This is a genomic window from Lactonifactor sp. BIOML-A5 (assembly GCF_009677585.1).
Taxonomy (GTDB): Bacteria; Bacillota; Clostridia; order Lachnospirales; family Lachnospiraceae; genus Lactonifactor.
The window spans coordinates 115,343-230,685 of record NZ_WKYV01000003.1 but is presented as its reverse complement, the minus strand read 5'-3'; the positions used below and the strand labels follow the sequence as shown (position 1 = coordinate 230,685).

The 115,343-nt window shown below is 46.3% G+C and carries 100 protein-coding genes and 1 other annotated feature (2 of these 101 running past the window's edge); of the genes, 88 read left to right on the top strand and 12 right to left on the bottom strand.

Going from position 1 to position 115,343, the window contains the following annotated elements; genetic code table 11:
• Window positions 1-1,532: the end of a family 43 glycosylhydrolase gene (locus GKG41_RS03660; protein WP_154257155.1), read on the top strand. 5,446 nt of this gene lie to the left of the window's left edge; 1,532 of the gene's 6,978 nt are visible here — the last part of the coding sequence; its start codon lies beyond the left edge, outside the window; the stop codon is at window positions 1,530-1,532.
• Between the two features lie 66 nt (window positions 1,533-1,598).
• On the opposite strand, the gene GKG41_RS03655 is transcribed toward GKG41_RS03660, so the two are convergent.
• Window positions 1,599-2,462 (bottom strand): AraC family transcriptional regulator, encoded by an 864-nt coding sequence (locus GKG41_RS03655; RefSeq protein ID WP_154257153.1) that lies wholly within the window; start codon window positions 2,460-2,462, stop codon window positions 1,599-1,601.
• 127 nt (window positions 2,463-2,589) lie between these two features.
• Between GKG41_RS03655 and GKG41_RS03650 the strand changes: the two genes are divergently transcribed.
• The 6 genes from GKG41_RS03650 to GKG41_RS03625 all read left to right on the top strand — a co-directional run bounded on the left by GKG41_RS03650 (window position 2,590) and on the right by GKG41_RS03625 (window position 10,094).
• Window positions 2,590-4,269: an alpha-glucosidase gene (locus tag GKG41_RS03650; RefSeq protein WP_154257151.1), complete on the top strand. Its 1,680-nt coding sequence runs from the start codon at window positions 2,590-2,592 to the stop codon at window positions 4,267-4,269.
• A 196-nt stretch (window positions 4,270-4,465) separates the two neighbouring features.
• Window positions 4,466-5,797, top strand: a complete 1,332-nt coding sequence (locus GKG41_RS03645) for an ABC transporter substrate-binding protein (RefSeq protein ID WP_154257149.1) — start codon at window positions 4,466-4,468, stop codon at window positions 5,795-5,797.
• A 56-nt stretch (window positions 5,798-5,853) separates the two neighbouring features.
• Window positions 5,854-6,696: a sugar ABC transporter permease gene (locus GKG41_RS03640; protein WP_154257147.1), complete on the top strand. Its 843-nt coding sequence runs from the start codon at window positions 5,854-5,856 to the stop codon at window positions 6,694-6,696.
• On the top strand, window positions 6,696-7,535 hold the full coding sequence (locus GKG41_RS03635; protein ID WP_154257145.1) for a carbohydrate ABC transporter permease: 840 nt from the start codon (window positions 6,696-6,698) through the stop codon (window positions 7,533-7,535). The genes GKG41_RS03640 and GKG41_RS03635 overlap by 1 nt, the downstream gene beginning before the upstream one ends.
• A gap of 11 nt (window positions 7,536-7,546) precedes the next feature.
• Complete coding sequence (malQ, locus tag GKG41_RS03630) at window positions 7,547-9,034, top strand: 4-alpha-glucanotransferase (RefSeq protein WP_154257142.1); 1,488 nt, start codon at window positions 7,547-7,549, stop codon at window positions 9,032-9,034.
• A 28-nt stretch (window positions 9,035-9,062) separates the two neighbouring features.
• Window positions 9,063-10,094 (top strand): LacI family DNA-binding transcriptional regulator, encoded by a 1,032-nt coding sequence (locus GKG41_RS03625; RefSeq protein ID WP_154257141.1) that lies wholly within the window; start codon window positions 9,063-9,065, stop codon window positions 10,092-10,094.
• Window positions 10,095-10,142: 48 nt separating this feature from the next.
• Here the strand turns inward: GKG41_RS03625 and GKG41_RS03620 are convergent, their stop codons facing one another.
• On the bottom strand, window positions 10,143-11,018 hold the full coding sequence (locus GKG41_RS03620) for an AraC family transcriptional regulator (protein ID WP_154257139.1): 876 nt from the start codon (window positions 11,016-11,018) through the stop codon (window positions 10,143-10,145).
• Window positions 11,019-11,175: 157 nt separating this feature from the next.
• On the opposite strand from GKG41_RS03620, the gene GKG41_RS03615 reads away from it, so the two are divergent.
• From GKG41_RS03615 to rplL, 13 genes are all read left to right on the top strand, one after another.
• Window positions 11,176-13,434: a glycogen/starch/alpha-glucan phosphorylase gene (locus GKG41_RS03615; protein WP_154257137.1), complete on the top strand. Its 2,259-nt coding sequence runs from the start codon at window positions 11,176-11,178 to the stop codon at window positions 13,432-13,434.
• Between the two features lie 147 nt (window positions 13,435-13,581).
• Entirely contained in the window at window positions 13,582-14,277 is a 696-nt protein-coding gene (locus tag GKG41_RS03610; protein ID WP_226902377.1) for a response regulator transcription factor, read from the top strand.
• Window positions 14,265-15,488: a HAMP domain-containing sensor histidine kinase gene (locus tag GKG41_RS03605; protein ID WP_173015551.1), complete on the top strand. Its 1,224-nt coding sequence runs from the start codon at window positions 14,265-14,267 to the stop codon at window positions 15,486-15,488. The genes GKG41_RS03610 and GKG41_RS03605 overlap by 13 nt, the downstream gene beginning before the upstream one ends.
• 85 nt (window positions 15,489-15,573) lie before the next feature.
• Window positions 15,574-16,452: an ABC transporter ATP-binding protein gene (locus GKG41_RS03600; protein ID WP_154257131.1), complete on the top strand. Its 879-nt coding sequence runs from the start codon at window positions 15,574-15,576 to the stop codon at window positions 16,450-16,452.
• Window positions 16,449-17,822, top strand: coding sequence for a hypothetical protein (locus tag GKG41_RS03595; RefSeq protein ID WP_154257129.1), 1,374 nt, complete (start codon window positions 16,449-16,451; stop codon window positions 17,820-17,822). The genes GKG41_RS03600 and GKG41_RS03595 overlap by 4 nt, the downstream gene beginning before the upstream one ends.
• Window positions 17,782-18,387, top strand: coding sequence for a hypothetical protein (locus GKG41_RS03590; RefSeq protein WP_154257127.1), 606 nt, complete (start codon window positions 17,782-17,784; stop codon window positions 18,385-18,387). The genes GKG41_RS03595 and GKG41_RS03590 overlap by 41 nt, the downstream gene beginning before the upstream one ends.
• Window positions 18,388-18,608: 221 nt before the next feature.
• Entirely contained in the window at window positions 18,609-18,773 is a 165-nt protein-coding gene (gene rpmG / locus GKG41_RS03585) for a 50S ribosomal protein L33 (RefSeq protein WP_072850217.1), read from the top strand.
• A gap of 23 nt (window positions 18,774-18,796) precedes the next feature.
• A complete protein-coding gene (secE, locus tag GKG41_RS03580; RefSeq protein WP_072850218.1) occupies window positions 18,797-19,003 on the top strand; it encodes a preprotein translocase subunit SecE in 207 nt (68 codons plus the stop codon).
• A gap of 16 nt (window positions 19,004-19,019) precedes the next feature.
• Window positions 19,020-19,535, top strand: coding sequence for a transcription termination/antitermination protein NusG (nusG, locus tag GKG41_RS03575; protein ID WP_072850219.1), 516 nt, complete (start codon window positions 19,020-19,022; stop codon window positions 19,533-19,535).
• A gap of 75 nt (window positions 19,536-19,610) precedes the next feature.
• Window positions 19,611-20,036: a 50S ribosomal protein L11 gene (gene rplK, locus GKG41_RS03570; RefSeq protein WP_072850220.1), complete on the top strand. Its 426-nt coding sequence runs from the start codon at window positions 19,611-19,613 to the stop codon at window positions 20,034-20,036.
• 125 nt (window positions 20,037-20,161) lie between these two features.
• A complete protein-coding gene (gene rplA, locus GKG41_RS03565) occupies window positions 20,162-20,854 on the top strand; it encodes a 50S ribosomal protein L1 (protein WP_154257125.1) in 693 nt (230 codons plus the stop codon).
• A 66-nt stretch (window positions 20,855-20,920) separates the two neighbouring features.
• Window positions 20,921-21,063 (top strand) — a sequence feature (ribosomal protein L10 leader region).
• Between the two features lie 52 nt (window positions 21,064-21,115).
• On the top strand, window positions 21,116-21,610 hold the full coding sequence (rplJ, locus tag GKG41_RS03560; protein WP_072850224.1) for a 50S ribosomal protein L10: 495 nt from the start codon (window positions 21,116-21,118) through the stop codon (window positions 21,608-21,610).
• Window positions 21,611-21,642: 32 nt separating this feature from the next.
• Window positions 21,643-22,020: a 50S ribosomal protein L7/L12 gene (rplL, locus tag GKG41_RS03555; RefSeq protein ID WP_072850226.1), complete on the top strand. Its 378-nt coding sequence runs from the start codon at window positions 21,643-21,645 to the stop codon at window positions 22,018-22,020.
• 67 nt (window positions 22,021-22,087) lie between these two features.
• On the opposite strand, the gene GKG41_RS03550 is transcribed toward rplL, so the two are convergent.
• Entirely contained in the window at window positions 22,088-23,617 is a 1,530-nt protein-coding gene (locus GKG41_RS03550) for a PucR family transcriptional regulator (protein WP_173015552.1), read from the bottom strand.
• Window positions 23,618-23,837: 220 nt separating this feature from the next.
• Here GKG41_RS03550 and GKG41_RS03545 point away from each other — a divergent pair, with 220 nt between their 5' ends.
• The 23 genes from GKG41_RS03545 (at window position 23,838) to GKG41_RS03435 (ending at window position 56,827) form a co-directional block, all read left to right on the top strand.
• Window positions 23,838-24,821, top strand: a complete 984-nt coding sequence (locus GKG41_RS03545; protein WP_154257122.1) for a uroporphyrinogen decarboxylase family protein — start codon at window positions 23,838-23,840, stop codon at window positions 24,819-24,821.
• 172 nt (window positions 24,822-24,993) lie between these two features.
• Window positions 24,994-25,626 carry a hypothetical protein gene (locus GKG41_RS03540; RefSeq protein WP_154257120.1) on the top strand — a complete coding sequence of 211 codons (633 nt, stop codon included), beginning with the start codon at window positions 24,994-24,996 and terminating at the stop codon, window positions 25,624-25,626.
• Window positions 25,627-25,637: 11 nt separating this feature from the next.
• Window positions 25,638-26,354, top strand: coding sequence for a hypothetical protein (locus GKG41_RS03535; RefSeq protein ID WP_154257118.1), 717 nt, complete (start codon window positions 25,638-25,640; stop codon window positions 26,352-26,354).
• Window positions 26,351-27,325 carry a MucBP domain-containing protein gene (locus GKG41_RS03530; protein WP_154257116.1) on the top strand — a complete coding sequence of 325 codons (975 nt, stop codon included), beginning with the start codon at window positions 26,351-26,353 and terminating at the stop codon, window positions 27,323-27,325. Before GKG41_RS03535 ends, GKG41_RS03530 begins: the two co-directional genes overlap by 4 nt.
• A gap of 229 nt (window positions 27,326-27,554) precedes the next feature.
• Entirely contained in the window at window positions 27,555-28,775 is a 1,221-nt protein-coding gene (locus GKG41_RS03525; protein ID WP_173015553.1) for a BTAD domain-containing putative transcriptional regulator, read from the top strand.
• 17 nt (window positions 28,776-28,792) lie between these two features.
• Window positions 28,793-29,227, top strand: a complete 435-nt coding sequence (locus GKG41_RS03520) for a hypothetical protein (RefSeq protein WP_154257112.1) — start codon at window positions 28,793-28,795, stop codon at window positions 29,225-29,227.
• Between the two features lie 64 nt (window positions 29,228-29,291).
• Window positions 29,292-30,521 (top strand): BTAD domain-containing putative transcriptional regulator, encoded by a 1,230-nt coding sequence (locus GKG41_RS03515; RefSeq protein ID WP_154257110.1) that lies wholly within the window; start codon window positions 29,292-29,294, stop codon window positions 30,519-30,521.
• Between the two features lie 236 nt (window positions 30,522-30,757).
• Window positions 30,758-36,823, top strand: coding sequence for a VWA domain-containing protein (locus GKG41_RS03510; RefSeq protein ID WP_173015554.1), 6,066 nt, complete (start codon window positions 30,758-30,760; stop codon window positions 36,821-36,823).
• Between the two features lie 63 nt (window positions 36,824-36,886).
• Window positions 36,887-37,390, top strand: coding sequence for a signal peptidase I (locus GKG41_RS03505; protein ID WP_173015555.1), 504 nt, complete (start codon window positions 36,887-36,889; stop codon window positions 37,388-37,390).
• Window positions 37,387-38,058: a hypothetical protein gene (locus GKG41_RS03500; protein WP_154257105.1), complete on the top strand. Its 672-nt coding sequence runs from the start codon at window positions 37,387-37,389 to the stop codon at window positions 38,056-38,058. The genes GKG41_RS03505 and GKG41_RS03500 overlap by 4 nt, the downstream gene beginning before the upstream one ends.
• A gap of 306 nt (window positions 38,059-38,364) precedes the next feature.
• Entirely contained in the window at window positions 38,365-39,072 is a 708-nt protein-coding gene (locus GKG41_RS03495) for a hypothetical protein (protein WP_154257103.1), read from the top strand.
• Window positions 39,073-39,146: 74 nt separating this feature from the next.
• Window positions 39,147-39,953, top strand: a complete 807-nt coding sequence (locus tag GKG41_RS03490; protein WP_173015556.1) for a SipW-dependent-type signal peptide-containing protein — start codon at window positions 39,147-39,149, stop codon at window positions 39,951-39,953.
• 33 nt (window positions 39,954-39,986) lie between these two features.
• Entirely contained in the window at window positions 39,987-40,685 is a 699-nt protein-coding gene (locus tag GKG41_RS03485) for a SipW-dependent-type signal peptide-containing protein (protein WP_154257100.1), read from the top strand.
• A 51-nt stretch (window positions 40,686-40,736) separates the two neighbouring features.
• Window positions 40,737-41,375, top strand: a complete 639-nt coding sequence (locus GKG41_RS03480) for a SipW-dependent-type signal peptide-containing protein (protein ID WP_154257098.1) — start codon at window positions 40,737-40,739, stop codon at window positions 41,373-41,375.
• Window positions 41,376-41,460: 85 nt separating this feature from the next.
• Window positions 41,461-41,673, top strand: coding sequence for a hypothetical protein (locus GKG41_RS03475; protein ID WP_072850287.1), 213 nt, complete (start codon window positions 41,461-41,463; stop codon window positions 41,671-41,673).
• Window positions 41,670-42,170, top strand: coding sequence for a signal peptidase I (locus GKG41_RS03470; RefSeq protein WP_173015557.1), 501 nt, complete (start codon window positions 41,670-41,672; stop codon window positions 42,168-42,170). The genes GKG41_RS03475 and GKG41_RS03470 overlap by 4 nt, the downstream gene beginning before the upstream one ends.
• A gap of 270 nt (window positions 42,171-42,440) precedes the next feature.
• Window positions 42,441-46,283 (top strand): DNA-directed RNA polymerase subunit beta, encoded by a 3,843-nt coding sequence (locus GKG41_RS03465; protein WP_154257094.1) that lies wholly within the window; start codon window positions 42,441-42,443, stop codon window positions 46,281-46,283.
• Between the two features lie 14 nt (window positions 46,284-46,297).
• Entirely contained in the window at window positions 46,298-50,002 is a 3,705-nt protein-coding gene (gene rpoC, locus GKG41_RS03460; RefSeq protein ID WP_154257092.1) for a DNA-directed RNA polymerase subunit beta', read from the top strand.
• A 97-nt stretch (window positions 50,003-50,099) separates the two neighbouring features.
• Window positions 50,100-51,788, top strand: a complete 1,689-nt coding sequence (locus tag GKG41_RS03455; protein WP_154257090.1) for an ATP-binding protein — start codon at window positions 50,100-50,102, stop codon at window positions 51,786-51,788.
• A 13-nt stretch (window positions 51,789-51,801) separates the two neighbouring features.
• The gene (locus GKG41_RS23855) at window positions 51,802-52,503 is read left to right on the top strand and encodes a LytTR family DNA-binding domain-containing protein (protein WP_154257088.1); all 702 of its coding nucleotides are present in this window, start codon (window positions 51,802-51,804) and stop codon (window positions 52,501-52,503) included.
• A 94-nt stretch (window positions 52,504-52,597) separates the two neighbouring features.
• Window positions 52,598-54,553 carry a lysozyme inhibitor LprI family protein gene (locus GKG41_RS03445; RefSeq protein ID WP_154257086.1) on the top strand — a complete coding sequence of 652 codons (1,956 nt, stop codon included), beginning with the start codon at window positions 52,598-52,600 and terminating at the stop codon, window positions 54,551-54,553.
• Window positions 54,554-54,567: 14 nt separating this feature from the next.
• Window positions 54,568-56,661 (top strand): serine/threonine-protein kinase, encoded by a 2,094-nt coding sequence (locus tag GKG41_RS03440; protein ID WP_154257084.1) that lies wholly within the window; start codon window positions 54,568-54,570, stop codon window positions 56,659-56,661.
• Window positions 56,662-56,686: 25 nt separating this feature from the next.
• Window positions 56,687-56,827 (top strand): hypothetical protein, encoded by a 141-nt coding sequence (locus GKG41_RS03435; protein ID WP_154257077.1) that lies wholly within the window; start codon window positions 56,687-56,689, stop codon window positions 56,825-56,827.
• Window positions 56,828-56,894: 67 nt separating this feature from the next.
• On the opposite strand, the gene GKG41_RS03430 is transcribed toward GKG41_RS03435, so the two are convergent.
• Window positions 56,895-57,893, bottom strand: a complete 999-nt coding sequence (locus tag GKG41_RS03430; protein WP_154257076.1) for an N-acetylmuramoyl-L-alanine amidase — start codon at window positions 57,891-57,893, stop codon at window positions 56,895-56,897.
• 273 nt (window positions 57,894-58,166) lie between these two features.
• Here GKG41_RS03430 and rpsL point away from each other — a divergent pair, with 273 nt between their 5' ends.
• The 4 genes from rpsL (at window position 58,167) to tuf (ending at window position 62,772) form a co-directional block, all read left to right on the top strand.
• Entirely contained in the window at window positions 58,167-58,583 is a 417-nt protein-coding gene (rpsL, locus tag GKG41_RS03425) for a 30S ribosomal protein S12 (protein WP_072850306.1), read from the top strand.
• Between the two features lie 246 nt (window positions 58,584-58,829).
• On the top strand, window positions 58,830-59,300 hold the full coding sequence (rpsG, locus tag GKG41_RS03420; RefSeq protein WP_207650920.1) for a 30S ribosomal protein S7: 471 nt from the start codon (window positions 58,830-58,832) through the stop codon (window positions 59,298-59,300).
• Between the two features lie 14 nt (window positions 59,301-59,314).
• The gene (gene fusA / locus GKG41_RS03415) at window positions 59,315-61,432 is read left to right on the top strand and encodes an elongation factor G (RefSeq protein ID WP_154257075.1); all 2,118 of its coding nucleotides are present in this window, start codon (window positions 59,315-59,317) and stop codon (window positions 61,430-61,432) included.
• Between the two features lie 146 nt (window positions 61,433-61,578).
• Window positions 61,579-62,772 carry an elongation factor Tu gene (gene tuf / locus GKG41_RS03410; protein WP_072850312.1) on the top strand — a complete coding sequence of 398 codons (1,194 nt, stop codon included), beginning with the start codon at window positions 61,579-61,581 and terminating at the stop codon, window positions 62,770-62,772.
• Between the two features lie 3 nt (window positions 62,773-62,775).
• Here tuf and GKG41_RS03405 read toward each other — a convergent pair whose 3' ends face one another.
• Window positions 62,776-62,913: a hypothetical protein gene (locus GKG41_RS03405; protein WP_154257074.1), complete on the bottom strand. Its 138-nt coding sequence runs from the start codon at window positions 62,911-62,913 to the stop codon at window positions 62,776-62,778.
• Between the two features lie 301 nt (window positions 62,914-63,214).
• Between GKG41_RS03405 and GKG41_RS03400 the strand changes: the two genes are divergently transcribed.
• Window positions 63,215-64,867, top strand: a complete 1,653-nt coding sequence (locus tag GKG41_RS03400) for a ribonuclease J (RefSeq protein ID WP_154257169.1) — start codon at window positions 63,215-63,217, stop codon at window positions 64,865-64,867.
• Between the two features lie 14 nt (window positions 64,868-64,881).
• Entirely contained in the window at window positions 64,882-66,099 is a 1,218-nt protein-coding gene (locus GKG41_RS03395) for a diaminopimelate decarboxylase (RefSeq protein WP_154257073.1), read from the top strand.
• 136 nt (window positions 66,100-66,235) lie between these two features.
• Here GKG41_RS03395 and GKG41_RS03390 read toward each other — a convergent pair whose 3' ends face one another.
• A complete protein-coding gene (locus GKG41_RS03390; protein WP_154257072.1) occupies window positions 66,236-67,504 on the bottom strand; it encodes a uroporphyrinogen decarboxylase family protein in 1,269 nt (422 codons plus the stop codon).
• Window positions 67,505-67,728: 224 nt separating this feature from the next.
• On the opposite strand from GKG41_RS03390, the gene GKG41_RS03385 reads away from it, so the two are divergent.
• The 8 genes from GKG41_RS03385 to GKG41_RS03350 all read left to right on the top strand — a co-directional run bounded on the left by GKG41_RS03385 (window position 67,729) and on the right by GKG41_RS03350 (window position 77,144).
• Window positions 67,729-68,589, top strand: coding sequence for an AraC family transcriptional regulator (locus GKG41_RS03385; RefSeq protein WP_154257167.1), 861 nt, complete (start codon window positions 67,729-67,731; stop codon window positions 68,587-68,589).
• Window positions 68,590-68,604: 15 nt separating this feature from the next.
• Entirely contained in the window at window positions 68,605-70,422 is a 1,818-nt protein-coding gene (locus GKG41_RS03380; protein ID WP_154257071.1) for a histidine kinase, read from the top strand.
• 31 nt (window positions 70,423-70,453) lie between these two features.
• Entirely contained in the window at window positions 70,454-72,079 is a 1,626-nt protein-coding gene (locus tag GKG41_RS03375; RefSeq protein WP_173015558.1) for a response regulator, read from the top strand.
• A gap of 124 nt (window positions 72,080-72,203) precedes the next feature.
• Window positions 72,204-73,562, top strand: a complete 1,359-nt coding sequence (locus tag GKG41_RS03370) for an extracellular solute-binding protein (protein WP_154257069.1) — start codon at window positions 72,204-72,206, stop codon at window positions 73,560-73,562.
• Between the two features lie 60 nt (window positions 73,563-73,622).
• The gene (locus tag GKG41_RS03365) at window positions 73,623-74,513 is read left to right on the top strand and encodes a sugar ABC transporter permease (RefSeq protein ID WP_154257068.1); all 891 of its coding nucleotides are present in this window, start codon (window positions 73,623-73,625) and stop codon (window positions 74,511-74,513) included.
• 8 nt (window positions 74,514-74,521) lie between these two features.
• Window positions 74,522-75,349 (top strand): carbohydrate ABC transporter permease, encoded by an 828-nt coding sequence (locus GKG41_RS03360; RefSeq protein ID WP_154257067.1) that lies wholly within the window; start codon window positions 74,522-74,524, stop codon window positions 75,347-75,349.
• Between the two features lie 17 nt (window positions 75,350-75,366).
• Window positions 75,367-75,774, top strand: coding sequence for a VOC family protein (locus GKG41_RS03355; protein WP_154257066.1), 408 nt, complete (start codon window positions 75,367-75,369; stop codon window positions 75,772-75,774).
• 35 nt (window positions 75,775-75,809) lie between these two features.
• Window positions 75,810-77,144 (top strand): hypothetical protein, encoded by a 1,335-nt coding sequence (locus GKG41_RS03350; RefSeq protein ID WP_154257065.1) that lies wholly within the window; start codon window positions 75,810-75,812, stop codon window positions 77,142-77,144.
• A gap of 406 nt (window positions 77,145-77,550) precedes the next feature.
• Here GKG41_RS03350 and GKG41_RS03345 read toward each other — a convergent pair whose 3' ends face one another.
• Window positions 77,551-78,357, bottom strand: a complete 807-nt coding sequence (locus GKG41_RS03345) for an SDR family NAD(P)-dependent oxidoreductase (protein ID WP_173015559.1) — start codon at window positions 78,355-78,357, stop codon at window positions 77,551-77,553.
• 269 nt (window positions 78,358-78,626) lie between these two features.
• Here GKG41_RS03345 and GKG41_RS03340 point away from each other — a divergent pair, with 269 nt between their 5' ends.
• The 14 genes from GKG41_RS03340 to GKG41_RS03280 all read left to right on the top strand — a co-directional run bounded on the left by GKG41_RS03340 (window position 78,627) and on the right by GKG41_RS03280 (window position 92,835).
• Window positions 78,627-79,634 (top strand): LacI family DNA-binding transcriptional regulator, encoded by a 1,008-nt coding sequence (locus GKG41_RS03340; protein ID WP_173015560.1) that lies wholly within the window; start codon window positions 78,627-78,629, stop codon window positions 79,632-79,634.
• A 97-nt stretch (window positions 79,635-79,731) separates the two neighbouring features.
• A complete protein-coding gene (dhaK, locus tag GKG41_RS03335; RefSeq protein ID WP_154257062.1) occupies window positions 79,732-80,724 on the top strand; it encodes a dihydroxyacetone kinase subunit DhaK in 993 nt (330 codons plus the stop codon).
• A 15-nt stretch (window positions 80,725-80,739) separates the two neighbouring features.
• Window positions 80,740-81,402: a dihydroxyacetone kinase subunit DhaL gene (gene dhaL, locus GKG41_RS03330; RefSeq protein WP_154257061.1), complete on the top strand. Its 663-nt coding sequence runs from the start codon at window positions 80,740-80,742 to the stop codon at window positions 81,400-81,402.
• A 111-nt stretch (window positions 81,403-81,513) separates the two neighbouring features.
• The gene (locus tag GKG41_RS23695; RefSeq protein ID WP_279233607.1) at window positions 81,514-81,639 is read left to right on the top strand and encodes a hypothetical protein; all 126 of its coding nucleotides are present in this window, start codon (window positions 81,514-81,516) and stop codon (window positions 81,637-81,639) included.
• Window positions 81,640-81,693: 54 nt separating this feature from the next.
• Window positions 81,694-82,626, top strand: a complete 933-nt coding sequence (locus GKG41_RS03325; RefSeq protein ID WP_154257060.1) for a sugar ABC transporter substrate-binding protein — start codon at window positions 81,694-81,696, stop codon at window positions 82,624-82,626.
• 59 nt (window positions 82,627-82,685) lie between these two features.
• Entirely contained in the window at window positions 82,686-83,666 is a 981-nt protein-coding gene (locus tag GKG41_RS03320) for an ABC transporter permease (RefSeq protein ID WP_154257059.1), read from the top strand.
• 2 nt (window positions 83,667-83,668) lie between these two features.
• Window positions 83,669-85,180, top strand: coding sequence for a sugar ABC transporter ATP-binding protein (locus tag GKG41_RS03315; RefSeq protein ID WP_154257058.1), 1,512 nt, complete (start codon window positions 83,669-83,671; stop codon window positions 85,178-85,180).
• The gene (locus GKG41_RS03310; RefSeq protein ID WP_154257057.1) at window positions 85,173-86,126 is read left to right on the top strand and encodes an ABC transporter permease; all 954 of its coding nucleotides are present in this window, start codon (window positions 85,173-85,175) and stop codon (window positions 86,124-86,126) included. Before GKG41_RS03315 ends, GKG41_RS03310 begins: the two co-directional genes overlap by 8 nt.
• Window positions 86,127-86,137: 11 nt before the next feature.
• Window positions 86,138-87,196 carry a lactonase family protein gene (locus tag GKG41_RS03305; protein ID WP_154257056.1) on the top strand — a complete coding sequence of 353 codons (1,059 nt, stop codon included), beginning with the start codon at window positions 86,138-86,140 and terminating at the stop codon, window positions 87,194-87,196.
• A 14-nt stretch (window positions 87,197-87,210) separates the two neighbouring features.
• Window positions 87,211-88,056: an SDR family oxidoreductase gene (locus tag GKG41_RS03300; protein ID WP_154257055.1), complete on the top strand. Its 846-nt coding sequence runs from the start codon at window positions 87,211-87,213 to the stop codon at window positions 88,054-88,056.
• Window positions 88,057-88,066: 10 nt separating this feature from the next.
• Window positions 88,067-89,071 carry a hypothetical protein gene (locus GKG41_RS03295; RefSeq protein WP_154257054.1) on the top strand — a complete coding sequence of 335 codons (1,005 nt, stop codon included), beginning with the start codon at window positions 88,067-88,069 and terminating at the stop codon, window positions 89,069-89,071.
• Between the two features lie 18 nt (window positions 89,072-89,089).
• Window positions 89,090-90,526, top strand: coding sequence for an aldehyde dehydrogenase family protein (locus GKG41_RS03290; RefSeq protein WP_154257053.1), 1,437 nt, complete (start codon window positions 89,090-89,092; stop codon window positions 90,524-90,526).
• A 12-nt stretch (window positions 90,527-90,538) separates the two neighbouring features.
• Window positions 90,539-91,417 carry a dihydrodipicolinate synthase family protein gene (locus GKG41_RS03285; protein ID WP_154257052.1) on the top strand — a complete coding sequence of 293 codons (879 nt, stop codon included), beginning with the start codon at window positions 90,539-90,541 and terminating at the stop codon, window positions 91,415-91,417.
• A complete protein-coding gene (locus tag GKG41_RS03280) occupies window positions 91,414-92,835 on the top strand; it encodes a nitroreductase family protein (protein ID WP_154257051.1) in 1,422 nt (473 codons plus the stop codon). Before GKG41_RS03285 ends, GKG41_RS03280 begins: the two co-directional genes overlap by 4 nt.
• Before the next feature lie 81 nt (window positions 92,836-92,916).
• Here GKG41_RS03280 and GKG41_RS03275 read toward each other — a convergent pair whose 3' ends face one another.
• Window positions 92,917-93,621, bottom strand: coding sequence for a DUF5714 domain-containing protein (locus GKG41_RS03275; RefSeq protein WP_154257050.1), 705 nt, complete (start codon window positions 93,619-93,621; stop codon window positions 92,917-92,919).
• Between the two features lie 48 nt (window positions 93,622-93,669).
• The gene (locus GKG41_RS03270; RefSeq protein ID WP_154257049.1) at window positions 93,670-93,891 is read right to left on the bottom strand and encodes a nucleic acid-binding protein; all 222 of its coding nucleotides are present in this window, start codon (window positions 93,889-93,891) and stop codon (window positions 93,670-93,672) included.
• A gap of 289 nt (window positions 93,892-94,180) precedes the next feature.
• Here GKG41_RS03270 and GKG41_RS03265 point away from each other — a divergent pair, with 289 nt between their 5' ends.
• The 4 genes from GKG41_RS03265 (at window position 94,181) to GKG41_RS03250 (ending at window position 99,091) form a co-directional block, all read left to right on the top strand.
• The gene (locus GKG41_RS03265; RefSeq protein ID WP_154257048.1) at window positions 94,181-96,304 is read left to right on the top strand and encodes an EAL domain-containing protein; all 2,124 of its coding nucleotides are present in this window, start codon (window positions 94,181-94,183) and stop codon (window positions 96,302-96,304) included.
• Window positions 96,297-97,484: a GGDEF domain-containing protein gene (locus GKG41_RS03260; protein ID WP_154257047.1), complete on the top strand. Its 1,188-nt coding sequence runs from the start codon at window positions 96,297-96,299 to the stop codon at window positions 97,482-97,484. The genes GKG41_RS03265 and GKG41_RS03260 overlap by 8 nt, the downstream gene beginning before the upstream one ends.
• Window positions 97,456-97,806: a helix-turn-helix domain-containing protein gene (locus GKG41_RS03255; RefSeq protein WP_154257046.1), complete on the top strand. Its 351-nt coding sequence runs from the start codon at window positions 97,456-97,458 to the stop codon at window positions 97,804-97,806. Before GKG41_RS03260 ends, GKG41_RS03255 begins: the two co-directional genes overlap by 29 nt.
• Before the next feature lie 109 nt (window positions 97,807-97,915).
• Window positions 97,916-99,091, top strand: a complete 1,176-nt coding sequence (locus GKG41_RS03250) for an iron-containing alcohol dehydrogenase (protein ID WP_154257045.1) — start codon at window positions 97,916-97,918, stop codon at window positions 99,089-99,091.
• Here the strand turns inward: GKG41_RS03250 and GKG41_RS03245 are convergent.
• Both GKG41_RS03245 and GKG41_RS03240 read right to left on the bottom strand, forming a co-directional pair.
• Window positions 99,073-100,374, bottom strand: a complete 1,302-nt coding sequence (locus GKG41_RS03245) for a HAMP domain-containing sensor histidine kinase (protein WP_173015561.1) — start codon at window positions 100,372-100,374, stop codon at window positions 99,073-99,075. The genes GKG41_RS03250 and GKG41_RS03245 overlap by 19 nt on opposite strands.
• The gene (locus tag GKG41_RS03240) at window positions 100,367-101,047 is read right to left on the bottom strand and encodes a response regulator transcription factor (RefSeq protein WP_154257043.1); all 681 of its coding nucleotides are present in this window, start codon (window positions 101,045-101,047) and stop codon (window positions 100,367-100,369) included. Before GKG41_RS03240 ends, GKG41_RS03245 begins: the two co-directional genes overlap by 8 nt.
• 206 nt (window positions 101,048-101,253) lie before the next feature.
• Here GKG41_RS03240 and GKG41_RS03235 point away from each other — a divergent pair, with 206 nt between their 5' ends.
• From GKG41_RS03235 to GKG41_RS03200, 8 genes are all read left to right on the top strand, one after another.
• Window positions 101,254-103,527: an extracellular solute-binding protein gene (locus tag GKG41_RS03235; RefSeq protein ID WP_173015562.1), complete on the top strand. Its 2,274-nt coding sequence runs from the start codon at window positions 101,254-101,256 to the stop codon at window positions 103,525-103,527.
• A 13-nt stretch (window positions 103,528-103,540) separates the two neighbouring features.
• The gene (locus GKG41_RS03230) at window positions 103,541-104,413 is read left to right on the top strand and encodes a sugar ABC transporter permease (protein WP_243140995.1); all 873 of its coding nucleotides are present in this window, start codon (window positions 103,541-103,543) and stop codon (window positions 104,411-104,413) included.
• 12 nt (window positions 104,414-104,425) lie between these two features.
• Complete coding sequence (locus tag GKG41_RS03225) at window positions 104,426-105,289, top strand: carbohydrate ABC transporter permease (RefSeq protein WP_154257041.1); 864 nt, start codon at window positions 104,426-104,428, stop codon at window positions 105,287-105,289.
• 11 nt (window positions 105,290-105,300) lie between these two features.
• Complete coding sequence (locus tag GKG41_RS03220) at window positions 105,301-106,644, top strand: biotin/lipoyl-binding protein (RefSeq protein ID WP_154257040.1); 1,344 nt, start codon at window positions 105,301-105,303, stop codon at window positions 106,642-106,644.
• Entirely contained in the window at window positions 106,641-107,639 is a 999-nt protein-coding gene (locus GKG41_RS03215) for an ABC transporter permease (RefSeq protein WP_154257039.1), read from the top strand. Before GKG41_RS03220 ends, GKG41_RS03215 begins: the two co-directional genes overlap by 4 nt.
• Before the next feature lie 54 nt (window positions 107,640-107,693).
• Window positions 107,694-108,578 carry a DUF445 family protein gene (locus tag GKG41_RS03210; protein ID WP_154257038.1) on the top strand — a complete coding sequence of 295 codons (885 nt, stop codon included), beginning with the start codon at window positions 107,694-107,696 and terminating at the stop codon, window positions 108,576-108,578.
• 151 nt (window positions 108,579-108,729) lie between these two features.
• Entirely contained in the window at window positions 108,730-109,227 is a 498-nt protein-coding gene (locus GKG41_RS03205) for a sigma-70 family RNA polymerase sigma factor (protein ID WP_154257037.1), read from the top strand.
• 11 nt (window positions 109,228-109,238) lie between these two features.
• Window positions 109,239-110,294 carry a hypothetical protein gene (locus GKG41_RS03200; protein WP_154257036.1) on the top strand — a complete coding sequence of 352 codons (1,056 nt, stop codon included), beginning with the start codon at window positions 109,239-109,241 and terminating at the stop codon, window positions 110,292-110,294.
• Window positions 110,295-110,382: 88 nt separating this feature from the next.
• On the opposite strand, the gene GKG41_RS03195 is transcribed toward GKG41_RS03200, so the two are convergent.
• A complete protein-coding gene (locus GKG41_RS03195; protein WP_154257035.1) occupies window positions 110,383-111,147 on the bottom strand; it encodes a DUF3784 domain-containing protein in 765 nt (254 codons plus the stop codon).
• 186 nt (window positions 111,148-111,333) lie between these two features.
• Here GKG41_RS03195 and GKG41_RS03190 point away from each other — a divergent pair, with 186 nt between their 5' ends.
• The 5 genes from GKG41_RS03190 to GKG41_RS03170 form a co-directional block, all read left to right on the top strand.
• The gene (locus GKG41_RS03190) at window positions 111,334-111,849 is read left to right on the top strand and encodes an RNA polymerase sigma factor (RefSeq protein ID WP_154257034.1); all 516 of its coding nucleotides are present in this window, start codon (window positions 111,334-111,336) and stop codon (window positions 111,847-111,849) included.
• A complete protein-coding gene (locus tag GKG41_RS03185) occupies window positions 111,849-112,616 on the top strand; it encodes a hypothetical protein (protein WP_154257033.1) in 768 nt (255 codons plus the stop codon). Before GKG41_RS03190 ends, GKG41_RS03185 begins: the two co-directional genes overlap by 1 nt.
• Entirely contained in the window at window positions 112,601-113,494 is an 894-nt protein-coding gene (locus GKG41_RS03180) for an ABC transporter ATP-binding protein (protein WP_154257032.1), read from the top strand. Before GKG41_RS03185 ends, GKG41_RS03180 begins: the two co-directional genes overlap by 16 nt.
• Window positions 113,481-114,710, top strand: a complete 1,230-nt coding sequence (locus GKG41_RS03175; RefSeq protein WP_154257031.1) for an ABC transporter permease — start codon at window positions 113,481-113,483, stop codon at window positions 114,708-114,710. The genes GKG41_RS03180 and GKG41_RS03175 overlap by 14 nt, the downstream gene beginning before the upstream one ends.
• Before the next feature lie 88 nt (window positions 114,711-114,798).
• A protein-coding gene (locus GKG41_RS03170) for a response regulator transcription factor (protein WP_154257030.1) crosses the window boundary here: on the top strand, window positions 114,799-115,343 show its 5' portion. The gene runs 136 nt beyond the window's last position; the window shows 545 of its 681 coding nt (coding positions 1-545); its start codon is at window positions 114,799-114,801; its stop codon lies beyond the right edge, outside the window.

The following is a 115,343-nucleotide window of genomic DNA, read 5'->3' as shown; positions in this document are numbered from 1 at the left end:
ATTCCACAGGCCATGCCTGCTTTACAACTTCACCAGACGGCACAGAATCCTATATTGTGTACCATGCAACAAGAGGAGCCGGACAGGGATGGAACGGTAGAGGCGTGCGGACCCAGAAATTTACATGGAATGAAGATGGAACTCCTAATTTTGGCAAGGCAATTGCATATGATGCAAAAGTAAACAAACCTTCAGGAACACCGGATACAGAGCGGACCCGCATAGAAGCGGAAAGCGGAGAGCTTGCCAACGGTGCGGCTGTGGAAGAAACCTATAACTCCTCTGCAGGAAAGAAGGTAACAGGTCTGGACAATGAAGGCGCGAGTGTAACCTTCAAAGCAGATGTAAAAGATAAAGGTACCTATAAACTGTATCTCGGCGCAGCTACCAGCGCGGACAATGCGGGGCTGGCGGTATCTGTAAACGGTGGAGAAGCGGTTGCTAAAGAAGTGGTTTCCTTCAACGCTTCCCCAGGAAACGGATTATGCGTAGACAACTGGATGGGCTATGAACTGGAGGTTGAGCTGAACAGAGGTGAAAATACTATCTCTGTGGGCAAGAGTGCGGAACTGACAGCAGCGGATCTGGACTATATTGAATTAGAGCTTCTGGAGAAAGCGCCTTCAGCAGCGTGGGTTCAGGATGGAGATCGCTGGATGTATCAAAATGAGGATGGGTCTTTTGTTAAGGAAGACTGGAAACTCATTGAAGGCAAATGGTATCATTTTGACCAGGCAGGCTACCGGCAGTCCGGCTGGATTCAGGATGGAAAAACCTGGTACTATCTGGCGGATGACGGAGTGATGGTAACGGGCTGGCTGTCATATGGAAATGCCTGGTATTATCTGAAGAGCAGCGGAGCGATGGCTACTGGCTGGATTCAGGACGGACAACATTGGTATTACCTGAAGGGCGATGGAAAGATGGCCACCGGCTGGCTGCAGGATGGTAAAACCTGGTATTATCTGAAAGGCAATGGAATGATGGCTACCGGCTGGCTGCAGGATGGCAAGACTTGGTATTACCTGAAGAGCAATGGGGCTATGGCTACCGGCTGGCTGTTGGATGGTAAAAACTGGTATTACCTGAGAAGCAACGGAGCGATGGTAACGGGCTGGCTGCTGGACGGAAAGACCTGGTATTATCTGAAGAGCAATGGAATGATGGCCACAGGCTGGCTGAAGGACGGAAAGACCTGGTATTACCTGAAGAGTAGCGGAGCCATGGCTACCGGCTGGCTGTTAGACGGAAAAACCTGGTATTATCTGAGAAGCAGCGGAGCCATGGCCACGGGCTGGCTGAAGGATGGAAAGACCTGGTATTACCTGAAGAACAGCGGAGCCATGGCCACAGGCTGGCTGAAACTTGGCAGCACTTGGTATTATCTGAAGGATAATGGAGCAATGGCCACAGGCTGGATTAAGGTGCAGGGCAAATGGTACTATTGCCAGTCAAGCGGCAAAATGGTTGCGGATGCATGGGTTGGTAAGTATTATGTAAATGAGTCAGGCGTATGGACAAGAACAAGGTAGTATGAAATAAGGAAAAGAAAAGGAGAAGGACTGTTCCCCAAAAAGGGAGCAGTCCTTCTCCTTTTGTCAGCTTCTGTGCATAGCCCGGAATGCTTTAGGGGTAATCCCCGTTAATTTTTTAAAACATTTGTTAAAATAACTGATGTTAGAAAAGCCTGACATAAGGGCGATTTCCAATACTGGCTTCTGTGTGGAAAGCAGCATGCCGCATGCCTTTTCAATCCGCAGATAATTCATATATTCCATGAGTGTTTTCCCAAAATGCTTTTTAAAGTATCTGCAGAAGTATTTGGGGGACATATGAAAGAAACCGGCAATCTCATTCAGATATAGTTTCTCAGAATAATGATCCTCCAGATAGGAAAGAATAGACTTATCAAAGCCGGAGGACTGCACGGTCTTCTGCTGGGGAACCAGCATATGTTCTTCGTACAGACAGCTGATAATCTGATAAAGCATGGCTTTTGTATAGAGCTGGTATCCGGGGCACTGCTGTTTGTTTTTTTCAATCAGCGTGAGGATGCAGCTGCTGATACTGTTTCGGCATGCAGACTGGCGGGGAATACTTGTGGGAAACAAAAGGGTTCCCTGTATAAGGGGCTTCAGATAAAAAGCCTGGCTATAATCTTCCCGGGCGAATCCCAGGGAGTCCAGAGGGAATACATAAGCGTAATAAAGGGATTGGGAATCCTCGGATTTAAACTGGTGAATCAGTCCGCTGTTAATAAAGCAGATATCCCCCGGCAATAGATTGTAATCCGTACCTTCCACTGTGAGCATAGTGGTTCCCTGAATCTGGCAGATTACCTCTATCTCCCTGTGCCAATGGGCGCTGACAAACAAATGCCCTGTCTCGTTATTCATTTCATAGTGCTGAAAAGGGAAGAGAAAAGTCCCCCTCTGCTGTATTTCCTGAAAGACTGAATCCATAGGCTCCCTCCCTTTTATGTGGTGAAAATAATGTTATTCCAAAGGCGAAAAAACAGAAGAATCCTGCAGTTATGTGAGATATAATTCCAGTATAATAAAAATCTGATAAAAATCAAGGAGAAAACAGATGGAGAAAAAATGGTGGCACGATAAAGTAGCATATCAGATCTATCCAAAGAGCTTTTGTGATACTAATGGAGATGGAATTGGGGATCTGCGGGGAATCATAGAAAAACTGGATTACTTGAAGGAGCTGGGGGCAGATATTATCTGGATATCTCCGGTATATTGTTCTCCTATGAAGGATCAGGGATATGATATTTCTGATTATTATAACATAGACCCTGTCTTTGGAACCATTGAGGACATGGAGGAGCTCCTGAGTGAAGCCAGGAAAAGGGAACTCTATATTCTGATGGACTTGGTTATCAATCATTGTTCCTCCGAGCATGAATGGTTTCAAAAGGCACTGCAGGATCCGGAAGGAGAGTACGGGCGGTATTTTTATATTCGAAGAGGAAAGGACGGGATGCCTCCCAACAACTGGAGAGGGAACTTCGGGGGCAGCGCGTGGTCCCGGATTGAGGGGACGGATCTGTATTATCTGCACACATTTCATGAGACCCAGCCGGATTTGAACTGGGAAAACCCGGCTGTGAGGAGAAAGCTGTATGAGATGATTAACTGGTGGCTGGAGAAAGGCCTGGCAGGATTCCGTATTGACGCAATTATTAATATAAAAAAAGAACTGCACTTTAGAAATTATCCTGCGGATCGGGAGGATGGTACCTGCAGTATCCGATGCATGCTGCAGGAGGCCCAGGGAATCGGGGAATTCCTCACAGAATTGAGAGAGAACACATTTGACCGTTACAATGCATTTACAGTGGCTGAAGTCTTTGACAATAAACCGGAGGAACTGGAAAAGTTTATCGGAGAAGACGGGTACTTTTCTACCATGTTTGATTTCAGCATTGAGTCTGCACGTACAGGAGACAACTGGTACGAGATGAATCAGCTGCGTCCGGAGGAGATAAAAAAAATTATCTTTGACAGCCAGGAGAGGACCCGGGAGATAGGCCTTCTGGCAAATATCATCGAAAATCATGACGAACCCAGAGGTGCCAGCGCCTTCTTTGCGGAGGAACCGGACCGTGAGGAAAGCAAAACCATGCTTGCCGTTTTACAGCTTCTCCAGCGAGGCATTCCTTTTCTGTATCAGGGCCAGGAGATAGGAATGACAAATGTTGTTTTCCAGGATATTGCTCAGGTAGACGATGTGGCTTCCAGGGATCAGTATCAGGCAGCGCTGGAGGCGGGATACAGCGAAGAAGAGGCCCTTAGAATTGTAAATCTGCGCAGCAGGGATAACTGCCGGACTCCCTTTCAGTGGAGCAGTGAAAAAAATGCGGGATTCACTGACGGCACTCCCTGGCTTATGGTAAACAGTAATTACAGAAAAATTAATCTTAAGAGCCAGCAACGGGATGAGAGATCCGTTTATTCTTTTTATAAAAAGCTAATCCGGCTGCGAAAAGAGGAGGAGTATAAAGATACCTTCGTATACGGAACATTCCGTCCGGCATACGAGGAACACAACAATATTTTTGCTTATTACCGGGAGAGTGAGAGGCAGAGAATTGCTGTGATAGCAAACTATCAGAAAGAATCACAGGAGCTTATGCTGACAGACCAGTGCGAAAAGATTCTCCTCAATAATTACAGAGACCTCAGTCTGAAGGGTGGGAGACTGTATCTGGAAGGATATCAGGCGGTTGTTCTACTGCTGAAAAAAATTAGCTGTTAAGTATTGTATAAAACAGACAAAAAGTACCATGCTAAATTGTAGAAATAATGGAATTTATTTTTAAAACTTGCGGCACACTGTAAAGTGTGCTACTATAAAATCGTCAATTGGAAACGTTACCGGTAAAGATACCGACAACGTTTCCGAACGAGCGAAAGGATAACCGATAATTTAAAAGAATAAAGGAGGATTTATCATGAAGAAGAAGCTGGTAGCAGCAGCACTCTGTATGGCAATGACTGCTGTCACATTGGCAGGGTGCGGAGAGGACAAGGGAGCGTCATCTGCTGAGGGGAGCGTATATTACCTGAACTTTAAACCGGAGGTAACGGATATCTGGGAAGAGATTGCTCAGAAATACACGGAAGAAACGGGTGTAAAGGTAAAAGTTGTCACTGCAGCGGGAGGAAATTACGAGTCAACCCTGAAATCTGAGATCGCCAAGTCAGATGCACCTACCCTCTTTCAGATTAACGGACCTATCGGATACCAGTCCTGGAAGGATTACTGTGCGGATCTGAGCGATACAGAATTCTATAAGGCTCTGACCGATCCGTCTCTGGCTATTACAGGAGATGACGGCGGGGTATACGGAGTGCCCTATACAATTGAAGGCTACGGCATTATTTACAACGATGAGATTATGCAGAAATATTTTGCTATGGAAGGAGCAGCAGCTTCTTCTGTGGATGAAATTACAAGCTTTGATAAGCTGAAAGCGGTTGTTGAGGACATGCAGAGTAAAAAAGATGCCCTGGGAATAAAAGGCGTGTTCGCCTCCACCTCCCTGCTGCCCGGAGAAGAGTGGAGATGGCAGACACATCTTGCCAATATTCCCGTGTACGCGGAATATAAGGATAAGGATGTGGATGACTTAAAGGAAATTGATTTTACCTACGCGGATAATTTTAAAAATACCTTTGACCTGTATCTGAACAATTCCAGCACAGAGCCTACCATGCTGGGCAGCAAGGGTGTGAATGATTCTATGGCAGAATTTGCCCTTGGCCAGGTGGCTATGGTACAGAACGGAAACTGGGCATGGAGCCAGATTGGAGAGGTTCAGGGGAATGTAGTCAAAGAAGAAAACATTAAGTTTATGCCTATCTATACCGGCCTGGATGGAGAAGAAAATCAGGGCCTCTGCATCGGTACAGAGAACTACTTCAGCATTAACAGCCAGACCTCAGAGGCAAACCAGAAGGCATCTGTTGATTTTGTGAATTGGCTGATTAATTCTGACACAGGGAAAGACTATATGACCAATAAGCTGGGCAACGTGGCGCCGTTTACTACCTTTAACGATGAAGAAAAACCACAGGATCCTCTTGCAAAATCTATGCTGGATTCCATGGAAAGCGGCAAAGAATCCATTCCGTGGGTATTTACTACCTTCCCCAGCCAGACCTTTAAAGATAACTTTGGAGCGGCCCTTTTAGAGTATGCACAGGGCAGCATGGAGTGGAGCGATGTTGTAAACACAGTAAAAGAACAGTGGAAGGCTGAGAAAGCAGCCGTTCAGGAGTAGATATCAGGGCGGGCAGCTTTGGCTGTCCGCCGGTACTACCGGATAAGGAGAAGGAAATGGATAAAAATCTGAAAAAATATTTTCCTATATTTGTACTTCCTACTCTGCTTGCATTTTTTATTGCTTTTGTGATTCCCTTTATTATGGGTGTATACCTGTCATTTTGCGACTTCACTACAGTAACGAATGCAAAATGGGTTGGAATCGATAATTACATCAAGGCGTTTACCAACAAAGAATTCCTCAATGCCCTTTGGTTTACCGTCCGGTTTGCAGTGGTAGCGGTTATCTCCATAAATGTGTTTGGATTTCTTCTGGCCTTGCTCCTGACCAGAGGAATCAGGGGAACGAATTTATTCCGCACCGTATTCTTTATGCCAAACCTTATCGGCGGTATTGTGCTGGGCTATATCTGGCAGTCTATGATAAACGGTGTGCTGGCCAAATATCAAGTTACTATGCTGATGGATGCCAAGTATGGTTTCTGGGGGCTGGTAATTCTTATGAACTGGCAGCTCATTGGCTATATTATGATTATTTACATTGCGGGACTGCAGAACATATCGCCTGATTTGATGGAAGCCGCGAAAATAGACGGCGCCACCAGCTGGCAGGCGTTAATTAAAATTAAGATCCCCATGGTAATGCCGTCCATTACCATCTGCCTGTTCCTTACAATTGCCAATTCCTTTAAGATGTTTGACCAGAACCTGGCGCTCACTGCCGGAGGGCCGTCTAATAAGACAACTATGATGGCGCTGGATATCTATAATACGTTCTACGGGAAGGTGGGATTTGAGGGAGTTGGCCAGGCAAAAGCGGTAGTATTCTTTGTTATCGTGGCTATCATTGGAATCTCACAGGTAGTATTATCCAGAAAGAAGGAGGTGGAAAGCTGATGAAAAAACAAAAAGCGGCGGATACAGGCATTCTTTGCCTTTTGATTGTGCTGGTAGTTGCCTTTATCACACCTATCTTCTTTGTGCTCATGAACTCTTTTAAAGGAAAGCTTTACATCAGTGAGAATCCATTTAGCTTTCCAAGAGGAGAATTGTTCGCGGGCATCACCAATTACACAGAGGGAATCCGTAAGACCGGTTTTTTCCAGGCCTTTGGGTATTCGGCGTTTATCACAGTGTTCTCTGTGTTTGCAATTGTTTTATTTACCTCTATGACGGCATGGTACATCACCAGGGTAAAAAATAAGCTCTCCTCAGTTTTATACTATACTTTTGTATTTTCCATGATCGTACCCTTCCAGATGATTATGTTTACGATGTCAAAGCTTGCAGATACCTTAAAGCTTAATAATCCTCTGGGGATGGTGGTACTTTATCTGGGATTCGGAGCAGGGCTGTCGGTATTTATGTTTTGCGGTTTTGTGAAGAGCATACCACTGGATATTGAGGAGGCGGCTATGATCGACGGCTGTACGCCGCTGCAGACCTACTTTCAGATTGTATTTCCCATCTTGAAGCCAACAGCCATTACGGTGGCAATATTAAATGCAATGTGGGTGTGGAATGACTACCTGCTACCATATCTGGTGATAGGAGTATCCACAAAATATAAAACCATTCCCGTAGTGGTACAGTATCTGATGGGGTCTTACGGAGCGAAAGACTATGGATCCTTGATGGCACTGCTTGTGCTGTCTATTATACCGATTATTATATTTTATTTATTCTGCCAGAAGTATATCATTGAAGGTGTAGTTGCTGGCGCAGTAAAAGGTTAGGAGAATTGTAAATGCGATCAAGTGGAATATTACTGCCTGTTTCCAGCCTGCCATCGGAATATGGCATTGGATGTTTTTCAAAAAGTGCATATGAGTTTGTTGACAATTTAAGAGAGGCGGGGCAGAGATACTGGCAGATTCTGCCTTTGGGACCTACCAGCTACGGAGATTCACCGTATCAGTCTTTTTCCACTTTTGCAGGAAATCCTTATTTTATTGATTTAGAGGCACTGATACAGCAGGGACTATTGACAGAAGAAGAATGCAGAACCGCGGACTTTGGAGAAGATGCCCAATACGTGGATTACGAGAAACTTTACAGAAGCAGAGATGCATTGCTGGGGACGGCATGCCGAAGAAGCGGGCTGAGAGAAAGCCAAGAGTTTCGGGACTTTTTGGCCGAGCAGAGAGAGTGGCTGGAAGACTATGCTCTGTATATGGCAATTAAGAAGAAAATGAATCATGTCAGCTGGTTGGAATGGCCCTGCGAACTGCGGGACAGAGATCCGGATACGATGGAGACCTGTCGGAGGGAACTGGGGGAGGAGATTTATTTCTATCAGTTTGTACAATATGAATTTTACAGACAGTGGAATCAGCTCAGACGCTATGCCAACCGTCAGGGAGTTCGGATCATTGGGGATATTCCCATCTATGTGGCGCTGGACAGCTCAGATGTTTGGGCAGACCGGGAGTTGTTCCAATTCGGGGCGGACGGACTGCCATCAGCCATAGCGGGCTGTCCCCCGGACGGTTTTTCGGCCACCGGACAGCTGTGGGGGAATCCCCTTTATGACTGGGACCGCCACCGGGCGACCGGATATGAGTGGTGGATCCGGAGGATGAGATGCTGCAGTGAGTGGTATGATGTGGTGCGGATCGATCACTTCCGGGGATTTGACCAATATTATGCCATTCCTTTTGGGGATAAGACTGCAGAGCATGGCCAGTGGCAGGATGGCCCCGGCCTGGAACTCTTTCAGGCCATACAAAGGGAATTGGGAGAGATACAGGTCATTGCAGAAGATCTGGGATTTATTACGGAGGGAGTGGAGAATCTGGTCCGGGATACGGGATATCCAGGGATGAAGGTACTGGAATTTGCCTTTGACTCCAGAGAGGCCAGCAATTATCTTCCCCATACGTATACCTCTAATTGTGTAGTGTATACAGGCACCCATGACAATGAGACCATTACCGGCTGGTATCAGAATCTCTGTCCGGAGGATCTGGAGTACTGCCGGGAATACATGGGGAACTGCCGGACACCCCTGGAAGAGATTCACTGGGATTTTATCCGGCTGGCTATGATGAGTGTGGCTAAAATATGCATCATTCCCATGCAGGACTATCTGGGGTTAGACAACAGAGCCCGTATGAACCAGCCTTCCACAGTGGGAGGAAACTGGAGATGGAGACTGCAGAAAGGCCAAACCGATCCAAAATTGCTTGAAAAAATACGGAAATTAACTATAATTAGTGGTAGGTGTAACTACTGATGATAGAGCAGGAGGAAAGGAAGCAGGCATGGAGGAAGTCACAATCAAGGATATTGCAAGGCTCTGCGGAGTTGGCGTAAGTACGGTATCCCGTGCTATTAACAACCACCCGGATATTAATCCTGAGACAAGGGACCATATATTAAATATCATAAAGGAGTACAATTACATTCCGAATAACAGTGCCCGAAACCTGAAGCGAACGGAATCCAAAACCATAGCAATCTTAGTGAAAGCTATAGACAATCCTTTTTTCTCAAGTATGATACGAGTCTTTGAAAAAGAGATAAAATATGAACGATTTGATTTTTTCCTCCAGCATATTGACAACAACCAGGATGAGATAGAGGTTGCCATAGGGCTGGCTAAGGAAAAAAAACTTATGGGGATTGTATTCCTGGGAGGGTTCTCAGAACACAGCGACGAGGCACTCAGGCAGCTTAAGGTACCCTTTGTGGTAAGTACCGTGGAGCTGGATAATTCTGTGGAAGACGGTCTGTATTCATTTGTATCTGTGGATGACAAGAAAGAGAGCAGAAGGCTTGCGGATTACCTGATCGGCCTTGGGCACAGGCGAATCGCCCTTTTGTCCGCCCAAAAGGATGATGAAAGCATCGGCAAGCTGCGTATGGAGGGCTATAAAAGCGCCCTCGCCCAACACGGAATCCCCTTAGATGAAGACCTGATTGTCTATACCCCCAAGGACTGCGAAGTGTATTCCAGGAAAAGCGGTTATGTGATGATGCAGCAGCTTATGGAGCGTGAGAAAGACTTTACTGCGGTTATCGCTATTTCTGATATGGTAGCAGTGGGAGCCTGTAAGGCAGCATTTCAAAAGGGGAAAAAAATACCTGAGGATTATTCTGTTGCAGGGTTTGACGGTCTGCCGGAGACTTTCTATTATGAACCGTCTATCACGACTATAAGGCAGCCACTGGAAGAGATCGCGGAAAGTTCTATTAAAAATCTTTTCTATATGATCCGGCATGAGGAAAAAGCCCCCAACAAGAAGTTCGAGGGAGAACTTCTGAAACGGGAGTCTACAAGGAAAATTGGATAAGTGAGACAAGAGACAGAGACGTGAGGGATGTCCCCCGCGTCTCTGCTGCTATCTGGCACTGCGGTATTCTCTGGGAGTCATGTTAAATTTTCTCTTGAAGAGGCGGTTAAAATAAGATAAATTGGAGAATCCGCATTGCTCCGCAACCCACAGGATAGATTCCTCTGTCTCCGAAAGATATTTGGCAGAGATGGACAGACGGTAGTCATTCAGGTATTCGGTAAAGGTCATATCCATATTTTGTTTGAAAAATCGCATAAAATGAGACGGACTGAAATTCAGAAACCCGGCAGCATCTGAGAGGGACACAGAATGCATATAATTTTCCTCCACAAAGGTAAGGACCTTCTTCATCCGCTGAATATTCTGCTCTCCTGCGTAGCTGACTTCCTGCCGGGGCTGGGCGGAAAAAAGAAGAAAAAAGAAGCGGTACAGGATACTCTTTATAAACAGCTCATAATAGGGTTCCTGCCTGGAACATATATCGTCCAGCTCTTTGATACATCCATAAAGGCCAGGGTAATAAGGATATCCGCTGTGAATGTGGGAGGGGACGAAGTACCTTCTTTCAAAAAAAGGCCGCAGATATTCTGTGGTGCAGATATCAGGGTGCTGAGAGTAGAGGAGCCGGGTGTCGAAAAGAATGTTTTCATATTCCATATGTTGATCACAAAGCTGAGATATAGAGTGAAGCTGTCCGGGAAGCACCAGTATGATATCACCTGCCTGTACTTCATGGGAAATCAGATCCACGTCTGTCCTGCCCTGTCCCTTTTTTATAATTATGAGCTCTAGTTCATCGTGCCAGTGAGTAGAAATATTAGTAAAGTCCAGAGGAATGGTACACAGATAGGTATTATAAGGAAAGCGGGGATTCACATGAGGTTTGGTTTCGTGATAATATTCGTAATCGAAGGCTTTCATGTTCGGCTCCTTTTTCTATGACATGATAGTATTGTATCACTTTTTTCTGGAATAATGCAAGAAATCAGGGGATAATAAACGTATAATATATAAAAGTGCTATTGAGAACTGGGTGAACGGCAACATAAAAGTGCTACTATGAAAATGAGGTGAAGAGATGGAGTTTTTAGAGAGATTTCAGGGATTACTGAAAAAGGATATCAGAGAGGCAGCGAAGGAGGAGGTGTATTGTGCCCTTCTTGAGTCGGTAAAGGCTTGTGCTGCAGAAAAGGTGCAGCAGGGAAAAAAAGGAGAGAAAAAGGTATATTATATATCTGCAGAATTTCTGATTGGGAAGCTTCTCAGCAATAACCTGATTAATCTGGGGGTATATGATGAGGTTAAGAGGTATCTTGAGGATGCCGGAATGAGCCTCGGAGAAATTGAGGAGTTTGAACCGGAACCTTCTCTGGGAAATGGAGGACTTGGGAGACTGGCTGCCTGCTTTTTAGATTCTATTGCCACACTGGGGCTGGGTGGGGACGGCATCGGTCTGAATTACCATCTGGGCCTGTTTCGTCAGGTGTTCCGGGAGAACCAGCAGAAGGAGATGCCCAATCCCTGGATAGAAAAAAAGAGCTGGCTGACAGACACCGGAATTGGGTTCCAGGTACCGTTTAAAGATTTTACCTTAAAGTCCAGGCTTTATGACATTGATGTCATTGGGTATGAAAACGGTGTAAACAAACTGCATCTTTTTGATGTAGATACCGTGGATGACAGTATTGTAGGGGAAGGAATCTCTTTTAATAAGAAAGACATCCCCAGGAATCTGACCTTGTTCCTGTACCCGGATGACAGTGACGAAGACGGGGAACTGCTCCGCATCTATCAGCAGTATTTTATGGTAAGCAACGGCGCTCAGTATATTTTGAAGGACTGTGAGGAGAAGGGCTATGATCTTCATAGACTGTACGAGCACGCGGTGATTCAGATTAACGATACCCATCCCTCTATGGTGATTCCGGAATTGATTCGGCTTCTCATGGACAGAGGAATCCCTGGGGAGGAAGCCATTGAGATTGTATCCCGCACCTGCGCCTATACCAATCATACCATTCTTGCGGAAGCGCTGGAGAAGTGGCCGGTTTCCTATCTGGAGGAGGTTGTCCCCCATCTGATGCCTATTATCCGTATGCTGGCCGAGAAGGTGGAGCATACCTACAAGGCTCCCCAGGTACAGATCATTGACGGGGAAAACAGGGTGCACATGGCCAGAATGGATATGCATTATGGATTCAGCGTAAATGGAGTGGCTGCCCTCCACACGGAGATACTTAAAAACGTAGAGCTGAAGGCATTCTATAAGATATATCCGGAGAAATTTAACAATAAGACAAACGGAATTACGTTCCGGAGATGGCTGCTTCACTGTAATCCAAGACTGACGGAGTTTCTGGATACCCTAATAGGGACAGGATATAAAAAAGACGCCGCCGTGCTGGAGAAGCTGTTGTCCCTGAAAGACGACCGTGAGGTGCAAAAACGGCTTCTGGAGATTAAAGCTGAGAATAAAAAGGAGCTGAAATCCTATCTGGCAAAGACGTTAGGCGTACAGCTGGATGAAAACAGTATCTATGATATACAGATCAAGCGCCTTCACGAGTATAAGCGCCAGCAGATGAATGTGCTGTATGTAATCTACAAATATCTGGAGATTAAAAAAGGAAACCTTCCTCAAACGCCTATTTCCGTGATCTTCGGGGCAAAGGCAGCGCCTGCCTATACCATTGCCAAGGATATTATCCATGTGATTTTATGCCTTCAGGAGATCATTGACCGGGATCCCCAGGTAAGTCCATATCTGAAGGTGGTAATGGTAGAAAACTATAATGTATCTATGGCAGAAAAACTGATCCCGGCCTGTGACATCTCGGAACAGATTTCCCTTGCCTCTAAGGAAGCCTCAGGTACCGGCAACATGAAGTTTATGCTTAACGGGGCAGTGACCGTTGGGACGGAGGACGGCGCAAATGTAGAGATCCACGAACTGGTGGGGGATGAAAATATCTACATTTTCGGGGAATCCAGCCGGCAGGTTATCGGACACTACGAGAAATCCGACTATAGGGCAGCGGAGTACTACATCAATGACCCGCTGATCCGTGAGCTTTTGAACTTTATTATCAGCCCCGAGATGATGCGGACTGGGGATCCATACCATCTTCTCCGCATTCACGCAGAGCTGATTCAAAAGGACTGGTTTATGACGCTTTTGGATCTGAGAGACTATATTGAAACAAAAGAGCGGATATACAGGGATTATGAGGACAGAGAAGCATGGGCAGAGAAGATGCTTGTGAATATTGCAAAGGCCGGATACTTTTCCTCTGACAGAACTATCAGTGAGTACAACAGGGATATCTGGAAGCTTTAATCGGGCTTCGCCCCTCAAACCGGGGGGCGGAGCTTTTTGGGCCGTAAGTCTGGCGCAGCCTCAGGCTGAATGAAACTGCGGGGATTGCGGATTGACGGAAAATTGACATTTCTGTGGTATAGTAGGGAGAGGAAGGAGGGAGCAGGCGTGTATCAGAGACAATACTGTATCCTAATCGTAGACGACGAGGAGATGATAAGGGAACTTCTGTCTGATTTTTTTTCTGAGGAGGGCTACCGGGTACTGACGGCCCAAAATGCGGAGGAGGCAATGCATGCTCTTGGCAGGAAGCCTGACTTGGTATTGCTGGATATCAACATGCCGGGAACCGATGGGTTGACGTTCTGCAGACAGATCCGCAGATTTTACCAGAGCCCGATTCTTTTTCTCACTGCCAGGGGGACGGATCAGGATCAGATACAAGGGCTTCGCATGGGCGGGGATGACTATATTATGAAGCCGTTTCATTTGGACGTGCTTGCCCAGAAGGTAAAGACACATCTCATCCGGGAAGAGCGCAGCCGGGATACCTGTGCATTGGGGGCCGGCTGCCGCATTCAGGAGAACCTTGTGATTGACTATGATAAGCACCTCATTTATGGGGCTGATTATGAGATAGAGTTCTCAAAAACAGAGTTTGAGATCATAGAACTGCTTTCCCTTCACCCGGGCCAGATTTTTGATAAAGAGCGTATTTATGAGAGCGTGCGGGGATTTGACGGAAAGGGCGACAGTCAGGTAATCAAAGAGCATATCCGAAAGATACGCCAGAAGCTGTCGGCAGGGAAAATAGAGGACCCGATTAAAACTGTATGGGGAGTGGGATATACATGGGAAAAGTGAAAGAAGCATTTAAGAACATGCCGATTCGGAAAAGCCTTATGCTCCTTATGGGAACTATGATACTTCTGGTTGTCCTGCTGACGGTCCTGACCCTGTCAGGTCTGCGGGCGCTGCAGGGCCGTCTGGAGAAGGGGAGAGGACTCTTGATTCAGGGGTACACCCTGGAAATAGGGGAGACGCACGGGGAGGTGAAAGTAAATCCCAGTGAGTATGAATTCGAAGACTTACAGGGAGGAAAGAAGCTTTTATATGAGGCGGCAGGCGCAGGAAATATTATATTCCCGGTTATTTACAGCATCGGTGGGGTCGCCGCAGCCGCCTGTCTGTTTTACCGCAGGAAATTGAAAGAACCAATGACTCTTCTGTCCGGCGGCACACAGAAAATCGCAGAGAATAACCTGGATTTTACGGTTTCTTATTCTTCCGGGGATGAGCTGGGACAACTCTGTCAGGCTTTTGAAGGGATGAGAAGCGCTCTGGAGGAAAACGAAAAGAAGATGTGGAGGATCCTGGAAGAGAGGAAAGAAGTAAATGCCTCTATTGCCCATGATCTGCGCACTCCCATTACGATCATTCAGGGAGCGGCGGAGTATCTGGAAAAAAGCGCAGGGAAAGGGGAGCTGTCTTTCCCTAAGGCAGAGAAATATGCGGTTATGATCCGGACGGCATCCGAGCGTATGGAATCCTATGTGAATTCTATGCGGGATCTGATGTGTCTGGAGGAGGTGCGCCTAAGTCCCGGGAAACTACAGGTTCAGGACTGGGTTAAGGGGATGGAAAAGGATTTGGAGCTTCTGGCTGAACGGGCGGGAAAAAGCCTGAAGCTTATACCTCCGGAAAGGGACTTTTGCCTGTTTGGGGATCCCACTCTGATGAGGCGTGTGATTGAAAATCTTACGGCAAACGGTCTGCGGTTTGCCTCCCGGGAAGTGACGGTTACCGTTACCGGGGCGGAGGAAGGGCAGGCGTGCGCCGTAAAGGTGGAGGACGACGGTCCCGGCTTCAGGGAACAGGAGGCTGCCGACGCCTGCCTTCCTTTCTATTCCAGGGAGAAAGAGGGAGAACAGGGACATGTGGGGATGGGACTGTATGTCAGTAAGGTTCTGTGCCAGGCTCATCAAGGCTCTTTGACACTGGAGAACAGATCCGAGGGCGGAGCGGCTGTGACAGCTGTATTTTGTGCAGTTTCCCATAAACTGCCTGCTATGTAATATTTAGAAAATTGACAGACTTTTGACCAGGGTTCGTTATACTCTCCTTAAGCTGCTGCAGACGGCGGAAAGGAGAGTATTTTTTATGCGTATTGAGATGCAGGAGATAGAAAAATGGTACGGGAAAAAGCAGGTGCTAAAGGGGCTGGAGTGGAGGCTGGAGCCCGGAATGTACGGGCTCCTGGGGAAGAACGGGGCAGGAAAGACGACGCTGATGCGGATCCTAGCCTCTATATTGAAACCAGATGCCGGGGAGATTCGGGTGGACGGAAGCCCCATAAGGGATGTTAAGGAATTCCGCAGACGAATCGGTTATCTTCCCCAGGAATTCTCTGTATACCCAGAGATGCGTGTGACAGAGGTTCTGGAATATCTGGCAGTTCTTTCGGAACTCCCCCGGTCTGCTTACAGACCACGGATAAAATCTTTGCTGGAACAGGTAAATCTGGAGGAACAGGCGGCTAAGAAAGTAAGACAGCTTTCCGGAGGGATGAAGAGACGTCTGGGCATCGCCCAGGCTTTGCTGACAGATCCGGGATTTTTGATCGTAGATGAGCCAACGGCAGGTCTGGACCCCGAAGAGCGCATCCGCTTCCGCAGCCTTTTGGCAGAGTCTGCCAGAGACAGAATTGTACTACTGTCCACGCATATTCCCGGGGATGTAGAGGCCGCCTGCGGACAGGCGGCTGTGCTTGACCAGGGCAGGTTCTTATTCCAGGGCAGCTGCCGGGAACTATCCGAAAAGGCAGACGGGAAGGTATGGCAGCTGGAGGTGCCTGTGGAGAAAGAAGAGACGTGGAGACAAAACTGTGAAGTGCTGGAGACACAGATGCTGGGGAAAAGTCTCCGCCTGAAGATACTTGCCGGGAAAGCACCTGACCCGAAAGCAGAATGCTGCCGGGGGAGTGTGGAGAACGGCTACATGGTTTTGATACGCAGCCAGGGAAAGGAGGGCCTGGAATGAGGCTATTGCTCAAGGAATGCAGAAAACTCAGCAAAAGCATCCTTTTTTGGGGATTTGTTCTTATATTAATAATAAACTGGAAGACGCAGTTTCAGGGAGTTACCAGGCAAGAGATAGGCAGCAGCTCCAGGGAGGGAAGCTTTCTGCATCAGCCCCGGGAAGGCGAGTCCTATTATGGGGAGAAACCGGCGGATTTGGAGACGGATAAGAAAGCCCAGGAGAAGGTAATGGCCGGGGCCGTACAAACCATGGTACGGGAGTATGAGAGCAACCTCTATGCCTGCTATCCCCTGGGGTATTATAAAGAAAAATCCTTAGGCAGCGGGGAACAGGAGAAGGTTGCGGGATACATCAGAGAAATTACAGGCTGCACGCCGGAGGAAGTAGAGAACATGCCCCCGGGCTATTTTCCTGCAAACCCAGTCTATGCGGAAATACCTGCTTCCGGAGGGGATGGGGACAGTTCCTATACTATCAGGGAAGATGGCGGAAGATTTATAATAGAAACAGAGCAAAACCAAGGGAATGGTGCCGCTGAGACCTTTGTGTCCCGGGTTAGCTTTGCCCGCTTTCTGGAGATCGCCGGAGATATGGAACATATGATAGGAAAGGATTCCAACTATAGCCTGAATCTTTTAAAAGCATATTACGGGCGTGCGGAGGTTTATTATGAAGAGGCTGCAAAGCGGTATGGGAACCTGACAGAGAAGGATGGGATTACCGGTGCATTCGGCCGCCTTTACTGTGACTATATGGGGATTATGCTGGGGATACTTCCTGCGTTTGTGGTGTCAGGACTGTTCCTCAAGGATAAAAAAAATCAGATGGCAGAGCTGATAGCTGTGAGAAGCGCGGGCAGCTGGAAACTTATAGGAGCCCGTTACGGAGCGTGTATCATTATGATGCTGATCCCGGTACTTGTTCTGACTCTGGAGAGTCTTCTTCCCCTGGCGGATTATGGGAGAAAAATGCAGATTGCTGTGGACTATCTGGGCTTCTGCAAGTATATTGGCGCATGGCTCCTTCCCACCCTGCTGGCAGTCTCAGCGGTGAGTATGTTTCTGACCGTGCTTACCGGTACGCCTGCAGCAGTCTTTGTGCAGAGCGCTGTATTTTTTCTGGCCCTGCAGAATACAGCCAGCTTAAGCGGTGAGTATTCCCTCTTCACTTTGAATATACGTCATAATATGCTGGGGGGATATGAACTGATTGAGGAAAATCTCAAAATCATTTGTTACAACCGTCTTTTTCTGGTGGGAATAGCTGCATTATTCGTTGGATTGACTGCAGCAGTTTATTGCAGAAAAAGAAGAAATGGAGAGAGAAACTATGTATTGGAGAATAAATTTCAGACTTTGCATCGCAAATAAATTACTTCTGACAGCCGGTCTGTTTGTATTAATCCCGTTTCTGCACGGGGTCACGTATCTGGATGCTCAATACAGTGCTGACTGTCTGGAGAAATATGTGGCCCTGACGGGTCTGCTTCTGTTTCCTGCACTGGCGGCACCGGAGCAGGAAAGGGAGATTTTTGAAATGGTAGCGGCCCGGCCCAAAGCACACTGGAAGACTTTGGGGCAGCGGATTTGCATGGCAGGCGCAGCCGTTTACCTCTGTATTCTGGCCTTTGGGGCATTACTCAGGGCCGGTCACTGTGAGTTTCCATACTGGGCCTATACTGCCGGGACTTTTTGCACCGCGGCGGCCCTGGGAAGCTTCGGTCTGCTGGGCGCTGTCATATCCCGAAATTACATAGCTGGATATCTGGCCTCCCTGGGATATTACCTGGCCAATCTGTTCGGGGGCCCTGATAAGATGGGCCCTTTTTTTCTCAATAGTATGACCGCCCAGGTTGTGGGTCAAAAGCCTGTGCTGCTCTGTATCTCAGGGGTGTGCCTGATTTTAAGCATAATTAGAATCAGATATCAAAAGTAAATCAATTTTTGCTGTTGTCTGCGCACTGTTCTGCAAGATACTTTCGCGGTAAAAGTTGCCGCCGCTGCTTGACGCAGGAGAAAATATGTGATATAGTAGACAAGCGACATGGAAGTAGGTCTTTTTTTTATGCCTAAAATTGCGGGTATGGTAACCGCAGCAGGCGGAAAAAAAGTCCGTTGTAACTTGGTAGAACGTGAACTACCAGCGATATTGAACACATGGAGGTGGAAGTCGTGCGCGTAAAGATCACATTGGCATGTACGGAATGTAAACAACGTAATTACAACATGACAAAAGAAAAGAAAAATCATCCGGAGAGAATGGAGACCAAAAAGTACTGCAAATTCTGTAAGACCCACACAATGCACAAAGAGACCAAATAATCCGGTCCGCGAGAGGTGAAACCATGGCAGAAGAAGTAAAGAAAGAGAAAGCTCAGAAAAAGAGCTGGTTTGCGGGACTCCAAACCGAATTCAAGAAAATTATCTGGCCTGACAAAAAGACATTGGGAAAGCAGACGGTTGCCGTTGTGGTGATTACTGTGCTCCTGGGCGCTATCATTGCAGTTCTTGACAGCGCGGTCTTAGAGGGAATCAATTTCTTAATCAGGTAAGGACAAGGGTGATTATATGTCAGAAGCAAATTGGTACGTTGTCCATACCTATTCAGGGTATGAGAACAAAGTAAAAGCCAACATTGAAAAGACAATTGAAAACAGACATCTGGAAGATCAGATCCTGGAAGTCCGTGTTCCCATGCAGGACGTTGTAGAACTTAAAAACGGCGTAAAAAAACAGGTCCAGAAAAAGATGTTTCCCGGATATGTGCTGCTGAACATGGTTATGAACGATGACACCTGGTACGTTGTAAGAAACACCAGAGGTGTGACCGGATTTGTAGGACCGGGTTCCAAGCCAGTGCCGCTTACAGAAGAAGAGATGAAGCCTCTTGGTATTCATGAAGCAGATCTCCAGGTAGACTTTGCAGAAGGGGACAGCGTGGTTGTCACCGGAGGCGTATGGAAGGATACTACCGGAGTGATTCAGAGTATCAATGAAGGAAAGCAGATTGTTACCATCAATGTTGAGCTCTTCGGCCGCGAGACGCCGGTAGAAATTAGTTTCGCAGAAGTTAAAAAAATGTAACAAAAGGAAGGGCTGTCCTGACGGATAGCTCGTGGGAGGGAAATCCCCGACATTACCACATTAGGAGGTGCCAAAATGGCAAAGAAAGTTCAAGGCTATATTAAATTACAGATTCCTGCTGGAAAGGCAACACCAGCACCACCGGTTGGTCCTGCACTGGGTCAGCATGGTGTAAACATTGTACAGTTTACAAAAGAATTCAATGCTAGGACTGCTGACAAGGGCGATGTAGTAATCCCTGTAGTCATCACTGTTTATGCAGACAGAAGCTTCAGCTTTATCACAAAGACTCCGCCGGCTGCAGTTTTATTGAAGAAAGCCTGCAATATTAAATCTGGTTCCGGTGTTCCTAACAAGACAAAGGTTGCTACAATTTCTAAAGCTAAGCTTCAGGAAATTGCAGAGACAAAGATGCCGGACTTAAATGCAGGATCTCTGGAAGCAGCGATGAGCATGGTTGCAGGTACTGCCCGCAGCATGGGAATCACTGTAGAAGATTAAGATACCCATCTCCGGCCTCATTGATTCATGCTTCGTGCATGAGAGGAATAACTGAGAGATGATACCGTATAATTACGACACGTGGGAGGGAAATTCCCGCAATTACCACTAGGAGGTTATTTAAGATGAAACATGGTAAGAAATATGTAGAAGCTGCCAAAGCAGTGGAACGCTTCAAATTATATGATCCAGCTGAAGCTGTTGCAGTAGTAAAGAAAACAGCGGTAGCTAAGTTTGACGAGACAATCGAAGCTCATATCAGAACAGGCTGTGACGGACGTCACGCAGATCAGCAGATCCGTGGTGCTGTAGTTCTTCCTCACGGAACCGGCAAAAAGGTTCGCGTATTAGTATTTGCTAAAGATGCAAAGGCAGAGGAAGCAAAGGCGGCAGGGGCTGAATTCGTTGGAGGGGATGAGTTGATTCCCAAGATTCAGAACGAAGGATGGCTGGACTTTGACGTTGTAGTAGCTACTCCTGACATGATGGGTGTTGTAGGACGTCTGGGACGTGTCCTGGGTCCGAAAGGCCTGATGCCAAACCCCAAAGCAGGAACAGTTACAATGGACGTTACCAAAGCTGTTAATGATATCAAAGCTGGTAAGATTGAGTATCGTCTTGATAAAACAAACATCATTCACGTGCCAATCGGAAAAGCTTCTTTCACAGAGGAGCAGTTAGCGGACAACTTCCAGACGCTTATGGATGCTATTAACAAGGCGAAACCTAGCGCATTAAAAGGAACCTTCTTAAAGAGTGTTACCATCGCTCCGACTATGGGACCTGGCGTTAAGATCAACCCTGTTAAGTTAGTATAATAGATTTGCAACAAAAATGTATTGACAGCCTGTCCGGCTTTTGATACAATACCAAAGGATTATATGAAATCTCATATATCACTGCCGAAGACAGCAGGTGCCGTATGGCATAAGGATGAAACCGCCTGCCGAGGAATGATTTTTTCTTTTAGATAAGAATCAATGTGCCCTCTTTGTCCTCGGATAAAGAGGGCTTTTTCATTGCTATAATGGAAAATCCGACGGCGGTACACTAAAATTTATAAGGAGGTGCACCAATTCATGGCAAAAGTAGAACTGAAAAAACCAGTCGTAGAAGAGATTGCTGCCACTATTGCCGATGCCCAGGGTATCGTATTAGTAAACTACAGCGGACTGACAGTTGAACAGGACACAAAACTGCGTAGGGAATTAAGAGAAGCTGGTGTTGTATACAAAGTATACAAAAACACAATGATGAACTTTGCATTCCAGGGAACATCTTGTGAAGCATTATGCAAACATCTGGAAGGAACTAACGCTCTTGCAGTGAGCAAGGACGATGCAACAGCTCCCGCCAGAATCCTCGCAAAGTTCGCTAAGACAGCTCCCAAGCTGGAATTAGTAGCAGGTGTCGTAGAAGACGCATATTACGACAAAGCCGGTGTGGAAGCACTTGCAGCTATCCCGTCAAGAGAAGAACTTCTCGGAAAACTGCTTGGAAGCATCCAGTCACCTATCGCAAACTTTGCTCGTGTTATCAGCCAGATTGCAGAATCTAAAGAAGCAGCAAACTAAACTATAAAATTAAATTATTGGAGGTAAATAAAATGGCAAAATTAACAACAGCTGAATTTATTGAAGCTATCAAAGAGTTATCCGTATTAGAATTAAATGATTTAGTAAAAGCATGTGAAGAAGAATTTGGTGTATCTGCAGCAGCAGGTGTTGTTGTAGCAGCAGCAGGTGCAGGCGCAGCTGAAGCAGCAGAAGAAAAAGATGAGTTCGACGTAGAATTAACAGAAGTTGGACCAAACAAAGTTAAGGTTATCAAAGTTGTTCGTGAAGCTACTGGCTTAGGCTTAAAAGAAGCAAAAGAATTAGTAGACGGAGCTCCTAAGGTAATCAAAGAAGCTGCATCTAAGGCAGAAGCAGAAGATCTGAAAGCTAAGCTGGAAGGCGAAGGCGCTAAGATTACTCTGAAATAATTTTTAAATATAGTTACTCCCCCAGATGTCCATTTGCGGATGTGTGGGGGAGTTTTTTTGTGCCTGCTTACAGGTCTTCCAGACGATAAGAAATCATAAGGTGAAGACAGGTATCGTAATCATCCAGGTTAAAATTAATAATCTTTTTAATTCGCCCCATACGTTCGATAAACGTGGTTCTGTGGATATATAGAGAGGCGGCCGCATGGGTAGTGTTGAAATGGTGGTACAGATACGCCTTTAAGGTTTCGTTGTATGATGTATGATTATCTCTGTCATATTCCCGTAGTTTCAATAGACCGTCGGCGTATAAGGTGCCGGGGGATGCTAGATTTTTGCATTCGATTAAAAGATACAGGAAAGCATATTCTTCAAACGTATGATGCCAGATAGTGGGTTGAAACCGATGCCCAAGACGCAGTGCTGCAACTGCCTGGCGGTAATATTCGGATATGCTGAAAAGACCGGAAAATCTGCGGCTTTTTCCGGTCTTTAATATGCTCTCCCGAAAAATATAGATCAGGCGGCTTTCAACAAATTCTATATCCTGACCTGCCCTCGTCTGGTTTATGAGTAATACAATATTATCCTTGTATTCAAAAGCGGTGCAAAATGAAAACTCTGTCATCAAGTTTTTACATATAAAGGCAGAGGTTTTGCTTCTTCTGTCATCTTCACTTAATTGAACATAATAGAGAACAAAAGTATCCTCCATTTCCCATCTGTGATTTTTTAAGGTCTGTTCCAAAATATAAGAGGATACTTGGTGTCCGTCCAGTATTTGCATTAAGGTATGTCTTAGAGATAAGGGCTGAGATACATTGCTGAAGATAAATTGCTCATAATATAAATGTACATAAGGGCGAAGCGCATTCATGAGATAATAGTGTCCTTCTAAAAAAGGAGTGTTGACTTCAAAAATCAACACTCTCGCCACCTGACTTTCCCGGTGCCAGATGTTGAGGCAAAGATTGTGCGAGGTTGTAATATCATTTACATATAAAAAAGCTTCTTTGTATTCTGATACAGCATTAAATATAGGGTCGAACTTCACGGAATTGACAACATCCAATGGCATATTTCCGTCTTTATCTGCCATTAATTCGGCTGTCTCGGGGGTGTTTCCCAATTCAGGACTTTTGGCCAGGTAATGAAAGTTCATATCTACTATTGCCACAGGATTCCTAAATATATTTTCGAACACGGTAATTACTGTCTGGAAGCCTAATTGCTCCAGAAGCCCCTGATTTAAACTGCTTTCATAGTTGTCATAAATATTATACACTTCCTGCAGTTCATTAAAAACAGAAGAGATATGTTGGACAGTTTCTATCCATATAATGTTTAGAGACAACTTCGTATATTCGGCGGGAGGTTTACCAATTGCCACAATACAGATGTTTGATGGACTCTGGTTTTCTGACAGAGGAGGAAGATCACTGCTTCTGGCAACATATATCTCATTTTCCACAAGACTAGCTCCGGGCGTATACAGGCGCGGTCTGCTGTATGCAAAGTTTGTGTCGACACAGGTGACAAAACAGAGCGTATAGTTGCGGGAAAGTGCCTCATAAATAACCATTATGTTTAGCTTCATATACATCTCCTATCAAAAGTTATAAACTACACACTACTAATTGTAGGGAAAAAGAGCAAAACTGTCAATAGTGTGCGGGGTGTACAAATAGCAATTGTGGTGATAATATTGAATTCATAAGAAAGAGAAGTGCTATAAGCCATATTGGCAACACTACATGTTGTACCGCCTGCAGGGGTATTCTGTGTCTATAAGCGTAGAAAAGGGAGGAACTATGTCAATGAATATTAAGAAAAATTACATGGCGCTGTTGAACGGAGAAAAACCAGAACGCTTGGTAAATCAATATGAACCATTTGCATTCGTATTGAATGAACCTCTCCTTGCACAGACGATGGAAGGGCGTATTGAAGGGCAGGATGCCAAAGATGCATGGGGGGTAACTATGCGGTGGAAAAAGGGGGACCACGCCGGTATGCCCTATGTGACTGACAATAATAAAGTATGCCCAGATGTATGTGACTGGAGAAATACAGTGAAAGCTCCTTCTCTGGATTTTCCGGAGGAGACGTGGCAGGATGCTATTAGAGTTGCTGCTGCCGTTGACCGGAACGAATATCTGGTGACAGGGCTAATGGCTACGGGACTGTTTGAACGCTGCCATTTTTTAATGGGATTCGAAGACACATTAATGAATTTTCTCATGGAACCAGAGGCAATGCATGAACTTTTGGATTACCTGCTGGATTGGAGGATGGAGTATGCAAAACAGCTGATAGATCATCTTCAGCCCGATGCGATCCTATCCCACGATGACTGGGGTGCCAAGGACCGTCTTTTTATGAGCGCAGAGACCTGGAGAGAGTTTTTTAAACCTAGGTATGAAAAATTATATTCCTATATCAGAAACCGAGGCGTTCAGGTGATTCATCATGCCGACAGCTACTGTGCAAATATTATAGAGGATATGGTGGATATTCATATTCAGGTATGGCAGGGAGTGCTGCCGGATAATGATATTCCCAAACTGCAGAGGCAGCTCAATGGCCGTATGGTACTGATGGGGGGGATTAACGGAGGAGTATTTGACTTCCCGGAGTGGAAGGAAGAGGAGGTTCGCAGAGAAGTGCGTCGAGCCTGCAATGCAAGCAAGGAGCTGGGGGGATTTATCCCGTGCATTACTTATGGTTTGCCGGAGACCATATATCCGGGCGTGTTTGAAATTATTGAAGATGAGATCAATATAATTAATACGGAAGTATAAAATAGATGGGACCGGGGTGATGATTAGGCATCATTCCGGTCTTACTTTTGCTCTTTTTGGTCACAGAAATGCTTTACGTGTGACTTGCGTGTGACAATTTCCGGCTATAATACAATCAGATAGTGAATCATTCTAAACATGTTTTTAGATTTTAATATAAAGGAGCTGGAATATGAAGAAGAAAATAGCGCTCATAATTACGGCAGCAATCATGATGGTTGCGACTATTATAGGGGGGACGATGGCGGCATCAAAGCCTGAAGCATCTGTGGAACATAAAGTTGGGACGTCTAATGTAGATATCACAGTTTCTCCTAAAGATGGAATAAATATTTCTGGTGCTGTTCCTGGAAAACCTGAAGATGCTGTGTCTACGGTAAAAAATACAGGCGGCCAATCGGCATATCTGCGTGTGGCAATTAATAAATACTGGTGCAATGCTGATGGGGAGAGAAACTTTGATGCAGATGCAAAACAGATAGAGGTTCATGTAAATCAAGAGAAATGGATCGTGCAGGACGCAGATAAGGAATATGGTGAGTTGGTTTATTGTTACTATCGTGAGCCCTTAGAGGTGGGCAGCGAGGCAGAGGTTATGAACCAAGTTACGGTATTAAAGAACGTTGTTGAAAATAGTAACAAGTATGCAGGATTGAAATGCCATATAGACTTTGAAACGGATGCGGTACAGGTAACACCAGGTGCGGTAGATACTACAAAACCTAATGATGCATTGATGGCTGAATGGGGGATAGAGGTATGGCTGAATGCGGATCAATCTATTAACCAGGTAGAAGAGCAGTAAGGAGGGCAAAGATGATTAAAAAGAAAATAGCAGCAGCTGTTTTAATTGCCACATTAGTTATTGGAACAGCCGTAACCGCTTTTGCATCAGAAAAAGTCCTTACTTATCCGGATGACTTCAGTACAACAGCCGGTACAGAGACGCTGTCCGAGGCATTTTCTAATATGCTTCCCGGAGAAACCAGGGCGCAGACCGTAGAACTGAAAAATGTGGATTCGGATCAGATGAAATTTTATATGTATACGGAAATAACTGAGAACCTAGCTGATAAGGGGGATCAGAATGCAATTTACACTCTGGAACTTCAAAAGGCGGGAGAAACAGAACCCTTCTTCTCTGGCATAATAGGGAAGGATAAGGTTGATTTGGGTAAGGACAGATTAACTGAAGACAATCAAGTATTGCTGGATAGCCTTAAAAAAGGACAAAAATCGGAAATAATCATTACAATTAATCTGGATGGGGATTCTGCGGAAAATACATATGAAAACGAAAGTGGTACTATAAAAATGGTTTTCAGTGCCTCAGAGGACAATGGGATTCCAACTATTCAGAAGATACGAAAGACAGAAAAGAAGGTTTATGGTGCCGCAAAGACGATCACGAAGGTAGTGAAAACAGGAGATGAATTCCCAGTAGAAGCCTTATTGGCTTTGGCGGGGATAAGTTTAGCGGCCATTACAATGGTGATTTTAAAACGGAAAAAGAAAGTAGAGGATGAAATATGAAAAAAGCAAAGAGCGGACTGAAAAATAGAATAATAACATTTCTCTCAGTTTGTACTCTTGCAGCAGCACTTTTTCCGGCCGTTCCGGTACACGCTGAGGGAGCAAGAAGCTATCAGGTAGTTTTTCGCGCAGGGGCACATGGGACCATTTCTCAAGTAGGCAACGTGCCAAATATTGAGGAAGAGGATCCGGAGAAGTTAGTCCTTAGGGTTGATTATGGCTCAAAGATGCCGGTTACGTCTGGCAACATTGTAGTTACTGAAAGCAGCGGATATGAGTTTACCGGCTGGAGCCCTGATTTTGACTCAAACTCTACGGTCACGAAAAAAACAGTTTATGTAGCTCAATATAAGAAGTTAATTGATGAAGTGAACTATACAGTAAATTATATAGATCAGGATGGTAATTCACTGTTAACTCAGAAGGTAGTAGTTTGCAACAAGAATGAGAAAAAGACAGAGGAAGCACCGGTTATAGCAAATTACACCTCTCCGGGAACTAGTTCTGTGGATGTAGATACTTCTAAAGATGGAACAGTCATTACTTTTCAGTATACTGTGCAGCCACAAGAGGAAATTGTAAATCAGACAGAAGAGGTGTTTGTTCCAGGGACTACCACAACAAATGTGGTAACCCAAACCGGCACACCTGGCACCACAACGACTCCAGGAACCGCAACAACACCTGGCACGACCACAACCCCGGAGGCCACAACCCCAGAAACAACACCAACCGAGGAACCGGGTACAACGACGATTCCGGAGGAGGAAGTTCCTCTGGCAGAGAATCCTGCAGGCGGAGAGGATAATGAAGAACAGGATACCACAACCATCGAAGACGAAGAAGTGCCTTTGGCGGATAAAGAATTAAAGAAAGATAATTCCAAATGGATCTATTCTGCAATCGCGGGCGGAGGTGTCCTCGTATTAGGTGCAGCTGCATTGATTCTTGCGCGGCGCAGAAAGATGTAAAAGTAAAGTTAACTTTATGAAAAAAGCTCGTCGACAAGGCCTGGTATCTGATACCGGACCTTGTTTTTTCGCAAATTTATACACTTAGTATATCCAAAACTGCATAAAATGTACCGAAAACTGCCTGAGCAGACTGGAAAACCTCTAAGGTTTTTGTTATACTGTAGTACAGAACAATGACGAAAAGAATTAGAGCACAGAGATGCAGGGTCAGGTGGGGAATAAAAAGATGGATGATAATTACATTTTAAAAGTTCAAATGTTTGGTGAATTTCTTGTCAGCGGAAGGGATGGAAGTCTGGATGACGATAAAATTCGATCCGAGATGATGACTAAGCTGCTGGCTTATATTTTCTGCCACCGGCGTAAGAAGGTGACTGTCATGGAATTGGCAGAAGCTCTTTGGCACGATGACAAAAGTGACAATCCTGCGGGTGCATTAAAGAACTTGATGTACCGTGTACGAAATATAATGAAAAAGGAATGGGGAGAGCTGGATTTTATATTGACAGGAAGAGGGACTTACAGCTGGAACCCAGAGGTGCCTGTATGGATAGACGCAGAGGAATTTGAATGCCTCTGCAGACAGGCGAAAGCCGGGGGCAGCTGCGAGGAAAAGATTGAAGGTCTGCTTCAGGCGGTTAAGCTTTACCGAGGGCCGTTTCTTCCTAAACTCAGCGGAGAGTACTGGGCAGCATCTCTTTCTACCTATTATCATTCTTTGTATCTTACATCTGTAAAAGACCTGGCTGCTCTTTTGGAAGAAAACAGCCGTTTTGAAGAGATGGGGGCGGTCTGCCAGAAGGCGATACAGCTTGATGCTTTGGATGAAGAGCTGCACTGCTGTTTTATAAAAGCCTTAATCGGCCAGAACAAGCAGAATCTTGCCCTGGAACATTATCAGAAGACGGTAGACTTGCTGTATGATAATCTTGGGGTCAGGCCTTCCAGAGAACTCCGGGAGGTCTATGAGGAACTATTAAAGCAGAAACATTCACAGGAACTTGATTTGGGCAATATCCAGGATGAATTAAAGTCTGAGGATGACGGCAGCGGAGCGTTTCTGTGTGAGTATGGTGTATTTAAGAAGTCATACCATCTGGAACAGCGCAGAGCCAGCAGGCTGGGGCTTCCTGTGTACATTTCTCTGATTACCGTATATCCGTCTATTGATGTACAGGAAGACAGTGAGGCATATCTGAAACTGATTAATACGGGGATGAGTGTGATGGAAACGGTACTTATATCTTCTCTCAGGAATGGGGATGTTATATCGAGATACAGCGGTAATCAGTTTATTGTAATGCTTCCCAACTGCCAGTATGATTCATCCCAAATGATCATGAAGCGAATACAGGACAATTTTTATACCAGAGATAAAAAACTTAAAGTTAAGATTCAGTACAGTGTGGATGAAATTGATTTAAACAGAGATCGGGTTGAACGATAAAGCAGGGAGGCGGATGTGTGGAAAAGTATCTAGGCGGATTTCCGGTGAATAGTATCCGCGTATGTGTGGATGAACAGGAAAAAGATGAGATTCAGGGAACGATATGTGGTGTTGGACTGGAACAAGAACTTCCGTTTTATAATATGACAAATCTTATACTGGTAATTGAGGAGGCCCTGAACAGGATAGGGACTCCTCAGGCGTACCAAAAAGTGAGAACTTTTCACGAGGAGAAGGCGGGCAAAAGCAGTTCGGGCTTCTGTGGAAATCCCAGGCGCTACAAAGAAGCCTCTGAAATACATGCCAGGGAAGGCAGTATTAAAACGTTAGATATAGTAGTGGCTTCCAGACAGCATACCAGTATGCAGGGGATTGTAAAGAATATAGAGGGAAAAGTTGTCGGTGAATTTAACAGCGATTTGGATTTGATAAAGCTTATAGCTGATGCATAGATTGTTTCAGGCGGCACTTCCTGAGGCAGATGATTGCAGAAACTTAAATTAGGACAGAAAAGAGATGATGATGATGGAAACAGAAAAGCAGAACAATGAAATATGGAAAGTTCGTCTTTTCGGACGATTTGAAGTTTCCAGTCAGAATGGCATTCTGGATGATGAGAAGATTCGATCTGAGATGGTAACTAAACTGCTGTCTTATATTTTCTGTCATAGAAAAAGGAATATTACGATTCAGGAACTTGGGGATGCTCTGTGGCATGATGACGGAAGCGATAACCCTGCGGGAGCGTTAAAAAATCTAATGTACCGCCTGCGCACTATTATGAAAAAGGAGTGGGGCAGGTCCGATTTTATAGTTACCGGGAGAGGTACCTATACCTGGAATCCGGAGTTACATATAGAAATTGATGCGGAGAAATTTGAAAAACTATGCAAAAATGCTCCCAGGGAAGAGAACGCAGACGATGAGATTGCAGATCTGGAAGAGGCAGTCCGTCTGTACAGAGGGACCTTTCTTCCTAAGCTGACCGGTGAATATTGGGTGGCATCTCTGGCTACCTATTATCACTCTATGTTTTTGACTGCGGTGAAGCGTCTGGCGGGGCTGCTGGAGGAACACAGCAGATATGATGAGATGTCCCAGATCTGCAGCAGATCCATTGAACTAGATGCCCTGGATGAAGAACTGCACTGCTGGCTGATTAAGGCATTGATCGGACAGAATAAGCAGAACCTCGCCATCGAACACTATCAGAAAACGGTGGATCTTCTCTACGATAACCTGGGAGTAAGACCTTCGGAGGATCTCAGAGGCGTATATGAAACCCTTTTAAAACAGAAGCATGAACAGGAGCTGGATTTGAGCAAGATACAAAAAGAATTGAAATCAGATGATGACGGCAGAGGGGCTTTTTTGTGTGAGTATGGAGTTTTTAAAAAGTCATATCATCTGGAGATAAGGCGGGCGGGGCGCTTGGGGATGTCTATCTACCTGTCCCTGATTACCCTTTATCCCTCCATAGATGTAAAGAAGGACAGTGCTGCCTATACTAATATTATTAATAAGGGAATGGATATCATGCAGCAGGTGCTCCTGGGCTCACTGCGGACGGGGGATGTAATTTCCAGATACAGCAGTACACAGTTTATTATTATGCTGCCCACCTGCCAGTATGAGACGGCTATGATGGTAATGGAGCGGATTCAGAACCGGTTTTATTCCTCTGATGAAAAGACAAAGATTAAGCTGCAGTACAGTGTGGACGAAATAGACTTGAGCAAGCTGTAAACGGTATAGAAACAGGGGCTATGGGAAGAGAATGTTATCAGTCACATAACGTTCTCTTTTTTGCTTAAAAAAAATCTGAAAACCTGGCGTTTGTGACCAATGTGTGACTTGAAATTGGTATAGTACAGTTGTAAAACTTAAAAAATAGCTTTATACCTGCAACATGAAGGTAACGAAATAGAATGCTTAAGGTACATATTTCGATTTTAAATAAAGGAATAGGAAAGGGGAACGTTATGAGAGCAGATAAGAAGATAATGAGATATATCGCGGGGCTTTTGTGTATGGTGCTGCTGGTTACCACGGTATTTCCTCAAATGACAGTGAATGCGTCTGCAGAACGGACGGATACGGAAAATATTGCGGAAGGAGAAACAACGGATCCTAAGCCTGAAGATGACGGGTTAGAGGAACAAAGTTCGTTAACAGATATCCCTGAGCCTTTGTCTGATGTTACTATGGAAGATACGGCGGAGGACGAGGAGATATCTTCACAGACAGAATATAGCTATGAAGATGGAGAGATTAAGGCAGTAGTCAATTTGCATAGCCCTGAAGCAGTTCCGGCCGGTTCTGAACTGAAGGTTCGTCTTATTAGTAAAGGTGATGAGGAACAGAAGGACAGATATGCAAGTATCTCGGCATATATGGCAGAAAAATCTGTACAGGATCAGTTTGCAATAGATGATTTTCTTGCTTATGATATCTATTTTGTGTATAACGGACAGGAAATTATACCATCTGAAGGCGGTATTGATGTAACACTCTCCTTTAAGAATGAAAATGTACCTGATTCCTATAAGGATTCCTTGCAGGACAGTAAAGAACTAAAATTATATCAGCTTCAGGAAACTGCCGACAGTACAGGGAATCTTTCGGTCAATGACATGCAGGACAGAATCAGGGGTCTTGTGCAGAACAATAACGGCAGTGTAGATGAAATAGGCTTTACTATGGACAGTTATCTGCCTCTTATTATTACCTGGAAACAGGCGCCTGTATTAACATATGAATACAGTGATGAAGAGGTTCGGGTTCAGGCATCTGTGTCCGAAATGGGGGTATTGCCTCAGGGGGCGGAGCTTAAGGTAGAAAAGATAACTGATATAGAAAATTATAACCAAATAGAAACCAGCATACAGGAAATGCTGGGTGATGCACAAAAGGCAATTTTAAAACTTGTTCCATACGATATTTCTTTTTATAAAGATGGAGAAAAAATAGAACCAAACGGTACAGTTAATATCAGCCTGCAGGTTACAGAAGGTGTTGAGCTGCCGCATGATGGCGCATTAGCTCTTATTCATCAAAAAGATGATGGAACGGCAGAAGAAAAAGAAGCGTTTGCTGCCGCAGAAGACGGCACGGTTACAAACATAGAATTTGAGTCAAATGATTTTTCTGTGTATACATTGACGGTTCTCCAGAGTGTGGAAGACGGGGAGGAAATCAAAGGGATAACATGTGTTTCTTTTACAGATGCAGGACCTCTTTTGGGTCCGGTATATCTGACGCAGCAGAACAGACTTAGAACTGCTAGTGCATCGGCAAGAGATGTACAGCCGGATAATGGTTTGGAGTTAAGCAAGAAAGCTGTTAAGGATGGCGATGACTATAATATTCAATTAGAGGCATATGCCACAGGAACTGTCAGCAGTAGTGATAAGGTAATTCCTACGGATATTGTATTAGTATTAGATGAATCTGGCAGTATGACAACAAAGGATATGTATTCATATACCGAAGTAAAAGGAACACGATACTATTCAAATAGAAATTACAATTATGGTTTCTCGTCAGGGAACTACTCCATAAAATTAGCTGATGGCGCCTACCAGTCGGTTACGTGGTATGGACGGGATGCTAATAACATTGATTACTACAGGTATAGAACAGGCGGAAGATATGTGTATGTATATCCGGTACTGGAAGGCTCATACAATTCCATTGGCAGGGCGCAGAATTACGATGTGGTCCAGTTCTATGAGTACGAGGTAATTTCCAGACAACAGGCCTTAAAGAATTCTGTGGAAAAATTTGCAAATTTGGTAGCTGAGAATGCATTGGAAAACGAAGTTGATCACAGGATTGCGGTAGTCGGATATTCGGATGAAGGAGTGCTTTTTGACGGAAGTACAAGGCGGAGTAATCCTTCCACTTCTCAATACCGGAATGCTTTCAAGGATATGTCTACGACGAGCGGTTTAAATAGCATTCTGTCATCTAAGAATAATATTGCTGCCAGCGGTTCTACATATGTTCAGTATGGAATGTCAATGGCACAGAATTTATTCTTAAACGATACAAAAACAGGGGAAAGAAATAGAGTTGTTGTCATGTTTACCGATGGCAGACCTGGATACTCTACTAATGGTTTTTATAATTCTACAGCAAATAGCGCTATTGATTATGCAAGACAGATAAAGAGTCCTATTACTTCATCAGGAGGATGCGGTGCCACAGTTTATACGATAGGTGTATTGGATAATGGCGATCCTGATGATATGAGCTATAATTTTACCGGTAACAGTGACAGTGTATCTAACCCTCCCACTAACCGGTATATGAACCTGGTTTCCAGTAATTATCCGAATGCGAGAAGTATGAGCAACACTGGCGCCGGCAGTAATCAGGGATACTATCTTGTGGCTGGTAATGAAGAGGAACTGACAGAGATATTTGAAAAAATACAGGGCAGCATAGAAACGCCCAAAATAGAGTTGGATTCTTCTACTGTTATAAAGGACTATGTGACACAGTACTTTGACGATATTTCCAATGTGAAAGCGTATATTGTAGATTATAAAGGCAATGACAAGTGGGCAGATAGAAATAATTGGACAGAGATACCGCAGAGAAATATTTCTGTTAATGGAAAACAGGTGTCTGTTACAGGCTTTAATTACAGCGAGAATTTCGTGACGGATGATGATGGCAACGGGAAACCCAGAGGGAAAAAGGTTGTTATCGAATTCAATGTAAAGAGGGCCGATGGATTTATCGGAGGAAATAATGTACCTACCAATGAGAATACATCTGCGGTGTACAGAGGCAATGGAACAAAAGTAGAAGCGTTCGAGGAACCGCTGGTTGATGTAGAACTACTTTATGATTATGAAACGCAGGATCGCAGTATCTATATCACAAATGACTGGCAGTCAGTAGAAGAGTTCCTGAAAGGTACTTCAGGCAGTATCCCTTATCTGATTGGAGGGGAGTCCTACAATGTTAATGGAACTAACAATCATTTTGCTGACATTGTCTACACGGTTAAGGACAAAGACGGCAAAATAGTTGGAAAATACACAGTAAAGGCTGGAGATACTTCAGGCACATGGAGCAGCAAATCCATTGACACTACAGGCCTTACCAAAGATACGGTATTTACAATTACTGCTAAAGTTACAGCGTCCGTTGATAAGACTAATGGAGTGGATGACCTGAATGTGGATGGAAAAGATGCAACATTATACGTATGGACACCTACAGTGAACAGCACCGACACAGAAATCTACTTAGGAGAGACAACAGACCTTGCAGAAAGGGTTGACGGTTCTGTGGCATGGGGTCACAGCAGCGGCAATGCTCCCGAACCTTCCACCGGTAAGCCAGAGTTGACTTTCGATTATACTGCAGTGAACGGCGGAACAGAGATAGGCAATGACACATCTCAGTATGCACCGAAAAAAGATTCCGATATTAAGCTCACTGTAACAGCAGGCGGCAAAAATATTACGGCCCACACTGAATTTACTAATTTAAGTCCTACTCACCAGGGCGCGGCGGATCATCAGTTTACAGTTTATGTTCGTCAGGTGGTTCTGACTTTTGGTAAGGTAAATACAAAGAATGAAAAACTAGAAGGCGCAGTTTTCCAGGTATATAACCAGGACGGTGAAATCGTCGGCGAGGGTACCTCTGATGAAAAAGGCGAGGTGAGAATTGAGGGACTTCCAAAAGGCGAGCTGACCATGAAAGAAGTGGCAGCGCCCGACGGTTATGTTACGGGGAATATTATCTGGAAAGTGATCGTTGATGAAGACGGGAATGTAACACTGAAAAATACAACTGATGAAGAAGTTCATGAAATTATAAACTATACGCCGGATGAATTCCTGGATAACAGTTTGAAGTACAGTAAGACTGCAGAATTGGCAAAAGAGCAGGGCAGCTGGGACAAGAGAATTTACAATATTAACATTAATGCTCATTCAGAACTGCTGGAAAGTTCATCCTCCACTATAGGGGGAGTTGCTGATACCGTTATGGTATTAGACCGATCTGGCTCCATGAGATATGGGAATAGTGCTTCGTCAAACAGCTATATTACTTCCTATACGCAGGTAGACAGAGATGACATGGTGACGAGTAAAGTATATTATTATAATAAATCGTATCAGAATCCTATCAAATATATTGATGGACAGTGGAAACGTTATTCGAATAGTTCATGGAGCAGCATGAGAGACAGTGATTATTCTTATGTATATACATGGATTGCCCGTATGACATCATTGAAGGATGCGGCCAGTGCTTTTATAGAGAATACAGGAGCACGCTCACCAGAGAGTAAGATTGGTGTAGTATCATTTGCGGCAAGTGAGTCCAGAGATGCAGATCTAATTACAGCAAGCAGTAATACAGGAGTACTGCTGGAGTCCGTTAACCAGCTGAGACCAAACGGGGGAACCCGGCCGGATCTTGGGCTTAAAGAGGCATTAGACCTTTTTGACAGCACTAGCAAAGTTCCGAAATATGCAATTTTATTTACAGATGGTAAACCTGAAAGTGGAGGTGCGTCGGAAAGCACGTTAAGGTCTTATGCAGAGAATGCTGCTAATGCCTTAAAAGAGGCGGGCGTGAAGGTGTTTGTTGTTGGATTAGGCCTCAAGGATAATGACGGAGATCAATCTAATGAATGGCTGTCTACCAAGGAATGGATTACCACTAAAATAGCATTCAGTCCGGAATACTGCTTCACAACGGATGAGGCTTCTGACTTGGAACAGATTTTTGAAAAAATCTCATCTACGATTACAAAGGCAACGGACATTGCAAATGCAACTATTAAAGACGTTGTCTCACCCGGATTTGAGATAGTAACAGCTGACAATCAGACAGTAACTAAAGCTATGATCGATGCAGCTAAAAAACAGGGCAAGGATGGTTATGAGCTTGAGGGCGGCTATGTAAATATTGAGACAATTAATGGAAAAGAGTGCTACACAATTACCTGGAAGGGTGAAACAATAAAGACAGCAGAGGGCGGAGGATGGTCCGGAAGCTTTAAGGTGAAAGCGAAAGACACCTTTATCGGAGGCAATGATGTAGCAACGAATGTATCACCGGATTCAGTTATTGAAGCACCAGGGCTTGGAACGGCAGTTCTTCCGGAGCCTACCGTTAATGTTAAAGCTGCTTTTCAGGTTAAGAACGCTGAGAACACAATTTTCTGGGGTGACAGCATTCCGGTTGACGCGGCTTCGGTTGCCAGGATTTTTGATGAGAACGCAGTTACAAACACTGTAAACGGCAGCAAGGTTACCTTTGAGAGTGCCACAGCTACAGGAAGCTTTAAAATGACCTGGTATTCTGACAAGGAGTGTACGAAGGAAGTCATCGCTCAGCAATGGGAAAATATGAAACCTGAATTTGACCAGGAATTTTACTTGAAAGTAGAATTCCAGCCTAAGAGTGACGGTTCAGCTTCGGCAGAGGCATCCGGAGGCAACGTGGTTGGTACTGTTGTAGGAGTCAATGAAAAAGATGCAGGTAAGGAATATGGAGTTTATACGATTCATATTGTAAAGGGACAGCTGGATATTACAAAAGAGATTAATAAGCAGTATACAGATGTTCAGGCAATTAATTCTCAGCAGAGCTTTGTGTTCAGAGTGGACAGAAGAGAAACCCCTGGGACAGAGATTACAGATACTTACTATGCAGTGCTGGGATTTGATGCCAACAGCGGCAAGCTTACAGATACGGATACTCTTTCAGGACTCAAAAAGGGATATTATACAATAACAGAGCAGACGGAATGGTCCAGTAAATATACCCAGACAGAGGTAACTGATAATTATGACGGCAAGATTGCTGACCATGAAAACGCAGTAAACTTATTTATCGGTGAAAAGCTGGAGGATAAGAACAATAAATGTGATTTTTATGGAACAGAAGACGGAACATATGACGCGTATGCAAACAGTCATAAAGCTGCAGTTGCATTTGAAAATGAGTTGAAGTCTGATTGGAAGTGGCTCAGTGATGTGGCCTCTGTGGTAAACGAGTTCACGAAATAATGAAGATATGTTATAATGGATTCGAATGGAAATCATGTAAGTGCAGGGAGGAAATATAAATTTATGAAAACAGCATATAAGTGGGTCACAACAATATTACTCGTTGTACTTATGGCATTTGTAGCGGCATTGTTTTTGCCAAGAGTATTTGGTTTAAAGCCTTTGGCAGTATTGAGCGGCAGTATGGAGCCCGCGTACCATGTGGGGAGCCTCGTTTATATCGATGAGGTATCCCCGGAGAAGGTACAGGTGGGAGATCCTATTACATTTAACATTGGTGAGGATACTGTGGTAACTCACCGGGTAATAGAAATTGATGAAGAGAATCAGTCTTTTAAGACAAAAGGGGATGCCAACAATACGGAAGACGGAGGAGCTGTTGCTTTCTCCTCTGTGATTGGGAAACCGGTATTCTCTATCCCATATATGGGATATGTTGCAGTCTACGCAAACACCAGAACCGGAATGATTCTTCTTGTCACACTGATACTTGTAGTCCTGATTTTAACATTTTTGCCGGATTGGTTGAACAAAAACGACAAGGGTGAAGATGGAGGTGAATCATGAAAAAGCTAAGTAAAAAAGCCAGAGTATTTATGGCAGCAGCTGGTTCAGTTCTGGTGCTTACCTGTGCGATAGGCGTGACATTGGCACTTTTGAAGACACAATCCGAACCGGCAACAAATGATTTTAAGGGAACTGCTGTAAACATTGCAGTAGTAGAAAATGGAAATAATTATGAGAATGAGTCTAAGGAAGGTTTACAGAATGTAAATACTTTTGAAAAGATTCAGACAGGGAACAAAGTTGCTAAAGATGTTAAGATTAAAAATCTTACATCAGATGAGTTTCCCACCGGCGATACTTATGTGAGGGTACGCCTGGTCCCCATTCTCAGATACCTGGGGGGGGACAGAGACGGAGAGATTGTTCCGTTTACCATTGAAGACAATAAACTGGAGTATACAATGGCAGGAGATTTTGGTGATAAGTGGGTAACTACCGGAGAAGGTGCAGATACTTATTATTATTACAAAAAAGCCCTGACTCCAGGCGAATCTACTGATTCGTTGATTTCGGAGGTTGCATACAACGGTGAACTTCCAAGGGGAATTGACTGTTATCTTGAGCTACAGGTTTTGGCTGAAGGAATTTCTGCAAAACAGAACGGCTCGGTAGATGATAGTTGGGAGGGTGTGCATGTAGATGGAGCCGGGCTCATTGCAACAAAGTAGCAGGCCCTGATAGGCGAATATTGTTATAGAAAGGCTGTAGTGAAAACGCAGAGATGCGTTTTTGCTGCAGTTTTTTTTGAGGCTTATAGCGAAAAAAGTGCAATAAATTGTTTTTGTAAATACGGTATTATGTGACCGCAGTGTGACTGACAAAGGTCATAATATAAACATAAAAGAAATTTTCGAACAGGTCTCTACGGTAACATGGAAACTTAAAATAAAATAAAGGTATGTGACCGAAATGTGACTTCCAAAGTTCATAATAAACGTATAAAGTGAAAACACTCCGGAAGAGAGGAATGTGGAATGATAAAGAAGAATAAGAAGAGGTTAAAGTTTCTGATAGTATTTACTTTAGCAGCAGTCTTGGGAATAGGAGTCACACTTGCATTGCTGCGGGATGTCACGGAAACAAAGAAGAATACTTTTGCATCTAATAAGAAGATATCATTGTTGCTGCGGGAGCCCAGCTGGGACGGATATGAGTTTGCGGATGAGTCAACATCAAATGGTCAGAGCGCTAAGCCGGGAATTACGGGGGATGCATTAAAGGCCCTGGGGGTTGAAAAGGCTGCACAGTATGTACCCGGAGAAATAATCCCTAAGAATCCCCAGGTAAAGAACAGCGGGAATAAAGAAACAGGAGTTCCGATATATGCAGCTGTTAAAGTACAATTTATAGATGATACAGATACACAGGTTACATACGAGGAATTCAAAAACAGGTATTTAACGTCTGCGGGGATTACTTTTAATACAGAACACTGGAAGGAACTTGCTACGGATACTACAGATAAGCTTTATATGTATAAAGAAATTTTAGCTCCTGGAGAGGATACTTCATCTGCACCGTTGTTTTCAGAGGTACCTATCAGTTTAGAGCTTATGCCAGATTCGGCATCAGGGTTGTTCCCTCAGTTCCGCATCAAAGTAACGGCATACGCAATTCAGTCGGAATATGTCAAAGAACCTGAAAATGAGATGTTAAAGTTTGTGAAAGGCATCACCAAATAAGTATTAAAAAGAGAATATCTTTTTATTATAGAGGAATTTAAATTATTTAAAATCAGAAAATGGAGGATAAGATTATGGCAAACAAGAAAAGATTAGCAACAACGGTTGGAGCAATGGCTCTTACAGCAGTATTGGCAATTGGCGGGACATTGGCTTATTTATCACAGGTAACAGAGACTAAGAAGAATATGTTTACCGGAAGTGACAACCTGAAAACAACCATTACAGAGACCGAGTGGAAGGGCGGAGAAGACTATACACCAGGTAAGGCTATCGCAAAGAACCCGGTAATCACAAACCTGGCTGATTCAAGCACTTCAATCTATGCAGGCGTGAAGATTCAGTTCTATGACCACAATAAAAATGCTATCAGTTATAATACGTTCGCAGAGAAATATGCTACGGTACAGTACAAAGATGCAACAGGCGCATTTAAAGATGGATTTAATCCGGCTTGGGTAGTAGATTCTACAACGGCAGACAGTACAAATGGACTTTTCCTGAACTACAATACAGAGATAGCACCGGGCAATCCTACCGCGGCAGTATTTGATCAGGTAACAGTTAACTATGGAATTAAAAAAGAGTGGAATCAGGAAAGCAAAGTTACAACTGTATATCCTGTACAGAAGGATGGCAATGATAACTATGTAACAGATGAAAATGGAAACTATGTACCTGATACATCAAAACCGATTAAGTCTACCACTGAAGTAGGCGATACATCTGTAACATTTGTTGACAGCAATGGTGAAGTAGTTGATGCATTTGTATTACCTCAGTTCCAGATTGATGTAACTGGTTATGCTGTACAGTCCGCAGATTTAACACTTGAGAAGGGCGTTATTGAACTGAAGGCATTAGCAGGACTAAACAAATAATAGTTAATGAATAGAAGATGAAGGAGAGCCGATATGAATAATAAAAAATTAAGAAAATCATTAATTGCACTGGGATTAGTTGCAATTGTAGGAATTGGTGGTACATTAGCATACTTCAGCCAGAAGACAGAGGAAAAACAGAACGTATTTACCATGGGCGCAGGCCTTACCGGAGAACTGAAGGAGCCTGCATGGGATAACGTAGACTTCGGCGGCGGTTCAGCAGGGATTGAAGAAGGTAAATTAGGAGAGAAATTAGCGGAAAACTTTACTCCTGGCTTAGAGATTCCTAAGGATCCTGCAATTAAAAATACTACAGTTACAGATGAAGGCAAAGCTGCAGACGCATGGGTAGCTATCAAGATTAAATATGTAGGCGCTGACAGAGAAACAGCAACTACATACGCAGCATTAGATAAGTTTATCAATGTTACTTTTGGGGATAAGTGGACACTGAATGATGACAAGACAATTGCTTACTACAATGTTAAACTGCCGGCAGGAGAAACCACACAGGATCTGTTCTCTAAAGTGGTGATTGACAACAAAGCAATTACTCAGTCACAGTTTGACAATAAAGAGTTTAACGCAAGCCTTTACTCCGATGTGGATCCGGCATCCAACTACATTATGAGTAACTTCAATATTGAGCTTCAGGGTTATCTGGTACAGACAGATGGTTTCAACAATGCTCAGGCAGCAATGGCAGCAGCTTATCCGGATGAATTTTAATTGAAACTGAAGGAAAGTAAATTTAAAAGATAAGGAAAGGTGAATGATAATATGATGAACAGAAAAAAACTCACAGCAGTTGTTGCATCAGTTGCCCTGGTTGCTGTACTGGGAATCGGCGGAACCTTGATGTACTTTACGGATAGAGATACAAAAAGCAATGTAATTACCATGGGCAATGTTAATGGTAGTCTGATTGAGACAACTGATACAGAAAATGCAGTGAATACAGAAGATGGTATTACCTATAATGACAGAGTGACACCTGGTGACACTTTAAGTAAGGTACCTACCGTTAAACTTGGGGATGATTCAGAAGATGCTTATATAAGGGTTAAAATGACTATTACCGGTTTAGACATGGTTGATGCACAAGGAAATAAGTATGCTGATATTTTAGAAAATCAGCTGGACATTGGTAATAAGTGGACAAAAAATGTTGACGGATACTACTATTATGCTGATAAAATGTCTAAAAAAGGTGAGACACAGGCGTTATTTACAGAAGTAAAAGTTCCTGAAGGATGGGGGAATGAAGTCGCTAATGCAGAGGTTACAATTGATTTGATAGCAGAATTAATTCAGGCGGATAATTTTGACTCCCATTTACAAAAGAATGGTAATAATGTAATTGGATGGACAGGAATTACGGAAGATGACATTGAGGATTACACAGTACCACAGCCGTAATCCATTAAATGCAAAAGCTACATACCCCCAGCCGATTAATACCGGCTGGGGGCATAATCAAGAATAAGCAGAAAGGGAATGTATTATGGGTGAAGAACACAAAACTCAAGTAATTGAGGCGGCGGGGCAGAGCTTTATCGTCGAAATTAAATGCGTTCAGAATCACACCTGGCAGGGTGTTGTAACCTGGGTTGAACAAAAAAAGAAAGTTCCTTTTCGAAGTGCTTTAGAATTAATCAAGTTATTAGACTCTGCAGTGGGATCTGAACATTTAGAAACTATGGAGGAATGGAAATGATGGGAAGAGTACTTAATATTCTCGGCACTGTCATTATATTAGGAATTATCCTGATTTCCATTCCTTTTTTGGTGCCTAAAATTATGGGCTATCACGTGTATGATGTGATTAGCGGCAGCATGGAACCAGAATATCCCAAAGGGTGTCTGGTTCTGGTAAAACCCCTGGAACCTGCTCAGGTGCAGGAGGGTGATGTCATTACCTTCCAGGTGAGCAGTGCCTCTGATGCGGTGACCACGCACCGGGTGGTGGGAATAGATGAGAACAAACAGATTTTCCGCACCAAGGGTGATGCCAACAGCGGACAGGACGCAGAGCCGGTGGCCTTTCAGCGGTTGGTGGGAAAGGTTATGTTTAAGATTCCTCTTTTGGGAAATTATGCCAGATTTATCCGTTCCACACCGGGAACTGTGACGGGAATCTTCCTATTTATAATAGCCATTTTGCTTTGGTATCTGGGATCTATCCTTACACCCGGGAAGCCAAAAAGGGAATGAGTGTATACGCAGGTAAAGGAATGGAACTCCTTTGGCAGAGAATGCAGGGGTTATAGTTTAACATAAGGGACGTTGTTGCTTAAGCAAAGACAACGTCCCCGATTGTTTTTCTTGCAAAACAATGAATAAAAAAGGAAAATTAGATGTTGACAGGCTGAAAAGTTTGTGATACAGTAAAAAATGCACTATTATGGCAAGATATGCCTACTCGTAATAATGCCGTGGGCTGATGTTATAATAAATTTAAAATATACAAGGGGTGACACGTCAATGGAGAAAAACAGAATCCGTCCAATAGCAACCGGAAAGAGCATGCGTATGAGCTACCAGCGACAAAAAGAAGTGCTGGAAATGCCCAACCTAATCGAAGTGCAGAAGGATTCCTACCAGTGGTTTCTGGACGAAGGTTTAAAAGAAGTCTTTGAAGATATATCTCCAATCGCAGATTACAGCGGAAAATTGAGCCTGGAATTTGTTGACTTTACTTTGTGCGAAGATGAAATAAAGTACACGATCGAAGAATGCAAGGAACGCGATGCCACTTATGCGGCTCCTTTAAAAGTCAGAGTCAGATTGTACAACAAAGAAAATGATGAGATTAACGAGCACGAGATCTTCATGGGCGATCTGCCCTTAATGACTGCTACCGGCACTTTCGTTATCAATGGTGCTGAGCGAGTTATCGTAAGCCAGCTGGTGCGTTCTCCCGGTATTTATTATGCTATCGCACATGATAAAGTGGGTAAGAAGCTGTATTCCTCTACCGTTATTCCGAACCGTGGTGCGTGGCTTGAATATGAAACAGACTCCAATGACGTGTTTTATGTACGTGTAGACAGAACCAGAAAAGTTCCCATTACTGTTCTTATCAGAGCCTTGGGATATGGTACCAACGCAGAGATTGTAGAGCTTTTCGGGGAAGAGCCTAAGATTCTGGCCAGTTTTACAAAGGATACCTCTGAGAGCTACCAGGAAGGTCTGCTGGAATTATATAAGAAAATCCGTCCGGGCGAGCCTCTGGCTGTAGAGAGCGCAGAGAGCCTGATCATGAGTATGTTCTTTGATCCGAGAAGATACGATCTGGCAAAGGTTGGACGCTATAAATTTAATAAAAAGCTGATGCTGAAGAATAGAATCACAGGCCAGGTGCTGGCTGAGGATGTGGTTGATGCAAGTACTGGGGAGATTCTTGCGGAGGCCGGCATGGAGGTTACCAAGTCCATGGCAGACGACATCCAGAATGCTGCTGTGCCTTATGTATGGATTCAGGGAGAGGAACGCAATATTAAGGTCCTGTCCAACATGATGGTAGACATTACTAACTTTGTGGATGTGAAGCCCAGAGAGGTGGGTGTCACAGAATTAGTATATTACCCATGCCTGAAAAAAATTCTGGAAGAAAATGAGAATATCGAGGATATTAAGGAAGCTGTAAGGAGAAATATCCACGAACTCATTCCAAAGCATATTACAAAGGAAGACATTCTGGCTTCCATTAACTATAACATGCATCTGGAGTACGGTCTTGGAAATGACGATGATATCGACCATCTGGGCAACCGCCGAATTCGAGCGGTTGGAGAGCTTCTCCAGAATCAGTACCGCATCGGTCTTTCCAGACTGGAAAGAGTGGTAAGGGAAAGAATGACGACACAGGATATTGAGGGGATCTCTCCTCAGTCCCTGATTAATATTAAGCCGGTAACTGCGGCAGTGAAGGAATTCTTCGGTTCCTCCCAGCTGTCCCAGTTTATGGATCAGAACAACCCTCTGGGTGAGCTGACTCACAAGAGACGTCTCTCCGCGCTGGGCCCCGGGGGTCTGTCCAGAGACAGGGCCGGATTCGAGGTGCGTGACGTACATTACTCCCATTACGGAAGAATGTGCCCCATTGAGACGCCTGAAGGTCCTAACATCGGTTTGATCAACTCTCTGGCTTCCTATGCCCGTATCAATGAATATGGATTTGTAGAGGCACCATACAGAAAGGTGGATAAATCGGATCCGAAGAATCCCCGGGTTACAGACGAAGTAATCTATATGACGGCGGATGAAGAAGATAATTACCATGTAGCACAGGCCAATGAGCTTTTGGATGAGAATGGATACTTTGTGCATAAGAACGTATCCGGCCGCTACATGGATGAGACACAGGAGTATGAGCGTCAGATGTTTGACTACATGGACGTATCTCCTAAGATGGTGTTCTCCGTGGCTACTGCCCTCATTCCATTCCTTCAGAATGACGATGCCAACCGTGCGCTGATGGGCTCTAACATGCAGCGTCAGGCTGTGCCCCTTTTGATAACAGAATCCCCTGTAGTGGGAACAGGTATGGAGTCGAAGGCTGCCGTAGACTCCGGTGTCTGTGTAGTTGCAAGAAAGTCCGGTGTTGTGGAGAGATCCACATCCAAGGAAATTACAATAAAAAATGACGACGGAACCAAGGACGTATACCGTCTGACCAAATTCCTGAGAAGTAATCAGAGTAACTGCTACAACCAGAAACCTATCGTCTTTAAAGGAGACAGGGTAGAAGAGGGCGAGGTAATCGCAGACGGACCCTCCACCTCAGAAGGAGAACTGGCATTGGGCAAGAATCCGCTGATCGGATTTATGACCTGGGAGGGCTACAATTACGAGGATGCGGTTCTGTTAAGCGAGCGTCTGGTGCAGGACGATGTCTATACATCTGTGCACATTGAAGAATATGAAGCAGAATCCAGAGATACTAAGCTGGGACCGGAAGAGATTACAAGAGATGTTCCCGGCGTGGGTGACGATGCCTTAAAGGATCTGGACGAAAGAGGTATTATCCGTATCGGAGCAGAGGTGCGTGCAGGGGATATCCTGGTAGGTAAGGTTACTCCTAAGGGAGAGACTGAACTAACAGCTGAAGAAAGACTGCTCCGGGCGATTTTCGGTGAGAAAGCCCGTGAAGTCCGTGATACTTCCTTAAAAGTACCTCACGGTGAATATGGTATTGTTGTAGATGCCAAGGTATTTACCAGGGAGAACGGAGATGAATTGTCTCCCGGCGTAAACCAGGCAGTCCGTATCTATATTGCCCAGAAGAGAAAGATTTCTGTTGGTGATAAGATGGCCGGACGTCACGGCAACAAGGGTGTTGTCTCCCGTGTGCTGCCTGTGGAAGATATGCCGTTTCTGCCAAACGGCCGTCCTCTGGATATCGTATTGAATCCTTTGGGTGTGCCTTCCCGTATGAATATCGGACAGGTGCTGGAGATTCACTTAAGCCTTGCGGCCAAAGTCCTTGGATTTAATATTGCCACTCCTGTATTCGACGGCGCCAACGAGAACGACATTATGGACACACTGGATCTGGCGAATGATTATGTCAATATGGAATGGGAAGACTTTGAGAAGAAGCATAAAGAAGAACTGCTTCCTGAAGTTTTGGATTACCTGTATGAGAACAGGGATCACAGAGAGCTTTGGAAGGGAGTTCCCATCTCCAGAGACGGTAAAGTAAGGCTTCGTGACGGCAGGACGGGAGAGTATTTTGACAGCCCGGTTACTATTGGACACATGCATTATCTGAAACTGCATCACCTGGTAGACGATAAGATTCATGCCCGCTCTACCGGCCCGTACTCTCTGGTAACACAGCAGCCTCTGGGCGGTAAGGCGCAGTTCGGCGGACAGCGTTTCGGAGAGATGGAGGTTTGGGCTTTGGAAGCCTATGGTGCTTCTTATACCCTTCAGGAAATCCTGACGGTGAAATCGGATGATGTTATTGGCCGTGTGAAGACTTACGAAGCGATTATCAAAGGTGACAATATTCCTGAACCTGGAATTCCTGAATCTTTCAAGGTTCTCTTAAAAGAACTCCAGTCCTTAGGCCTGGATGTGAAGGTGCTGAGAGAAGACCAGACAGAAGTAGAGATTATGGAAACAATTGATTATGGTGAAACAGATTTGCATTCTATCATCGAGGGCGACAAAAGAGAAAAGCCGAAGGAGGACTTCGGTGACTTTGGCTTCAGCCAGCAAGAATTCGAAGGAGAAGAGCTCGTAGACGTGGAAGAAACGGACGACGAAGAAGATGATGCATTCTTAGACCTGGAAGAAACTCTTGACGATGAGGAGTAGGAGGAAAACCATAAATGCCAGAAACAACAAATAAAGAAGTTTACCAGCCAATGACCTTCGATGCCATAAAAATTGGATTGGCATCTCCTGAAAAAATCAGAGATTGGTCAAGAGGCGAAGTTAAAAAACCAGAAACCATTAATTATAGAACCCTGAAACCGGAAAAAGACGGCCTTTTCTGTGAAAGAATCTTCGGACCAAGCAAGGACTGGGAATGTCACTGCGGAAAATATAAGAAGATACGTTACAAAGGCGTAGTCTGTGACCGATGCGGTGTTGAGGTGACAAAAGCCAGCGTTCGTAGAGAGCGCATGGGCCATATTGAACTGGCTGCTCCGGTATCACACATCTGGTATTTTAAAGGGATTCCGTCCAGAATGGGATTGATTCTGGACTTGTCTCCAAGAACACTGGAAAAGGTTCTGTACTTTGCCAACTATATTGTCCTGGATCCGGCCAATTCGGATCTGCAGTACAAACAGGTTCTCACAGAAAAGGAATATCAGGATGCCAGAGAAAAATGGGGCTATGATTTCCGTGTGGGGATGGGGGCAGAATCTATTAAGGAACTGCTGGAAGCCATTGATCTGGAGAAAGAGTCTGCAGAACTAAAACGCGGTCTGAAAGAGTCTACGGGGCAGAAGCGTGCACGTATCGTAAAACGCCTGGAGGTAGTGGAGGCTTTCCGCGAATCCGGAAACCGTCCCGAGTGGATGATTATGACTGTAATCCCTGTCATTCCTCCGGATCTGCGTCCTATGGTACAGCTGGACGGCGGACGTTTTGCGACATCTGACTTGAATGATTTGTACAGACGTATCATTAACAGAAATAATCGTCTGAAGAGACTGTTGGAGCTGGGCGCTCCGGATATTATTGTCCGGAATGAAAAGAGAATGCTTCAGGAGGCTGTGGATGCACTGATAGACAACGGCCGCCGGGGCCGTCCTGTGACAGGACCTGGAAACCGTGCCTTGAAATCTCTGTCTGACATGCTGAAGGGTAAATCCGGACGTTTCCGTCAGAACTTGCTGGGCAAGCGTGTAGACTACTCGGGACGTTCCGTTATTGTAGTAGGACCGGAGCTGAAGATTTACCAGTGCGGCCTGCCGAAAGAAATGGCCATTGAGCTGTTTAAACCTTTCGTTATGAAGGAACTGGTAGCAAACGGTACCTCCCATAACATTAAGAATGCGAAAAAAATGGTTGAGAAACTCCAGCCTGAGGTATGGGATGTGCTGGAAGAGGTGATTAAAGAGCATCCGGTTATGCTGAACCGTGCGCCTACCCTTCATAGACTGGGAATTCAGGCATTCGAGCCCATTCTGGTAGAAGGTAAAGCTATTAAGCTGCATCCTCTGGTATGTACTGCTTTTAATGCTGACTTTGACGGAGACCAGATGGCTGTGCATCTTCCCTTATCTGTGGAAGCCCAGGCAGAGTGCCGTTTCCTCCTTCTCTCACCCAATAACCTGCTGAAGCCTTCTGACGGCGGTCCTGTGGCTGTGCCTTCACAGGATATGGTGCTTGGTATCTACTATCTGACCCAGGAGAGACCGGGCTACAAAGGCGAGGGAATGCATTTTAAAAATGTAAATGAGGCAATTCTGGCATACGAAAACCAGGTAATCACCCTCCAGTCCAGGATAGTTGTGCGCTGTACAAAAACCATGCCGGACGGAAGTATATTGAGCGGCAATGTAGAATCCACACTGGGCCGTTTTCTGTTCAATGAAATTCTGCCCCAGGATCTGGGCTTTGTAGACAGAAGCGTAGAGGGCAATGAGCTTCTATTGGAGGTTGACTTCCATGTGGGCAAAAAGGGCCTGAAGCAGATTCTGGAGAAAGTTATTAATACCCATGGAGCTACGAAGACAGCGGAAGTACTGGATGATATCAAGGCTATGGGTTACAAATATTCAACAAGGGCTGCCATGACGGTATCGATTTCCGATATGACCGTGCCGCCGGAAAAACCAGAGCTCATTCAAAATGCTCAGGATACTGTGGATATGATTACCAAGAACTATAAGCGTGGTCTGATCACAGAGGAGGAGCGATACAAGGAAGTTGTTGAGACCTGGAAGAATACCGATGATAAGCTTACAAGAGCACTGCTGGATGGTCTGGATAAGTATAACAACATCTATATGATGGCTGACTCCGGCGCCCGTGGTTCTGATAAACAGATCAAGCAGCTGGCAGGTATGCGTGGATTGATGGCGGATACAACCGGTCATACCATTGAGCTTCCTATTAAGTCGAATTTCCGTGAAGGTCTGGACGTACTGGAATACTTTATGTCCGCCCACGGAGCCCGTAAAGGTCTGTCCGACACTGCCCTTCGTACCGCTGACTCGGGATACCTTACCAGACGTCTGGTTGATGTATCTCAGGATTTGATTATCCGTGAGGTTGACTGCTGCGCGGATAAGAACGAGATCCCCGGCATGTGGGTAAAAGCGTTTATGGACGGCAAAGAAGAGATTGAAAGCCTTCAGGAACGTATTACCGGAAGATTCTCCTGCGAGACCATTAAGAATGCCAAGGGAGAGGTTATTGTTAAGGCAAACCACATGATTACTCCCAAGCGTGCGGCCAGAGTTATGAAAGAAGGCATAAACGCCCAGGGCAAACCATTTGACTCCGTTAAGATCCGTACGATTCTTACCTGTAAGTCACACATTGGAGTGTGCGCTAAGTGCTACGGTGCCAATATGGCAACCGGTGAGGCAGTTCAGGTAGGTGAGTCTGTAGGTATCATCGCGGCACAGTCCATCGGTGAGCCAGGTACACAGCTGACCATGCGTACCTTCCATACCGGCGGTGTGGCCGGCGGAGATATCACACAGGGTCTTCCCCGTGTGGAGGAGCTTTTTGAGGCAAGAAAGCCCAAGGGTCTCGCTATTATTACAGAGATCAAGGGTGTTGCCAATATTAAAGACACCAAGAAAAAACGAGAAATTACTGTAACAGATAATGAAGAAGGTAATTCCAAAACCTATCTGATTCCTTATGGTTCCAGAATCAAGATCCAGGACGGCCAGTATCTGGAGGCCGGCGATGAGCTGACAGAAGGTAGCGTTAACCCTCACGATATTCTGAAAATCAAGGGGGTACGTGCCGTACAGGATTATATGATTCAGGAAGTTCAGAGAGTATATCGTCTGCAGGGTGTAGAGATTAACGATAAGCACATTGAAGTTATTGTTCGCCAGATGCTGAAAAAGATTCGCATTGAAAATAATGGAGATACAGATTTCTTGCCCGGAACTCTGGTAGATGTATTAGACTACGAAGAAAAAAATGAGGAACTGGCAGCTGAAGGCAAAGAGCCGGCAACCGGCCTGCAGGTGATGCTGGGTATCACAAAGGCATCACTGGCAACGAATTCCTTCTTGTCTGCAGCGTCCTTCCAGGAGACAACAAAGGTTCTGACAGAGGCCGCCATTAAGGGTAAGGTAGACCCATTGATTGGTTTGAAGGAAAACGTAATCATAGGTAAGCTGATTCCTGCCGGCACCGGTATGAAGCGTTATAAAGACGTGAAGCTGGATACGGATATGGAAGAGAATGATGAGTTGTCTTTCGAAGAAGACTTTGAACTGGATATGGATGAAATTGACGATGAGACCGCCGCTGATATGTTTATGGACGAAGCGGAAGAAGATATGACTGAAGATGAAGAAATGTTAGTTTCTGAAGACACAGAAGAGTAATGATCAAAGTGTAAAGGGCGGGAATTCCTGGGGAATTCCCGCTTTTTTTGTCGCAGATGCAAAAGTGCGGGGGCACAGATGCATAAAAAGGAAATAGATGAGTGGATATCAATTATTAGCAGGCGGGGCCGTGGCTCTCATTAATGTCTTAACTTCCCTGTATCTTTTTGCCTATATAGAAAATTACAGGGGGAACCGCAGGTGGGGCAGATGGGTGACTGGAGGCTATATCGCTTTGTTTCAGATTTTCTGCAATCAGGGAACAGTGACGCATGTAAGCTTGGCCGCAGCTTTGATTATCGCAGATACTGTTATTATGTTTTTGCTCCTCACGGCATTTACCTGGGATGGATTCCGGAATTTTTTGTTATATAAATTCTACGATGGGATCTCAAGCATCGTGTACTGGGTTCTCTGTATGCTTTTTTTGACAGTGACCGGCAGAAATGTCTTGATTTTTACAGATTCAGGAGACGTATCTCCCCTGTGGGGCGCGGGTGCGGTGTTTTTGCTGCTTTCCTTGGGGACAGTGGTTATCTGCTGTAAGAACAGAGTGTTTTATAAAATAAAAATTAAGGTGATCGAGGTATTATTCCTGCTCCAGGTTTTTATGATTGCCATAGTGATAGCACTGGATATGAAGAGTATGCAGCGCAACCTGATTATGGATGTGATTTTTTTTGGTATGTGTACGCAGATCCTTTATACCTATCTGGGGTTCCTCTGGAGCAGGAGGGCAGGGAAGAGGCGAGAGAATGAAATCCTTCAGGCCAGCCTTAGGGAGCAGTCCCGCTACTATCAGGAATACTATCAGTCCCAGGAATCTATAAAAAGAATGCGCCATGACCTGGCCAATCATGCTGCGGTGATTGACCGCATGGAAAAAGCTGGGGAGTATGACAAGGCATCTGCATACCGGGAACAGCTGGTGCAGGCCCTTGACAGGGCAGTAGAGTCTGTGAAGCAGGTGTCCCTGGCCCAGAAAAAAGAGAAGCCTGCAGTCAGCAGATGGGAACGACCGGTCAGGGATATATCCCTGATTGCCTGTCTTCTCAGTTTTGGCATTCTGGTCGCCTTAATTGTGAGCGGGCGCTACCTGATATGGATCTGTATTTTTACGCTTGTGATGCTTTTTTTAGCCAGTGTTTATGCCATGCTTTTTTACCATGAGAAGCAGATAGAAAGGGAAAATGCCTGGCTCAGACAGCAGCTTATGCACTGGGAAGAAGGTCATCAGGAATTTGAAGAGCTGGCAGAGCAGGTGCGCAGTGTCAGGAGGTGGCTGCAGCAGAGGAGAGAGGGATATGAAAGGGAATTGCTGGAACAGTGCGACGCGGCCATAGATGAGGGAATCACGGGCAGCTTTCCGGTGGATGCCATGCTTTATTCCAAATTGGAGCTGTGCAGAAAGTATCGTATTCTGACAGATATACAGGTCCTTCTTCCGGAGAAATCTCAGATGGAGGATATACATACAGTGGGGCTTCTGGGCAATCTTCTGGACAATGCCATAGAGGCCTGCAGGAAAGGGCCTGCAGGTTCCGGGTACATTTATCTGAGAACCGCAGTGCAGGCTAATTTCTGGGAAATAAGAATTGACAATTATACAGAGAATGAGGGATATTCCTCTATAGAGAATCATTTTGCCACTACAAAGGAAGACAAAGAAAATCATGGGCTTGGAATGAAGATTGTGCGCAGTATGGTGGAGAGGTACGATGGCGTACTTCAGGTTGAGGAGAAGGACCATATGTTTTCTGTAACAGTAATGGTTAAGATATATTAGAGGGGATGAAAGTGTGAAGAAATTTGCGATTTGTGATGATGATGCTGAGGTGACCGAAGGATTAAAAGAGAAGGTCATGGAGATATATGAGGGTGAGGCCCAGATTGCTGCATTTCAGCGTGCAGAAGACCTTATTCAATGGCTGAGGGAAGAGAGTGGGGATGTCATCGCTGTTTTTTTAGATATAGAGCTGAACAACGAAAATGGGATAGACACCGCAAAGAAAATAGAAGATTTTTGTGCGGAGATTCCTATTATTTTTATAACAGGATACATTAAATATGTACAGGATATTTTCCGGGTCCGCCCCGTGGCGCTGCTTTTGAAGCCTGTGGAAGAGCATCGGCTGAGAGATGCTCTCAGGAGGTGTGAGGAAGTCAGGGAAAAGGAAAAGAAGAATATGGTGACGCTTCATATTAAAGGGGTTCTCCATCAGCTGGACAGCAGAGACATTGTCTATGTGGAAAGTGATAAGAGAATCCTGTACATATACGAGAGAAATCAGATCTATAAAGTATATATGAAGCTGGACGAGCTGGAAGCTATGGAACTTCCGGGCTTTCTTAGATGCCATAAGAGTTATATGGTTAATATGAATTATATTAAATATCTCTCTGCAGAGGGCATTATCTTAAAATCAGGCAAAAAGGTACCCGTGAGCAGATCGAAGTATCAGGAGTCGAAGGAAGCCTTTATGAAGTACTTTAAACTATAAGAAATTTTGTCTAAAGTGACGGAGAAAAACATGATATAATTACAGCACAGACAGAAGGTAGGTAAACGTTACAGGCAGAAAGGAGTTGTCTACTATGAGATGTCCCAAGAAGTGGAATAAAAAGCTAATTCTTCCGGTAGGGATCGGGGGTACCTGTATGGTGCTGGTAATTGTACTGGGAGTGATTTGGGGGGTGAATCAGACAAAGGCCGGCCACCTTCAGGAAAAGCTGGATCTGGGAAATAAATATCTGGATGAGATGGATTACGATCAGGCCAAAGCCGCATTCGACGATGCTGCAGATATTGATCCTTCCAATGCAGATGCTTATGTGGGTCTGACCAAGGCCTGCCGGGGGCTGAAGGATGAGGAAGGTGCTAAAAAGATGATTACCATAGCGATGGAAAAGATTGGTGATCTGCCCGAGGAGGAAAGAGCGGCAGCCGGAGAGATACTCTATGCGGAGGCGGAAACTATATACGCGGAGACAGAGGATCCCAGAGGGGCAGATGCTTTAAAGCAGTGGGCGGATGACAATAAGATTCCTGTTAAACCGTCAAAGCCGTCAGACACCCGGGATGAGGAGACAGATAAGGATAAGCCTGCACAAGAGGCCGGAACAGAGACCAAACCATCAAAGCCTCAGGCAGAGGACCCCCATCAGGTTTACATGGACTATGTAAAAAATACCCTAAGCACTCAATTCTCATTCAGTGAGATGAAGGGAGCCACTGCTGAATACCCTAATCTTGAGGCCCTGGGAACACAGGAAGAAGTAAATAACTTTACCACATATACAGAGGAGTACCAGAAGACCCTGAAGGTTCAGGGGGGAATCCTGGGAATTGCCTATGCAGATATGGATAACGACGGGGCAGATGAGATGGCAGTGCTCTATACCCGTCAGATTCCGGAAGAATACCAGTATAACTGGCTGCAGGCTGATATCTACAAGGCAGTGGATGGTCAGGTGAGAAAGCTGGAGGGAGAGGAACTGAGGGTTCCCTGCAGGAATACCTTCCCCAGTGAGGGGAACAAGGAAAAGGTGCAGGCGTTCTTAAAGGTGAACAGCGGAATAACCTACCTTGGATTTATCAGCCATACATATGGCGTGTACGGAACAAGCGGAGAGCGTACGGCCTTCACCCAATTCCTTCTGGGGACGGTAGAGAATGGAAAAGTGGTCTGCAGACTGCACCTGGAGGAGGATACGGGAGTGTACCTGAGGGATATACTGGCAGAGAAAAGGGAGAAGGCAGCCGCTGCTTCTGATGACCAGGGAGCCTATGTACAGGGGAAACTTCTTGTGGATATGATGAGTGACGGCAGCGCAAATGTAAAAGACAGACTTTACCAGGAACTCTCCCCTTACGGATTTTCCTCTTCTTGGATGGACAGTTATTTCGAAGAGATGCAGAGGAAAAAGCTGGCTGCGGAAAATGGGATACTGGCATCTCTGGAAGAGGTAAAATCACCCAATCCCTTTGAGGAGAAGCTCTCAGGAAAGGAGAAGGATACCACGGACCTTGGGTCTGTAACAACAGAGGTTACCGGATACAGTCAGGCGCGGCCGGCATTTGCGGTAGTTCAGTTTGACAGCACGGATGAGACAAAACTGGCAGAGAACAAAGAGAAGTATGGCTTTGATAAATCAGTTACAGCGGGCGCACCGGCTGCAGGAACACTGAAGAAGCAGTATCAGGAGGAGATTGCGCAGATTGAGAGCAAATGCAGTGAAATATACACGGATCTTCAGACGAACAGTTACTCCAATGCAGAGATGGGGCAGAAGTGCACAGAGATCTATAATTTATGGGACGGCGAACTGAACAAAGTTTATCAGGAGCTTATGAACCATATAAGCCCTCAGGAACAGGAGGCCTTGAAGTCTGAAGAGAAGGCCTGGATTGAGAGTAAAGAAGATGCCGTGGAGGCGCTTCGGGAGGAATATCAGGGAGGCACCATACTGGTAACTGAGGTACCGGGCAAGATGGCCCAGATGACAAAAGAGAGAGTATATGAACTGGCAGACAGGCTGCCGGAAACATAAGGGAAGAAGAAATTATGCTGGAACGTATTTCAGACACATATGACATAATTGGAAAGATCGGCGCCGGGAAGGGCGGCACGATCTATAAAGCCTATCACAAGCGCCTGCAAAAGGAGGTTGTGCTTAAAAAGATCAACAGCAGTATTCTGGGGTTCAGAGACAGCAGAATCGAGGCGGATATTCTGAAAAACCTGCGTCACTCCTGTATTCCCCAGGTGTTAGATTTTCTGGAGATAGACGGGGATGTGTACACTGTGATGGATTTTATTCCCGGTCATTCCTTTCAGGAATATCTGGATAAAGGACGGACATTTTCCCAGAAGCAGGTAGCAGAGTGGGCTGTGCAGATATGCTCTACCTTAAGCTATCTTCACAGCAGGAAGCCCCCCATAGTGCACAGCGACATTAAGCCGGCCAATATTATGCTCACCCCTGAGGGAAATATCTGTCTGATTGACTTTAACGTATCAGCAGTGCTGAACGGACAGGGCACCAGAGTGTATGGCTACAGTCCAGGCTATGCAGCCCCGGAGCTCATTGCCGCTGCAAAGCACAACCGCTCTGTGAACGAAAAAAGTCAATACCGCACCGTAGACGCCCGTGCGGACATCTACAGCCTGGGAGCAACGCTCTATCACCTTATGACAGGAAGGATCCCTGCCAGACGGCCGGGCGATATCAGAGACATCAGGGAGTACAGAGCACCTCGGGGAGAAGCCCAGGGGCCGGGAGAGCGGCGCGGACAAGACAATGTCTCAGGTACGTCTGTGACAATCAGCGAGGTATTTGCCGGCATAATAATGAAATGCCTGGAGGCAAGGCCGGACCGGCGGTTTCAGAGCGCTTCAGAGCTTCTTTTGGCCATTCAGGGTATGGGAAGGCAGGATAAAAGGTATCAGAGGCTGGTCTTCCGCCAAAGAGTAATCTACGGAGGCCTGGGGGCGGCCTTTTTGCTGTGCGGAGGCCTTACGGTCAGAGGAAATATCCAGATGGAGCAGGATAAAGCGCGCCAGTATGAAGGCTATATAAAAGAGGCATCCCACAGCATTGAGGAAGCAGACTTTGAGAATTTTGAAACGCTCTATCAAAAAGCACTTAAGGTATTTCCCCACCAGATTGACGCTTATTATCAGAAAGCAGTGGCCCTGAATGCCCAGGGAGAGTATGAGGAAAATATTTTGTATATTACAGGCACAATTCTTACAGACAGCAGGCTTCTGGAACAGGATGAGATGCTGGGCAATGTGTACTATCTGCTGGGGAACGCCTATGAACACACAGAGAAATATCCCGATGCGGCAAGAAGCTACGAAAAGGCCATCCGTGCGGATAGCCGCAACAGTGACTATTATCGGGATTATGCCATCGCACTAGCCAAAGAGGGAGATCTGGATGCTGCAGGGAAGGCGTTGGATGAGGCAGAGGAGAACGGGGCAGACAGCGGGGATCTGATTTATGTGAAGGGCGAGATTGCGTTTCAGAAAGAGGATTATACAGCGGCGAAAGAGTATTTTGTGCAGTGTCTGGAAGCAGCGTCGGATGACTATACCCGTATGCGCGCCGGCGTGATGGCCTGCCGGGCCATTGACAGCGCAGGAAAAGACGAGGAAGGGTGCCGGGAGAAAATTGCTTTGCTGGAAGAGACAAAGGCAAGTTTGCCTGCCGGGGAGCAGGTGGCGGTGCTGGAAGGGCTGGCTCAGGCATATATGGACATGGCAGAGTACAGCCAGGATAACACATATTTAGAAAAGGCGGCAGATACGCTGCTGAGTATCAGAGACAATGGCTGGGGGACATACACTACAGATGAGAACCTGGCAGCCTTATACCGTCAGCAGAAGGAATTTGACCTGGCGGAGGAGGAACTGGAACGCATGCTGGAAACATACGGGGAAGACTACCGCATCTATAAAAACCTTGCGTTTTTGGAGGCCGATCGGCAGGGAGAAAAAGAAAACAGCCAGAGAAGCTACCAGAAGTTTGGCCAGTACTATGAGAAGGCGGAGGAATTATACCGAAAGCAGCTGGATAATAATGAGACGGATCCTCAGATGAAGCGCCTGGAGGAACTCCACCAGCAGGCGGTGAAGGGCGGATGGATAACCTGAGAGGGATCGGGAAAGCGGGGTATATATGGCAATTACCACAGGAACGATTATGTTTTACGGCGGGATAGCGGGAATGGCGCTATGCCTTCTGGGTACGGTTGTACTGCAGAAGATATTTAAAAGACAGAGAAAAAGACTGCTGGAGGATATCCGGCAGGAAGAGTGAATAAAAACACCGGAGCAGTGGGGCGTGTTATCCCCGGCTCCGGTGTTTTTATTATAGGTATAATGAATTACTCCGTAAAATACTGATCCACGCCGTCGGCTATACCTTCTGCCATCTGATACTGCATAGCTTCGTCCGCCATCCTGGCGTCATCCTCCGGATTAGACATAAATCCCATTTCGACGATGGTAACAGGGATTGTACACCAGTTGATGCCGCTCATATTATCCACTTCCATGACCGAACGCTTTTTGAATCCCGTGGCGGCACAATAGCAGTCCAGTACATCTCCGGAGAGCTTCTGAGAGGCAGCGGCGATATTACTGACATAGGGATTTCCGGAGGTGGGCGCCATGGTGAGCGCGCCGTTCACGGAACTGTCGTCAGAACCGTTGGCATGAATCCGCAGAAAAATCTCCGCGCCGGACTCATTGGCAATCTGGGCTCTCTCTGCGTTGCTGATATTCACGTCGTTGGTTTCCCGTATCATGATTACTTCATACCCTCTTGCCTGAAGCTCGTCTCTGAGTTTCAGGGAAACCTGAAGATTCAGCTCATACTCTTGCAGGCCAGATACACTTCCGCTTGTTCCGGACGCGACCTTTGCCTTGGTTTCGCCGGCTCCCGGTCCGATGGGCTCCTGCTCGCTGTTCCCCTGGGCCTGATGCCCGGCATCAATCGCCACGATATGACCGTTTCCCTCAGGCTGAGGGGGACTCGCCGGCTGTTCCTGGGGATCCGGTGTCTGGGGCTCGGGTGTCTCCTGGGTCTGGGAAGGTGTTTCTTCGGATACTTCAGGAGGGGTGGCTGTTATGGTTTCGGGTTCTTCTTCCTTCTTTGGGGTTTCCGGTATATCGGCATTCTCCTGGGCGTCTGACAGGGCATCGGCGTCCTCGTTCTCCGAGAGAAGTGTATTCCCGGCATCGGCATTTTTGCTGCGGGAATCTCTGCTGCTTCCGGTAAGCTTTGGAATAAGAAGAAAGAGAACAACTGCCAGCACTGCAATTCCCAGCACTGCACAGAGAATAACTACATTTTTAGGCCTTTTCTGTGGCGATTGATCCATAGGTACCTCCAATTAAACGTTTTGTATTTGTGCTTCTTATTTTATAGTATTCAGGCGCAAGCGTCAACAATCTTGGGAAAATCAGGCCTTCTAAAGAAAATTTTACAAGAAATTCCTTGACACGACTTGCCGCAAAAGCTATAATACATAAGTGCGCACGGAATTACACGCTAGTCGTGCGCCCAAAAAAGGTTTTTATTCACAGGAATAACAACCAGCAGCCACAATATTCCAAAGAATTTAGGAAGAAAATAATACAGGAGGTGAATTGGAATGCCAACATTTAATCAGTTAGTAAGAAAAGGAAGACAGACATCTGTAAAGAAGTCTACTGCACCGGCACTTCAGAAGAGCTTCAACTCTTTAAAGAAGAAATCCACAAACATGTCATCACCACAAAAAAGAGGTGTATGTACAGCAGTTAAGACAGCTACCCCTAAGAAGCCTAACTCAGCGCTTAGAAAAATCGCCAGAGTACGTCTTTCCAACGGTATTGAAGTAACAAGCTATATCCCAGGAGAAGGTCATAACTTACAGGAGCATAGCGTTGTTCTGATCCGTGGCGGCAGGGTAAAGGATTTACCAGGTACCAGATATCATATCGTACGTGGAACCCTTGACACTGCAGGCGTTGCTAATAGAAGACAGGCACGTTCTAAATACGGTGCTAAGAGACCAAAACAGAAATAATAAACCGAAGGCCAGAAAAGCACTGGTAATACGGACTAACTAATTAAACAAATCAATAGAATCACAAAATGCTATCATTTGTACCGGGATTCCAGAAGAACCTAGCGGTGGCTGCGGGTTTATCGATAGAGAATTTACCGAGTGCGAACACATAGTAGGTGTGCATACGCCATGTGAGTACCTATGATTTAATCAAAAGCAGATGAATTCTGCTATATCAATGGAATGATTAAGGAGGGAAGTAACGTGCCACGTAAAGGACATACTCAAAAAAGAGACGTTTTGGCAGATCCTCTGTACAACAACAAGGTAGTTACCAAACTTATCAACAACATTATGTTAGACGGTAAGAAGGGTGTAGCTCAGAAGATTGTATACGGAGCATTCGCTAAGATTGAAGCAAAAGCTGAAAAACCAGCATTAGAAGTATTTGAAGAAGCTATGAACAATATCATGCCTGTACTTGAGGTAAAGGCAAGACGTATCGGTGGAGCTACCTACCAGGTACCTATCGAAGTAAGACCTGAGAGACGTCAGGCGTTAGCACTTCGTTGGATTACATTGTACTCCCGCAAAAGAGGAGAAAAGACAATGGAAGATAGACTGGCTAATGAGCTTTTAGATGCTATGAACAATACAGGAGCATCTGTAAAGAAGAAAGAAGACATGCATAAGATGGCAGAAGCTAATAAGGCATTTGCTCATTATAGATTCTAAAGGAGGAAAATCCATTGGCTGGAAGAGAATATCCATTAGAGAGAACCAGAAACATTGGTATTATGGCCCACATTGATGCGGGTAAGACCACTCTGACAGAGCGTATCTTATATTATACCGGTGTTAACTATAAAATTGGAGATACACACGAAGGTACTGCTACCATGGACTGGATGGAACAGGAGCAGGAAAGGGGTATCACAATCACTTCAGCCGCTACAACTTGCCACTGGACTTTACAGGAAAACTGTAAGACTAAGCCGGGTGCTCTGGAACACCGTATCAATATTATTGATACTCCGGGACACGTTGACTTTACAGTAGAAGTTGAGCGTTCACTCCGTGTATTAGACGGCGCTGTCGGTGTCTTCTGTGCAAAGGGTGGTGTTGAACCTCAGTCTGAAAACGTTTGGCGTCAGGCTGATACCTATAACGTACCCAGAATGGCATTCATCAATAAGATGGATATTCTGGGAGCTGATTTCTACAATGCAGTAGATCAGATTAAGACAAGATTAGGTAAAAACGCAATCTGTCTTCAGCTGCCAATCGGCAAAGAGGACGATTTCCAGGGAATCATTGACCTGTTTGAGATGAAAGCTTATATCTATAACGATGAGAAGGGCGAAGATATCTCAATCACAGACATTCCCGAAGATATGAAGGATGATGCAGAACTGTATCATACAGAATTAGTTGAAAAAATCTGTGAGCTGGACGACGACCTGATGATGGAATACCTGGAAGGGGAAGAGCCATCGGTAGAAAGCCTGAAAGCGGTTCTGAGAAAAGGAACCTGCGAATGTGCCTGTATTCCGGTTTGCTGCGGTACTGCTTACAGAAACAAGGGTGTTCAGAAACTGCTGGACGCAATCCTTGAGTTTATGCCGGCTCCTACAGACATACCTGCAATCAAGGGTATAGACCTGGATGGAAACGAGATCGAGAGACATTCTTCCGATGACGAACCATTCTCCGCGCTGGCATTCAAGATTATGACAGACCCATTCGTTGGTAAGCTGGCATACTTCAGAGTATATTCCGGTTCTATGAATTCCGGTTCTTACGTATTAAATGCTACTAAGAATAAGAAAGAACGTGTTGGCCGTATCCTTCAGATGCATGCCAATAAGAGAGCTGAGTTAGATAAAGTATTTGCAGGAGATATTGCAGCCGCTATCGGTTTCAAATTCACAACTACTGGCGATACTATATGTGATGACCAGCATCCCGTAATTCTTGAGTCTATGGAATTCCCCGAACCAGTTATCGAGCTGGCAATCGAGCCTAAGACAAAAGCAGGACAGGGTAAATTGGGAGAGGCTCTTGCAAAACTTGCTGAGGAAGATCCAACCTTCCGTGCACACACAGATCAGGAGACAGGACAGACAATCATCGCCGGTATGGGTGAGCTTCACCTGGAAATCATCGTGGACAGACTTCTGCGTGAGTTCAAAGTGGAAGCAAACGTAGGTGCTCCTCAGGTTGCTTACAAAGAAACCTTCACTAAATCTGCGGATGTTGACAGCAAATACGCAAAACAGTCCGGTGGACGCGGACAGTACGGACACTGTAAAGTTAGATTCGAGCCTATGGATGCCAACGGTGAAGAACTGTACAAGTTTGATACTGCGGTTGTGGGCGGTGCCATTCCGAAGGAATACATCCCTGCAGTAGGCGAGGGTATCGAGGAAGCTATGAAGGCCGGATCTCTGGGAGGTTTCCCTGTTGTCGGTATTCATGCTACCGTGTACGACGGTTCTTACCATGAAGTTGACTCCAGTGAAATGGCATTCCACATTGCCGGTTCTCTGGCATTTAAGGAAGCGATGCAGAAAGCCGCTCCCGTACTGCTGGAGCCTATTATGAGAGTCGAGGTTACTACTCCGGAAGACTACATGGGTGATGTTATCGGTGATATCAACTCCCGTCGTGGCCGCATCGAGGGTATGGACGACATCGGCGGCGGCAAGATGATTCGTGGATTCGTTCCGCTGGCTGAGATGTTCGGCTATTCTACAGACTTGCGTTCCAGAACACAGGGACGAGGCAACTACTCCATGTTCTTTGACAGATATGAGCCAGTACCGAAGTCTGTACAGGAAAAGGTTATTTCTGCAATAGGGAAATAATCCCGTTTTATCCTATAACTTGTTAAATTTTCCTTGCAAATATCCCTGTTTTGCAATATAATCAAGGATAGCAGGTTCAGTAGTAAAATAGCGAAAAAAAACAATTTGCCCAGAGGGGCGCATATGTATTAAGGAGGACATTCAAAATGGCTAAAGCTAAATTTGAAAGAAACAAACCGCATTGTAACATTGGTACCATCGGACACGTTGACCATGGTAAAACAACCTTAACAGCTGCTATTACAAAAACTCTTCACGAAAGATTAGGTACAGGTCAGGCTGTTGCTTTCGAAAATATCGATAAAGCTCCCGAAGAAAGAGAACGTGGAATCACTATCTCTACAGCTCACGTTGAGTATGAGACAGAAAACAGACATTACGCACACGTTGACTGCCCAGGACATGCTGACTACGTTAAGAACATGATCACTGGTGCTGCTCAGATGGACGGTGCTATCTTAGTTGTTGCTGCTACAGACGGTGTTATGGCTCAGACAAAAGAGCACATCCTGTTATCCCGTCAGGTAGGTGTACCATATATCGTTGTATTCATGAACAAATGTGATATGGTAGACGACGAAGAATTACTTGAGTTAGTAGACATGGAGATCCGTGAGTTACTGAACGAGTACGAATTCCCAGGTGATGATACTCCTATCATCCAGGGTTCCGCTTTAAAAGCTCTGGAAGATCCTCAGAGCGAATGGGGAGATAAGATCCTTGAGTTAATGAAAGCTGTTGACGAATGGGTTCCAGATCCTCAGAGAGATACAGACAAGCCATTTATCATGCCTGTAGAGGACGTATTCTCTATCACAGGACGTGGTACAGTTGCTACAGGTAGAGTAGAAGCTGGTACTCTGCATGTATCTGAAGAAGTTGAAATCGTTGGTATCAAAGAAGAGACACGTAAAGTAGTTGTAACAGGAATCGAAATGTTCCGTAAATTACTTGACGAGGCTCAGGCTGGTGATAACATCGGTGCGCTGCTTCGTGGTGTTCAGAGAACTGAAATCGAAAGAGGACAGGTTCTCGCAAAACCAGGTTCCATCAAATGCCATACAAAATTTACCGCTCAGGTTTACGTTCTGACAAAAGATGAAGGTGGACGTCATACTCCTTTCTTCAACAACTACAGACCTCAGTTCTACTTCAGAACAACTGACGTTACAGGTGTTATTGAATTACCAGCTGGTACAGAAATGTGCATGCCTGGCGATAACGTAGAGATGACAATCGAACTGATCCACCCAATCGCTATGGATCAGGGTCTTACATTTGCTATCCGTGAAGGCGGACGTACTGTAGGATCAGGACGTGTTGCTCAGATTATTGAGTAATTATTAATTATTCGTAAAATCAAGGCTTCCGAGGATTTCCTCGGGAGCCTTTTTGTAAATCTGAAAACCAAGGGATTCCTTTGTACCCATGCAGGGAGCACCTTTTATATAGTCTGCAAAATTGTATTTCAGCTCTCCCATAGAGACGCACCTCAGATGGACTTGCTTCTTTTAGCAAAGAGGTGTATACTATATCTAATTGTTTGTTCGTGAAGAAAGAGAAAAGATATTGTGGTGCAGCTATGAGAGATCATTGCACAGGCTTTTAAAAAGTGGTCATATCTATTTTTCCCAATCGGATAGGGCTGTTTTATGAAAAGAAATGCAGACAGTATATTAAATAAAAGAAACTATAATTGCAGTCTGTCAAAATGGCTGACAGAGCAAGGAAAACAAAAAAGAAAAGAGGTATTATTTGAATCAAAAAGAAAAACAATTGAAAATGAGCAAAGAGGTAAAGATCATTCCCCTGGGTGGCCTGGATAAGATAGGCATGAACATTACGGCTATTGAATATGGGGAAACCATTGTTGTGGTAGACTGCGGGATTTCTTTTCCGGATGATGACATGCTGGGGATTGACAAGGTGATTCCGGATGTGACATATCTGGTTCAGAACCGGGAGAAAGTGAAGGGTTTTGTTATTACTCACGGACACGAGGACCATATAGGGGCTCTGCCTTATATTTTGCCGCAGATTAACGTACCTGTCTATGCCACCAGGCTTACTATGGGATTGATTGAGCATAAGCTGGAGGAAGCGAAGCTTCTGAAGAAGACGAAGCGCAAGGTGGTGAAGCAGGGCGGCTGTGTGAATCTTGGGGAAATGCGCATAGAATTTGTCAAGACAAATCACAGTATAGCAGGCGCAGCAGCACTGGCTATCTATACGCCCGCGGGTATGATATTCCACACCGGGGACTTTAAGGTGGATTATACCCCCCTGTTTGGGGAAGCTATTGATCTGCAGCGTATGGGTATCCTCGGCAAAAAAGGAGTATTGGCAGTGATGTGTGACAGCACAAATGCCATGCGTCCCGGGTTTACCCCATCTGAAACGAAGGTGGCAAAAACGTTTGATATGCTGTTCTCAGAGAATAAGGGAAACCGAATTATTGTGGCAACCTTTGCTTCTAATGTTGACCGGGTGCAGCAGATTATGAATACGGCATATAAATTTGGAAGAAAAGTTATCCTGCAGGGCCGGAGCATGGAGACAGTGATTAAGATTGCTGAGGAGCTTGGATATGTAACGGTTCCTGAAAACACCCTGATAGAAGTGGAGCAGATGAACCGGTATCCGGATGAGAAACTGGTGTTTATCACCACCGGAAGCCAGGGAGAGGCAATGGCGGCACTTTCCCGCATGGCAGATTCCACACACAAAAAGGTAGTGATAAAGCCAAACGATGTCATTATTTTCAGCTCTACGCCTATACCCGGCAATGAAAAAGCGGTATCCAGAGTAGTAAATGAACTGGCTCGTAAAGGCGCAAATGTTATATTCCAGGACACCCATGTCTCAGGACATGCCTGCCAGGAAGAGATAAAGCTTATCTATTCACTCTTAAAACCACAGTATGCAATTCCTGTCCACGGTGAGTACAGGCATCTGCTTGCAGGGGCCAATGTGGCGCAGGACCTGGGAATCGAAAAGGATCATGTGTTTGTACTAGATGCCGGAGATGTTCTGGAACTGTCCCAGGAGAGGGGAAGAGTTACCTCAAAAGTACAGGCAGGGGGCATCTATGTAGACGGCCTTGGAGTGGGCGATGTGGGCAATATTGTTCTCCGTGACCGGCAGAGTCTGTCCGAGGATGGGATCATTATCGTAACCATGAGCTTTGAAAAAGGAACCAACAGACTCCTGGCAGGCCCGGATATCATATCCAGAGGCTTTGTGTATATCAGGGAATCAGAAGAATTAATTCGGGAGATGAGAAAAGTCGCCCTGAAGGCCATCGAGAAATGCGAGGGCAGGAAGAGCAGAGACTGGGGATATATAAAGTCAGAGATCAGGGACGGGATGGATCACTATCTTTGGAAGAAGATTAAGAGGAGTCCCATGGTGCTGCCGGTTATTATGGAAGTTTAACATGGAGGCCAATTATGGCATATAATGAAGATGTGGTGAAAGAACAGGCAAAACGATATGACAGTTTTTATTTGTATGATGAGAGTCAAATTGTCGCGCGAGCTCAAGACTTAAAAGAGCATTTCCCTAATATCCTGTTCCTTTACTCCATTAAATGTAATTCTAATGCAAATGTCCTTCGAAGTGTTTTTTCGCAGGGATTTGGCGCAGATGCTGCAAGCGCAGGAGAAGTCCGCAAAGCTCTTGCCGCTGGTGTGATAAAAGAAAATATCTATTACTCTGCTCCGGGAAAATCAATGGAAGATATTGAGACCGCAATCAAATCTTCGGTCCTTATTGCAGACAGTATTGACGAAATCAAAAGAATTCAGATGGTAGCAGAACGAATAAATTTCATAGCCGAAATTGGTTTGCGAATCAACCCGAGTTTTTCTTTTTATGGGGGAAATGGGATATCTTCTAAATTTGGAATTGATGAAGAACAGGCAATCGCTTTTATAAAAGAATATGATTTTTCTAATATTAAGATTGCGGGTATTCATGTACATCTGCGCGGTCAGGAATTGAACGCTGATATTCTTGCGGCATATTATGAAAGTGTCCTCCAAGTAGCAAAGCGTATACAAGATGTTAACTCCACTCAACTTTCGTTTGTTAATATGGGGTCGGGTATGGGCATTCCTTACGCTGCTGAAGATGTCCCTTTGGATATAGACAAACTAAGTAAGTCGGTTAATACTGCGTTAGACACATTTCGCAATTCGTTTCCCGATACAAAGATTATTATTGAAACAGGCCGCTATATTGTTGGAAAAGCGGGCGTATATGTAACGAAAGTAGCAGACCGAAAAGTGTCCTATGGGAAAACATACATTCTTTTGAAAAATACCCTGAACGGCTTTAGTCGTCCCTCGTTAGCCCGTTTGGTTGCACACTATTCATTGGATCAATCTCCGAAAGGAAGCGAGCCGCTATTCACCAGCACAGCCGCTTTTCAATTTAATGCATTGAGCCAAAAGAAACCATCTGAACAAGTTGATTTGGTTGGAAATCTTTGTACGGCGACAGATGTAATTGCAGAGGATATTACAATGCCGTACTTAGAATGTGGTGATATTGTAGTTATAACAAATGCTGGTGCGTATGCAGCCGTGTTGTCACCCATGCAATTTTCCACTCAGTCTCAGCCAGTAGAATTGTTCTTGGATCTTAATGGGAAAGTTGAAGGATGACAGGATTTCCTATTTCGAAGAAGCAGCAAAGCCAGGCGGGGTTTCAACGGTCAGGATGAACGGCGCTTTAAGCGCCGTTCATCCTGACCGTTGAAGCCTCGCCCATTAATTTATATGGAACTTCTCATATGCAAACCTACAATTTCTTTCCAATAACCTCCTCATACATAGCAATCAGATTCTCCGGCGGAACATTTGCTACGATATTATGTATGGTATTAAACACATACCCCCCATTTTTGCCGAGGATATCAATTCGCTCCCTCACTTCTCTGCGTACTTCTTCCGGTGTTCCGAAGGGCAGTGTCTTCTGTGTATCAACGCCCCCTCCCCAGAAGGTAAACTTATCTCCATATTTCTCTTTGATGGTCCTAGCGTCCATTCCCTTTGCTGAGAGCTGCAGGGGATTCAGGCAGTCGAGGCCCATATCTGCGAAATCATCCAGGAAACTGGAGACGGCGCCGCAGGTGTGGTAGAAGGTCTTCCAGCTTGTGTGCTGGTGTACCCAGTCATTGATTTCTTTATAAAAAGGTTTGTATAACTCGCGGAAGGTTTCCAGGCTCATCATACCGGCCATTTGGTTACCGAAATCTGTTCCGGAGATCCAGACTACCTGGATCCGGTCGCCCACAGCCTGACGGTATATTTCAAGGTTTTTGAGCATAATATCTGTCTGGTAGCGGAATACGGCCTTGATGTAATCCGGGTACATGGAATGGGCCATAAGCCAGTCATCCACCCGCCGGATGCCCTTTGGATGCTTGATCCCCGGTCCCGGAACGACGGCCGCATCCCCCAGGGCGCCGCCTCCTATCATACCTACGATCCCGTAGTCTGTATTCTCGTATAATTCAATGGATTTCTCTTCCCAGTAACGGGCTTCTTCATCGGATACCACAGAGAAGTCATCTTTAAAATCTTCCAGTGGAGTCAAATCCTCTTCTTCCAGATCCCAGTCAAATTTTTCTCTTGGAACACAGTCAAAAAAGGTCCCCCCTTTGGGAAGAATGGCGCTGTACTCGGCACTGGTGTCCCCCTGAGGATAGACAAAGAGCTTTCCGGTCTCATCCTGATCGTAGGTAAAACCGCCCCCCATCCATACGGGTGTGCCGTCATCCATCTCCCATTTCTTCCAGTTATCATTTTTATACCCGAAATAATTGGTGGTGTTAAACAGACCAACTACATCCACACCCAAAAGATCCAACAGATCCTGTTCCACCTCACCCAGAAGCTGTCCGGGCTCGATGATTTTCAGCCGGTGTTCGTCCAGGTGAAGGGCTTTCCGCAGCTGATACAGGGAGCTGGCATTTATGCCTGTCTGGCTGGTAGCCCCCAGATCCAGGGGAAGCCTGTCTGGTGTCTGATGATTTAAAGTTGCAATTAATCGTTCTCTGGAAGTCATATGCATTTCTCCTTTTTTTATGTTGTTGTATGGAATATTTACTGCAATTAACTGGTGTTGTTGAGTCTTATTATAAAGGGGAGGGAAAAAAAGTCATTATAGAAATTTGCCTATTAATTGCAAAAAATTGCTCTTAATAATAATAGATTCAAATTGACCGCATCCGTGGTGTCAAATATAATAATAAGTAGAGAGTACAGAAAGAATGAAAGGCGGTGAAGACAATGCTGGCCCGGGAAGAAAAAGTGAAAAGAAAGTCGGAATACTTTGTTTATACACCCAGCACGCAGGCAAGGGAAATGTTTTTTTATCCTCTGGTGACCGGTCACTTCTTTTATGAAAAGGATTATTTTCTGCACAGGGAAAGCTTTGACAGTTTTTTGATTATGTATATCAGAAAAGGGAGCTGCACGGTATGTTCTGACTCGGGGATATACAGGGCGGAGGAGGGGCAGGTGGTTTTGCTGGACTGCTACCAGTCCCATGCCTATTATTCCGAGGAGGAGTGGGAGGTGCTGTGGCTCCACTTTGACGGCCCTATGAGCAGAAAATATTTTGAGATGATTGCGGAGAAGGAATGCAGTGTGATAACCCTTCCCAATCCGGTAAAGTTCGAGGCGGAACTAAACCGCCTGTACCAGCAGTTCCAGAAAGGGGAGAACATTAAGGAGATTGTAATGTCCGGCTATATTATGAAGCTTCTCACGGAGCTGGTTCTGGCTCAGGAAGCCGCTTTCGGGAATTCCCAGTATTCAGGTGTGATTGAGGAGAGCATGGCTTATATCAGAGAGCATCTGTGTGAGGAGGGCTTATCTCTGGAACGGCTCTCCTCTAATGTGAATCTCAGTCTGTATTATTTCACCAGGCTTTTTAAAAGAGAGACAGGATTTACCCCCCATGAATATATCATTTTATCCAGAATCAATAATGCAAAGTTCCTTCTGTGGAGCACTCAGATTCCGGTGAAAGAGATCTGCTTTCAGTGCGGGTTTTACAGTGAAAGTGCGTTCTGTAATACCTTTAAGAAATGGGAAGGCATGACTCCGAGACAATTTCGGATGAAAAATAAAACCAGCAAAGGGTGAGAGGGAAGGGACCATATGATACATATAAAGGAATGGATGAAAAGAGTCAAAAAAGAGTTCTACCGGAAGAATATTGCGGAGAGAATTGTTATGGTTATCGCCGCGCTCATGATTGTTACCACCATCTGCTTTGTCAGCAGTGTGTTTATTATTCTGCAGAAACAGCTGGTAGCTACTACTTCTACCTCGGCAAAGAAGGATCTGGAGATGGTACTGGAGAAGATGGATATGTTTTTTCAGGGAGTGGAAAATGATGCGGTTTCCGTATTGGTGGGGGAGAGCTGCCAGACCCTGCTGGAGAATTCCGGTCAGTTTTTACAGGGAGATATTGTAAAACAGCATGAAAAATATGTACTCATTCAGCAGGTGATTAACAGCTATATCGGGCAGAAGTCCAGTTACAGTGCCATTACATTTTATGATTTAAAGGGAAACTACTATGCCAATGAGGATTTGGTGGAAGAAGAGGAGTACCTTCAAAATCAGATGACCCGGGTAGAAAAGTTCATCGAGTCAGACAAGAAGTCAGAGCTCTTAGAACTGCATAAAAGTCCCTGGAAACAGTCGAAGGCAAAGTCATATGCGGATTGTATCAGCTATGTGAGAAAGGTTTACAGTATGGGAAGCGGCAGGCTGATTGGAGTAGTGGAGATAGAGATTCCCAACAGAGAACTGAGCCGGCTCTATGAGACGGTGATGAGCGATGGGATAAAGATGTATTTTGAGAGGGATAATCATATTATTCTGGCGGGAGATGAAGCGCTGCTGTACCAGTCTCTGGAGGACCGGAGGTGGTATAAGGCTGCCGGTGCCCAAAGCCCGGATGAGGACGGATTTACAATGGCCCAGGATAAAGGCGCCTGGTATTTTATGAAGGAATACAAGGGGCAGAACTGGACCGCGGTCAGTGAGGTTTCAAAATCTATTTATCTCACAAGTGTGACAGTGTATGCAGTGACCATGGTGCTGCTTGGAGTTGCCGTGTTTCTGGGCAGTCTGGTATTGGTAAAATTCCTTGTAAAATCCATTACCTGGCCGCTCAGCCAGATTACCCAGACCATTGTAGAAATTGGAAAGGGTGATTACCATAAGCGGGTGGCAGTAAAGGACGGGGGAGAGTTGGGGACACTGGCCTTCGAGTTTAACCGGATGGTGGATAAGACAGAGATTCTGCTGCTGGAAATTGTTGAGAAGGAAGAGGACAAAAGAGAATCCGAGCTCTCTCTGATCCAGATGCAGATGACGCCCCACTTTTTCTACAATATTCTGGAAAGTATCTGCGGGCTGATTGTGATGGACGAAAAGAAGCTTGCCATTCATACCATTCAGCTTCTGTCAGGATTTTACCGGGGGGTATTGAACAAGGGAAAGGAGATTATCACGGTAAAACAGGAGCTGGATATTGCCTCAAATTATCTGGAGATCATGAAGGTCTGTTATCCCGGAAAGTTTACCTATGAGGTTACCTGTCAGCCTGAGCTGGAGAATCATTTTATCTGTAAGCTTACCCTTCAGCCTATTCTGGAAAATGCCATTCACCACGGGTTTCAGGAGATGAGCGGGGGCGGACTGCTGAGCATACGCGTCTTTGCCGGTGAGCGGGGGATGGTTATCGAGGTAGAGGATAATGGGATGGGAATGGATGATAAGACAAGAAAAAGTATTCTTTCCGGGGAGAGCAGAGGGTTCAGAATGGAGAGCTTCGGGCTTCGCAATACCGATGAAAGAATAAAGCTGTATTTTGGAAGCCGGTACGGGCTCAAGATACTGCCTCTGGCGCAGGGAACAAAAATCAGAATTTTCCTGCCCACAAGGGAGGATTATACAAGTTAACGCTATGGCCGAAGAAGGGATGAAAAAGAAGATGTTTAAAGTGATTATTGTGGACGATGAGATGCTGATACGAAAGAGAATACGGCTGGGATTTGACTGGAATGCACTGGGCTATGAGGTAGAGGAGGACGTGGGGAGCGGAGGGGAGGCCCTCAGACTTATCACAGAGCGTACATATGACCTGGCAATTGTTGATATTGCCATGCCCGGAATGAACGGGATTGAGCTGGTGAAGAGACTGCGGGAAGAAAACCTGCCGATTCATATTATCTTCCTTACAGGGCACAGTGATTTTGCCTATGCGCAGCAGGCAATTAAATACGGGGTATATGACTATATTCTGAAGCCGGTGAATGAAGAAGAATTCACCAGAATGCTGGAAAAATTAAGGGACAAGCTGGAGGAGGAAAAGAGGGAGCAGCAGTTTTTGGAAAATCTTTCACTGGGACAGAGCGATGCCAGGCTTATTATGGAGGCAAAGTTTTTCAGCGATATTTTTCAGTATGGAATACAGGAAGAGATCGCAGATGAGATTGCCGTCCAGGCAGGTGAGGCGGGAGTGGATACGGAGGCAGAGTATTCTCTCTCTGTTTTCCGCATTCAGCTCTATACACAGGAGAACCTGCCGCTGCTGGCACAGAGCCAGAAGCTCTATGAGGCCGGCCGGCGTGTGATGGATAAGGGGGAGGACTTTACCGTACTTTTTGATCTCTTTAATAATTACTGTATTCTGTTCAAAGAATGGTCTGTCAGGGACAGCAGGGAAGGGGTTAAGGAGGCAATGGAACAGGTGCGGGAATTACTGGAGCAGGATCTGGAGACGGTCATCCGGTGCGGAATCAGCAGCCGTAAAAAAGGGATCCGGCAGCTGGTAAACGGATACAAGGAAGCTGTCTGTGCGCTGAACAATACCAAAGCATTCCGGGAAAAGACCATGAGCTATGAAGAAGTGGGCAAAAGAGGAGACAGCCATTACCGGGTTTCCGCGGCAAAGATTAAAGAGGTACAGAACTGTGTGGGGAAGAATGATCCCATGGGCTGCGAACGGATGATTCGGAATATCTTTGACGAGATGATCGGGAGACAATGCAACTACGAGTGTATCTCCATGAATGCCAACAGACTGCTTCTTGGGATCTCCGAGGCGTGCATTGCCTCGGGACTTGAGATACGCAGGTTTATGGGAGAATACAAAAGCCTGGAGGCTGCGTTTGAATATCTGATGACTTTGGGAGAAGTAAAAGAGTGGTTCTGCAGCATGGTTAAAGCATTGATTGAAAGCAAAAGCACTCAGGCAGCAGCCGGAAAAAATATGCCCATCGTGGGAAAAGCATGCGAATATATGCAGCATCACTGCAGTGATGTAGAACTGACTCAGGCAGAGGTGGCTGAACGGGTAGGAGTCACTCCTGCCTATTTAAGCGGTATCTTTAAAAAAGCCATGGGAGTGTCCATGATGCAGTATTTATCTATGGTCCGTCTGGAAAAAGCCAGGGAATTGCTGCTGGGAAAAGAAATTGAAGTGAGAGAGGCGGCAGCCCTGGTGGGATACAGCGATGAATATTATTTCAGCCGCTGTTTTAAAAAATATTATGGGGTATCACCTTCACAGGTGAAACATTTAAAGTCAAGGGGCAGTGAGAATAGTACCACCTAAAAAATTTACAAAAACAGAAAAAAGCAGCACATGGAGTTTTAGGGGAAATCCCTGTATGATAAACCTATCCTAAGTACTGCAGTACAAAAAAGTTAATGTTTCAAAAAAGAACAGGGAGGGTATTATGCAAAAGAAAATTATCAGCGTTTTATTGGCATCCGTTTTAGCAGTATCTGTTCTCAGCGGCTGTGGGAATTCCGGCGGGGAGTCCAAGGACAGCAGTAAGAAATCGGAGGAAACTGCAAAAGCAGAAGATGGAAAGGTAAAAGTCAGGATTCTTACCAGATTCAGTAACCCGGACAGTGTGCGTGAAAGATATTTCATGGATATGGTAGCAAAGTTCCAGGAGGAGAATCAGGACATTGAGCTGGAGGATGTTTCTATATCCGACGAGGAATCCCATGATACTTTATTCAAGACCTCTGTGGCTTCCGGGGATCCCATTGAAGTATTTAATTTTCTCGGTTATGCGGCAAATATAGACTATGTAAAAAATGGTGTGGTGACAGATATCTCTTCACTTCTGGAAGAGGATCCTGCATGGACAGAGAACTATATTGACGCACTCTTTGCACCGGTAGACTATTCTGCCTATGGAATCGAAGGTACCTACGGGCTTCCTACGTCTCCCTACGGTGTCTGCTGCTTCTACAACAAGGCCATTTTTGATGAGCTGGGAATGGAAATGCCGGAAACCTGGGAAGGAATTGAGGCGGCGGCTCCAAAACTGATTGAGGCAGGCTATATCCCCATGGCCTTCGGAGCAAAGGATAATTATCGTGCAGGTCATTTCCTCACGGCACTCTCTATGAAATACTATGGGGATCAGTTGAAGAATGATTTGATTGACAATGAAAAAGCATGGAACGATCCGGAGATGCTTGGACTGATTGAAAAAATGCAAAAATGGCAGGCGGACGGGCTTTTCGGAGACAACAACCTTGCCTATGATGCCAACGGTGAGCTGGCAAAACTGGAGAATAAGGAGGCTGCTATTATCTTCAGCGGTTCCTGGAATATTGCAACTATTAATGAATTTTCCAATAAAGATGACATTGTCTGCAAGGGATTCCCGTATTTTGAGGAAAAACCGGAATACAAGGATGAATGGATGGGCGGACCGGATGATTTTATGGCCATGACCTCCCAGCCGGGGGATCCGGACTACGACGCAACGGTTCGTGTGCTGAAATTCTTTACCTCCCAGGAGTATTACCAGGGACTGTATGAGGCACAGGCAGGAGCAGGAACCTATCCGGTTACGTTCGGGGAGACGATTCAGGCAGATGCTCTGACCACAGAATTTAATGAGTACTATGGAAAGGCTACTAATATGATAGGGGAGATCGAACAATTCTCACCTATGACCTCTCTGCTGGATGTAGTGAGAACAGAAGTGACAACCATTTTCTCAGGGGATAAGGCAAAGGATATCGCCGACAGGATCCAGGGAGAAGTAGATACCTATAACGCAAGTAATTAGCAGATCTTGTACAGCATGGCGGGAGAATTTCTCCCGCCATATTAAAAGGAGGTGTTTCCTATGTTTGGCGTAATGAGCAGGAGAAAGAAAATAGAGGCCATACTGTTAAGTCTGCCGGCATTTCTGCTGTATTCTTTCATTTTTATTTATCCCATGATCTCAGTATTCCGGCTTTCGCTCTTTAAGTGGAACGGAATCCCCAATTCTCCTCTACAGTTTGTGGGCATCCAAAATTATCTTGCGCTATTCGCAGACAGAAAGTTTTTTACCGCATTAACCAATGTTGGAATTTTTATCTTATCAGGATGTATCCTGATCCTGCCGGTGGCAGTATTTCTGGCAACTGTTGTGCAGTCTAAATTAAGAGGAAAAAGATTGCTGAAGACCAGCTATTTCATGCCCCAGGTTATCAGCCGGACGGCCATCGCCCTTATGTGGTACTTCCTGCTGTATCCGGAAGGCGGCCCCTTAGCTACCCTGATACACGGACTTGGCTTTGACAGCGTGAATGTAAACTTCCTGGGCAGTCAAACATATGCTATCTATGCCATTACGGTGATTAATGCCTGGACCTATGCGGGATTCAATATGCTGATATTCTCCGCGGGTCTTACGGCGATTCCGGAGGATGTTTATGAAGCGGCAAGGGTGGACGGAGCCAAAGGCTGGCAGAAGCTTCGCTATATAACGATACCCATGTTAAAGAGCAGTTTTCAGATCTTTTTGCTGAACTGTGTGGTGGGTTCAATCACTACGTTCGAGATGGTATATGTTACAACAGGGGGAGGACCCGGAAGTGCATCGGAGGTGTTCGGTACATTGCTTTATAAGAATGCTTTTACTTATAACAATTATGGCTACTCTAATGCCATGGGCTCATTCCTGATTATTGCCTCTTTCCTGGCAAGCGTACTGCTCACAGGATTGTTCGCAAGAGGACAGAAAGAGTAGGTGACAGCATGAAAAGATTAAAAGCAGGAGATATTATTTACCGTTTAATTGCCATAGTATTTTTTCTTATCTTTATTTATCCTATCTATTTTACTGTGGTATCATCTTTTAAAACAAATACAGAGATATGGAATACCATGTTTGCTCTGCCCTCGAAGATTGAGTGGAGCAACTATACATCCGCTATTTTTGATGTGGGGATCCTGCGGGCAGTTCTGAATTCCTTTATTTTCTCGTTCGGGGCGTGCATGGTGGTGGTGGTTTTTGTAACCATGGCAGCCTATGTGGCGGCAAGAAAGCTGATTCGCTTTTCCGGCGCCCTGCGTCTGTACTACCTGCTGGGACTTATGATTCCTCCGTATGCCATGCTGATTCCCATTGTTACCATGTTTACAAACTTTGGGTTCCGGGACAAATACTGGCCTATGATTCTGCTTTATGCGGCCATTAACTTCCCCATGAGCTTTTACCTCATTACCGGATACATAGAGGGGATCAGCAAAGAGCTGGATGAGGCGGCCATTGTGGACGGGTGCAGTACCACAGGGATTGTATTTCGGATCATCTTTCCCATAGCCAGCCCGGGGATTTTTACGGGAGCGATTATTTCGTTCCTTGCGGTATATAATGAGCTCATATTTGCCAATACTCTTTTGACAAATCAGGCTATGAAAACCATATCAGTAAGGCTTTTGGGCCTGCAGGGAGAAAGATTTACCAGTTACGGACCAATGTTTGCCTCCATTGTGCTTTCCATTGTACCGATCCTGATTATCTATCTGATATTCCAGGAGAAGGTAGAGAGCGGTATGGCGGCAGGAGCAGTGAAAGGCTAGAAAGGTTAGGTGAAAGTATGGTGAAGAGTAAAGGACTGCAGCATATCGGCATTCTTGTTCCGGACGCGGAAGCTGCAGCAAAATGGTACATTGAGAAGTCAGATTTTGAAAAGAAAGGAGAATTCACCGCCCAGGGAAGCCGGGTTATCTTTGTATATTCCAGGGATACAAAAGTAATGTGCGAGCTGATACAGCGCCCGGCGGGGAGTGAAGAGGCCGCCGATGTTGAGAAATATGGCGGAAGGATCGATCATATTGCCTATGAGGCAGAGGATCTGGAAAAAGAGTTTGCCCATGCCAAAGAGGCAGGGATGGATATCATTGAAGGCATAGTGGAAGTGCCGGAATTCTGGGAAAACGGATTCCAGTATTTTCTGGTGTACGGGGCCGGAGGTGAAAAGGTGGAGTATTGCAAAGTGCTGTAAAATAAAAGTTTCTGAAGGATGGGAGGTTTATTGATATGAAGACAAGAGTTGTACCGCTGCAGTTTGCCAGCGCGGAGGACAAGGAGTTTCACCGGATATTAGATGCCCTGAAGGAGATTTACCGGGAGGAAGTGGAATTTTTGGACCCGGTCAGTGTGGGGGACCCGGTTCCTGAGGCGGATGCTGTTTTATTTCCGGTCTTATGGGTGGAGGTGTATAAGGAGATAGACACCCTTCTGGATACGATCCATCTTCCGGTGATTGTTTTGACCACCACGGTTGGCGTATCTTTGATGTTTGACTGGGAAGCAGCTTCCTACATGAAATCAAAGGGGCTGCAGGTATTCAACCCCCACAGTGTAGAACTGGCAAAAACAGTGTTCCGGGCGCTGGCTCTGAAACGGGAAATGAAACACCAGAAATTTCTGATCTTCCAGGATACGCCGGGGGACGGGCTGATTCCGGAGCAGTTTAAGATCTTTTACTGGTGGAATGAGGAATGTACCCGCAGCATGCAGGAGAAATTCGGGATTACCATAGTAAGAAAGTCCTACAAGGCCCTGGGAGAGAAGGCAAAATCCATATCTGATGAGGATGCGCGCCGGGAACTGAAGCGGTGGGATTTTCCTGAAGAGATCCCCTATGAGCGGCCGGTGCTGGGGGCGATTAAGATGTTTCTGGCTCTGAGAGAGGAGACCGATGCAGAGGGGGACGTTGTGGGCTGCGGTGCAAACTGCCTCAACGAAGCATATTTCAGCGATACTACTCCTTGCCTTGCATGGAACCTTCTGTATCAGGACCGGGGTATTATGTGGGTGTGTGAGGGAGATACCTCTTCCCTGATGACACAGTATCTGATGGGAAAGACCATAGACAGCGCGATCTTTACCACCAATATCTATCCCTTCCTTTCCGGAATGCCTGCGCTGTCCCACGAAAAAATTCAGGAATTCCCCGATGTCCCGGATCCGGACGATCACGCACTGCTGGTACACTGCGGTTATCTGGGCTGCGTACCACAGTGCATGTCCAGAAAGTGGACCCTGCGCCCGCCGGTACTTGGCTGGCATTCCTGGGATTTGGTAGGGGAAAATGGCGTGGCAGTGGACGCAGAGGTTGAGACCGGGGACCTTACATTGTGCAAGCTGCACGGAGACTTTGAGAAAATCTTTGTGGAGAAGGCTGTTTTAGAGGAATACGTCCAGTATCCGGGATCGGACTGCCGGAACGGGGGCCTTATCAAGGTGGCTGACGGATATGATATGATGGAACGGATCTGCTCTCACCATGTGATTGTGCTGACCGGGAAGAGAAGCAATCAGATGAAGGCAGTGGGGGAGGTCTTTGGGATAGAAGTGGATTTGGGGTAGAGTGACAGGGGGGACGAAGAGAGAGCCCGCGCTGGGGCACTGCCTGTGCCTCCGGGAGGGATGCCTGTTTCCCGGGGACACCTCCGTCGTGAAGAGAGTCTAAGGCAAAACCGGAATCCCCTCCGGAGCACCGTTCGCATGCCCAGAGAATGCTTTATGTGCATTCTCTGGGCATTCTCTCTTTTTTTCGGCCTGGACTGCCGAAAAAATCTCCTGCGGAAATCCCGGTTTTGTCTAAGACTCTCTAACACTTCTGCGGAATCGTCCCCGGGAAACAGGCATCCCTCCCGGAGGTACAGGCAGCGCCCCAACGCGGACTCTCTCTCCTGGTTATCAGAAGCATTGAGTTAACCTGCCCGGACCTGTATCCGCCGCCCCCTTCTATATCTGTCCCCACGCAATTAATCTAAACATTATATGGCTTTTCCACCCCAAAATCCTCCCACGGCGCCCAGGGATCCTGGACAATGAATTTGCCTCCGGAGATATCCAGGATTTCACCAGTAATAAAAGAGGCGGCGTCGGACGCCAGAAATACTACCGGTTTGGCAACTTCCTCAGGTTCCCCCAGTCTCTGCAAGACAGAGGTATGACAGAGATAATGCAGTCCTTTACTTTTTAAAATACTGTTTTTTACCATATCGGAGGCAATGACTCCGGGAGCAACTGCATTTACCCGGATGTTGTACGGGGCAAGTTCAGAGGCCAGCATTCTGGTCATAGCATTGATGCCGCTCTTTGTTACTCCGTAGGCACCGATCGAAGTGGTAGGGACTCTGGAAGCCAGTGAGCTGGTGGATATAATACTTCCGCCGTGCTCTTTCATGTAGGGAAGAGCATATTTAACTGCTTTCCACACGGAAGACAGGTTGGAAGCCACAACGGAATCCCACGCGTTGTCCTCAAGCTGTGTCAGATAGCACATATGACTCTGGGCCGCGTTGTTAAATAATACGTCGATTCTCCCATAGGTACTGCCTGCCTCATCAATAAAGCTTTTCAGCTGCCTGGGGTCTGTGATATCTGCGGCAGAAGCAGATACAGACAAGTGCTTTTTTCGGGCCTCCTCCAGAAAATTTCTGATTTTTTCAGGGGAGCGGGAGCAAACGGCAACAGAAGCTCCTTCTTCAGCAAACTGGAAGGCAGCAGCCTTTCCGATACCGGCAGTTCCTCCTGTTATAACAACAATTTTATTTTTTAAGTGTAGGTCCATAGAGTGATGCTCCTTTCTGTTCTTCAGAACATAATGTGAATAGTTATTTAGATAAATGGAAGCGTTTCCATATAAAAGGCTAAGGTACATGTTTAAATTATCATATAATAGTTGAAAAAACAATAAAACAACTGCGAATATTTTTGAAATATGCGATTTAGACAAAAAAATATATGGGAGATTGTACAAAAATACTATTGAAAAATGTGAAATGCTGTGATAATGTACATATATAGCAAATGGAAGCGATTCCACAAAGGAGTAGATACGTGCAGAGTAAAATGACAATTGAAGACATAGCTGAAAAAGCCGGTGTGGGCAAGGCAACGGTGTCTAGAGTATTGAACCATACCGGGTATGTCAGTGAAAAAACAAGGAAAAAGATAGAGAGAGTAATAGAAAATTGTGATTACGTGCCCTCCGCAACTGCCAGGAATTTTGCCAGGCAGGACAGCAACATGGTGGGAGTAATTGTTCCTGAGGCACACAATCCATATTTTGCTGCTGCTGTGGAGGGAATTACAGGAGTGTTGGAGGAAAGTGAGCTGCTCTTGATCCTGTGCAATTCCAATAAGAATTTTAAAAAAGAAGAGAGAAAGCTTCATTTACTAAAACAGCAGAAGCTGAAGGGGCTGATTATCACTCCCTCTATCAATGACATGGATCTGAAGGAAATCAAGGAGTACAAGGAGCTGATCCATTCGTTACATATCCCGGTAGTCTTTATGGATTCCGGTCTGGATTTTTATGAATGGGATCTGGTATATTTTGACAACGTTGCGGGAGCTTATAATGCAACAAAAGCTATGATCCAGGAGGGCTGCAGAGATATTGGAATCATAACCGGGGATCTTAACACAAAGACAGCCCGGGATCGATACCAAGGCTATTTGAGGGCATTGGAGGAGAACAGTATTCCCGTGGAACAGAAAAAGGTATATCAGGGAGATTTCACCACGCAGACCGCATACGAGATAGCGAAAAAGATTCTTCAGTCAGGGGATTACCCAAAAACATTTTTTACCACAAACAATCTGACTACCATAGGTTTTATCAAAGCGGTTTACGACTCAAAGCTGGAGCTGGGGAAGGATATCAACTGCATTTCCTTTGACAAGCTTGATACCTTTGAAGAGCTGAAGTACAGCTATATTGAACGGGATCCCATGAAGATGGGTAACCTGGCGGCCACCATGCTGATGGAGCGGGTCAAAGATCCGGAGCTGCCTGCCAGAAAATATTATATGCCGTCCACGATTAAGATTGACATACCCTGATGGACGGACAAAAGTAATTTTATAATCCAGATAATTATCTGGATTATAAAAAGGGAAAACATGGAAGCGCTTCCACAAAAGGAGGAGAAAGAAGCAAATGGTAAAGAAAATCATGAATGAACCACAGAACATTGTAGATGAGATGCTGGAAGGGTTTGTATTTGCCAACCAGGAGATACAGTGGTTCAGGGAGTACCGGGTGGTGTCCCTGAAGGAAAAGAAAAAGGGAAAAGTAGGGGTTATGTCTGTGGGGGGAAGCGGGCATGAGCCGGCCCATGCAGGATACATAGGGAAGGGGATGCTGGACGCTGCGGTGGCAGGGAATCTGTTTGCCTCTCCCTCTCCGGATCAGATGCTGAAAGCAATGGAGGATATTGATACGGGGGCTGGTGTGCTGGTAGTCCTGAAAAATTATTCTGGGGATCTGATGAATTTTTCCATAGCAAAAGAATTGGCAGAAGCCCAGGGAATTTCTGTAGAAAGTGTAGTGGTAAAGGATGATGTTGCCGTACCGGACAGCACATATTCTACAGGCAGAAGGGGAATCGCAGGTACGGTATTTGTACATAAAATTGCCGGGGCACGGGCGGCAGAAGGAGCTAACCTGGAGCAGGTAAAGCTGTCTGCCCAGAAGGCTGCGGACAATGTAAGAAGTATGGGAATGTCTATGAGTGCGTGTATCCTGCCGGGACTGGACAAACCCGGGTTTGCACTGGGAGAGGACGAGATTGAGATAGGAATGGGGATTCACGGAGAACCCGGAATACAGAAGTCAGGAGTAAAAACAGCAGATGAACTGGCAGAGGTTCTTCTGGAGAAAATCATGGAGGACTTGGATTACCGTTCCCGTGAAACAGCACTTATGATTAATGGATTGGGCGGGACGCCTTTGATGGAACTCTATGTACTGGCTGCCAGTATTAAAAAACTGCTGGAGCAGAAGGCGATAAGTACCTGCCGGGTTTTTGTGGGAAATTATATGACATCCCTGGAGATGGCGGGCTGTTCCGTCTCTATGCTGAGGCTGGACGATGAGCTGAAGAGGCTGCTGCAGGCCCCGTGCGCTTCACCGGCGCTGACACTGCAGTAAAGGAAGGAGGAGCACATGTTTCAGATATACAAAGAGGACTACCTCCGGTATCTTACAAAGGCGGCCGGAGTGATACGAGAGAATAAGGAGTATATTACAGAATTGGATTCCGCAACGGGTGACGGGGATCACTGGCTGAATCTTACCATTGGGTTTGAAAAATTGTTAGAAAAGTCAAAAGAGTGGGAGGGCGCAACCTACCAGGAACTTTTCCGGAATATAGCCATGACTATGATGTCCGCTATGGGAGGTTCCTCAGGGGTTCTGTACGGCAGTGCATATCTGAAGACGGCGGGCCTTCTGGCGAATAGGGAAAGTATAGATCAGGAACTTCTGGGGGAAATCCTTCAGGGATGGGCAGAGGCGATCCGTTCCCGTGGGAATGCAGAATTAGGATATAAGACCATGCTGGATGCGGTATATCCTGCAGCCTCTGCTTATGCTAAGGGACTGGAGGAAGGAAAGAGCAGCGGAGAATGTCTGAGACAAATGGCCCGGGCGGCCCGGGAAGGAGCAGAAAGCACGAGAGATATGGAGGCAGTGAAGGGCAGGGCCAGCTACAGAGAGGATAAATCTGTAGGCTTCCTGGATCCGGGAGCAGTTACTATGGCGATGCAGTTAGAATGCCTGGCGGACTTTATACTGAAAGAGGATAAAGCTCCCGCTGCTAAAGACTGAAGGCAGATATAAGATTACCTGGTTAGTATGCCTTATTGTATCATGACACTGATCCGGAGCAGTGCAGATATGGGGCAGAAAATAAATAGTAAAAAAAGAGAGGTTAAACGTATGAAGAGAAATTTGAAAAAAGTAATGGCCGCAGTATTGACAATGGCGCTGGTATCCTGTCCCCTTACCGCTTGCTCATCCTCTGAAGATTCAGGGAAGGACACAGAGGCTAAAAAAGAGGAATAGAAAACCGAGGCAGGCAGTAAGGATTCTGATGCAGAGAAGAAAACAGAAGTTACAGTGGGAATCGCCTGGCCGTCTCTGGGAACTCAGGCATGGTCGGCTATGGCAGATTATCTGAGATGGTATGTGGACGAATACAACGAGAAAAATGATGTGAAGGTAAAACTCATTGAAACTACTGCCGGTGACGATGCGGCTGCCCAGGAGACTCAGATCCGGGATCTGCTGAACCAGGATGTGGACGTGGTGGTATCCGGCGCCATTGACACAACCGCAATATGGTCATCCATCACCGAGACACATGACGCAGGGAAAAAGTTTATTTCTTTCTGCCGCAGACTGACCCCGGGCGGGCCTGAGGCGGACTCAACCGTTGCACCGGACACTTACGACACCGCATATGTATCTGTGGATGCTGCCATTAAGAAAATGATTGAGAGCGGAATTCCCGCGAATGAAATTAAAGTGATTCGGGTACAGGGGGATTTAAAAGATCAGAATGCCATGAGATACGGAGAAGGGTGCGAGGCTGCAGTTAAGGATAATGGGGCCACAATCGCTGCGGATATTGAGAGTAACTGGTCCGTGGAGACGGTAATGAATAAACTGGCGCCTACGCTTCAGTCCAACCCGGATGCTAATCTTATCTTTACCCCAAATGAAGACCTGATGCTTGGAGTGCAGAGTGTTCTGGAAGGCCTTGACAAATGGATAAAATCAGGGGAGGAAGGACATATGTATCTGGCGGCAGCAGGCGGCTGCGAGATTGGGCTGAAAATGATTCAGGATGGATATCTGGATGCTACCGGCTATGAAAACCTGCCTGAGGTATCTACCAATACCATAGACAATGCAGTAAAACTGGCGCTTGGAGAAGAGCCAGGGGATTTCTTTGTGAAATCAGAAGCCATTACACCGGATAATATTCAGCCTCTGCTGGATAAAGACTATTTCTGGGTATATGACTATGTGAAAAAGACTGAAAAATAGAGCAAAAGAATGCCCCCGGTGCAGCCCTGGGCTGCCCGGGAACCTGAAGGAGGTTTTTAATGAGTATACAGAGGTACTGTGCTAAAAAGAAAAATGCCTTTATGAACAGAAAGGATAAAACATTTATTTTAGCCAGCCTGGCAGCTGGGGCAGTTCTTTTGCTGGCTATTGCGTTTGCTAAACCAGGTTTTTATTCGGGGAAAAACATATCCAGTATTTTAATCCAGTGCAGTGCGGTGGCAATTATGGCTGCGGGCCAGATCTATGTAATGGTCAGCGGAGGGATAGACCTTTCCATACCCTCTGTAATGATGCTGTCCGGCTGTATAGGCGCGCTGGTTATGCGTCAGACAAACAATATACTGCTGGGGATCTTGTCTATTATGGCAGTGGCAGTTCTGGCAGGACTGTTCAATGGATTATCAGTAGCAAAGCTGAAAATTAATGCGTTTGTGGCTACTATGATTACTATGCTGATTGCAAACGGACTTTCCCTGAAGGTTACAAAATCCAGCAGTATTCCTGTGCCCCAGGAATTCACCGGCCTGTTCGGAAAGTATTACGGCCCCATACATGCCAATATTGCGGTCATGATTGTCTGTCTGATTGTCCTGCAGTTTGTTTTGACCAAAACAGGGTTCGGCCGCTGTATTTATGCCATAGGTACCAATGAAAAAAGCGCTCAGGCATGCGGGATTAAAACAGACAAGGTTAAGATTCAGGTGTTTTTAATCTCTGGAGTATTGTCTGGAATCGCAGCAATTGTTTTAACTGCCAGGATTGCATCATCTTCTCTGTCACTTGCATCAGATTCTACATCTCTGGATGTTATTGCCGCGGCAATTGTGGGCGGCGCAAGTATAAAAGGCGGGGTGGGAACCGCAGTGGGTGCATTTGCAGGTGCCTTTATTATCAACGGATTGTCAAACCTGTTAGTGCTCTTTGGCATTGACTATTATTCGATTCAGATTATAAAAGGTATGGTATTCATCTTTATTACCTATTTTGATACCATCCGGGCAAAAGCAAGGAGGGCATAGAGATGGAACGCAGAGCGTATTTTGAAGCAGTAAAATTACATAAATATTTTCCCGGGGTACACGCGCTGAACGATGTGACCATTACAGCGGATAAAGGGTCTGTACTGGGCATCATTGGTATCAATGGAGCAGGTAAATCTACATTTATGAATGCTTTGGCCGGGGAACTCGCTATTGACTCCGGTGAATATTATATCGGCGGGAAGAAGATAGAAATCCGGAATCAGAAGGACTCTGAAAAAAGCAGAATTGCACTGATACATCAGGAGGCGGTGGTATTCAAGGATCTTACGGTGGCGGAGAATGTTTTTATCTATAACCTGAAGGACTATACAAAGGCCGGCCATCTGCAGTATAAAAAAATGTATGAGGATGCATCCAGGTATCTTTCTATGATAGGGGCTCAGGTAAACCCAAGAGAACTGGCTAAAAATATAACGGTGGGAGAAAAGCAAATGATAGAAATTGCCAGGGCACTGGTGAGAGATGCGGAGATCGTACTTTTCGATGAACCCACTTCGTCTCTGTCTCTGGAGGAAAAAGAAAACCTGTTCCGAATTATTAATCAGCTGAAGGAACAGCAGAAGATCGTGATGTATATTACCCACTTCCTGGATGAAGTACTGAAAATCTGTGACAGGACGGTTGTGATGCGGGATGGAGAGGTAACGGGAGATTTCCGGATCAAGGAAGTAAGCACCAGGGAGCTGATTACTGGGATTGCCGGTCATGAAGTAGAGACCGTGGTGAATCAGGAGGACGAGAAGGACCGGGAAGAGGTTCTGAAAATTGAGAATCTGAACTGCTATCCGGCAGTTAAGAACATAAATTTCTCTGTAAAAAAGGGCGAGATTCTGGGACTCTGGGGGCTGCTCGGATCCGGAAGAACGGAGATTATACGGAGTATATTTGCTCTGGATAAGCCTGACAGCGGAACAATTTATAAAAGAAACAAAGAAGGTAAAATGATCCGGATCAGCGGGCATAAGCTTCTGGAGGAATGTGCCTATGTGACGGAGGACAGACATTATGACGGGTTATTTATGTCCATGCCTATCTGGAAAAATATCACTATGGCTAATATCGGGAATTTTTCAAATATAAAGATGGATGTAGAGAAAGAACATGAATACTCTTTAAAAATGATTGAGGAAATGCAGATAAAGACACCGGATGAAAACGTACTGGTGGAGACGCTGAGCGGCGGAAACCAGCAGAAGGTGATCATGGCGAGATGCATAGGAAAGAATCCGGATGTGTTTTTTATAGATGAGCCTACCAGGGGGGTGGATGTAAATGCAAAATCTTTTATTCACAGAAAGATCCTGGAACTGGCAAGGCAGGGAGGCTCTGTGGTAATGGTTTCTTCTGAGATTGAAGAAAACCTGAACCTGTGTGACCGGGTACTTATCGTAAGAAATGGAGCAATTACCGCCGAGGTCAGGAAAAAAGACATCAGCAAAGAGAATCTCATGGATCTCTGCCTGGGAATAAAGGAGGGGCAAAATGAATAAAAGCATAAAGTTAAAAAATCTGAAGCTGACAGCCCTTAACCATGCGGTTTATATTTTCGGTGTTATCACAATTATAGTTTTTTCTTCCCTGTCGGAGCATTTTCTGACTTCTACAAACTGGATTACCATACTGAGAAACTCAACGCTTATGCTGTCAATAGGAATCGGACTAACCTTTGCACTGATCGTAGGAGAGTTAGATCTGTCCGTAGGCGCCAACTGCAGGTTCGCCGCGTCAGTAAGCGCCCTGCTTATGGTGAACCACGGGTGGAATCCCTATCTGTGTATGATCTTAATGCCTCTTTTGGGAGGATTCATTGGTTTGATAAATGGTCTTCTTGTAACCAGAGTAAAGCTGAATGCCTGGCTGGTGACCCTCTCTATGAAGCTGGCACTTGTGGGGATTGTAGTGAAGCTGACCAATACTGTCGCCATCAATATGCCGCAGGAGGTTCTGAACTTCAGAAACATAAAGATTTTTGGGCTTTCCAGCTTTATCGTGTTTATATTGGCTGTCATGATCCTAATGCAGATCCTTTTGAGATACAGTACGTTTGGAAGAAAACTGGTTGCTGTGGGTTCCAACTATTCAGCAGCTGAAAAGCTGGGAATCAATGTAAAAAATTACAAGCTGGCAGCCTTTATTATCAGCGGCTTCTTCGCCGGACTGGGCGGCATGCTGATCTCTATAAATCTGGGAAGCATTACTCGTGAACTGGGGGACGGATATGAGTTTACGGCAGTATCCGCTGTGGTTTTGGGAGGCGTTTCCCTGGCCGGGGGTGAGGGGAGCGTATTTCCCAAGGCATTCGCCGGGGTTCTTATCCTGACGGTAATCGAGAATGGACTGACAATGATGGGGGCAGATATCTATCTCTTCCAGATCGCCAAAGCGCTGATCATTTTTGTCATGATGTATATTGACTCTATTAAAAATAAAATGTAGCGGGTGACACGATGGACAGAAGAATATGGATAGGCACCTGTACAGACGAAACGGCCCCCGGGGGTATCTATGTCTGTGGTTTAAACGAAGATACCGGAAGGTTACATATAAGTGGAGTTCAGAGGGAATGCAGCAATCCGGGGTTTCTCGCCCGGAACAGAGATGAAGGACTTCTGTGCGCAGTAAACGAGGGAGCAGGCAGAAACTGGATATCGGTCTACCGGGATTCAAAGGACGGACTTCCCCGGCTGGTGGATGAAAAAGAAATACCGGGGAAGGGCCCCTGCCATATCAGTATGGACAGAGACGGGACACGCATCTATTATGCCAATTACGAGAGCGGTGATATCGGAATGCTGTACCTGAATGGGGAGGGAAGGTTTCTTCCAGATACCTGCAGAATTGTGCATCAGGGAAGAAGCGTGGGGGAACGGCAGAACAGGCCCCATCCCCACGAAGTACATCTTCTATGGGAACCAGAAATGCTGCTGGTTCCGGATCTGGGTACAGATGAGATTGTTCTTTATGACCTCAGTGGGGGAATGCCCCGGAAATTGTGGGAAGTAAAGGTTCACCCGGGAGACGGCCCCAGGCATCTGGCCAGACATCCAGGGGGCCGCTGGCTTTATCTGGTCTGTGAACTAGAGAACATGGTATATGCCTTTCAATGGACAAAGGAAAAAAAGCTGCTGCAAATGCAGAGGATCTCTCTGCTGGGGGACAGCAAAACCGGAGAATATATTGCAGGGGAGATAGCAGTAACCTCTGACGGCCGCTGGCTTTTGACGTCTACAAGGGCGTGGGGCAGCAGGAAACAAGAGGAGGGATACCTGTCCCTGTTTCCCATTACCCCAGAGGGGACCCTGGAAGCGCCCCGGCTTTTCCCCTCAGGGGGATGCCACCCAAGAATGTTCTCCATCACAGAGAATGACAACTATATATTGACAGCAAACCAATATACGGGAAACCTTGTGAGCTTTCGGCTGGATAAAAAACTGGGAGCTGTCAAGATGTGTGACGCAGTGCCCATTCCAGGGGCGGCCTGTGTATTGTGCGGTGAAAAAGAATAAAGGAGAAGTGAGACATGAGGAATAAAAAAGCAGCAATTACCGGCGGGAGCAGGGGAATTGGAAGAGGAATTGTAAGAAGACTGGCCAGAGAGGGGTATGACATTTCTTTTACCTACAGCTCTGAGAGGGGAAAGGCCCAGGCAGAAGCCCTGGTAGAAGAAATTACTGGACAATATCCGGTGAAGTGCTTCTGCCATGGGGCAGCCCTGAATGAGAAGGGGACAGCGGAAGCATTTGTGCGGGAAGCATATGAGGAACTGGGGGGGCTGGATCTTCTGGTCTGCAATGCAGGGCAGTCGCTGGTTCACAGTATCTATGAAATGGATGAACAGACCATTGATTTTCTCATCAATCTGGACTTCCGTTCCTATCTGATGGCTGCCCGGGAGGCGGGAAGAATCATGGGAGAAAACGGAATAAAGGGGAACATAATTTTTATCTCCTCCTGCAGGGGGCTCCGGGCATTTCCCTATGACGAGCTTTACGGAGGACTGAAGGCCGGACTGATCCGCTCTATCCAGACCTTTGCTCTGGATCTTGCACCCTATGGAATCCGGGCAAACTGTGTTTCTCCGGGGCCTATCAGAGTCCGGACCAGCCAGGAGCTGCGGGAAGAAGGCGTCTGTGAACAGGAGATCGAGGATCTGGATAACCTTTGGAAACAGCTGCCCCTAGAGAGGATGGGCACGCCGGAAGACGTGGCAAATGCAGTGGCATTTCTTGCCAGCGATGAAGCTGCCTATATCACAGGAACCAATCTGGTGGTAGACGGGGCGGCATCACTGCCCGGGATTCCGGAAAACAGGCCCAAAGCAGATGAAGAATTTAAAACTTGGTGTAATTTTAAGCGCAGATGGTAGGTGAGAGAGGATGAAGATTGTAAAAGGCAGCAGAGAGAGGGACTCTAAATCTAAGACAATATTTCAGGATGGAAGCCATGCCTATGAGCTGGATAAGGACTACCTTAAGCTTCCTGATTTTTTAAAATATGTGCCGGCCTGTACGGGCTGCTGTGACCGGAACGATTATCTATACCTGGCAACCAGGGACAGAGACCACCCCATCGTTCTGGTGGATCCCGACGGATATTATGTAAGGGATTTCGGAAAAGGGCTGTTTCAGTTCATACATTCTGTATTTGTAACCAGCCGGCAGACTCTTCTGTGTGCGGACTCTAACAGCCATGTGATCCGGGAACTGACCATGGAGGGAGAGCTGATCCGGGATTTGGGAAACTACGGGGTGCCCAGCGACAGCGGATACCAGGGAGATATCTGGTGGAGAATGCACAGCAGCGGGACTGTGATTCCCATGAATCTTCCCTATCAGAAAAACTGGAGTTTTATAGAAAGTATTAAGACAATCACCCATGCGGCGCCGCCCTTTAACCGGCCTACCTGTGCCGCAGAGACATCAAAGGGAGATATCTTTGTGAGCGACGGCTACGCCAACTGTGCACTGCACAAGTTTGCCCCGGACGGAACCCTTCTTCATACCTGGGGAGCCCCAGGGACGGAACCGGGAAAGTTTTTTGTAATGCACAGTTTATGGGCGGATAAAGAGGACAGAATCTGGGTGGCTGACCGGGAGGGGAACAGCGTGCAGGTATTCCGGGAGGACGGAGAATTGCTGGCCTACTGCTCAGAAGGACTGTATCAGCCCTCAGAAATATGGGCGGACAGTGAGTATATCTATGTAGGGGAGAGAGGCGGCATTACCATATTTAATTATGATATAGAAGTTGTGGCACAGCTGGGATATTATATGTCCCCCCTGATGACCCACGGCTTCTGCGGAGATTCCAAAGGAAATCTCTTTGTGATGACCCTGAGTGAGGAACTGCCGTATTCCCTTATGCGGCTAAAGAAAATGTAGGAAGAACGGAGGATTTTTATGCTGGTAAATATAAACGGAAAAGAGATTGGGGAAGGCCTGAAAACAATAGAAATCACAAATCCTGTAAATGGAAACGTGATAGACACAGTGCCGGATGTCCCTGAGGCTTATATCAACGAGGCTGTTGTTGCAGCCAGACAGGGCCTGAAGGAGTGGGGCGGCCTCTCCCAGGCAAGCAGAAATGAGATAATCTATAAATATATTCAGCTCTATGAGGAACAACGGCACGAGATCGCCAGGCTGCTTACCATGGAGACCGGGAAAACCCTGGCAGAGGCGGAGGATGAGATCAATGTATGCACCAGGGTTACCCGGGGATACTGTGAGATGGCTGCACACCTGTACGGAAACTGTCTTCCCGGAGGCAGCACGCTGGGAAACCAGGAAAAAGATATTGTATTTACAAGAAGAGAGCCGCTGGGAGTTATGGCCATTATTCTTCCGTTTAACTATCCTGTAGATCTGTATTCCCATAAGGTGATGTCAGCCCTTGTGGCCGGAAACGCAGTGATTATTAAACCGCCCAGTTACAATCCCCTTGCCGTAATCCGCATGGCCCAGCTTCTGTATGAGGCAGGTGTGCCAAAGTGTGCGGCCCAGGTAGTGACCGGCAAGGGAAGCGTGGTGGGAGACTGCCTGTGCGGAAATCCGGGGCTGGATGCCATCTCTATGACAGGGAGTACAGAAGTAGGAAGGGATATCTATCAGAAAGCCGCGGCGAACCTTACCCGTGTGTTTTTGGAGCTGGGAGGAAATGACGCCTTTATCGTAATGGATGACGCAGACATTGATCTGGCTGTGGAGGAGGCTGTGGGGAGCCGGATGGGAAACTCCGGACAGATATGCTGTGCCAGCAAGCGTTTTCTGATTCACCAGGCAGTGAAACAGGAATTTGTGGAAAAGCTGGTGAAAAAGCTGAAAAAGGTGAAAATCGGAGATCCTCTGGATGCAGAGAATACAGTAGGCTGTTTAATCAGTGAGAGCGCTGCGGTCCAGGTGGAAGAACAGGTTGCCCTGTGTGTAAGCCAGGGGGCAAGATGCATCCTGGGCGGGAAACGCCGGGACAGAGCATTTTTTGAGCCCACGGTGCTGGACGGGGTAACCGGTGATATGGATGTGGCCAGAGATATGGAAATCTTCGGCCCAGTATTTCCCATTATCACAGTAACCTCTGAGGAGGAGGCCATTTGCCTGGCCAACCAGTCCTGCTACGGCCTTTCCGGAGCGGTATTCAGCAGAAACACAGGAAGGGCAGTGTCCATTGCCTCCAGACTGGAAACAGCGGGAAATGTCATAAACGGCGGAAGTGCCTACCGCACCCCGGATTTGGCATTTGGCGGCTACAAGAAAAGCGGGATAGGCAGGGAGGGGATATCCCGAACCCTGGAGGAACTGACCCAGGAAAAGAACTATATTTTAAAAGGAGTACTGTAGGAGGTGACGGGAATGCAGGGAATCTATACGGCAATTGTAACAGCATTTAAGGAAGACGGTTCCGTGGACGAGGCAGGAACCAGGGCGGTCATCCGCCACAGCATAACCCACTGCGGGGCAGATGGAATCTTTGTGGGGGGAACCATGGGAGAAAGGTTTAAGATGACCACCAAAGAGGTGAAAGACCTTTTGGGTATTGCAGCGGATGAGGCATCCGGGGAGACTGACCTGGCTGCGAATATTACAGCGCTGGCAGATGAGGAGATTCTGGAACTTGCGGAGGAAGCCCGCAGGCTGGGGTATACGGCAGCAGCTCTGGTCCCCCCGGTATTTCACGGATATTCTCAGGAGGAGATTGTGAATCATTATCTTTATATAGCGGATCATATCCATCTGCCTCTGCTTGTGTACGTGATTCCCTCCTTTTCAAAGGTGGACTTTACGGAAGAGATGCTTGTAAGACTTCTGAAACATCCCAATATTATAGGATTGAAATATACCCACAACGATTATTATCTGTTGGACCGAGTGAGAGTGAGATGTCCTGAGGCCACTATTTTTACGGGGTTTGACGATGTACTTCTGCATGCGCTTATTATGGGGACAGACGGCGCAATCGGCGGAACCTTTAATCTGACAGGAGCTTTTGCAAAGAAGCTTTATGAAGCGGTAAAGGCAGGAGACTATGGACTTGCCCTGAACTATCAGAGAAAGATCAATGATGTAGAGGACATGCTCAATGAGACAGGACTGTTTCCAACAATAAAAGCCACCCTTACCTGCATGGGGGTGCCGTGCGGACAGCTGAAACGTCCAAGCGGGGCTGTCACAGAAGCCCAGAAAGAACAGGGGAAGCGGATTTGTGAATATCTGAAGAGGAACGGGGGATGAGAGACGGGGCAGAATATACGGTCAGCAATGACTATCTCTCCCTGACGGTTGCATCCCGGGGGGCAGAGGTGGTTTCGCTGCAAAGCCCGGAAGACGGTACAGAATTCATCTGGCAGGGGGATCCCCGATACTGGGAGGACCACTCCCCTCTGCTCTTCCCCGCAGTCGGGGACTGGAAGGACAACCGTTATATTTATAAAGGCAGAGAATATGAGATGCCCCTTCACGGGTTTGCAAGAAACCTGATCTTTGATGTCCGGCAGAATGAAAACCAGATAATCTGCACCCTTACTTCAGGGGAAGAAACGAAGAACTATTATCCTTTTGATTTTCAGCTGACGATTGTCTATACCCTGGACAAAAATGTGCTGCTGACCGAGCAGTATGTCCATAATCGTTCAGACGGTCCCATGCCTTATTCCATCGGAGAACACATAGGCTTTCGGGTGCCTCTGCTGCCTGGGGAAAGATATGAAGATTATTATATAGAATTTGATAAACCGGAGACTGCTCCCCGCTATCCGCTCACAGACGGAAGGGAGATAGGCCCCCCGGTTCCATGTCTGAAAGAAACACGGCGGATAGATCTGGCCAGGGATATGTTTGAAGGGGGAGCATGGAATTTTGAAGGGCTGGCCTCTGAGAGGGCCGTTTTGGGGAATACAAGAAACAGCTGCAGAATTATTCTGGACTTTCCAGGTTTCAGCCATTTTTCTCTGTGGTCCAGACCGGAAGCCCCCTATCTGTGTATGGAGCCGTGCAACGGAATGGCTGCGGGAACTGATGAGGGCTTTGATCCCTTTCAAAAGAGGGGAATCCGGATCCTTGAAGCGGGGCAGAGGGATAGTATCTCTTACAGCGTGACGGTTCAGACTGCCTCAACGGACAGAAAGCTCGCAGAAGCGTACCAACAGTCTGTCATAGAGAAAAGGATCTCGGTCAGGAAATTTAGAAACAGAGTGGTGACAAGGGAAAAGATTCTGCGGATTCTCAGATATGCCATGACATCGCCCACTGCAGCAAATAACAGAGAATGGGAGTTTTTTGTGGTAACGGATCCCCGGGAGCGGGAGAAGATTTCTAAGATGAGTCCCTATGCCGGGCCTGCCAGAGAGGCAGGCGTACTTATTATTCCCTGTATGAACTGTGAGAAAGTAAGACTGGATAAGCAGGGCAACAGCTGGTGGGTGGAAGATCTGGCAGCCTGCTCACAGACAGTGCTGCTGGGGGCAAAGGAAGAGGGGCTGGACGGTGTCTGGCTGGGATTTTATCCGGATGAGGAAAGAGTGGGGGCACTGGCCGAATACCTGCAGTGCGGCAGCCGGTATGTACCCTTTTCTGTACTGGCGCTGGGATACGCAGAGGGAGAGAGGAAGAGAAAAGACAGATTCGATCCTGACAGCATTCACTTTATGTAACAGGTATATAGTTTTAAGTAGGAAGACTTCCGTTATTTTAAACGGAAGCTTCCTTACTTTACGTACACTATTTATGTATTTCTATGCATTCTGCGGGTTGAAAGGGCATCTTGTGCCGATACACTGGTTGTTTTTAGCGGTGTAGCCGCAGATGATTTTTTCAGGCTTTTCCATCCCGACATTAAATTTTTCCCGGATAAAGTCTATGGCTTCCAGTACAGCAATGGCTGAATTACGCTTACAGCAGCGAGGCCCTCCGATTTTCGCTTCGTGAGCCAGAACACGAGACGTCATCTCATTGCACCATCCCCAGGATTCTTCGGACAAAGGACTAGCCCCGGTGATAATGGAGATAGTAATTCCGGTGCTGACTGCGGCGCCGCAGCTCCCCCACAGTCCACAGATACTTCCGGGTACCTGGCGGCCGCGATTTTGCATCTCTAACAGTGCCTTTTGCAGATCTATCTCGCCGCCGGCATTCTTATAGGCGGTTAACAGGCTGCTGCCCACCAAAATGTGGTGTTCCGGTCCATGCATATGACAGGAGGGGAGCGCCATCAGCTTAAGCAGGATATCATAAGGATTTTTTGAAGATTCACTCAGACATAATCCCAAAAAGCTGTCGATCCCTTTCATGTGACATTCACTGCACACATAATGTCCGCCTGCACAGCGGCAGTTGCTGGTTTCCACTTTATGGCACAGAGCACATTCCATCTGTTCTGCCTCCTCCAGGTAAACCAACCGTTCTTTACAGATTAAACATTCTTCGTTATTTTTCTGCATCGTATGCTTCCTCCTTTTATACGCAATAACTTTTCGGAATCTTATTCCTTAAGACTCCGAAATCGGCGTCTTTCCAAGCTTCCCTTCTACATCAGCCATGTAGATAGAAACCTCCCCGCACTCCGGGCAAATCGCCACCTGTGGTTTTCCGATCCGGTTGGGGAATAACTTTCTGTCGTCTGTTGCCATCACAATACCATATCCGGCGCCTTCTACTTTTATGGAGCAATGCTCAACCATCACCGTACCACATCTGATACATTTCCTCATAGCCATGTCACCTCCCTTCCCTGGAAGAATAGTCACATAGACTTCTCGCTTATTCTAAATATTGTGCTGAGCCTTATCCGCCGCAGACAGATAAGTACTGTTAACGACAGTGTAGAATAGTGCTCTTTACTTGTCAATCATTTTATACCATGCATCTGGAGGACACTCTTGGGTAACCCCTTCGGCAGACATAAAATTTTGGTTGAAAGGCACTAACAGGAAGGGTAAAATATATGGTATAGTATAAGTTAGCAGTAAAATAATAAGAACCGTAAAGGCTGAGGGCTATATGTACACAAATATACTGAGAACTATATATAAAATTGAAAATAATAATATTTTTTCTTCTATTAGAAAGGGCTTTATCCTGCTGATTCCTGTACTTTTGCTGGGCTCTTTTGCCCTTCTGCTCCGTAATTTTCCAATGGCAGCCTTTCAGTCTTTTATAGAGGTGTGGGGCGGAGGATTTTTCCTGACGATACTTAATTTTACTTTTGACTCTACGGTTGGCTTTATGTCTGTCTACCTTGTAATGAGTATCAGCTATTATTATTCCTCAACCATGAAGGAGAGGAATCCTTTTCTCAGAGTGATGGCAATGGTAATATCGGTGGTCTGCTTCGCTGCCAGCTTCGGGGCAGCCAGCGGTTCTATGGAATTAAGCGATCTGGGACCTGTTGGGGTTTTTACCGCCATGTTCTCGGCAATAGCGGGAACGCGGTTGTTTTATCTGTTTTACTCCTGGATGGCGAAGGAATACCGGTTCCGTTCTCCGGGAACAGATGTGGATTACCGAAACTCCCTGGCATCATTGTATCCCCTGCTTTTCTGCTCTCTCATTTTTATAGGAATCAATCTGATGATACAGAAGCTATTCCATGCAGAGAACCTGAATGATCTGATTACAACTATTATTGTAAATATATTCCATGATATAAATGACGGACTGGGTGCAGGGCTCCTGTATGTGTTTGTTCTGGATTTCCTTTGGGCCTTCGGTATCCATGGGGGGAATGCCCTGGAGCAGGTGGCGCAGACCTATCTGCTTCCCAACGATACGTTATCAGGGGTTGTCATATCCAAATCTTTCTTAGATAATTACGCTTTAATTGGAGGCTGCGGTGCCTCTATCTGTCTGCTGCTGGCGCTGCTTTTGTTTGCCCGCGGCAGAGATAACCGATATCTGGCCCGTTCGGCCGCTCCCGCAGTATTTTTTAATATTAATGAAATTCTGGTCTACGGCATGCCGGTGGTCCTGAACCCTGTTATGGTGATCCCTTTTATCCTGACGCCAATCTGTTCTCTTTTGATTGCTTACGGGGCAGCTGCCTCAGGGTTTCTCCCAATTCTGCACAAGACAGTGACCTGGACCACGCCAGTGTTTTTCAGCGGTTACCTGGCCTCCGGATCCTGGAGAGGCGTCCTTGTACAGCTTGTGATCGTTGCAGCGGGGACGGCTGTCTACGCACCCTTTGTAAGAATCGCAGAACGGGTGAGAAAGAATCAGGCGGAGCTGCTTTTGAATGAGCTGACAGGACTTGTGAAAGAAAGTCAGGATAAGGGGCGGAAGATTATTCTTCTGGATCGCCATGACAGCATCGGACTTTTGGCCAGAAATATGGCTGCACAGCTCCGCGTAGATGTGGAGGAGAACAGACTGCCCCTGGAATTTCGGCCTCAGTATCACAGCAGCCGGGGTTTGGTTGGAGCAGAAGCTCTGCTCAGGTGGAAGTATATGGGAGAGAATGTTTACCCTCCTCTGGCGGTATCCCTGGCGCAGGAGGACGGTTTTTTTGACAGGATGACAAACTGTGTAATCAAAATTTCAATGAGTGCATGCAGGGAATTATTGGATCTGGGATGGGATGTTACGGTTTCAGCTAATATATCCGCAGATCAGCTGAACTCCCCTAAATTTACGGAGAGAGTGCTCCGCATGGCAGATACTTATGGAGTGGGCGGCCATTATTGCCTTGAGGTGACGGAAGAAGCCTCCGTGGATAAGCTGGAAGAGATTTCGGCCCACATTAACCGCCTGAAAGCAGCAGGCATCCAGACCGCGGTGGATGATTTCAGCATGGGAAGCACCAGCTTGAAGTATCTGCAGCACAATAGCTTTTATGCGGTGAAGCTGGACGGAGGTCTAGTCAGGGGAATCCCAGGAAACAGCAGAAATCAGGAAATCATATCCTCTATTATTTCTCTGGGCAGGAGTCTGGACTTTCAGGTGATTGCGGAATACGTAGAGTCAGAAGAGATAAGGGACACCCTGAAAAAACTGGGCTGTGACTTATACCAGGGCTATTTGTACAGCCCGGCCGTGCCTCTGGAGCACATAAAAAGAATGCAGTTCGGACGGAATATATCAAACAGCAAAGGCGAAAGCCCGGAGGAGCAAACGAGTTATGTATAATACCATTCAAAGCCTGTTATCCTGTTTTTTTCTTTTAATCGGCTTTCTTATTCTTTGTAAACACAGATATTCTCTCAGAAGGATGCTGATCAGTTCTGCGGCAATCTTATTTTTATGCTTTGGTCTGTACGTGTTGGGACTCCGGCTTGGACTGAAAACTCCGGCTGCTGCTGCGATTTGCCTGACAATCCCCTCCTTTCTGCTCTGCAGGCAATTGTCTGAGTATCGGGACTTTCGGTATGTATTTACTTTCTGCAGTGCAGATTTATTTGGAATCGTGATCATGGGTCTGTGCAATGCGTTCAATATGGTCATGAATTTTGATGTAGAGGATAACAGACTGGTGGCCATAGAGTATCTTCTGATGTTTTCCGTGCTTTATACATTTTTCTGGAGAGTGCGAAAAGAATATCTGGAGATCCAGGAAACCCAGAAAAAGGGTTGGGGGAGTCTGGCACTTTTATCCGTAACCTTTTATGCCATGATCTATGTGTTAATGGGCTATCCCGCACCAATCAGAGGACGGAAGGAATATCTGCCCGTATTTACCTTTGTGCTGATCGCTATATCACTCACATATATTGTTATTTTTCAGTTCATACAGAAAATGAAACAGCAATTCGAGTCGGAAGAGATAAAACAGAGGCTTCATACGGAACAAAAAGAAAAAGAACTGTACTCCCAAATGGCCTATGTGGATTATATGACCAAGATGAAGAACCGGGCATATCTGGCAAAAAGGGAGCAGGAATTTCAGGCTGACTGGGAAAAAGTGCTGCCACTGACATGTATTACCTTGGACATTAATAATCTGAAGCAAATAAATGACAATAAGGGACATGCCGCCGGCGACAGCGTAATCCTGAGGGTTGCGGGGATTCTGAAAAAGGTATTTTCCGGAACTGAGGACATATACCGTCTGGGCGGCGACGAATTTTTGGTCCTTTTGCTTGGGCAGGCGTCCTGGAAAGCTTCTGTAGCCTCCATTGTCCTGGAACTGGAACGGAACAATGCAGAAAATGAGATTCAGATAACGGCAGCGGTAGGGGCTTTTGTCCAGAGAGAAAAGGGGCTGGAGTCTTTCACCTCAAGTATGAAAAGAGCCGACGAATATATGTATGAAGATAAACGAAAATATAAGGAGAGGTATCATGACGCAGAAAATAAAAGTCACCTGTGAGATGGAAATTACACTGAAAGTAATCGGAGGGAAGTGGAAGCCCCTGATTCTGCATTATCTGCAGGAGGAAGGGCCGAAACGATACAGCGAGATACTTCATTTCCTGGAGAAAGCCCCTAAGAAGACTCTGACAAGCCAGCTTCGGGAGTTGGAGGAGGATGGAGTGATTACCAGAAAAGTATACCCTACCACGCCGGTCCAGGTGGAATACTCTGTCACAGAGCACGGGCAGACACTGTACCCTATATTGGAAATGATGTGCGAGTGGGGCAGCGGGAATGAGGGCGGCAGGTACGAGATAACGAATCGTCAGTGCTGCTGATCTAAGGCAGGGAACCAAAGGGTAACCTGGGCAGATGAAAGTGCCTTCTTGCGGCAAAACCTGCAGGAAACTATAATGAAAAAATAATGTGGGAATACAGGAGGACAATATGGATAATTTTACATTTTATGCACCGACATATTTCGTGTTCGGCAAAGATACAGAGAAGGAAGCGGGACATTACGTGAAAAGATTCGGAGGAACTAAAGTTCTGCTCCACTACGGTGGAGGCTCCGTGGTCCGCTCCGGCCTTCTGGAGAGAGTAAAGGTATCTCTTGAAAAAGAAGGGATTACCTATACGGAACTTGGAGGTGTGAAGCCGAACCCAAGAAGCGGGCTGGTCTATGAGGGAATTGAGATCTGCAAGAAGGAAAAAATCGACTTTATCCTGGCAGTGGGCGGAGGAAGCACCATAGACTCTTCCAAGGCAATCGCAGCGGGAGCAGTCTATGACGGCGACTTCTGGGATTATTATCAGGGAAAGCTTGTAGAACAGGCACTCCCCGTGGGGACCATTCTCACCATCAGTGCGGCGGGAAGCGAGGGTTCTCCCGACTCTGTAATTACCTGTGAAGACGGCATGTATAAGAGAGGTGCAACAGGCGAAGGACTGCGGCCCAGGTTCTCCATTCTGAACCCGGCCCTGACCCAAACGCTGCCTCCCTATCAGACCGCCTGCGGTATAACTGATATTATGGCGCATTTATACGAGCGGTATATGACGAATACCCAGGATGTGGAGGTTACGGACCGCATGATAGAGGCCCTTATGATGACCATGATTCATGAGGGGCCGAAGGTAATTGCGGATCCAAATGACTACCAGGCCAGGGCCAATATCATGTGGGCGGGCATGATGGCTCATAATAATTCCTGCGGCGTGGGAAGAACCCAGGACTGGACCAGCCATGATGTGGAACATGAGCTATCCGCCCTTTATGACTGTGCCCACGGGGCCGGACTTGCAGTGGTTATGCCTGCGGTAATGACCTACAATATGGGGCACAATGTGATGCGGTTTGCCCAGGCTGCATCCCGGGTTTGGGGATGCCCCATGGATTTTGCACATCCGGAGGAGACAGCCAAGGCGGGCATTCAGGCATTTAAAAACTTCCTTAGCTCCATAGGCATGCCAGAAAATTTCCGGGAACTTGGAGCCAGGGAGGAGGACATTGAAAAGCTGGCCCATGCTGCCTGCTGGGGCGATGTAAGAAACGGAACGCTGGGTGGTTTTGTCAAACTCAACGAGGAGGACGTTGCCAATATCTACCGGTTGATGCTGTAGACATTTGTCTGGAGCCGGACAACAAAGGAGGCGCCTCCTCCCGGGGTATCCTCCACAGAGATCCTGCCTTTGTGCATCCCCACGATCTCTTCTGCAATACAAAGTCCCAAACCAAAATGTTCTTTATCATGATGGGATTCATCCAAACGGTAAAAGCGCTGGAAAACGGCGCTTTTTTCTTTGTCCGGAATTCCGGGCCCGCTGTCGCAGATGCGGTATTCCAGCCCCCCTTTTTTCATATGGAGCTCCAGAGAGACACTGCCTCCCGATGGTGTATAGCTGACCGCGTTATCTGCCAGTATCCCCAGAACCTGGCTGATTCTGCCGCTGTCCCAGTGTTGAACGGGGACCGGTGTATCGGGAAGAAGAACGTTCCAGTGCAGGCCCTTTTCATGGGCCAGAGGCTGATATTTCTCGTAAATATTTAATAGAAGCGTATCAGGTTCAGCCCTTTCCGGGTGTATGACCCAGGATTGGCTGTCCGCACTGGAGAGGGAGAGTAGATCACCGATCAGCCGGTTCATCCGTTCTCCTTCCTCCTGGATATGGGAAAGGAACTGCTCCTGCTTTTTAGGAGGGGTTCCCCTCAGGGCAGAAGTGCTGGAAAGAATGACTGCCAGAGGCGTACGCAGCTCGTGGGAGGCTGCTGCGATAAATTGGTTCTGCTTTTTCTGTCCTTCCTCCAGGGGCTTTATCAGTCTCCGGGTGAAAAACCAGGAAAAAATCCAGAGAAGGAGGACCCCGCAGCCAGCTGCACCCAAAAAGAGCATCCGCCTCCGCAGTACCTGTTCCCTTTCCCTGTCCAGTGGGTACACAATGGTGGCAGAGAGGCTCCCGGACTCTCTAGGGAGGAGAGATACGGCTGCATAACAGGAGGGGGTGTCCAGAGTAAAAACAGCGGTATTGGCCGTGTATTGATTCCTGTTGCTGTCCGAGACATCAACACCGTAAGATTCCGCTGCTTTTTCCTCAGCCAGAGCAAATAGTCGGGGAGCTTTTGTGCCGCTGTCAAGGGTCCGGTAAAAAAGCTCCTTTCCATTGTCGGTAATCCGAATGTGTACCCCGTAATTGTCCTCCATCTCAAGAAGCCACTGGTGGGAAATAATGGACTGACTGCTCAGATAGGAAAGCATGGTATTCGTATTCGTATGAAATGTCAGATAACTCTCCCTCGAAGCATCTGTTTCTGAGATAAACAGGCATACAAAGGTCATGGCGGCTAAAATCAGACTGGTAATCCCAGTGGAAAACAGGGCGAATTGTTTGTGAAGGCGTTTAAACATTGGCATACTCCAATCGATAGCCGACTCCGCGGATGGTCTTCAGGGTGACTGTGCTGTCCACAGAAGTGAGACGCCTCCGGATAAAATGGATATAGTTGTCCAGATTACCGTCCTCTACAGGAGCACCCGGACCCCAGACTCTGGAAAAGATAGCGTCCCTGGGCACGGTATTGCCGTGGTTTCTGATAAACAACTCAAATAAATCCCCTTCCCGTTTGGAAAGGGTACACTGTCCCCCTGGCCCGGTAAGCACATTTTCCCCGGGACGGTAGCAGAGATCCCCATATGAAAGATCCGTCTGTGCCACAAGATTCTGGGGTCTGCGGAAGATGGTACGGATACGCGCCATAAGCTCTTCAAAGGCAAATGGTTTTACTATATAGTCGTCAGCGCCGCAGTCCAGTCCATTGATTTTATCCTGAAGTTCTCCCAGAGCCGTAAGAAAGATTACTGGTGTCTGCATTCCTCCTTTCCGGGCGGCTTTCAGCACAGAAATACCGTCCAATGAGGGGAGCATACGGTCCAGCAGGACCAGATCATAGCCGCCGGACAGCATCAGATCCAACCCATCCGTCCCTCTGTGGCACACATCAGTGCGGATATTCTCCCGTTCCAGCTGGTATGTCAGGGTATCACACAGTTTTTTATCGTCTTCTATCAGCAGTATTCTCATAATGAGGTGTTCCTTTCCCTTATCCTATTGCAGCAATTATAACATAAAAACCTTTAATGAACCTCTAAAAATCCTTAAGGCAAATAGGCAGGAACCCTTAGAGGGTAGATAGAGGTTGTTGTGCTATGATACCTATATAACAGAAAAATACCTGTCTGTCCTGCCCGGGTGTACAGGTACTAATACAAAGAGGGAGGCTGATGCTTATGAAAAGAAGAGGAAAGAAAATACGCTGGCTGGCAGTGGTGTTTGCAGCATTGCTTTTCTGCCTGACAGGCTGCTTTGGGGATGCTTCTGATAAAGAAAAGGAAAAAGAGACGGATACCCGGGGAAGGTATCTGGAGACAGAAGTAAAGCTGCCGGAGCATACAAAAGTATTTGATATGGTAAAAGGTACAGACGGAGTCATACGCATTGCAGTTCAGGATCCCGGAGAAGGGCTGGCTGTATGGGAAATGAAAGAAAAGGGAGATACCTGGGAAAAGGTATACAATATAGAGATTGACCTGACCGGCTATGTAACTTGTGCAAATCTGGCGAGTATTGCTCTTTCTCCTGAAGGCGGTGCGGCAGTGCTGGCATATCTGGAAAGGGCAGATAAAAATGTGGATATCAAATATTTTTATGTCAGTAATACCGGGGAGGTCAGTGCGTCTCCCTATCAGTCGGATCCCTCCGAGCTTGTCTCTCAGCTTAATTATACATCCCAGGGGGACTTTTATCTTCAGGCAGGCTTCCGCGTAATAAAGGTGGATCTGAAAACCGGGGATGCGGGGGAAATCGTGGAAAGCAGCCTGCAGACCTCCTACTACGGAACTGCCGGCAGCCGGCTGTATGCCGTAGACTGGAAAGGAAAGGTGACAGAATATGATCTGGAGAGCGGACTTGTGGCAGCTCCTGATAAAGGGCTTGCCAGTGCCATAGAGCAGAGCGGACTGGAACTGGGTGACCGGCAGGGAAATGCAGATGCGGCACCTGTTATCTTCTATGGAGGTGAAGATCCAGACACCCTTTTTTTCTGCGGGGATACCGGGGTGTATTGCCATATAAAAGATGGAAACATAGCGGAGAAAATCATAGACGGCGGACTGACCTCTCTGGGAAGCCCTGATATGGAATTTAAGGCTATGGAGATGACAGGAGACAGTGAATTTTATATTCTGGCAACAGGAGATGACGGGGATAAGCTTCTGAAATATACGTACGATCCAGAAGTCTCAACCATCCCGGAAAAGGAATTAAAGGTTTATTCACTCTATGAAGACGGGGATTTCAGGAAGGCCATCACTCAGTATCAGAAAAATCATCCAAATCTTTATATCCGGTATGAAGTAGGCCTGGAGGCAGACAGCCAGAAAACGGTATCAGATGTCCTTCGGATTTTAAATACGGAGATTATGGCGGGTAAGGGGCCAGATCTTCTGCTGTTGGATGGTACCCCTCTGGACGCCTATATTGAAAAGGGAATCCTGGAGGATATTACCGGCATTGTGAAAAAAGTGGATGATTCAGAAGGCCTGTATACCAACATTACTTCAGGACTAGCAAGGGATAGCAAATTATATGCGGTGCCCCTGCGGTTTTCTGTACCTGTAGCGGAGGCAACGGATGATTCCCTGGAGCGGATTATAGATCTGAAAACCCTGGCAGATGAAGCGGAAAGACTTCGTGATGAGTACCCGGATCAAACGATTATCAGTGAGAAAAACAGTGGCAGATTTATGGCGGCACAGCTTAACGATGCCTGCTCATCTTCCTGGCTGACCGAGGAGGGGGGAGTGAATACGGAGAGGCTGGCGGATTTTTACCTGCAGGTGAAGCGGCTTCACCGTGTGGACAGCCATGAGGAGGATACCTTGTATGATGGGGACACCGTGGAATACATGGAGTATATAACTAACATTACAGGGGATCTGCTGATGCCTTACAGCGGCGCCTCATTCCTGAACTTTGGAAATATAAGAGATCCCGAGGGGGTGGCCATGCTTGCCAAAGCGAGGCAGGAGACAGGGACTGTAGGGTATAAGCCTTTTTCCGGGGAAAACGGAAACGCTTATCTTCCTGTGTCTATTGCAGGAGTAAACGCAAAAGGGAGCGAGACAGAGCTGGCCGTAAGTTTTCTGGAGTTTCTTCTTAAGGATACAGCCCAGGGGTACTCCGGGAACACCGGACTTCCGGTAAATAAAAAGGCAATGGCAAGGCTTCTTGAGGCAGATAATTTTGCAGAGGATATCAGAGGCGCCGAAGACCCCCGAAATCCCGGTGAAACTATAACCATGTATCTGGAAAATCTGGACCAGGGGGAACTGGATGCATTTATGAAGGAAGCAGAAAACTTTGCCGCACCGGCCCTGACGGACGAAAGAATCCGACAGGCAGTGCTGGAGCAGGCAAACAGCTGTACAGAGGGGACAATAACTCCTGAGGAAGCGGCAGAAAAAGCGGCGGATACTGTAAAGCTATATCTGGCAGAAAGATAGGGTTGCAATGTATATGAGTGACAAGCAAAAAAAAGCTGAAATGCGGGGGCCGAAATACAGAACTTGGTCGGGATTACCTTTTGTCATCCCCAGTTTTATTGGAATTGTGATCTTTATTCTATTTCCCTTTCTGGATGTAATCAGAAGGTCCTTCACCGGAGCGGTGGGGGGAGGATGGGTGGGACTGGAGAATTACAGGCAGACGTTCTCCAACAGTGCTTTCCATCTGGCCTTGGGCAATACCATAAAGTTTGAACTTGTTTGTATCCCTCTGATGATTATTCTGTCTCTTGGTATGGCGCTGTTTGTTGTGAGATACGCCCGCAGGGGCGTGATGAAAAGCTGTATGCTGGTTCCCTTGGCCATACCGGTTGCCTCCGCTGTACTTCTGTGGCGGGTAATGTTTCATCAGCAGGGTGTACTGAACAGTTTTCTGATGTTATTTCACAGAGGACAGACAGACTGGATGAATTCCGGCTATGCATTTGGGGTTCTGGTGTTTAGTTACGTTTGGAAAAACCTGGGGTATAATGTAATTCTCTGGACCGCGGGAATTGCGCAGATTCCGCCCTGTCTGTATGACGCGGCCCGGGTAGACGGGGCAGGGCAGTGGCAGTGCCTGTGGAAGATTACGCTGCCCAGCCTGCTGCCTTCTCTGTTCACGATAACTGTGTTATCTGTCTTAAATTCATTTAAAGTATTTCGCGAAGCATATCTGGCGGCGGGGGATTATCCTCATGAGAGTATGTACCTGCTTCAGCACCTGTTTAACAACTGGTTTTTAAATATGTCGCTGGATAAGATGGCGGCAGCCTCAGTTTCCTGTGCCGCCGTCATCTTTTTGCTGGTACTGCTTCTTATGCGGACGTGGAAAATACAGACATAAGAGGGGAGATTAATGACAACAAGATTAGGAAATAAAATACTGGAAAAAGTGGCGGCAGGGATAACAGGTGCAGTATTGCTGGTCTGTGTCTATCCTGTTTGGTTTCTTCTGGCAGGTTCTGTATGCGGGAAGGCCCAACTGCAGGAGCTGCTGGGTCCGGCCCTTGCCGGAGCGGAGGGGATGGCCTGCCTCCCGGTGGTGCCCGGTTACCCCACCCTGCGGTGGTGGGCCCAGCTCCTTCTGGATTCACCGGAATTCTTTGTAATGTTCTGGAATTCTGTAAAGCTGGCGGGAGGTATCCTGGCAGGTCAGATACTTATCAGCATTCCTGCTGCCTGGGGCCTGGCCAGGGGCAGATTCCCGGGCAGGGATACACTTTTTGCTCTCTACATTCTCCTGATGGTGATGCCTTTTCAGGTGCTGATGTTGTCTAATTACCTGGTATTAGATAAACTTCATCTGCTGGATACCCATCTGGGCATTATTCTGCCCCTGATTTTTTCTCCATTTCCTGTTTTTATAATCTTTCAGTTTTTTAGAGGAATACCGGAGGAAATGTTAGAGGCAGCCAGGCTGGACGGAGCCGGCGAATGGCAGATTTTTGCTTATATGGGCGTTCCTATGGGAACGGCTGGGATTGTATCCGCGCTGGTACTGGGTTTTTTGGAATACTGGAATTTAATAGAACAGCCCATGGCATTTCTCAAGACCAAGGAGTTGTGGCCGCTCTCTCTGTACCTGCCGGATATTGGCCCCGGGCAGGCAGGAATTGCTCTTACTGCCGCTGCAGTTGCTATGGTACCTGCTATGCTGGCATTTTTTTGGGGCAGAGAATATCTGGAAATGGGGATTGCGGCCACCGCAGTGAAAGGCTAGAGGAGGGAAAGATGGAGAAAAAAAGGTTGCCGAAACTAACTGGATTTTTCTTTCTTGCCATGCTGATCTGTACACTGATTTCTAGAGCCGCTTCCAGTATTACAGTGGCTCAGATAACGGCTGCAAGTCCGGTGAACGGCATGATCACACATAAAGTTACGGCGGAAGGGAAGATTCAAGCCAATAGGGAGCTGCCAGTTTTTACAGAGGCTGAACAGCGAGTGGAAAGGATTATGGTCCATGAGGGAGAAAAGGTGAAAGCGGGTGATATTCTGTTTCAGCTGGATATGGAGCGATTACAGGAACAGATCCAGGAGAGCAGACAGGAGCTCTCAAAACTTCAGCTGGAGCTGGAAGCTGCGGTCCAAAACGCAGAGTTGGCGCAGGAAAAAAAGGAATTGGCCAGACAAAGGGCGCAGGAGGATTATGAGAGGATATCAGAAGAAAAGGATCAGGATATTGCATGGGCTGAGGCAGAACTTGTGAAGGCCAGAGAGCGGCTGGAGGAATATTACAATTACCAGGAGGGGGGGGAAGCGTCTGAAGGCGGACAGTCGGAGGATGCACTGGCAGACAGCGTGGATGCAGCACAGAAAACTTATGACCAGGCCCTGACTGTCAGAGAGGAAAGTCTGACTGCTGCCAAAAGAGCGATAGAAGACGCCATGATGCCCGAGCCGGCGGACAATACACAGGAGATAAAACAGGGAGAAATTGCGCAGACAGAGGAAAAAATGGAGAAGCTGGAACGCTTGGCCGATAAAAATGGAGAAGTTGCGTCGCCTGAGGAAGGTATCGTTACCGGGCTTCAGATATCTGCCGGACAGATAACAGGACAGGACGCAGCCGTACTTCTGGCAGATCTTTCGGAGGGATGCAGGTTTGTGGCTCAGGTAGACAAAAGTCAGGGTGAGTATCTGCAGAAAAACATGGAGGTTACTCTGGAAAATCCGGATACCAGAGAAAAAGAAGGCGGACTTGCCATCAGCTCATTGGGAGAAAATGCAGAGAACGGAGAGCTTCTGGATGTAACTGTATCTCTTTCCGGCTGCACCCTGGAGATTGGCACTTCCGCCAGAATGACCGCGGAAAAACGTTCGTCTGCCTATGCCTTCTGTATTCCTGTACAGGCGTTGGGGGAGAATAACAGCGGTACCTTTGTCTATGTTCTGGAAGAACAGGAGAATGTGCTGGGACGAGAGCTGTCTGTGAGAGAGGTAAAGGTAGAGGTAGAGGATAAAAATGATATGTATGCTGCGCTGAAGGAGGGGAGTCTTTCTGAAGGGCAGCAGGTGGTGGTGTCCTCGGACAGAAGCATAGCCGGAGGCAGCCGGGTGCGGCTGAAGGAGTCTTGAGAACGGCAAGGTGGTATCTGATCAGGATTCTGCTTCTGGCGGCTATTGGAATTTCCTACTTTCTCTGTATAAAAAGCTACAGAGAGATAGAACAGCTGCCGGATACTGTGACGATATCCTGCAGCGGGGGATTTCAGAAGGACGGCAACGGCGATGAAACTTGGGGAAACAGCACCTGGGAGTATGCCTTGTGGGAGGAATTAGAGGGAGAAGTGGTCAGTAACCCGAATCTGAACAGACAGTATAAGGTATCTGTGACAGCTGTGAGAGGTTCCTGCAGAGTTCTGCTGCCGCAGGCCTATTGGATGGGAGACAGCGATGGAGAAGGCTGCTTTTTGGATCGGACAGCGGCCTTGGGGGTTTTTGGAAGCACTGATGTGGTCGGAAAACAGCTGCTGTATGAAGGGAGACAGCTGACTGTACGGGGAGTCACAGACGACAGGGGAGGTATTATGTTAATCCGGCCGAAACCGGGAGAGGCTTTGAAGAATATCATTCTTTCTGTTCCCGATGGAGCCAGCCAGGAGGTGCTGGGGACAGAATTTATGGCGATCCAGGGAATCCAGGGTACCGTCACAGATAACCGTCCATTTACAGGTATTGTTCGTCTGCTGGTTTTGGGATTCCCGTTTACCATCCTCCTTTTTTATCTGTGCCGGCTGAATAAAGTGATAAGGGGGATGACAGCCACGCCGGTACTGCGTATGCTTGCAACCGTTATGACAGTTTGTCTGGCGCTTTTTACGACAGGTGTATTTCTTACCTGTCTGCACATTCCACGGGACTATGTGCCAACGAAATGGTCAGACTTTTCTTTCTATACCGGGCGGGCAGAATATATATTGGGGCAGTGGAAGCAGTATTTTCAGATCCCAAAGAGTAAACTGGAGATTCCATATGTTTTCTGTTCCCTGAAAAGTATTCTGTACGGACTATTATCTCAGGTGTTTTTTGTTCTCTCCACCGGTCTTGACAGGGCGTTCCTATATGAGTAAAATTGACAGCGGTGTTGTTACATCGGAAAAGAAACAAAATTGGAGGTTACAAAAATGAGTGTGATTCATATAATTTCAGGCCCTGTCATAGGAGCAGTGATAGGATATTTTACAAACTATATAGCGGTCAAGATGCTGTTTCGTCCGTACTATCCCATAAAGGCAGGACGGTTTACTCTGCCCTTTACCCCGGGGATTATTCCCAGAAGGAAGGATGCGCTGGGCGCAGCCGTGGGGAGAGCGGTGGGCAGCTCTCTGCTGGGGGAGGAAGAGATAAAGCAGATTCTTTTGTCCCGGGGAGTAAAGGATGCTGTATCGGGAGGTGTCCTCAGTGCATTAGCGGGCGGCAAAGGGGTAACTGTAAGGAACCTTGCCGTTTCTTGCATGAGCAGTGAAGCTTATGAAGATTATAAAATACAGTTGGTAGATTATATCACTGACAAGGCAGTTGAGGGGATAGATAAGACAGATCTGGGAAGCGTTATCGCCACGCAGGGCGCAGGGGCAGTAAAAAGCATGGATCTGGGTGTGATGGCTATGTTTATCAATGAGAATACCATTGCCGCATTTGCAAAGCCCCTAGGGGATAAGATAACTGAATACATCCAGAGAGAGGGGAGGGATAAGATCCGGGCCTATATCTATGAGGAGGTATGTAAAGGGGAGGAAAAGGATCTCAGGGAACTGGGCCAAAAGTATGAGCAGATTGATATAAAACGAATCATAGAACAGGCATATACCAGGATGATCGACAGCAAAGCAGATGATATTGTAAAGGAATTCCATATTGCCGAGACCATCCGTGAGAAAATTCAGAATATGGGAGTCAAAGAATTGGAAGAACTGGTGCTGTCGGTTATGAAAAATGAGCTGAATATGATTATTAATCTGGGCGCCCTGATCGGGTTTGTGATAGGGCTGCTGAACATTCTCCTATAGATTGACTCCAGGTTCACCTTGGGAAGAAATCCAGATATCTGCTGTATTAATGTTTGGGAAAAATAAATAAGCGGGGATTATTTGCAGACATGGTCCGTCTAATGAGTATAAGCGCTTACAAGAGACTGTTGCAGCAGCAGAAAGGAAACCTATGAAGGATTTGGTAGAAAAAGCAAGGAATGGGGATAAAAAAGCATTTGACCACCTCATCCGCTCTCAGATGGAAAATATGTATAAGACAGCCATATCTTATTTAAAAAATGATGAGGACGCGGCGGATGCCATACAGGAGGCCATTCTGACCTGCTACGAGAAGCTGGATACATTAAAAACAGACGGATATTTTCGAACCTGGCTTACCAGGATTCTCATTAATAAGTGTAAAGATATGCTGAGAAAGAGGAAGGTTTATTACCTTGAGGATGAACTGTCTGAAATTCCGGTGGAAGAAGATTTTTCTATGATTGAGTGGCGGGAACTGTTGTATATGCTTCCGGAGGAGTATAGGATTGCGGTGCTTTTATACTATGTGGAAGGCTTTAAGATTCGGGAAATCAGTGAGATTCTGGATGTGAAGGAGAGTACTGTCCAGTCCAGGCTTGCAAGGGCAAGAGGAAAGCTGAGACAGGAATATCCCCAGGTGAAGTAGGAGGACGGAGTATGGAATATAGAGAGAAAGACTATTTGGATAATCTGAAACGGAAGGTAGAGGTGCCGGACATCGTATGGAAAAAGACAGAGGAAGCGCTGGAACAGATCCAGAAGGAGGGAAAGAAAAAACGGACTGTTTTCAGTAGATGCAGATGGACTGCAGGAAGGGCAGCTGCGGCAGCTGTGGCCGCTACCCTGGTGCTGGGAACCGTAACTGTGGGGGCCATGTCTCTGGCCGGATGGCATCAGAATGTTGCGGATGAGCTGGAGGCATCTGAGGAACAGCAGACTAAGCTCTCCGGTGAAGGTATGGTAACTGACGGGACGGTATCTGCTGCGGACAACGGGATTACTGTGGAGAGCATACAGACCATTGCGGACAGCCGCTATATTTATTTCTGGTTTAAGGTGATAAATGAGAATCCAAAGATTGAGCTGACACAGAACGATACCTTCCGTGATTTTGCTATCCAGGTGGAGGGCCAGGACGCAGGCTTTGGCATCAGCGGAGGAAGCTTTGAGGATACCGGGGAAGAAGGCGTGTATCTGTGCAGCTATTACGGAAGCTTTGAAAGAGAGATGGAACCTGGGTCTATAAGGGTAAAGGCGGATTTTAACGGCATCAGCGCTTACGATAACCATTTACAGGAGACCAAGACCTGCCAGGGTACCTGGAACCTGGAATGGGATGTCCAGGTAGGAGCGGCCGCCAGAAACATTGAGGTGAAGAAAGAAGTTCCGGGCTACGAGCCGGTAACACTTGACCGTCTGGAATTGTCCCCTATTTCCTGCACTGCCTATTTTGAGGCCTGGGAGGGAGACGCGGAGGAAGAGACACCGGTACTGGCAGGATTCCGCATGAGAGACGGTAGTATTGTGACAGATTTCAGGGGCGGCCCGGGAATGTCGTCAGAGGAGAACGGCATCTTTAAATCCAGTGAGGGGTTTGCCAAGGTTGTGGATGCGGATGACATCACAGGAATCTTCTTTATCCGAGAGGATTATGCTGATACAGGAGAGAGAGAATTGACAGAGTCAGATATGGTTGAGATAGCTCTGGAATAGTAAGGTTAAGCAAAAAGGCAGCGGTTCTGAGTGGGGGAACGCTGCCTTTTTGCTTATGCATCTTGCAAAGAGAATGTTTCAGGATTATTTATGTATCGGCAGCAGGTACGATACCGGGAATCCGGTTCAGGATTTCCTGATACACTTCTTTTGTTTTTTCACTGTCTTTGCCGTTGAATACAACCGTCCCTTCCGGCGTTTCCACAATGATATATTCTTTACACCGGTTATAGGAATAGAGCACATACTTGCCGAACCGGTCGTTTTTAAAGTCCCCGGCCCGCAGCACGTAATTTCCCAGCCCGAATACTCTCCGCCCCGGTGTCAGCTGATCCGTGTATTCAATAGACTGTATATCGCTGTACAGGATTTCCTTATCCTCCCACCCGGACGTATGGAGGGAGATTCCGCTGTTATCCAGGGTAATGGTAAGTGAACCGGTAAACATAGTTATACCCACCAGCAGAAAAGTGACTGCAATAAATCCCAGAATAAGCGCCTTAGAGCGCTTTTCTTTTTTTAGATCTCTGGGTTTGGGAGGCACGGAGACAGGGGATTTGTTCTTGCATATGGTATTCATGGCAATGAGCATTCCAATGAATATGACAGGAATTCCCACGCCCAAAATGATAGGAAACATACGCGAATGTCCAAATCGCTCCAAAGCTGAGAGCAAAAGCAGAACGGTAATGAGAGCTGTCCCTGTCCCGGTAACACGGCAGAGCTTTTTCTCGTCATATTTTGCCTTCTCTCTGGCACTTGATGTATTGTATCCTGCTATTAAAAATCCCCCTTTTCCTGAGAGCAGAACAGCAGAGAGTATAGCGAACAGTATAATAATAGGCCATAACATAGAACTTCAAATCCTTTCTTTTTTCTTTGTATACAGGGCGCTGCTTGCGGTCCCGGAATCGGCATGATAAATTGATTGTAACATAAGAAACATATAAATTCATTAGTATCCTATCTTTTTTTACTCCTATGGTGTTATACCTAATAGAGAGCGCTTTCTAAAAGAATCCTGAAAGGAGGTGCAGTATTGGATCAGGACTTTTTTCTCCTGCAGAAAATGAAATCCGGTGATGAATCGGCTATAGATGAGTTTGTGAAAAAATATTATCCTGCTATTCTCAAATATTCCTTTTTCCATGTGAATGACCAGAGTAAGGCAGAGGATATTACCCAGGATACATTTGAACGGTTTTTCCGTTCTTTCCCAGACTACCGGCATTACGGAAAGGCTAAAAATTATCTCTACGTAATTGCAGGAAATTTATGCAAAAACACATACAGAAAAAGGAAGGAGGAGCCTCTAGAATCTGTCCCGGAACAGTCTGTGTGGCCCTTAGACAGAGTAATTGACTCCCTCGTCCTAGAACAGGCCCTGCGTCAGCTGCCGGAAGAGATGAGGGATGTCCTTATACTGCACTACTATCAGGATCTAAAGCTAAAGGAAATTGCGAAGATACAAGAAATCGGACTTCCTCTGGTGAAATATAGAATAAAGGCTGCTAAAGAACGCCTGAGGGAGATTTTGGGAGAGGAGGAACTGTGATGAAAGAGGGAAAAAAGAGGGACCATGTGACAGCCCGACAGCCGGAAGGACCGGAGGTCCGGGCAGAAAAAATAGAGGAGACGATTCTTCTGTCAAAACAGGCGTTTTACCGGCATGCGGAAGAACAGAGCATAACTCCGGCAGAGTTTTTAGCAGTTCAGCTCCGGTTTATTAATAAAAGCATGTGGGTGCTGCAGATCGGTATCTACTTTTTGCTGTGGCTGACTCTGTACTGGCAGAAACATGGGGCGCTGCCGTACAGCGGCTTCAGTGTATGGGTTCCTCTTCTGGGCATGACACTGATTCCGGAGCTTTGGAAGAATCTGAGAACCAGAACCATAGAGATAGAAAATGCTACGTATTTCGGACTGAAGAAGGTTTATATAGCAAGGGTGCTGCTCATAGGAATGACAGAGCTTGTGCTGGCAAGTATATTTTTTATCTTTACGGCTGCAACTATAAGAATTTCCCTTTATGAAGCGGTGATTAATTTCCTTGTGCCGTTTAATGTGACCTGCTGTATCTGCTTTACAGTCCTGTGCAGTGTGAAAATGAATTCCCAGCTGATGGCTGTAGGCCTCTGTACCATATGGTCCTTTCTCTGGTACCGGGTTGTCATTATGGAAAAGCTGTACCGGGCCATTGCTCTGCCTGTGTGGCTTCTGCTGGTTGCGGTTTCATTGATTTTTCTGGTTTATGTGATAGTGCGGGCGGTAAGCGTTACCGCGCGGTATTGTGAAGGAGAGTGGCTATGGAATTACAAATAAAAAATCTGACGAAAGAGTTTAAAGATATGAAGGCTGTAAATCAGGTGTCCTTTACCATGGAGCGGGGAGTATACGGGCTTTTGGGGGTAAACGGGGCAGGAAAGACGACACTGATGCGAATGATCTGCACTCTGCTGAATCCCTCAGGCGGAACGATCCTTTGGGGCGGCAGGGATATCTTTTCCCTGGGAGAAGAGTACCGCAGAGTGATTGGGTATCTTCCCCAGGATTTTGGTTATTATCCTGAATTTACCCCAGAGGATTATCTCAGATATATATCTGCACTCAAAGGTATGAAACCTGCGGCAGCAAAAAGAAGGATTGACGACTTGCTTCACCAGGTGGGGCTGGCAAATGTCAGAAAGAAGAAGATAAAAAAGTTTTCCGGAGGAATGAAACGCCGCCTGGGCATAGCGCAGGCCATGCTGAACCGCCCCAGGCTTCTGATTCTGGATGAACCTACTTCCGGCCTGGATCCCAAAGAGAGGATCCGGTTCCGGAATTTGATCAGCGAACTGGCAGAGGAAGGCATTATCCTGCTGTCCACACATATAGTTTCTGACGTAGAATCCATCGCCAACGAGATCCTTTTTATGGGGGAGGGACAGATTGTTGATTCCGGTTCTCCCGCAGAACTGATAGAGGGCATCTCACGAAGGGTAAAAGCATGGGAGTGTGTGATGGAGAAACGGGAGGCAGAAATCTATAGAGAGCGCTATCGTGTATCCAATCTGAAAATAGAGGCAGAAGGGGCAAGACTACGGATCTTATCAGAGGTACGGCCCTGTCCTCAGGCTGTACAGAGCCCTCTGAGCCTGGAGGATGCATTTTTATACTATTTCGGAGAGAAAGCAGGTGAGGAACATGTACAAGTATGAGCTGAAAAAGGTAACCGGCAGGCTCAGCACGAAAGTGACACTGGCAGTGTTCTGCGTCTACCTTATCTGGATGCTGGGTGCCTTTTATATTAGAAGTGAGGTCTGGGTAAATCCTCAGGGAGAAGAGGAACGGGGCATCCATGCCATCCACAATTTGAAGGAAGTGAAAAAGGAGTGGGAAGGCCCTGTCACAGAGGAAAAGATTGCCCGGGTGCTTGAGGCCAATGCCCGTATCACGTCGGACCCCGAATATGCCCTGGAGGAGGGAGGATTGAGCAATATAGGGTATGCGAAAACGCAGGGGTTCCAAGACATCAGAGGGTTGATTAACCAGTCCTTCTGCAGTTTTCAGGAAAATGATTATTATATGGCAGACCGTTTGAGTCCCGAAGATGCACAGCAATTTTATGCCAATCGGACAGACCATCTGAGGGAGTGGCTGTATGGGGAGTATAGCAGCAGCTTCAGCGATAAGGAAAAAGCATATTACATACACCAGTTTGAGAAAATGGAAGTTCCTCTGGAATACAGATACCAGACAGGATGGAGCAAAACCATAGAGTTTATGATGGTGGTTATCATGGGAGCCGCAATTGTTGTGTGTATTCTTGTGGCATCTGTATTTCCCTGGGAATACCAGACAGGGGCCTCCGGCGTGTTCTATTCCAGCTGCTATGGCCGTTCCCGGGGAATAAAGGTCAAGATAGGGGCAGTCCTAACAATCGCTACAGCGGTCTACTGGGCGGCAGTTCTTGTATCCAGCGGAATACTGCTGGCTGTTTTCGGAACAGACGGCGCCGGGTGCATGATTCAGGCCAATGGATTCTGGAAAAGTCTGTATAATATTACCAATCTGGAAGCCTATATCTTTTGCATTGCCTGCGGTTATATCATATGCCTTTTTATGAGTATTCTTACCGCATGGCTATCTGCAGTGACAGGCTCCTCCATTCTTCCTATAGTGACAAGCTTTTTGCTGATTATGGCTCCGGCAGTTGTGGGACAGTACGTTACCGGCGGACTGGCAGGAGACATCCTGGGACTTCTCCCCCATCAGCTGATGCAGGGGACTACTCTTCTGAGATTGTTTACGGTGTATACTATAGGAGGAAAGGTAGTCAATCTCTGCCAGATTCTGCCTTTGCTGTATCTGGGAATGACAGCCGTTTTGCTGCCGGCGGTATATCTGGTCTACAGAAAAAAGGAAGTTTATTAGAGCATAGTATCTCGATCTTGTGATATTTCTAAAATTGCGGTTTATGTCCCAAACACTTATAATAGATAAAAAAGAAGGAGTGTGGGAGATGGACCGCATTTTAATTATAGAAGACGACAGAGCTCTGAACCGGGGCCTGCAGTATGGATTCGGCCAGGAGGGCTGCCAGGTGGAGGGAGCATATTCCGCAGAGGAGGGAAAAGCACTCTTTTTATCCCAGGTATTTGATCTTGTGATTTTAGATGTTAATCTTCCCGACGGAGATGGGTTTGAGTTCTGCCGCTGGGCTATGGAGGTACGGAGGGCACCCATTATTTTCCTTACAGCCAGGGATCTGGAGGAGGACGCAGTAAAGGGCTATGACCTGGGGGCCGACGATTATGTGACAAAGCCATTCAGTATGGTTTTGCTGAAGAAAAAAGCGGCAGCAGTTTTAAATAGAACAAAAGGTGGAAAAGTTGAAGATATTTATGAGGATGGGTATCTTTGGATAGATTTTACCAGGTTCAGGGCAGCAGTGAAGGGAAAAGAGGTATTTTTTACACCCACTGAGTATAAACTGCTGCGCGTTTTTATTGACAACAAAGGCCAGGTGCTCACCCATAAGATCCTGCTGGAACGGATCTGGGACAG

Bases quoted from the DNA above. Each gene is read 5' to 3' on its own strand.
- GKG41_RS03655 (WP_154257153.1), bottom strand. From the start codon at position 2,462: ATGGATTCAGTCTTTCAGGAAATACAGCAGAGGGGGACTTTTCTCTTC.
- GKG41_RS03650 (WP_154257151.1), top strand. From the start codon at position 2,590: ATGGAGAAAAAATGGTGGCACGATAAAGTAGCATATCAGATCTATCCA.
- GKG41_RS03645 (WP_154257149.1), top strand. From the start codon at position 4,466: ATGAAGAAGAAGCTGGTAGCAGCAGCACTCTGTATGGCAATGACTGCT.
- GKG41_RS03640 (WP_154257147.1), top strand. From the start codon at position 5,854: ATGGATAAAAATCTGAAAAAATATTTTCCTATATTTGTACTTCCTACT.
- GKG41_RS03635 (WP_154257145.1), top strand. From the start codon at position 6,696: ATGAAAAAACAAAAAGCGGCGGATACAGGCATTCTTTGCCTTTTGATT.
- malQ (WP_154257142.1), top strand. From the start codon at position 7,547: ATGCGATCAAGTGGAATATTACTGCCTGTTTCCAGCCTGCCATCGGAA.
- GKG41_RS03625 (WP_154257141.1), top strand. From the start codon at position 9,063: ATGGAGGAAGTCACAATCAAGGATATTGCAAGGCTCTGCGGAGTTGGC.
- GKG41_RS03620 (WP_154257139.1), bottom strand. From the start codon at position 11,018: ATGAAAGCCTTCGATTACGAATATTATCACGAAACCAAACCTCATGTG.
- GKG41_RS03615 (WP_154257137.1), top strand. From the start codon at position 11,176: ATGGAGTTTTTAGAGAGATTTCAGGGATTACTGAAAAAGGATATCAGA.
- GKG41_RS03605 (WP_173015551.1), top strand. From the start codon at position 14,265: ATGGGAAAAGTGAAAGAAGCATTTAAGAACATGCCGATTCGGAAAAGC.
- GKG41_RS03600 (WP_154257131.1), top strand. From the start codon at position 15,574: ATGCGTATTGAGATGCAGGAGATAGAAAAATGGTACGGGAAAAAGCAG.
- GKG41_RS03595 (WP_154257129.1), top strand. From the start codon at position 16,449: ATGAGGCTATTGCTCAAGGAATGCAGAAAACTCAGCAAAAGCATCCTT.
- GKG41_RS03590 (WP_154257127.1), top strand. From the start codon at position 17,782: ATGTATTGGAGAATAAATTTCAGACTTTGCATCGCAAATAAATTACTT.
- rpmG (WP_072850217.1), top strand. From the start codon at position 18,609: ATGGAGGTGGAAGTCGTGCGCGTAAAGATCACATTGGCATGTACGGAA.
- secE (WP_072850218.1), top strand. From the start codon at position 18,797: ATGGCAGAAGAAGTAAAGAAAGAGAAAGCTCAGAAAAAGAGCTGGTTT.
- nusG (WP_072850219.1), top strand. From the start codon at position 19,020: ATGTCAGAAGCAAATTGGTACGTTGTCCATACCTATTCAGGGTATGAG.
- rplK (WP_072850220.1), top strand. From the start codon at position 19,611: ATGGCAAAGAAAGTTCAAGGCTATATTAAATTACAGATTCCTGCTGGA.
- rplA (WP_154257125.1), top strand. From the start codon at position 20,162: ATGAAACATGGTAAGAAATATGTAGAAGCTGCCAAAGCAGTGGAACGC.
- rplJ (WP_072850224.1), top strand. From the start codon at position 21,116: ATGGCAAAAGTAGAACTGAAAAAACCAGTCGTAGAAGAGATTGCTGCC.
- rplL (WP_072850226.1), top strand. From the start codon at position 21,643: ATGGCAAAATTAACAACAGCTGAATTTATTGAAGCTATCAAAGAGTTA.
- GKG41_RS03550 (WP_173015552.1), bottom strand. From the start codon at position 23,617: ATGAAGCTAAACATAATGGTTATTTATGAGGCACTTTCCCGCAACTAT.
- GKG41_RS03545 (WP_154257122.1), top strand. From the start codon at position 23,838: ATGAATATTAAGAAAAATTACATGGCGCTGTTGAACGGAGAAAAACCA.
- GKG41_RS03540 (WP_154257120.1), top strand. From the start codon at position 24,994: ATGAAGAAGAAAATAGCGCTCATAATTACGGCAGCAATCATGATGGTT.
- GKG41_RS03535 (WP_154257118.1), top strand. From the start codon at position 25,638: ATGATTAAAAAGAAAATAGCAGCAGCTGTTTTAATTGCCACATTAGTT.
- GKG41_RS03530 (WP_154257116.1), top strand. From the start codon at position 26,351: ATGAAAAAAGCAAAGAGCGGACTGAAAAATAGAATAATAACATTTCTC.
- GKG41_RS03525 (WP_173015553.1), top strand. From the start codon at position 27,555: ATGGATGATAATTACATTTTAAAAGTTCAAATGTTTGGTGAATTTCTT.
- GKG41_RS03515 (WP_154257110.1), top strand. From the start codon at position 29,292: ATGATGATGATGGAAACAGAAAAGCAGAACAATGAAATATGGAAAGTT.
- GKG41_RS03510 (WP_173015554.1), top strand. From the start codon at position 30,758: ATGAGAGCAGATAAGAAGATAATGAGATATATCGCGGGGCTTTTGTGT.
- GKG41_RS03505 (WP_173015555.1), top strand. From the start codon at position 36,887: ATGAAAACAGCATATAAGTGGGTCACAACAATATTACTCGTTGTACTT.
- GKG41_RS03500 (WP_154257105.1), top strand. From the start codon at position 37,387: ATGAAAAAGCTAAGTAAAAAAGCCAGAGTATTTATGGCAGCAGCTGGT.
- GKG41_RS03495 (WP_154257103.1), top strand. From the start codon at position 38,365: ATGATAAAGAAGAATAAGAAGAGGTTAAAGTTTCTGATAGTATTTACT.
- GKG41_RS03490 (WP_173015556.1), top strand. From the start codon at position 39,147: ATGGCAAACAAGAAAAGATTAGCAACAACGGTTGGAGCAATGGCTCTT.
- GKG41_RS03485 (WP_154257100.1), top strand. From the start codon at position 39,987: ATGAATAATAAAAAATTAAGAAAATCATTAATTGCACTGGGATTAGTT.
- GKG41_RS03480 (WP_154257098.1), top strand. From the start codon at position 40,737: ATGATGAACAGAAAAAAACTCACAGCAGTTGTTGCATCAGTTGCCCTG.
- GKG41_RS03475 (WP_072850287.1), top strand. From the start codon at position 41,461: ATGGGTGAAGAACACAAAACTCAAGTAATTGAGGCGGCGGGGCAGAGC.
- GKG41_RS03470 (WP_173015557.1), top strand. From the start codon at position 41,670: ATGATGGGAAGAGTACTTAATATTCTCGGCACTGTCATTATATTAGGA.
- GKG41_RS03465 (WP_154257094.1), top strand. From the start codon at position 42,441: ATGGAGAAAAACAGAATCCGTCCAATAGCAACCGGAAAGAGCATGCGT.
- rpoC (WP_154257092.1), top strand. From the start codon at position 46,298: ATGCCAGAAACAACAAATAAAGAAGTTTACCAGCCAATGACCTTCGAT.
- GKG41_RS03455 (WP_154257090.1), top strand. From the start codon at position 50,100: ATGAGTGGATATCAATTATTAGCAGGCGGGGCCGTGGCTCTCATTAAT.
- GKG41_RS03445 (WP_154257086.1), top strand. From the start codon at position 52,598: ATGAGATGTCCCAAGAAGTGGAATAAAAAGCTAATTCTTCCGGTAGGG.
- GKG41_RS03440 (WP_154257084.1), top strand. From the start codon at position 54,568: ATGCTGGAACGTATTTCAGACACATATGACATAATTGGAAAGATCGGC.
- GKG41_RS03435 (WP_154257077.1), top strand. From the start codon at position 56,687: ATGGCAATTACCACAGGAACGATTATGTTTTACGGCGGGATAGCGGGA.
- GKG41_RS03430 (WP_154257076.1), bottom strand. From the start codon at position 57,893: ATGGATCAATCGCCACAGAAAAGGCCTAAAAATGTAGTTATTCTCTGT.
- rpsL (WP_072850306.1), top strand. From the start codon at position 58,167: ATGCCAACATTTAATCAGTTAGTAAGAAAAGGAAGACAGACATCTGTA.
- tuf (WP_072850312.1), top strand. From the start codon at position 61,579: ATGGCTAAAGCTAAATTTGAAAGAAACAAACCGCATTGTAACATTGGT.
- GKG41_RS03405 (WP_154257074.1), bottom strand. From the start codon at position 62,913: ATGGGAGAGCTGAAATACAATTTTGCAGACTATATAAAAGGTGCTCCC.
- GKG41_RS03400 (WP_154257169.1), top strand. From the start codon at position 63,215: ATGAGCAAAGAGGTAAAGATCATTCCCCTGGGTGGCCTGGATAAGATA.
- GKG41_RS03395 (WP_154257073.1), top strand. From the start codon at position 64,882: ATGGCATATAATGAAGATGTGGTGAAAGAACAGGCAAAACGATATGAC.
- GKG41_RS03390 (WP_154257072.1), bottom strand. From the start codon at position 67,504: ATGACTTCCAGAGAACGATTAATTGCAACTTTAAATCATCAGACACCA.
- GKG41_RS03385 (WP_154257167.1), top strand. From the start codon at position 67,729: ATGCTGGCCCGGGAAGAAAAAGTGAAAAGAAAGTCGGAATACTTTGTT.
- GKG41_RS03380 (WP_154257071.1), top strand. From the start codon at position 68,605: ATGATACATATAAAGGAATGGATGAAAAGAGTCAAAAAAGAGTTCTAC.
- GKG41_RS03375 (WP_173015558.1), top strand. From the start codon at position 70,454: ATGTTTAAAGTGATTATTGTGGACGATGAGATGCTGATACGAAAGAGA.
- GKG41_RS03370 (WP_154257069.1), top strand. From the start codon at position 72,204: ATGCAAAAGAAAATTATCAGCGTTTTATTGGCATCCGTTTTAGCAGTA.
- GKG41_RS03365 (WP_154257068.1), top strand. From the start codon at position 73,623: ATGTTTGGCGTAATGAGCAGGAGAAAGAAAATAGAGGCCATACTGTTA.
- GKG41_RS03360 (WP_154257067.1), top strand. From the start codon at position 74,522: ATGAAAAGATTAAAAGCAGGAGATATTATTTACCGTTTAATTGCCATA.
- GKG41_RS03355 (WP_154257066.1), top strand. From the start codon at position 75,367: ATGGTGAAGAGTAAAGGACTGCAGCATATCGGCATTCTTGTTCCGGAC.
- GKG41_RS03350 (WP_154257065.1), top strand. From the start codon at position 75,810: ATGAAGACAAGAGTTGTACCGCTGCAGTTTGCCAGCGCGGAGGACAAG.
- GKG41_RS03345 (WP_173015559.1), bottom strand. From the start codon at position 78,357: ATGGACCTACACTTAAAAAATAAAATTGTTGTTATAACAGGAGGAACT.
- dhaK (WP_154257062.1), top strand. From the start codon at position 79,732: ATGGTAAAGAAAATCATGAATGAACCACAGAACATTGTAGATGAGATG.
- dhaL (WP_154257061.1), top strand. From the start codon at position 80,740: ATGTTTCAGATATACAAAGAGGACTACCTCCGGTATCTTACAAAGGCG.
- GKG41_RS23695 (WP_279233607.1), top strand. From the start codon at position 81,514: ATGAAGAGAAATTTGAAAAAAGTAATGGCCGCAGTATTGACAATGGCG.
- GKG41_RS03320 (WP_154257059.1), top strand. From the start codon at position 82,686: ATGAGTATACAGAGGTACTGTGCTAAAAAGAAAAATGCCTTTATGAAC.
- GKG41_RS03315 (WP_154257058.1), top strand. From the start codon at position 83,669: ATGGAACGCAGAGCGTATTTTGAAGCAGTAAAATTACATAAATATTTT.
- GKG41_RS03310 (WP_154257057.1), top strand. From the start codon at position 85,173: ATGAATAAAAGCATAAAGTTAAAAAATCTGAAGCTGACAGCCCTTAAC.
- GKG41_RS03305 (WP_154257056.1), top strand. From the start codon at position 86,138: ATGGACAGAAGAATATGGATAGGCACCTGTACAGACGAAACGGCCCCC.
- GKG41_RS03300 (WP_154257055.1), top strand. From the start codon at position 87,211: ATGAGGAATAAAAAAGCAGCAATTACCGGCGGGAGCAGGGGAATTGGA.
- GKG41_RS03295 (WP_154257054.1), top strand. From the start codon at position 88,067: ATGAAGATTGTAAAAGGCAGCAGAGAGAGGGACTCTAAATCTAAGACA.
- GKG41_RS03290 (WP_154257053.1), top strand. From the start codon at position 89,090: ATGCTGGTAAATATAAACGGAAAAGAGATTGGGGAAGGCCTGAAAACA.
- GKG41_RS03285 (WP_154257052.1), top strand. From the start codon at position 90,539: ATGCAGGGAATCTATACGGCAATTGTAACAGCATTTAAGGAAGACGGT.
- GKG41_RS03280 (WP_154257051.1), top strand. From the start codon at position 91,414: ATGAGAGACGGGGCAGAATATACGGTCAGCAATGACTATCTCTCCCTG.
- GKG41_RS03275 (WP_154257050.1), bottom strand. From the start codon at position 93,621: ATGCAGAAAAATAACGAAGAATGTTTAATCTGTAAAGAACGGTTGGTT.
- GKG41_RS03270 (WP_154257049.1), bottom strand. From the start codon at position 93,891: ATGAGGAAATGTATCAGATGTGGTACGGTGATGGTTGAGCATTGCTCC.
- GKG41_RS03265 (WP_154257048.1), top strand. From the start codon at position 94,181: ATGTACACAAATATACTGAGAACTATATATAAAATTGAAAATAATAAT.
- GKG41_RS03260 (WP_154257047.1), top strand. From the start codon at position 96,297: ATGTATAATACCATTCAAAGCCTGTTATCCTGTTTTTTTCTTTTAATC.
- GKG41_RS03255 (WP_154257046.1), top strand. From the start codon at position 97,456: ATGACGCAGAAAATAAAAGTCACCTGTGAGATGGAAATTACACTGAAA.
- GKG41_RS03250 (WP_154257045.1), top strand. From the start codon at position 97,916: ATGGATAATTTTACATTTTATGCACCGACATATTTCGTGTTCGGCAAA.
- GKG41_RS03245 (WP_173015561.1), bottom strand. From the start codon at position 100,374: ATGTTTAAACGCCTTCACAAACAATTCGCCCTGTTTTCCACTGGGATT.
- GKG41_RS03240 (WP_154257043.1), bottom strand. From the start codon at position 101,047: ATGAGAATACTGCTGATAGAAGACGATAAAAAACTGTGTGATACCCTG.
- GKG41_RS03235 (WP_173015562.1), top strand. From the start codon at position 101,254: ATGAAAAGAAGAGGAAAGAAAATACGCTGGCTGGCAGTGGTGTTTGCA.
- GKG41_RS03230 (WP_243140995.1), top strand. From the start codon at position 103,541: ATGAGTGACAAGCAAAAAAAAGCTGAAATGCGGGGGCCGAAATACAGA.
- GKG41_RS03225 (WP_154257041.1), top strand. From the start codon at position 104,426: ATGACAACAAGATTAGGAAATAAAATACTGGAAAAAGTGGCGGCAGGG.
- GKG41_RS03220 (WP_154257040.1), top strand. From the start codon at position 105,301: ATGGAGAAAAAAAGGTTGCCGAAACTAACTGGATTTTTCTTTCTTGCC.
- GKG41_RS03210 (WP_154257038.1), top strand. From the start codon at position 107,694: ATGAGTGTGATTCATATAATTTCAGGCCCTGTCATAGGAGCAGTGATA.
- GKG41_RS03205 (WP_154257037.1), top strand. From the start codon at position 108,730: ATGAAGGATTTGGTAGAAAAAGCAAGGAATGGGGATAAAAAAGCATTT.
- GKG41_RS03200 (WP_154257036.1), top strand. From the start codon at position 109,239: ATGGAATATAGAGAGAAAGACTATTTGGATAATCTGAAACGGAAGGTA.
- GKG41_RS03195 (WP_154257035.1), bottom strand. From the start codon at position 111,147: ATGTTATGGCCTATTATTATACTGTTCGCTATACTCTCTGCTGTTCTG.
- GKG41_RS03185 (WP_154257033.1), top strand. From the start codon at position 111,849: ATGAAAGAGGGAAAAAAGAGGGACCATGTGACAGCCCGACAGCCGGAA.
- GKG41_RS03180 (WP_154257032.1), top strand. From the start codon at position 112,601: ATGGAATTACAAATAAAAAATCTGACGAAAGAGTTTAAAGATATGAAG.
- GKG41_RS03175 (WP_154257031.1), top strand. From the start codon at position 113,481: ATGTACAAGTATGAGCTGAAAAAGGTAACCGGCAGGCTCAGCACGAAA.